111 protein-coding genes, 2 tRNA genes and 2 pseudogenes (1 of these 115 running past the window's edge) are annotated in these 115,343 nt (G+C 47.4%); 44 read left to right on the top strand and 71 right to left on the bottom strand.

The features are described from left to right. Positions 1-142, bottom strand: partial view of a 3-phosphoshikimate 1-carboxyvinyltransferase gene (aroA, locus tag H6G46_RS16335; RefSeq protein ID WP_010873100.1) — the 5' end (the start) only. It extends 1,202 nt beyond the left edge of the window; 142 of the gene's 1,344 nt are visible here — the first part of the coding sequence; it begins with the start codon at positions 140-142; its stop codon lies off the left edge, out of view. A gap of 43 nt (positions 143-185) precedes the next feature. Here aroA and H6G46_RS16330 point away from each other — a divergent pair, with 43 nt between their 5' ends. Together H6G46_RS16330 and H6G46_RS16325 are read left to right on the top strand one after the other, a co-directional pair. Next, the gene (locus tag H6G46_RS16330) at positions 186-692 is read left to right on the top strand and encodes a hypothetical protein (protein ID WP_223211270.1); all 507 of its coding nucleotides are present in this window, start codon (positions 186-188) and stop codon (positions 690-692) included. Between the two features lie 254 nt (positions 693-946). Continuing rightward, positions 947-1,018 (top strand) — tRNA-Gln (locus H6G46_RS16325). 70 nt (positions 1,019-1,088) lie between these two features. Here the strand turns inward: H6G46_RS16325 and H6G46_RS16320 are convergent. Next, positions 1,089-1,415 carry a hypothetical protein gene (locus H6G46_RS16320; protein ID WP_199303490.1) on the bottom strand — a complete coding sequence of 109 codons (327 nt, stop codon included), beginning with the start codon at positions 1,413-1,415 and terminating at the stop codon, positions 1,089-1,091. Positions 1,416-1,692: 277 nt separating this feature from the next. On the opposite strand from H6G46_RS16320, the gene H6G46_RS16315 reads away from it, so the two are divergent. Continuing rightward, positions 1,693-2,517, top strand: a complete 825-nt coding sequence (locus tag H6G46_RS16315; RefSeq protein ID WP_010873097.1) for a photosystem II manganese-stabilizing polypeptide — start codon at positions 1,693-1,695, stop codon at positions 2,515-2,517. Between the two features lie 93 nt (positions 2,518-2,610). Here H6G46_RS16315 and H6G46_RS18770 read toward each other — a convergent pair whose 3' ends face one another. The 7 genes from H6G46_RS18770 to H6G46_RS16280 all read right to left on the bottom strand — a co-directional run bounded on the left by H6G46_RS18770 (position 2,611) and on the right by H6G46_RS16280 (position 4,679). After that, the gene (locus H6G46_RS18770) at positions 2,611-2,715 is read right to left on the bottom strand and encodes a type II toxin-antitoxin system YoeB family toxin (RefSeq protein WP_080504056.1); all 105 of its coding nucleotides are present in this window, start codon (positions 2,713-2,715) and stop codon (positions 2,611-2,613) included. Continuing rightward, positions 2,712-2,996 (bottom strand): type II toxin-antitoxin system prevent-host-death family antitoxin, encoded by a 285-nt coding sequence (locus tag H6G46_RS16305; RefSeq protein ID WP_010873096.1) that lies wholly within the window; start codon positions 2,994-2,996, stop codon positions 2,712-2,714. Before H6G46_RS16305 ends, H6G46_RS18770 begins: the two co-directional genes overlap by 4 nt. Before the next feature lie 141 nt (positions 2,997-3,137). After that, entirely contained in the window at positions 3,138-3,377 is a 240-nt protein-coding gene (locus tag H6G46_RS16300) for a hypothetical protein (protein WP_010873095.1), read from the bottom strand. Positions 3,378-3,404: 27 nt separating this feature from the next. Then, on the bottom strand, positions 3,405-3,611 hold the full coding sequence (locus H6G46_RS16295) for a hypothetical protein (RefSeq protein WP_010873094.1): 207 nt from the start codon (positions 3,609-3,611) through the stop codon (positions 3,405-3,407). 4 nt (positions 3,612-3,615) lie between these two features. Then, complete coding sequence (locus tag H6G46_RS16290) at positions 3,616-3,900, bottom strand: BrnT family toxin (RefSeq protein WP_014407120.1); 285 nt, start codon at positions 3,898-3,900, stop codon at positions 3,616-3,618. Between the two features lie 161 nt (positions 3,901-4,061). Then, positions 4,062-4,406: a PIN domain-containing protein gene (locus H6G46_RS16285; RefSeq protein WP_071822655.1), complete on the bottom strand. Its 345-nt coding sequence runs from the start codon at positions 4,404-4,406 to the stop codon at positions 4,062-4,064. A gap of 45 nt (positions 4,407-4,451) precedes the next feature. Beyond that, a complete protein-coding gene (locus H6G46_RS16280; RefSeq protein WP_020862282.1) occupies positions 4,452-4,679 on the bottom strand; it encodes a DUF2281 domain-containing protein in 228 nt (75 codons plus the stop codon). Positions 4,680-4,905: 226 nt separating this feature from the next. Here H6G46_RS16280 and H6G46_RS16275 point away from each other — a divergent pair, with 226 nt between their 5' ends. Then, positions 4,906-5,958, top strand: coding sequence for a 2OG-Fe(II) oxygenase (locus H6G46_RS16275; protein WP_010873092.1), 1,053 nt, complete (start codon positions 4,906-4,908; stop codon positions 5,956-5,958). A gap of 143 nt (positions 5,959-6,101) precedes the next feature. On the opposite strand, the gene H6G46_RS16270 is transcribed toward H6G46_RS16275, so the two are convergent. Beyond that, positions 6,102-7,937 (bottom strand): hypothetical protein, encoded by a 1,836-nt coding sequence (locus H6G46_RS16270; protein ID WP_010873091.1) that lies wholly within the window; start codon positions 7,935-7,937, stop codon positions 6,102-6,104. Positions 7,938-8,701: 764 nt separating this feature from the next. On the opposite strand from H6G46_RS16270, the gene recN reads away from it, so the two are divergent. The 3 genes from recN to pgsA are packed head-to-tail and all read left to right on the top strand — an operon-like array spanning position 8,702 to position 12,854. Further along, entirely contained in the window at positions 8,702-10,456 is a 1,755-nt protein-coding gene (recN, locus tag H6G46_RS16265) for a DNA repair protein RecN (RefSeq protein ID WP_010873090.1), read from the top strand. Between the two features lie 25 nt (positions 10,457-10,481). Next, positions 10,482-12,275, top strand: a complete 1,794-nt coding sequence (locus H6G46_RS16260; RefSeq protein ID WP_010873089.1) for a diflavin flavoprotein — start codon at positions 10,482-10,484, stop codon at positions 12,273-12,275. Between the two features lie 39 nt (positions 12,276-12,314). Next, positions 12,315-12,854 (top strand): CDP-diacylglycerol--glycerol-3-phosphate 3-phosphatidyltransferase, encoded by a 540-nt coding sequence (pgsA, locus tag H6G46_RS16255; RefSeq protein WP_010873088.1) that lies wholly within the window; start codon positions 12,315-12,317, stop codon positions 12,852-12,854. On the opposite strand, the gene H6G46_RS16250 is transcribed toward pgsA, so the two are convergent. From H6G46_RS16250 to H6G46_RS16215, 8 genes are all read right to left on the bottom strand, one after another. Continuing rightward, entirely contained in the window at positions 12,851-13,441 is a 591-nt protein-coding gene (locus H6G46_RS16250) for a chromophore lyase CpcT/CpeT (RefSeq protein WP_010873087.1), read from the bottom strand. The genes pgsA and H6G46_RS16250 overlap by 4 nt on opposite strands. A 166-nt stretch (positions 13,442-13,607) precedes the next feature. Next, positions 13,608-13,868 (bottom strand): Txe/YoeB family addiction module toxin, encoded by a 261-nt coding sequence (locus H6G46_RS16245; RefSeq protein WP_020862284.1) that lies wholly within the window; start codon positions 13,866-13,868, stop codon positions 13,608-13,610. Next, positions 13,865-14,128, bottom strand: a complete 264-nt coding sequence (locus tag H6G46_RS16240; RefSeq protein WP_010873086.1) for a type II toxin-antitoxin system Phd/YefM family antitoxin — start codon at positions 14,126-14,128, stop codon at positions 13,865-13,867. The genes H6G46_RS16245 and H6G46_RS16240 overlap by 4 nt, the downstream gene beginning before the upstream one ends. Before the next feature lie 90 nt (positions 14,129-14,218). Beyond that, positions 14,219-15,661 carry a carotenoid oxygenase family protein gene (locus H6G46_RS16235; RefSeq protein ID WP_010873085.1) on the bottom strand — a complete coding sequence of 481 codons (1,443 nt, stop codon included), beginning with the start codon at positions 15,659-15,661 and terminating at the stop codon, positions 14,219-14,221. A 273-nt stretch (positions 15,662-15,934) separates the two neighbouring features. Further along, a complete protein-coding gene (gene fetB / locus H6G46_RS16230; protein WP_010873084.1) occupies positions 15,935-16,714 on the bottom strand; it encodes an iron export ABC transporter permease subunit FetB in 780 nt (259 codons plus the stop codon). Between the two features lie 33 nt (positions 16,715-16,747). After that, positions 16,748-17,443, bottom strand: a complete 696-nt coding sequence (gene rnc / locus H6G46_RS16225; protein WP_010873083.1) for a ribonuclease III — start codon at positions 17,441-17,443, stop codon at positions 16,748-16,750. Continuing rightward, complete coding sequence (gene psb27 / locus H6G46_RS16220; protein ID WP_010873082.1) at positions 17,440-17,847, bottom strand: photosystem II protein Psb27; 408 nt, start codon at positions 17,845-17,847, stop codon at positions 17,440-17,442. Before psb27 ends, rnc begins: the two co-directional genes overlap by 4 nt. Before the next feature lie 83 nt (positions 17,848-17,930). Next, a complete protein-coding gene (locus tag H6G46_RS16215; RefSeq protein WP_010873081.1) occupies positions 17,931-18,803 on the bottom strand; it encodes a tetratricopeptide repeat protein in 873 nt (290 codons plus the stop codon). A 324-nt stretch (positions 18,804-19,127) separates the two neighbouring features. Here H6G46_RS16215 and H6G46_RS16210 point away from each other — a divergent pair, with 324 nt between their 5' ends. After that, entirely contained in the window at positions 19,128-19,967 is an 840-nt protein-coding gene (locus H6G46_RS16210) for an HAD family hydrolase (protein ID WP_010873080.1), read from the top strand. Positions 19,968-20,058: 91 nt separating this feature from the next. Here the strand turns inward: H6G46_RS16210 and petH are convergent, their stop codons facing one another. Continuing rightward, positions 20,059-21,300, bottom strand: a complete 1,242-nt coding sequence (gene petH, locus H6G46_RS16205; RefSeq protein WP_010873079.1) for a ferredoxin--NADP reductase — start codon at positions 21,298-21,300, stop codon at positions 20,059-20,061. Positions 21,301-21,822: 522 nt separating this feature from the next. Here petH and H6G46_RS16200 point away from each other — a divergent pair. Together H6G46_RS16200 and H6G46_RS16195 are read left to right on the top strand one after the other, a co-directional pair. Next, a complete protein-coding gene (locus H6G46_RS16200) occupies positions 21,823-22,821 on the top strand; it encodes a phosphoribulokinase (RefSeq protein WP_010873078.1) in 999 nt (332 codons plus the stop codon). Between the two features lie 192 nt (positions 22,822-23,013). Then, positions 23,014-23,313, top strand: a complete 300-nt coding sequence (locus H6G46_RS16195; protein WP_010873077.1) for a hypothetical protein — start codon at positions 23,014-23,016, stop codon at positions 23,311-23,313. On the opposite strand, the gene clpB is transcribed toward H6G46_RS16195, so the two are convergent. Further along, complete coding sequence (clpB, locus tag H6G46_RS16190) at positions 23,299-25,917, bottom strand: ATP-dependent chaperone ClpB (protein ID WP_010873076.1); 2,619 nt, start codon at positions 25,915-25,917, stop codon at positions 23,299-23,301. The two genes, H6G46_RS16195 and clpB, sit on opposite strands and share 15 nt — an antisense overlap. Before the next feature lie 283 nt (positions 25,918-26,200). On the opposite strand from clpB, the gene H6G46_RS16185 reads away from it, so the two are divergent. The 5 genes from H6G46_RS16185 (at position 26,201) to H6G46_RS16165 (ending at position 37,343) form a co-directional block, all read left to right on the top strand. Beyond that, positions 26,201-27,721, top strand: coding sequence for a class I SAM-dependent methyltransferase (locus tag H6G46_RS16185; RefSeq protein ID WP_010873075.1), 1,521 nt, complete (start codon positions 26,201-26,203; stop codon positions 27,719-27,721). Between the two features lie 125 nt (positions 27,722-27,846). After that, a complete protein-coding gene (locus H6G46_RS16180) occupies positions 27,847-31,353 on the top strand; it encodes a glycosyltransferase (protein WP_010873074.1) in 3,507 nt (1,168 codons plus the stop codon). Beyond that, positions 31,350-34,340, top strand: coding sequence for a glycosyltransferase (locus H6G46_RS16175; protein WP_010873073.1), 2,991 nt, complete (start codon positions 31,350-31,352; stop codon positions 34,338-34,340). The genes H6G46_RS16180 and H6G46_RS16175 overlap by 4 nt, the downstream gene beginning before the upstream one ends. A gap of 2 nt (positions 34,341-34,342) precedes the next feature. Further along, entirely contained in the window at positions 34,343-35,503 is a 1,161-nt protein-coding gene (locus tag H6G46_RS16170) for an FkbM family methyltransferase (RefSeq protein ID WP_010873072.1), read from the top strand. 13 nt (positions 35,504-35,516) lie between these two features. After that, a complete protein-coding gene (locus H6G46_RS16165; RefSeq protein WP_010873071.1) occupies positions 35,517-37,343 on the top strand; it encodes a hypothetical protein in 1,827 nt (608 codons plus the stop codon). A gap of 66 nt (positions 37,344-37,409) precedes the next feature. Here the strand turns inward: H6G46_RS16165 and smpB are convergent, their stop codons facing one another. From smpB to H6G46_RS16145, 4 genes are all read right to left on the bottom strand, one after another. Then, entirely contained in the window at positions 37,410-37,874 is a 465-nt protein-coding gene (smpB, locus tag H6G46_RS16160) for an SsrA-binding protein SmpB (protein WP_010873070.1), read from the bottom strand. A gap of 128 nt (positions 37,875-38,002) precedes the next feature. Further along, entirely contained in the window at positions 38,003-38,326 is a 324-nt protein-coding gene (locus H6G46_RS16155; protein WP_010873069.1) for a DUF760 domain-containing protein, read from the bottom strand. A 239-nt stretch (positions 38,327-38,565) separates the two neighbouring features. Next, a tRNA-His gene (locus H6G46_RS16150) sits at positions 38,566-38,638 on the bottom strand. Positions 38,639-38,691: 53 nt separating this feature from the next. Then, entirely contained in the window at positions 38,692-39,078 is a 387-nt protein-coding gene (locus H6G46_RS16145; RefSeq protein ID WP_014407119.1) for a DUF309 domain-containing protein, read from the bottom strand. 186 nt (positions 39,079-39,264) lie between these two features. On the opposite strand from H6G46_RS16145, the gene H6G46_RS16140 reads away from it, so the two are divergent. Then, positions 39,265-39,495 (top strand): DNA-directed RNA polymerase subunit omega, encoded by a 231-nt coding sequence (locus H6G46_RS16140; protein ID WP_010873067.1) that lies wholly within the window; start codon positions 39,265-39,267, stop codon positions 39,493-39,495. A 13-nt stretch (positions 39,496-39,508) separates the two neighbouring features. Continuing rightward, positions 39,509-40,144, top strand: a complete 636-nt coding sequence (locus tag H6G46_RS16135; RefSeq protein WP_010873066.1) for a hypothetical protein — start codon at positions 39,509-39,511, stop codon at positions 40,142-40,144. A 159-nt stretch (positions 40,145-40,303) separates the two neighbouring features. Here H6G46_RS16135 and H6G46_RS16130 read toward each other — a convergent pair whose 3' ends face one another. Beyond that, positions 40,304-40,678 carry a hypothetical protein gene (locus H6G46_RS16130; RefSeq protein ID WP_010873065.1) on the bottom strand — a complete coding sequence of 125 codons (375 nt, stop codon included), beginning with the start codon at positions 40,676-40,678 and terminating at the stop codon, positions 40,304-40,306. Positions 40,679-41,274: 596 nt separating this feature from the next. Between H6G46_RS16130 and H6G46_RS16125 the strand changes: the two genes are divergently transcribed. From H6G46_RS16125 to H6G46_RS16115, 3 genes are all read left to right on the top strand, one after another. Continuing rightward, on the top strand, positions 41,275-42,561 hold the full coding sequence (locus tag H6G46_RS16125) for a type IV pilus twitching motility protein PilT (RefSeq protein ID WP_010873064.1): 1,287 nt from the start codon (positions 41,275-41,277) through the stop codon (positions 42,559-42,561). Between the two features lie 3 nt (positions 42,562-42,564). After that, the gene (locus H6G46_RS16120) at positions 42,565-43,701 is read left to right on the top strand and encodes a glycosyltransferase (RefSeq protein WP_010873063.1); all 1,137 of its coding nucleotides are present in this window, start codon (positions 42,565-42,567) and stop codon (positions 43,699-43,701) included. A gap of 99 nt (positions 43,702-43,800) precedes the next feature. Then, the gene (locus H6G46_RS16115; protein WP_010873062.1) at positions 43,801-44,532 is read left to right on the top strand and encodes a sugar transferase; all 732 of its coding nucleotides are present in this window, start codon (positions 43,801-43,803) and stop codon (positions 44,530-44,532) included. A 124-nt stretch (positions 44,533-44,656) separates the two neighbouring features. On the opposite strand, the gene H6G46_RS16110 is transcribed toward H6G46_RS16115, so the two are convergent. Beyond that, positions 44,657-45,640 carry an RluA family pseudouridine synthase gene (locus tag H6G46_RS16110; protein ID WP_010873061.1) on the bottom strand — a complete coding sequence of 328 codons (984 nt, stop codon included), beginning with the start codon at positions 45,638-45,640 and terminating at the stop codon, positions 44,657-44,659. Continuing rightward, the gene (locus tag H6G46_RS16105; RefSeq protein ID WP_010873060.1) at positions 45,641-46,045 is read right to left on the bottom strand and encodes a DUF2237 family protein; all 405 of its coding nucleotides are present in this window, start codon (positions 46,043-46,045) and stop codon (positions 45,641-45,643) included. 135 nt (positions 46,046-46,180) lie between these two features. Here H6G46_RS16105 and moeB point away from each other — a divergent pair, with 135 nt between their 5' ends. After that, on the top strand, positions 46,181-47,359 hold the full coding sequence (gene moeB / locus H6G46_RS16100; RefSeq protein ID WP_010873059.1) for a molybdopterin-synthase adenylyltransferase MoeB: 1,179 nt from the start codon (positions 46,181-46,183) through the stop codon (positions 47,357-47,359). 118 nt (positions 47,360-47,477) lie between these two features. Here the strand turns inward: moeB and H6G46_RS16095 are convergent, their stop codons facing one another. Beyond that, positions 47,478-48,098 (bottom strand): LysE family transporter, encoded by a 621-nt coding sequence (locus tag H6G46_RS16095; RefSeq protein WP_010873058.1) that lies wholly within the window; start codon positions 48,096-48,098, stop codon positions 47,478-47,480. A 10-nt stretch (positions 48,099-48,108) separates the two neighbouring features. Continuing rightward, positions 48,109-48,561: a dihydroneopterin aldolase gene (gene folB, locus H6G46_RS16090; protein ID WP_010873057.1), complete on the bottom strand. Its 453-nt coding sequence runs from the start codon at positions 48,559-48,561 to the stop codon at positions 48,109-48,111. 14 nt (positions 48,562-48,575) lie between these two features. Here folB and H6G46_RS16085 point away from each other — a divergent pair, with 14 nt between their 5' ends. Both H6G46_RS16085 and H6G46_RS16080 read left to right on the top strand, forming a co-directional pair. Continuing rightward, positions 48,576-48,995 carry an NUDIX domain-containing protein gene (locus tag H6G46_RS16085; protein WP_010873056.1) on the top strand — a complete coding sequence of 140 codons (420 nt, stop codon included), beginning with the start codon at positions 48,576-48,578 and terminating at the stop codon, positions 48,993-48,995. A gap of 116 nt (positions 48,996-49,111) precedes the next feature. Next, a complete protein-coding gene (locus H6G46_RS16080) occupies positions 49,112-50,728 on the top strand; it encodes a glycoside hydrolase family 3 N-terminal domain-containing protein (RefSeq protein ID WP_010873055.1) in 1,617 nt (538 codons plus the stop codon). A 60-nt stretch (positions 50,729-50,788) separates the two neighbouring features. On the opposite strand, the gene H6G46_RS16075 is transcribed toward H6G46_RS16080, so the two are convergent. The 3 genes from H6G46_RS16075 to H6G46_RS16065 all read right to left on the bottom strand — a co-directional run bounded on the left by H6G46_RS16075 (position 50,789) and on the right by H6G46_RS16065 (position 53,345). After that, positions 50,789-52,165: an Ig-like domain-containing protein gene (locus tag H6G46_RS16075; RefSeq protein WP_010873054.1), complete on the bottom strand. Its 1,377-nt coding sequence runs from the start codon at positions 52,163-52,165 to the stop codon at positions 50,789-50,791. Positions 52,166-52,206: 41 nt separating this feature from the next. Next, positions 52,207-52,572: an NAD(P)H-quinone oxidoreductase subunit M gene (locus H6G46_RS16070; protein WP_010873053.1), complete on the bottom strand. Its 366-nt coding sequence runs from the start codon at positions 52,570-52,572 to the stop codon at positions 52,207-52,209. A gap of 263 nt (positions 52,573-52,835) precedes the next feature. After that, on the bottom strand, positions 52,836-53,345 hold the full coding sequence (locus H6G46_RS16065) for an inorganic diphosphatase (RefSeq protein WP_014407118.1): 510 nt from the start codon (positions 53,343-53,345) through the stop codon (positions 52,836-52,838). Positions 53,346-53,515: 170 nt separating this feature from the next. Here H6G46_RS16065 and H6G46_RS16060 point away from each other — a divergent pair, with 170 nt between their 5' ends. Then, the gene (locus H6G46_RS16060) at positions 53,516-54,688 is read left to right on the top strand and encodes a glycosyltransferase (protein WP_010873051.1); all 1,173 of its coding nucleotides are present in this window, start codon (positions 53,516-53,518) and stop codon (positions 54,686-54,688) included. A gap of 59 nt (positions 54,689-54,747) precedes the next feature. On the opposite strand, the gene clpS is transcribed toward H6G46_RS16060, so the two are convergent. Beyond that, positions 54,748-55,035: an ATP-dependent Clp protease adapter ClpS gene (gene clpS / locus H6G46_RS16055; RefSeq protein ID WP_020862291.1), complete on the bottom strand. Its 288-nt coding sequence runs from the start codon at positions 55,033-55,035 to the stop codon at positions 54,748-54,750. Positions 55,036-55,165: 130 nt separating this feature from the next. Here clpS and H6G46_RS16050 point away from each other — a divergent pair, with 130 nt between their 5' ends. Further along, positions 55,166-56,638: an apocarotenoid-15,15'-oxygenase gene (locus H6G46_RS16050; RefSeq protein WP_010873049.1), complete on the top strand. Its 1,473-nt coding sequence runs from the start codon at positions 55,166-55,168 to the stop codon at positions 56,636-56,638. Positions 56,639-56,664: 26 nt separating this feature from the next. Here the strand turns inward: H6G46_RS16050 and H6G46_RS16045 are convergent, their stop codons facing one another. After that, positions 56,665-57,105, bottom strand: a complete 441-nt coding sequence (locus H6G46_RS16045) for a hypothetical protein (protein ID WP_010873048.1) — start codon at positions 57,103-57,105, stop codon at positions 56,665-56,667. Positions 57,106-57,217: 112 nt separating this feature from the next. Further along, entirely contained in the window at positions 57,218-58,741 is a 1,524-nt protein-coding gene (locus H6G46_RS16040) for a type II CAAX endopeptidase family protein (RefSeq protein ID WP_223211379.1), read from the bottom strand. 153 nt (positions 58,742-58,894) lie between these two features. Here H6G46_RS16040 and H6G46_RS16035 point away from each other — a divergent pair, with 153 nt between their 5' ends. Further along, positions 58,895-59,482 (top strand): Maf family nucleotide pyrophosphatase, encoded by a 588-nt coding sequence (locus tag H6G46_RS16035; RefSeq protein ID WP_010873046.1) that lies wholly within the window; start codon positions 58,895-58,897, stop codon positions 59,480-59,482. Positions 59,483-59,512: 30 nt separating this feature from the next. Here the strand turns inward: H6G46_RS16035 and cysS are convergent, their stop codons facing one another. The 8 genes from cysS to ispD all read right to left on the bottom strand — a co-directional run bounded on the left by cysS (position 59,513) and on the right by ispD (position 66,387). After that, entirely contained in the window at positions 59,513-60,964 is a 1,452-nt protein-coding gene (gene cysS, locus H6G46_RS16030; RefSeq protein ID WP_010873045.1) for a cysteine--tRNA ligase, read from the bottom strand. A gap of 136 nt (positions 60,965-61,100) precedes the next feature. Next, entirely contained in the window at positions 61,101-61,412 is a 312-nt protein-coding gene (locus tag H6G46_RS16025; protein ID WP_010873044.1) for a DUF1816 domain-containing protein, read from the bottom strand. A 79-nt stretch (positions 61,413-61,491) separates the two neighbouring features. Next, entirely contained in the window at positions 61,492-62,646 is a 1,155-nt protein-coding gene (gene rlmB, locus H6G46_RS16020; protein WP_010873043.1) for a 23S rRNA (guanosine(2251)-2'-O)-methyltransferase RlmB, read from the bottom strand. A gap of 12 nt (positions 62,647-62,658) precedes the next feature. Then, entirely contained in the window at positions 62,659-63,090 is a 432-nt protein-coding gene (locus H6G46_RS16015) for a Mini-ribonuclease 3 (protein ID WP_010873042.1), read from the bottom strand. A 72-nt stretch (positions 63,091-63,162) separates the two neighbouring features. After that, the gene (locus H6G46_RS16010; protein WP_020862292.1) at positions 63,163-63,501 is read right to left on the bottom strand and encodes an STAS domain-containing protein; all 339 of its coding nucleotides are present in this window, start codon (positions 63,499-63,501) and stop codon (positions 63,163-63,165) included. A gap of 125 nt (positions 63,502-63,626) precedes the next feature. Further along, on the bottom strand, positions 63,627-64,361 hold the full coding sequence (locus H6G46_RS16005; RefSeq protein WP_010873040.1) for a sucrose-phosphate phosphatase: 735 nt from the start codon (positions 64,359-64,361) through the stop codon (positions 63,627-63,629). 206 nt (positions 64,362-64,567) lie between these two features. Next, positions 64,568-65,611 (bottom strand): class 1 fructose-bisphosphatase, encoded by a 1,044-nt coding sequence (gene fbp / locus H6G46_RS16000; protein WP_010873039.1) that lies wholly within the window; start codon positions 65,609-65,611, stop codon positions 64,568-64,570. Positions 65,612-65,694: 83 nt separating this feature from the next. Further along, on the bottom strand, positions 65,695-66,387 hold the full coding sequence (gene ispD, locus H6G46_RS15995; protein ID WP_010873038.1) for a 2-C-methyl-D-erythritol 4-phosphate cytidylyltransferase: 693 nt from the start codon (positions 66,385-66,387) through the stop codon (positions 65,695-65,697). 216 nt (positions 66,388-66,603) lie between these two features. Between ispD and H6G46_RS15990 the strand changes: the two genes are divergently transcribed. From H6G46_RS15990 to H6G46_RS15980, 3 genes are read left to right on the top strand one after another with little or no spacing between them, the layout of a single operon-like run. Beyond that, positions 66,604-67,290, top strand: coding sequence for a DnaJ family molecular chaperone (locus H6G46_RS15990; RefSeq protein WP_010873037.1), 687 nt, complete (start codon positions 66,604-66,606; stop codon positions 67,288-67,290). A 4-nt stretch (positions 67,291-67,294) separates the two neighbouring features. Further along, a complete protein-coding gene (locus H6G46_RS15985) occupies positions 67,295-68,386 on the top strand; it encodes a tetratricopeptide repeat protein (RefSeq protein WP_010873036.1) in 1,092 nt (363 codons plus the stop codon). 15 nt (positions 68,387-68,401) lie between these two features. After that, entirely contained in the window at positions 68,402-68,788 is a 387-nt protein-coding gene (locus tag H6G46_RS15980) for a hypothetical protein (RefSeq protein ID WP_010873035.1), read from the top strand. A 62-nt stretch (positions 68,789-68,850) separates the two neighbouring features. On the opposite strand, the gene H6G46_RS15975 is transcribed toward H6G46_RS15980, so the two are convergent. Both H6G46_RS15975 and H6G46_RS15970 read right to left on the bottom strand, forming a co-directional pair. Next, on the bottom strand, positions 68,851-69,675 hold the full coding sequence (locus H6G46_RS15975) for a TlyA family RNA methyltransferase (protein ID WP_010873034.1): 825 nt from the start codon (positions 69,673-69,675) through the stop codon (positions 68,851-68,853). Then, the gene (locus H6G46_RS15970) at positions 69,675-70,535 is read right to left on the bottom strand and encodes a branched-chain amino acid ABC transporter permease (RefSeq protein ID WP_010873033.1); all 861 of its coding nucleotides are present in this window, start codon (positions 70,533-70,535) and stop codon (positions 69,675-69,677) included. Before H6G46_RS15970 ends, H6G46_RS15975 begins: the two co-directional genes overlap by 1 nt. Before the next feature lie 285 nt (positions 70,536-70,820). On the opposite strand from H6G46_RS15970, the gene H6G46_RS15965 reads away from it, so the two are divergent. Both H6G46_RS15965 and H6G46_RS15960 read left to right on the top strand, forming a co-directional pair. Continuing rightward, a complete protein-coding gene (locus H6G46_RS15965; RefSeq protein ID WP_010873032.1) occupies positions 70,821-72,731 on the top strand; it encodes an ABC-F family ATP-binding cassette domain-containing protein in 1,911 nt (636 codons plus the stop codon). A 120-nt stretch (positions 72,732-72,851) separates the two neighbouring features. Further along, positions 72,852-73,457, top strand: a complete 606-nt coding sequence (locus tag H6G46_RS15960; RefSeq protein WP_010873031.1) for a Uma2 family endonuclease — start codon at positions 72,852-72,854, stop codon at positions 73,455-73,457. Here H6G46_RS15960 and H6G46_RS15955 read toward each other — a convergent pair. From H6G46_RS15955 to acr3, 5 genes are all read right to left on the bottom strand, one after another. Beyond that, positions 73,454-74,101, bottom strand: a complete 648-nt coding sequence (locus H6G46_RS15955; RefSeq protein WP_010873030.1) for a cofactor assembly of complex C subunit B — start codon at positions 74,099-74,101, stop codon at positions 73,454-73,456. The two genes, H6G46_RS15960 and H6G46_RS15955, sit on opposite strands and share 4 nt — an antisense overlap. 52 nt (positions 74,102-74,153) lie before the next feature. Beyond that, entirely contained in the window at positions 74,154-74,885 is a 732-nt protein-coding gene (gene rpaB, locus H6G46_RS15950) for a response regulator transcription factor RpaB (RefSeq protein WP_010873029.1), read from the bottom strand. A 127-nt stretch (positions 74,886-75,012) separates the two neighbouring features. Continuing rightward, positions 75,013-75,408 carry a thioredoxin-dependent arsenate reductase gene (locus H6G46_RS15945; protein WP_010873028.1) on the bottom strand — a complete coding sequence of 132 codons (396 nt, stop codon included), beginning with the start codon at positions 75,406-75,408 and terminating at the stop codon, positions 75,013-75,015. A gap of 89 nt (positions 75,409-75,497) precedes the next feature. Next, a complete protein-coding gene (gene arsH / locus H6G46_RS15940; protein WP_010873027.1) occupies positions 75,498-76,118 on the bottom strand; it encodes an arsenical resistance protein ArsH in 621 nt (206 codons plus the stop codon). 151 nt (positions 76,119-76,269) lie between these two features. Continuing rightward, the gene (acr3, locus tag H6G46_RS15935; RefSeq protein WP_010873026.1) at positions 76,270-77,421 is read right to left on the bottom strand and encodes an arsenite efflux transporter Acr3; all 1,152 of its coding nucleotides are present in this window, start codon (positions 77,419-77,421) and stop codon (positions 76,270-76,272) included. Positions 77,422-77,634: 213 nt separating this feature from the next. Here acr3 and H6G46_RS15930 point away from each other — a divergent pair, with 213 nt between their 5' ends. Then, positions 77,635-78,765 (top strand): SGNH/GDSL hydrolase family protein, encoded by a 1,131-nt coding sequence (locus tag H6G46_RS15930; protein ID WP_010873025.1) that lies wholly within the window; start codon positions 77,635-77,637, stop codon positions 78,763-78,765. A gap of 121 nt (positions 78,766-78,886) precedes the next feature. On the opposite strand, the gene H6G46_RS15925 is transcribed toward H6G46_RS15930, so the two are convergent. The 4 genes from H6G46_RS15925 to zds form a co-directional block, all read right to left on the bottom strand. After that, positions 78,887-79,789, bottom strand: coding sequence for a fructose bisphosphate aldolase (locus H6G46_RS15925; RefSeq protein WP_010873024.1), 903 nt, complete (start codon positions 79,787-79,789; stop codon positions 78,887-78,889). Positions 79,790-79,831: 42 nt separating this feature from the next. Beyond that, positions 79,832-80,815, bottom strand: coding sequence for an aldo/keto reductase (locus H6G46_RS15920; RefSeq protein WP_010873023.1), 984 nt, complete (start codon positions 80,813-80,815; stop codon positions 79,832-79,834). Positions 80,816-81,075: 260 nt separating this feature from the next. Then, positions 81,076-81,519 carry an SRPBCC family protein gene (locus H6G46_RS15915; RefSeq protein WP_010873022.1) on the bottom strand — a complete coding sequence of 148 codons (444 nt, stop codon included), beginning with the start codon at positions 81,517-81,519 and terminating at the stop codon, positions 81,076-81,078. Positions 81,520-81,543: 24 nt separating this feature from the next. Further along, positions 81,544-83,013 (bottom strand): 9,9'-di-cis-zeta-carotene desaturase, encoded by a 1,470-nt coding sequence (zds, locus tag H6G46_RS15910; RefSeq protein ID WP_010873021.1) that lies wholly within the window; start codon positions 83,011-83,013, stop codon positions 81,544-81,546. 160 nt (positions 83,014-83,173) lie between these two features. On the opposite strand from zds, the gene H6G46_RS15905 reads away from it, so the two are divergent. Together H6G46_RS15905 and H6G46_RS15900 are read left to right on the top strand one after the other, a co-directional pair. Further along, positions 83,174-84,748 carry a pitrilysin family protein gene (locus H6G46_RS15905; RefSeq protein ID WP_010873020.1) on the top strand — a complete coding sequence of 525 codons (1,575 nt, stop codon included), beginning with the start codon at positions 83,174-83,176 and terminating at the stop codon, positions 84,746-84,748. Beyond that, positions 84,745-85,398: a precorrin-8X methylmutase gene (locus H6G46_RS15900; protein ID WP_010873019.1), complete on the top strand. Its 654-nt coding sequence runs from the start codon at positions 84,745-84,747 to the stop codon at positions 85,396-85,398. Before H6G46_RS15905 ends, H6G46_RS15900 begins: the two co-directional genes overlap by 4 nt. A 46-nt stretch (positions 85,399-85,444) precedes the next feature. Here H6G46_RS15900 and H6G46_RS15895 read toward each other — a convergent pair whose 3' ends face one another. The 4 genes from H6G46_RS15895 to H6G46_RS15880 all read right to left on the bottom strand — a co-directional run bounded on the left by H6G46_RS15895 (position 85,445) and on the right by H6G46_RS15880 (position 89,646). Then, a complete protein-coding gene (locus tag H6G46_RS15895; protein ID WP_010873018.1) occupies positions 85,445-86,824 on the bottom strand; it encodes a Mur ligase family protein in 1,380 nt (459 codons plus the stop codon). Positions 86,825-86,908: 84 nt separating this feature from the next. Beyond that, entirely contained in the window at positions 86,909-88,162 is a 1,254-nt protein-coding gene (locus H6G46_RS15890; protein ID WP_010873017.1) for a hypothetical protein, read from the bottom strand. Between the two features lie 129 nt (positions 88,163-88,291). Then, on the bottom strand, positions 88,292-89,179 hold the full coding sequence (gene nadC / locus H6G46_RS15885) for a carboxylating nicotinate-nucleotide diphosphorylase (RefSeq protein ID WP_010873016.1): 888 nt from the start codon (positions 89,177-89,179) through the stop codon (positions 88,292-88,294). Between the two features lie 8 nt (positions 89,180-89,187). Beyond that, complete coding sequence (locus H6G46_RS15880; RefSeq protein ID WP_010873015.1) at positions 89,188-89,646, bottom strand: NfeD family protein; 459 nt, start codon at positions 89,644-89,646, stop codon at positions 89,188-89,190. Between the two features lie 283 nt (positions 89,647-89,929). On the opposite strand from H6G46_RS15880, the gene H6G46_RS15875 reads away from it, so the two are divergent. From H6G46_RS15875 to H6G46_RS15865, 3 genes are all read left to right on the top strand, one after another. Continuing rightward, on the top strand, positions 89,930-90,142 hold the full coding sequence (locus tag H6G46_RS15875) for a hypothetical protein (RefSeq protein WP_010873014.1): 213 nt from the start codon (positions 89,930-89,932) through the stop codon (positions 90,140-90,142). A 245-nt stretch (positions 90,143-90,387) separates the two neighbouring features. Continuing rightward, the gene (gene ppc, locus H6G46_RS15870; protein ID WP_010873013.1) at positions 90,388-93,492 is read left to right on the top strand and encodes a phosphoenolpyruvate carboxylase; all 3,105 of its coding nucleotides are present in this window, start codon (positions 90,388-90,390) and stop codon (positions 93,490-93,492) included. Between the two features lie 101 nt (positions 93,493-93,593). Continuing rightward, a complete protein-coding gene (locus H6G46_RS15865) occupies positions 93,594-94,262 on the top strand; it encodes a response regulator transcription factor (RefSeq protein WP_010873012.1) in 669 nt (222 codons plus the stop codon). 102 nt (positions 94,263-94,364) lie between these two features. On the opposite strand, the gene H6G46_RS15860 is transcribed toward H6G46_RS15865, so the two are convergent. Beyond that, the gene (locus H6G46_RS15860) at positions 94,365-96,089 is read right to left on the bottom strand and encodes a serine/threonine-protein kinase (protein ID WP_010873011.1); all 1,725 of its coding nucleotides are present in this window, start codon (positions 96,087-96,089) and stop codon (positions 94,365-94,367) included. A gap of 283 nt (positions 96,090-96,372) precedes the next feature. On the opposite strand from H6G46_RS15860, the gene pheT reads away from it, so the two are divergent. Next, positions 96,373-98,805, top strand: coding sequence for a phenylalanine--tRNA ligase subunit beta (gene pheT / locus H6G46_RS15855; RefSeq protein ID WP_010873010.1), 2,433 nt, complete (start codon positions 96,373-96,375; stop codon positions 98,803-98,805). Here pheT and H6G46_RS15850 read toward each other — a convergent pair. The 7 genes from H6G46_RS15850 to H6G46_RS15820 all read right to left on the bottom strand — a co-directional run bounded on the left by H6G46_RS15850 (position 98,802) and on the right by H6G46_RS15820 (position 105,590). Next, positions 98,802-99,254, bottom strand: coding sequence for a BLUF domain-containing protein (locus H6G46_RS15850; RefSeq protein WP_010873009.1), 453 nt, complete (start codon positions 99,252-99,254; stop codon positions 98,802-98,804). The genes pheT and H6G46_RS15850 overlap by 4 nt on opposite strands. A 142-nt stretch (positions 99,255-99,396) precedes the next feature. Beyond that, the gene (locus tag H6G46_RS15845) at positions 99,397-100,539 is read right to left on the bottom strand and encodes a response regulator (protein WP_010873008.1); all 1,143 of its coding nucleotides are present in this window, start codon (positions 100,537-100,539) and stop codon (positions 99,397-99,399) included. Between the two features lie 227 nt (positions 100,540-100,766). Further along, complete coding sequence (locus H6G46_RS15840; protein WP_231848029.1) at positions 100,767-101,618, bottom strand: EAL domain-containing protein; 852 nt, start codon at positions 101,616-101,618, stop codon at positions 100,767-100,769. Positions 101,619-101,980: 362 nt separating this feature from the next. After that, positions 101,981-103,657: an NAD+ synthase gene (locus tag H6G46_RS15835; protein ID WP_010873006.1), complete on the bottom strand. Its 1,677-nt coding sequence runs from the start codon at positions 103,655-103,657 to the stop codon at positions 101,981-101,983. A gap of 49 nt (positions 103,658-103,706) precedes the next feature. After that, positions 103,707-104,435 carry an NUDIX domain-containing protein gene (locus tag H6G46_RS15830; protein WP_020862300.1) on the bottom strand — a complete coding sequence of 243 codons (729 nt, stop codon included), beginning with the start codon at positions 104,433-104,435 and terminating at the stop codon, positions 103,707-103,709. Between the two features lie 32 nt (positions 104,436-104,467). Beyond that, complete coding sequence (locus H6G46_RS15825; RefSeq protein WP_010873004.1) at positions 104,468-105,331, bottom strand: DNA-formamidopyrimidine glycosylase; 864 nt, start codon at positions 105,329-105,331, stop codon at positions 104,468-104,470. A 34-nt stretch (positions 105,332-105,365) separates the two neighbouring features. Beyond that, positions 105,366-105,590 carry a photosystem I reaction center subunit IV gene (locus tag H6G46_RS15820; protein ID WP_010873003.1) on the bottom strand — a complete coding sequence of 75 codons (225 nt, stop codon included), beginning with the start codon at positions 105,588-105,590 and terminating at the stop codon, positions 105,366-105,368. A 577-nt stretch (positions 105,591-106,167) separates the two neighbouring features. Between H6G46_RS15820 and H6G46_RS15815 the strand changes: the two genes are divergently transcribed. The 4 genes from H6G46_RS15815 (at position 106,168) to H6G46_RS15800 (ending at position 110,840) form a co-directional block, all read left to right on the top strand. Next, a complete protein-coding gene (locus H6G46_RS15815; RefSeq protein ID WP_010873002.1) occupies positions 106,168-107,274 on the top strand; it encodes a hybrid sensor histidine kinase/response regulator in 1,107 nt (368 codons plus the stop codon). A 171-nt stretch (positions 107,275-107,445) separates the two neighbouring features. Next, positions 107,446-108,495: a type 2 isopentenyl-diphosphate Delta-isomerase gene (fni, locus tag H6G46_RS15810; RefSeq protein WP_010873001.1), complete on the top strand. Its 1,050-nt coding sequence runs from the start codon at positions 107,446-107,448 to the stop codon at positions 108,493-108,495. A 104-nt stretch (positions 108,496-108,599) separates the two neighbouring features. Then, complete coding sequence (locus tag H6G46_RS15805; protein ID WP_010873000.1) at positions 108,600-109,508, top strand: CoA-binding protein; 909 nt, start codon at positions 108,600-108,602, stop codon at positions 109,506-109,508. A 165-nt stretch (positions 109,509-109,673) separates the two neighbouring features. Beyond that, positions 109,674-110,840, top strand: coding sequence for an NDP-sugar synthase (locus H6G46_RS15800; protein ID WP_010872999.1), 1,167 nt, complete (start codon positions 109,674-109,676; stop codon positions 110,838-110,840). 78 nt (positions 110,841-110,918) lie between these two features. On the opposite strand, the gene H6G46_RS15795 is transcribed toward H6G46_RS15800, so the two are convergent. After that, positions 110,919-111,620, bottom strand: coding sequence for a HEAT repeat domain-containing protein (locus H6G46_RS15795; RefSeq protein WP_010872998.1), 702 nt, complete (start codon positions 111,618-111,620; stop codon positions 110,919-110,921). A 144-nt stretch (positions 111,621-111,764) separates the two neighbouring features. Here H6G46_RS15795 and H6G46_RS15790 point away from each other — a divergent pair, with 144 nt between their 5' ends. Next, a complete protein-coding gene (locus H6G46_RS15790; protein ID WP_010872997.1) occupies positions 111,765-112,064 on the top strand; it encodes a 2Fe-2S iron-sulfur cluster-binding protein in 300 nt (99 codons plus the stop codon). A gap of 93 nt (positions 112,065-112,157) precedes the next feature. Here H6G46_RS15790 and H6G46_RS15785 read toward each other — a convergent pair whose 3' ends face one another. Further along, positions 112,158-112,583, bottom strand: coding sequence for an FHA domain-containing protein (locus H6G46_RS15785; RefSeq protein WP_010872996.1), 426 nt, complete (start codon positions 112,581-112,583; stop codon positions 112,158-112,160). A 290-nt stretch (positions 112,584-112,873) separates the two neighbouring features. On the opposite strand from H6G46_RS15785, the gene H6G46_RS15780 reads away from it, so the two are divergent. Next, positions 112,874-114,028: an alanine--glyoxylate aminotransferase family protein gene (locus H6G46_RS15780; RefSeq protein ID WP_010872995.1), complete on the top strand. Its 1,155-nt coding sequence runs from the start codon at positions 112,874-112,876 to the stop codon at positions 114,026-114,028. Positions 114,029-114,248: 220 nt separating this feature from the next. Here H6G46_RS15780 and H6G46_RS15775 read toward each other — a convergent pair. From H6G46_RS15775 to H6G46_RS15765, 3 genes and pseudogenes are all read right to left on the bottom strand, one after another. Beyond that, positions 114,249-114,521 (bottom strand): annotated as a pseudogene (locus H6G46_RS15775) (IS1 family transposase); the annotation flags it as partial. Positions 114,522-114,577: 56 nt separating this feature from the next. Beyond that, complete coding sequence (locus tag H6G46_RS15770) at positions 114,578-115,030, bottom strand: transposase (protein WP_010872994.1); 453 nt, start codon at positions 115,028-115,030, stop codon at positions 114,578-114,580. A gap of 59 nt (positions 115,031-115,089) precedes the next feature. Next, positions 115,090-115,343: pseudogene (locus tag H6G46_RS15765) on the bottom strand (IS701 family transposase); the annotation flags it as partial.

The raw sequence follows: 115,343 nt of genomic DNA, 5'->3' as shown, positions 1-115,343 counted from the left end.
TCGCCCCCAACATCAAGGCCCGATGGGAAATGGATTTATCCCCCGGCACCCTTAGGCGGCCAGTCAAAGCGACCCCTTGGGCAGGGGGATTAACAGTTAAGCGTTGATGGGATTGATGATTGTTGAGGGAAAGCAAGGCCATGGAGGGGACAAATTAGGGGCAGGGAAGACCAAGCTAAATTGTATTGGCATTTCTGCCCCCCGCCAAATTTTCCTCGGTTAGTCAAGGAAGTAAAAAACATCGTTACCATGGTCAGTGGAAGGGCGACAGTTTGTTAATTTCAACAGGCGATCGCCTAGCAACCATTGCCAGACCAGAGGCCAAACCAATGAAATACCATTATTCCCCATGGAAATTAGTTCTGCTTGCCGGCACCGCTTTTGTGCTCGGGACCCCTACTACCGTTACAGCCCAATCCTATAACCCAGTGGAACCTTTCCCAGAAGACTTACCGGCCACGGGCAATATCAACGACCTCGATGGCCTCCAGGAACGTCAAGTGGAAGATTGGTTCCCCCAACAAAATATGGGGACTAATTCCCAAACCCTATTGGAAATTAACACTACCAATACCCCTCCCCTCAGTATCAATGACCGTAGTAGCCAGATCAAAGAAGAAAATGATTGGCAACGCAGTTCTTCGGGGGAACCCAAACAAACAGGTTCCGGTTTTCCCCTGGGTACTTTTTAGCTGATCAATTTGCTTGTCTTGGTAGGGCCCTGTCTCCCCGTGATTCTGGGAGGCAGACAGTTTTTTCTTTCCTTTATTTTTAATGACCGTTGCCTTTTGTCAACTCCAATCACTGTGACAGTGCTCATTAATGGGCGATGTGCTTAACCCTGTGGCTCCCGGCCAAAATCCCTGTTCCCGACCCGGATGCAAATTTTTCAGGGGAGCTTGACAGAACTTGGAATGGTGCTGGTAGAATAACAAAGGTTAATCAATGGGGTGTAGCCAAGCGGTAAGGCAGCGGGTTTTGGTCCCGCCATTCCTAGGTTCGAATCCTAGCACCCCAGTTTCGTCAATCTATAAGCCTTTCAGCCTTTCCCCACACGGCCGTTGCTTTTTGGGAGAATAGTTATGGTCCTAATCTAATTCCCCCAGGGACTCCACCTCCTGCTCCAGGCTTTCCTGCAAATTCTTGATGAAATGACTCAGCTTACCCCGCTCAATGTATGGCCAGCCGCCACTTTCTTCGATATCCCTTAGTAGGCCATATAGACCCCGACGGGTATTGGGCAAGGCCGGTTCAAAATAGTCGATGCGAATGTGACGGTGCAGAGATTCCAGAACCCTTAGGAGCTGTAGCAAACGGTCATGGTCGTCCTGGTAATCTTCCGCCAGGGCTTCGGTGGTGGTCATGAGGGCTTCTAACTCGGGAGTTAGACATAATTTTTGGTTGATCGATTCCATTGATTCCAAATAAAGCTCAGTTAGGCAGATGGGCTGTTCGCAAACAAACACCAACCCAAATGATAGTGGTTTGTGGCCAAAGCCTTGCTCTGACCTGTTGCGGAAATGCCCCTTCCGGCCATATGGCTGGTAAGGTAACGAAAGTTTGGTAGAGTGGATCTCGTTAAAATATGCCTATTTTGTCCATAATCCCTAGGGTTGCATCCGTGTAAGTCTGGAGCCGGACAAGGCCTGAAAAAGACAAAAAATTTGAGATTGACTTAAGCGAGGTTAAACCATGAGGTTTCGTCCGTCTATTGTGGCTTTGCTTTCAGTCTGCTTTGGACTACTAACGTTTTTATATAGCGGCAGTGCCTTTGCGGTTGATAAGAGCCAGCTTACCTACGATGACATTGTAAATACGGGTCTAGCTAACGTTTGCCCTGAAATTTCTTCCTTCACCAGAGGAACCATTGAGGTGGAACCGAATACTAAGTATTTTGTTTCTGACTTCTGTATGGAGCCCCAGGAGTATTTTGTTAAGGAAGAGCCCGTTAATAAGCGCCAAAAGGCTGAGTACGTTAAAGGTAAGGTTCTGACCCGTCAAACCACTAGCCTAGAACAGATCCGCGGCAGCATTGCAGTGGGTGCTGATGGAACGTTGACTTTTAAAGAAAAAGATGGCATTGACTTCCAGCCGATTACGGTATTACTTCCCGGTGGTGAAGAAGTACCCTTCTTTTTCACGGTGAAAAATTTTACTGGCACTACGGAGCCTGGCTTTACTTCCATCAATAGTTCCACCGATTTTGTTGGGGATTTCAATGTGCCTTCCTACCGGGGGGCTGGTTTCTTGGATCCCAAAGCCCGGGGTCTATACACTGGTTATGACAATGCGGTAGCTCTGCCTTCAGCGGCGGATAAATTCCGTACCAACAAGAAGGAAACCCCCTTGGGTAAAGGAACCCTTTCCTTGCAGGTGACCCAGGTTGATGGTTCCACTGGGGAAATTGCCGGTATTTTTGAAAGCGAGCAACCCTCTGACACTGATTTGGGTGCTAAAGAACCCCTTGATGTTAAAGTCCGGGGCATTTTCTACGGTCGAGTGGACACCGATGTTTAATTTTTTGTTGTGGTAGCTGACTGGCTTTTTAGTTAGTTACTTTGACGAGCTGAACAGTTTGGCGATCGCCGTTAAGGTGGTCGTCTTTTTCTATCAAATTAATTCAACTAAGGTATTGATTCTTTTAAGTATTTTCTTGTCGTTTTGTTGCCAGTAAAGATAATCGCTCCAGGCTTGCTCAGAGAAAATTAGCTTCACTCCAATAGTTCCCTTTCGACACCTTGATCATTTTCTAATTGCTTGATCGCCGACATCAATTTTTGAGCATTGTTCGGGCTACGTAGTAGATATGCTGTTTCTTCTAATGACTGATAGTCTTCCAGGGAAATCATGACGACAGATGGTTGGGTATCCCTGGTGATAATTGTTGGAACATGATCACTACATACTTGCTCCATGATAGCTGCAAGTTTTTGTTGTGCAATAATTTGGCTGACTGCGTTCATGTTTGGCAATTGTTGGGGCAAAGTTTCCCCCATTTTAGCCCGATTGCCAATACCTCACAGATAGCCAATTGGCTAAAGGGTATCTAGATATTCTTCGAGAAGTGCTTGAATATCCCCTAATTGTTGTCGGTGGAGATTGTTGGGGTCAAGTTGGTGCTGGATGATTGCAATACGTTATCGAGTTTCAATTCTAGCTCGGCGAGTTTCTCGTTCTGTTTGCTTAATTCGGCGTTGCTCTTCCTCAGTTCGGCGTTGTACTTCTTCAAGTCGGACAAACCCCCGTAGGAGTTGATCCAAGACCACAAACGTGAAAGTAATCCCGGCGAAGCTGAGTCCTGCCCATTGGGGAATATGGAGTTGGTAGTTTCTGAAATAGATGGTTTCATATTTGAGAGCTACTCTGGTTACAAACACAAAAACACCTGTCCGTCAGCTGAGCATTTAAAATGAAAGTTCTCGATTATTAACAACACAATCTTGAAGATATAATTCAATTATTTCTTGATAAGAAATGCCTTTTTCTTGTGCTTTCTTTTCAAAAAAATCAACTACATCAATTCCCAAAGGTAAAGTAACTTTTTGTTTAAGCTTTTGAGCAAAAGGATTAGGACGGCTTTTCATGTTGGCTAGATCATACTCTTTCTTCATAATATTATCCTCTATATTGTTTCGTTTCTTTAGGAGTAGCCTTGCGAGCAGAAATAATTCTGATGATAGATTCATTCTCTTGGAAGCAGTGAACAATTAGCAGGATTCTCATTCTGGAACTTCTACCCAGCATTAGGAATCTATCTTCTACTTCTGAATGATTATCATCCCAAAACTGAATAGCATTGTCATCGTAGAAAACAGTCTCAGCTTCCTCAAAAGAAATACCATGTTTTTTCTGATTGGTTCGATTCTTTTCTTCGTCCCATTCAAAAGAAAGTGAATTCATTTTAAGGTCGCTAATCTGTGGGAGACACTGCTTTAAGTCAGTTGTGCCCCTATTCTAGCATGGTGGAAATAAGCCCATGGTTAATGTGGATCGCCGTTAATACCCGATCGCCAAGCACAATCCGATCCTTGATCGTCAGTTAACCCTGACCGCCTGAACAGTTACCAAAGTTTTTGAACCGGGTAAAGATCGAAGACTTTATCAATACTTAAAATCGGAATTTCTTCGGTCATAGATTGGGCAATTAAGATTCGATCAAAGGGATCTTTATGGTGATGTTCAAGAACCGCCAGTTTCCAGATATGCTCCAAGTCAATAGACAGAACCTGCAAACCATTGATGGTCATTTGATTTTTGATTAATTCTTCTGGGGAAATGTTAAGTTGTAACTTTCCAAGTTGCAGTTTAATTTGTATCTCCCATGCACTTGCTGTACTCAAAAATATTTTGTTACTTGTGTTTGACAATAAAGAACTTACTTTTGAAGATAGTTTTTCCTGAGCAATTGATCACCAAACAAAGGCATGAGTATCTAACAGCAGTTCCATAAATCAGACTTCCGAAAAAAACTCATCCGTTAGAGGATCATTAAAATCATCACTTATCCAGCCTTGTCCTTGATACAATCCTGAAATTCTAGTTGCTTTTTTTTCTTGAGTTTCATCGGAATTTGCTGTTATAGATTCTAGAAAATCTAGAATTTGTTTTTGGTTTTCCGGAGAAAGTACCTGAATTTTTTTAAATACACTCTCTGATAGTTCTATCGTTGGTTTGGTCATAGTTTTGACATCTTAATCAATCGATAATAGCTCTATGCTAACACAAGCTCAGCAAGCCCACTGCCAATAGGGCTGGGCATCTGTCAACCTCTCCCCCCTGATCGCCAAGCGCTATCCTATTCTTGACCGCCAAATAACCTCAGACCAGAAATGCCACCACAGAAAAAGCGGCCAAAAAAGAAGATAAACCACTGGGATCTGCCTAAAGGATTTTGATCATGAGAAAATGATTATTGAAGAGATTGTCAATACTCTTTTAACTACTATGACCAGAATCATGCAAGAACCATTGCAAAGTAAACTTCATGCGGTAATTCAGCAACTTAACTTAGTTAAGCAAGTTAGTGATTCCGAATTCTGGATAACGACGGAAGAATTGTGTATTTTGCTAGAGTTTGATGCAGACACCTTAAATATGTTGAAAACTCAAGAGGTATTATTTCAGTTTGCTTGGCGAAATTTTGTTTGCACTTTAGTTAGCCATCAGGGTAATTACAAACTTTGGCAAATTATTAACCAGTCTCAAGTCGAATCCTCTTCACAATCAACTGTTAGCCAAGCTGAAGAATCCTACGCACCTTCATTTCTAATTAATCACAACTTTTATAAAAACTTATCTAATAATTCATCTATAGGTCAAATTCAGATAGAGCGACAGTCTACTTCAGCTACTCCCCAAGCTTCACCAGAAATTTTGCCATCCCATTTTATTCAGGTGAAAGATTTTTTGAGTGCTACAGAGTTAGAGCAGTTGTTTAAATTTGTAATTCAGAATGAAAATAATTTCCTGCCTACAAGCAATTCAGCTAATGATTCTGATTATCGTCGCTCTATGTTTTTGCCGATTTTTGCGCCGTTTTCAGAATTAATAATAGAACGAGTAAAGGCAATTTTACCCCAACTGATTAGTGATCTACAAATACAACCTTTTCAAATTGATTATGTAGAAGCTCAACTTACTGCCCATAACCATGGAAATTATTACAAAGTACATAATGATAATGGTAGCCCCGATTCTGCTACCCGTGAATTAACCTATGTTTATTACTTTAACCGAGAGCCTAAAGCCTTTTCTGGTGGAGAGCTAGCCATTTATGACAGTAAAATCGAAAATAATTTTTATGTAGCCGCTGAATCATTTAAAACTGTACAGCCAGTTAATAACAGCATTGTCTTTTTTCTCAGTCGCTATATGCACGAAGTTCTACCAGTAAACTGTCCTTCCCAAGCTTTTGCAGATAGTCGATTTACCATTAATGGTTGGGTGAGAAAGAAGTAAAATTCTATCTTTACGGTTGTGCCTTTAATTCTGGGAAAATAAGCAAAAAAAAGCAAACTGCTGGAGTCTGCCTAAAGTAATTTTGATATTGTTTTGCTAGAGATTTTTGGGCTTAATGAAGGGGGAGGAAAACACTCTACGGGCTACCGAGGAATGTAAGTACAGGTTTTGTTATTCCCGCTTTGAGAGTACGTCCCTCCTAGATCATCGCAAGCCTTCTTGTTCTGTACATTTACGGTAACTGGGGTAGGAGATGGGCTGGGACTGGGAGATGGGCTGGGACTGGGAGATGGACTGGGACTGGGAGATGGACTGGGACTGGGAGACGGGCTGGGACTGGGAGATGGACTGGGACTGGGAGATGGGCTGGGACTGGGAGACGGGCTGGGACTAGGAGATGGACTGGGACTGGGAGATGGACTAGAAGAAGCTGTTAAGAAGGAACCTGTGTAAATTGGGGGCTCAGTTATAGCATCATCATCAGCTAAACTGGAGTCAATCTGAGACCAGCTAGAAAATGATGTAAGGGTAGGTGATGGAGCGGTAAGTGGACGTAGGTCAGGAGGAACCGATCCCCAGGTTTGAGAGGTTTGGGTAACAGCCAATTTGCCATTATTTACAGCACAATTGCCTTTGGCATAAGTCTTACCCAAAAGCATTCCTTCATAACTCCCATTTCCTGTGCGACCTATATCGTAATTGGGGGCAAGAACAAAAGCTTTCGTCGTTCGGCTCGAGTTTCCATTCATGCAAATTGAACCACTACTCGAAAGACCAAATATTTGGATATCTGTCGGCTGGCAACCATCAGCTGTATTACAAGTTCCGTTGATTTCCGCATTTCTACCAATGTCACCAGTTACATACAGACGGTATTTCTTTCCTCCAGTATTGTCAAAGTTAAGCTCAAACTTTCTGTCTAAACTACTAGATTCATAGTAATAGTAACCGTCAACCGGCTGTTCTCCACTTCGGGGGAGAGAGATTGAATCGTTATTCCCCACGTTTAGTGTATATACACGATTCTGAGATCTTGCCGATGCTAAAGCCGACAATGGGATGGAAGGCATTGGGGTAGATGCCCTTACAGCGGCAAATCCCCCAGCAGCGTTCTGTATTGAGTTAAGATCATCAATATAAGCATCAGTTAAATCTGTGGAACCACACCCTGCCAGGACTATATTTCCTCTTATTTCACCAGTCTTAGGAACAGCGGGAGTACCTGTTGTATCTACAGTGTCACCAGCAGTACCCTTATCAACACCGCCTTCTGATATCCAAAGTGCAGGCACCGTATCCGAACCACCAAAAGTGGAAGTTCCTGGTTTTCCAGAAATAGGAATATCCACCATCAAACGGGTTACGGCGTCAGTTGCTCCTTTGCTAGACACTCCCTCAACAACTAGACGCCCAATAACTTGACCTTGGGGAATTTTGCCTTTGTTCTCTTCTTCAACTCCAACTTTGTAACTTACTATACGAAAAGAGCTATTGCTATTAATCGGTTCTACTTGACCAGCAGACGCTTCAGTAGCTAACTCACGAAGTTTGCCTAAGACTTGTTTTTGAGATGCAAGTTTAGCCGAATCAACGCCAGAAGAGCTCCCCTCACTACAGATAGACCCACTGTTGCTTGATACCGAATTTAGATGCTCTTCAAGAACAGCTCCAAGGGTAGTTTCGCTGTTTGGTGTTCCATCCGACTGTATTAAGGTTGCCCAATCAGAATCGTCGAAAAGAGCTGCATATTTACTGCTTGCAAGCAAACCTTGAACACGCGCTAAGCCGGTCTCCGCTGCTGCGTCACTAGAGGACTTAGCTGCCTTCGCTGTGACCTGATTTTGATCATTCATCCCCTTCATAGCAATAGCGGCGGCCGCCACCGTAATCACCAAACCGCCCATAATCACCATGGGCATGGCAAAGCCGGCATTACGTTTGGGGGCAGTGAGGAAATTGAGGAAAAAGCGAGTATTCATAATTGATCTTCAACTGTGAGTAAAAATAAAGTGAGCGAGATAGGAAAGCAATCAATAAAAGAAAATAAAAACAAACGAATTACATTAGGAACACTGAACTTTGGTTCTTGTTTGAAGCTGGGTCAACTCTCTACCACCACCCTTCATTTCACCAAACTGTATTTTATTATCCCGGTTAACCCACGTATGTGATCTGGATCACAGCCCTCCAACCATTCATTAAACCCTAAGCCTAACCTACCCAGACAGAATCAAAAAAGTAGCAGAGGAGTTAGAGATAAATCTGGCTAAAAGCCCAAAACCATTACTAGTCAAGGAGTTAGGCAAAATCAAAAATGCCCTGCTGGGGCATAAACCAATTGGTAACTAAACTCGAAAAGAATCTTCCGTTCAATCACAGGACCAACCATCAATTCGCCCAAGTAAATTACTGCCCTGCCCTGCCCCCACATCAGTGGACAGCAAGCAAATTTAAAAACTTTTCAGAACATGTTTGGAAAGTTTTATTCCGCCCCCTAAATCCCCCAATACTGGGGGACTTTCATTCAGTTTCCCCCCAAATTTGGGAGGTTAGGGGAGCTTTTCGAACAGGCTCTTATAAGGTTATTTAATGGACTTATCGGGGCGGACATCGGTAAAATCAAAATCCATGCCGAATCGGGTATGAAAGGCTGACGTACTTTATTTTGCACTTATATTCTAGACTTAGTTATCGTAACGACAGTTTCCCATAGCATAACGTTCAAATTATTGGCTAATTTTTCATGCTACTATCCCTGCGGATCAATAACTTTGCTTTGATTGATTGCTTAGAAATTAACTTTGGGCAAGGCTTGAATGTATTGACGGGGGAAACCGGCGCCGGGAAATCAATTTTGCTTGATGCGATTGATTTATTACTAGGAGGAAAGGCCGGAGCGAGGGTTTTGCGCCAGGGGTGTTCCAGCGGTGTGATTGAAGGAATTTTTTCCACCAGTACCGAGCTTAATGATTGGTTAGCAACCCAAGCCATTGAACCATTGGAAGACAACACCATTGCCTGCACGAGGGAATTTAGCAAAAAAGGAAGCTCATTAAATTCCCGTTCCCGCCTGAATGGAGTGTTGGTAAATCGCCAAATTTTGGCAGAATTGCGGAGCCAATTGGTGGAAATTACAGCCCAGGGCCAAACTCAACAACTATTAGATCCGGGGCAACAACGGCAACTACTGGATTTATTTGGCGGGCAAAACTTATTAGAAAAACGTCAAGCGGTGGAAATAACTTATAAAGAATTTACCCAAGCCAAACAAGCTTTAACAGCCAGGCAACAATCGGAACAAAATCGTTTACAACGGCTGGATTTTTTAACCTATCAGTTACAGGAATTGACCGAAGCAGAATTAACCGATGGCGATGAATGGGAATTGTTAATCCAAGAACAGGAAAAACTTTCCCATGTGGTGGAACTACAACAGTTAAGCTATCAAGCCACCCAGCTTTTGTACCAAAGTGAACGGGATACCCCGGCGATCGCCGATTTGTTGGGGGATGCGGAAGGACAGTTGCAAACCATGGCGGAATTTGACAGTAGCCTTAATCCCTTATTGGAACTGGTACAAACAGCTTTAACCCAAGTAATTGAAGCAGGACGGCAAGTGCAACGCTATGGAGATAATTTGGAAGCTGATCCAGAGCGGTTAGGGGAAGTGGAAGCAAGATTGCAGGTGCTGAAAAGGATTTGTCGTAAATATGGCCCTAGCTTAACCGAAGCGATTGCCTACCAAGAAAAAATCCAAGCTGAATATGACCAGTTGACGGATGGAGAACAATCCCTCGCCCAGTTGCAGGAATCTTTGACCAAGGCAGAGCAAGAATTAATTAAACATTGTGGTCAGTTAACTTTAATTCGCCAAAAAACGGCGCAAAAACTAGAAAAAAGGTTGGTACAAGAACTCAAGCCCCTGGCCATGGAAAAGGTAATTTTTGTTTGCCAATTGGAGTCCAGTGCCCCCAGTAGTTTCGGCGCAGAACAGGTGGTGTTTTATTTCAGCCCCAACACCGGGGAAAAAATTCAACCCTTGGCCGCCACTGCCTCCGGTGGGGAAATGAGCCGATTCCTCCTGGCCCTCAAAGCCTGTTTTAGTGAACTGGCTCCCCCCAGCCAAACCTTAATTTTTGATGAAATCGACGTGGGAGTATCCGGCAAAGTAGCCCAGGCGATCGCCGACAAGCTAGCCCAACTCAGTCAGCGCCAACAACTGCTCTGTGTCACCCATCAACCTTTGGTGGCGGCCCTGGCCGATGCCCATTTCCATGTGGACAAAGTGGTCATTAATGAAAATATTGCCGATCCCACCAATCCCCAGCTTGACGAAGATTTACGCACCGTTATTCGCATTACTCCCCTCCAATCCGACGGCGATCGCCAACAGGAATTAGCCCAACTCACCGGGGGCCATTCCGCCAAAGAAGCGTTAGCCTTTGCCCAATCTTTATTGGAAAAATCCGCCGCCCGTCGCCAAGCCTCCCAAGTTTAATCCCGAGCCGCAGGGTTAGTTAACAGTGGGAATCCATGCAAAACTGGAGACAGTCCAACTACCGTTGTTGGTCAGTTGTCTTTTCCCTCCCCTCACCATGCCTGCCAAAGACGTTCAAATCTGCCCGATCGCCGTTGACACCACTGTGTTTCGCTCCCGCACCTGGGACAGGTTGAAGTTTGAAATTGAGTATGGTTTGCAACGGGGCACCACTGCCAATAGTTACCTGATCAGTGCTGATAAGATTGCCCTCTTTGACCCGCCGGGGGAATCCTTCACCGATAATTTTGTCGGCACCCTAATTCAACGGTTAGACCTCAACAGCCTGGATTACGTCATTTTGGGCCACGTCAACGCCAACCGGGCCCATACCCTGAAGCTTTTGTTGAGCCTAGCTCCCCAGGCAACCATTATCTGCTCTAACCCCGCCGCTCAAAATTTAGAAAAATTGCTGGCGGATGCTGAAGTCAATAATCCTATCCAAGTGATGAAAGGTAATGACCACCTGGATTTGGGCCGGGGCCATGAATTGACCTTTATCCCCACCCCTAGCCCCCGGTACCCAGGGCAACTCTGCACCTACGATCCCCGCACCGAAATTTTATTCACCGATAAACTGTTCGGGGCCCACGTTTGTGGTGACCAAGTGTTCGATGAAGGTTGGACTATTTACCAAGAAGACCGCCGCTATTACTTTGATTGTCTGTTGGCCCCCGCCGCCGCCCAGGTTAGTGCCGCCCTGAATAAGTTAGAAGCCTATCCAGCCCAGACCTATGCCCCCAGCCATGGCCCCCTGGTGCGCTACGGTTTGCGGGAGTTGACCCGTAACTATCAGCAATGGCTCAGTGAACAACAGGCCCAAGCTTTGAACGTGGCCTTAATTTACGCTTCTGCCTACGGTAATACCAGCACCCTGGCCCAGGCGATCGCCAGAGGCATTACTAAAGCTGGGGTAGCGGTAACGGCCATCAATGCGGAAACTAGCAACGCAGAGGAAATTAAGGAGGCGATCGGTAAATCCGCTGGCTTTATTTTTGGTTCCCCTACTCTGGGCGGCCATGCCCCCACCCCCATTCAAACGGCCCTGGGCATCACCCTGGCCAATGCGTCCAAAACCCAACTGTGCGGCGTGTTTGGTTCCTTCGGTTGGAGTGGAGAGGCGATCGATATGCTGGAAAACAAATTTCGGGATGCGGGCTTTAGCTTTGGCTTTGACACCATCCGGGTGAAATTTAAGCCCACCGACCAAACTTTGAAAATGTGCGAAGAGGCCGGTACGGATTTTGCCCAAGCTCTGAAAAAGGCAGAAAAACGCCGTCAACCTAAATCTGCTCTGCCGGAGTCGGAATCTGCCCGCACCGAACAAGCGTTAGGCCGTTTAGTGGGTTCCCTCTGTGTGGTTACCGCCCAGCAAGGGGAATTGAGCAGTGCCATGTTAGCTTCCTGGGTTTCCCAAGCTACCTTTTCCCCCCCTGGTTTGACCGTTGCCGTTGCCAAAGAAAGGGCGATCGAATCTTTGCTACACAAAAACAGTTGCTTTGTGTTGAATATTTTGCAGGAAGGCAACCATCTGGGACTGATGAAACATTTTCTCAAACCCTTTGCCCCCGGCGGCGATCGGTTTGCAGACGTGGCCACGGAAACGGCGGAAAATGGCGCACCAATTTTGACGGAATCCCTGGCTTATTTGGAATGTCGGGTACAACAACGGCTGGAGTGCGGTGACCATTGGGTTCTTTACGCCGTGACTGACCGGGGTGCCCTACTCAAAGATGGGGTAACGGCGGTGCATCACCGGAAATCTGGCGATCATTATTAGTTCAATGCGCAAATTTAGTCCTAATACACCGTTTTCTCGATGAATATACCCAACTGGGTAACTGTTTCCCGTTTATTGGCTTTACCCCTGCTATTTCTTTGGCTACCGACTCCAGAAGCCGAAACCCGTTGGTGGGGAGTGGGGATTTTTTTGCTGGCCGCCAGCACTGACTGGTTGGATGGTTACCTAGCCCGCCGGTTAAATCAGGTGACGGAGTTGGGCAAATTCCTTGATCCGTTGGTGGATAAATTACTGGTATTAGCCCCGTTATTAATTTTGTTAACTTGGCAGGTAGTTCCCCCCTGGGCAGTGGGTTTAATTTTGGCCAGAGAGTTAGTCATCGCCGGTTGGCGGGTTAATCCCCAGCTTGCCAGTCAAACAGAAATTGCCGGGGCCAATCTCTGGGGCAAAGTAAAAACCGTTACCCAAATCACGGCGATCGCCTTGTTGTTAGCACCGTTGCCAGAAATTTATGGCCAAATTGGCACGGTCATCTTCTGGATAGCAGTGGTTTTAACGCTCATTTCCGGGGCAATCTACCTGTTTCCTCCGGGAAACAACAAAGTCGAGGCTGGCTAAAAACTAACTTCATCGGCGAAACTCTGCCACCGGACAAAATGAAAAGCACCGGCCACGGAGCCCCAAACCCGTTCGTTGGTTTCTGGATCGTAACCACGGTCGAGGCTAATTAATCCCGTTTCGCTCACTTCAAAACTATTTTCCAGATAGGTTTCCTTGCCGTCCCGCATCACTCGGCATTGCCGTCCCGGTTGCACTTCCCCTTTAAAGCTAGTGCCGGTCCATTCCACAATCATGTCACAGCCATGCATGGGTTCGAGATCAGCGGGGGTTAGTTGAGCTAGTTTGCCCAAATCCCTGGCCGCACCATAGAATTTTTCCTCATCTTTGACTTTAAAGTTTTCAATTTCAATATGATCTTCCACCACCTTTAATTTCAGCACCCGTAGGCGATAGGGCCTCTGCAACATAAAGTCGTAGGCCTGTTCTAAAAATAAAAGGCGATCGCCAAACTTTGCTTGGTCGAGGGGACGAATGGCCACCCGGATATGGGCATAAAAAGGGGGATTTTCAAAGGCTTGGGCCTGGTTGCTAAAATCGGCGGCCATCCAACGGGCTAGGGCGGAAAGATCAGTGGAATGGGACATAAATAGTTATTGAATAATGACTGCTTTAAAAGGTTTTTAAAAAATGTCTAAGTAAAGACAAAATACATTGGAAGCCTTCTCAAGGCATCTAATATCTTGTTTCAGGTAATTTTACCGCATTAGTTGACGCCAAGTATTCATTAAAAACTCTGTACGAAGCGTGGTTTTACCTTTGATAATGGAATCGGCAGGAAATAATTAGTAAATCTCGATCAGCAATCGTGTACACCAAACGATGCTCAGAATTGATGCGCCTCGACCAGTAACCGGAAAGATTTGCTTTGAGTGGTTCTGGTTTTCCTATACCATCAAAAGGATCCCTGGCAATTGCCTTAATGAGTAAATTAATTCTTTTGAGAAGTTTTTTATCATTTTGCTGAAACCAGAGGTAATCATGCCAAGATAGCTCGGTAAAGGCGATTTTCACAGTTCCAATAAATCTGGTAATTTTTGCTTAATGATCTGTCCAGTTTCAGCTTGCTTAATCGATGCCATTAAATGTTCTGCGTTGGTTGGATTAGAGAGTAAGTAAAGGGTTTCTTGCCAAGAATTAAATTCATCCAATGATATTAATACCGCCTGCTGACCTTGATTGTTGCTAACGATGGTTGGTTCTAGATCAGAAATGACAGCATTAATTAATTCATCCAAATGATCTTTGGCTTGGGTGGTTGTAATTGCTTTCATTCAGCTCTCCATTGAGATTTTGCTCCATTGTAACTGTGTCCCTTGACCAGGAAAGTTGCCCTTAATTGACTATGCTGACGGAAAATTTTCCTAAACCGATCGCCAAGTGCCATGGAAACTAAAGGGAATTACCTGGGGTAAAGCTAAACGACAAATGGGTTCTGCCTGCAAACGATCCGCATCCCATAGCCACACCTCACTGCCATGGCGATCGCCGTCATAGACCACAGTGATAATCCAACCCCGACCGCCGTCATCCGGGTGGGGAATGTAAAGGGGTTCCACGGGATACTGATGCTCTCCTAGCTTAGCTGTGGTTACATCCCCTGTGTGGTAATCAATGCGGGCAATTTCCCCAAACCATTGGGAACCAAGGATTTCCGCCGGTCGTTGCAGAGCCATATAGGTATAGCGCCACGGTTGCCCAGTCCGTTGGGGATTAATCACCGGAAATTCCCCACTGCGGCTCAGCACATTGGTTAACTCAACTATTTTGGCCGTTTGGGGATTGAGGATAGCTTGCCATAGTTGACCATCCGTGGAGGTTTTCACCGCTCCGGTGGGTACTTCACGCAAATATTCATTGGTTTGGGCGAAATCGTTGAACCGAACAAAATCGAGCCGCACATTGCCATCGTCCAACTCACAGCCGTTGCCGTAGTGCCATTGGAACCAGGATTCCGTTTCCCCTTTACTGACAATTTCCAACGTTTGGCGATCGAACACCACAATCTTTGTTCCCCCTTGGGCATCCCAACCCAGAGCATCGGCATAGGCCACATTACCCAACAGTAAAGAAAATTGATTGAGGGTGATAGGGGGTAAAAACAGGACCAGATAACGCCCCGCCATGCAAAAACTATGGCAGAAGGGAGTGCGGCTCAGTTTCAAACGACGGTGCTTGAGCAAGTTGCCCTGGCGGTCTAGACGGTAAAGGTTGAGGTTAAATTGGAAATCCACCCCAATACTAAAAATTTCCCCCGTGACCGGATCCCGCAGAGGATGGGCGGAAAAAGGTTGCCCCGGTTGAAAAGCCCCGCCAAAATCCTCCGTGCCCAACGTAGCTAAATTCTCTAGATCCAAAGCGTAGGGATGCCCCGCTTCCCACAGGGTCCATAGGCGATCGGGCAGAGCCATTACCGAGGTATTAGAAGCATTTTTGAGTACATCGGTCTGGGTCAACAAACTTTTCCAGTAATGCCAAACCCCTTGAGGATCAACCATGCCGTAGTTACCGTAAAGATAACGTCCTGCTTTTTCTTCCTCTGCGTAACCTTGGGTTTGCACGTAACGATAAAGTCCTTGGGCTTGCCCTTCGCCAAAATGCACCGCCAGAATCGCCCCATCCCCATCAAACCAATGGCCGACTTTTTCCGAACCCCGACTGAGGCGGCCCGGCCCATTGCGATACAAACTCCCCTTTAATTCCGCCGGAATTTGTCCTGAGATCAGCTCCAATCCAGTGCGGTCAAATTCCACTGCGTTTTGGCTGAAATTGCTGGCCCAAGCGGCCCGGGAGAGGGTAGCGGTCATAGAGGGGTGAAAAAATTTGTGTGGGAAATGACGGCAGAAAAATCAGCCTTAACAGACGTTGGGCTTCCGGGGAACACCAGCAAAAGTAGAGACATTACTGGGGTTTTTCGACTGCAAAGCTAGGCAGATCATAGCAAAATTTCCCAGGGGACAATGGGGATTCCTTGAATGATGACGACCCAAATTGGGGATAAAACCTAGTACCGATCAAAAGACAAAATAGTTAATTTTTCGATGCCCGGTTTGGGCTTTTAAAAAGCTGGCTATTCGTGGTTACACTAAAAGTTGTTGATGTTGATTGAAATACTGACGGTAAACCGTGGCGGTGACTGCAATGGTACTAAGGGTGTTGGTCAATAAAATTAAGAACATAATCAAAATTTGATAGACCGAGGCATTGAGGGGATCACCCCCAGCTAACACTTGCCCGGTTAACATTCCCGGCAAACTGACCAAGCCCACCACCATCATTTGGTTCACAGTGGGAATCAGACTGGCTCGGATAGCGGCCCTACGATAACTGGCGATCGCCTGGCCGGGGGTAGCTCCTAAGCAAAGGTGGGTTTCAATTTCCCGGGGATTTTGCTGAATGGCACTGGCTAATCTTTCACCGGCTAAGGAAGCGCTGTTCATGGTTTGTCCCAGAATCATGCCAGTGAGGGGAATGAGATATTGAGGGGAATACCATTGGGGCGGCTGGATAATCACCACCAGGGCGTAACCCAAACTGATGGCAGTACTGGCCCCCAAGGAAAGCCATAGCCAACCAAACAGGGATTTACTGCGGGGATTAATGCGATTTCTGGCCACCACGGCGGCAATGGTTAACATAATCGCCAACACTAGCAACACTGCCCAGGGATTATCCAAGGAAAAAACCACTGCGAGAAAATAGCCCACCACAATCAGTTGCAAAATGGTGCGTCCCCCGGCCCACAGTAATTGCCCCGTCAGATTTAGCCCCTGCCATTGCAAAAGGGCGATCGCCGCGCCCAGGAGTCCCAACATCCAACCAATGTCGGCCCAATCCAGTTCGATTAAGGCGTGTTCCATCGTTTCTCCCCACCAGTGTGGATTCTGCTTTGCTTATTGCAATAGCCCCAAACTTTTCAATGCCTCTAGGGCTGCCTGTTTGGTGGCAATTTGCTTACTGGGGCCAGAGCCTTGGCCATGGATTTTTCCCGCTACTTTGACGGTAAAGGTAAATTCCTGGGCATGGGGTGGCCCACTGGTGTTGATTAGTTCATATTCTGGCAATTGTTTAGTTTTGGCCAAGGCCCACTGCTGGAGCATGCTTTTTACATCCATGGTCGGCACTAGTTTTGGCGATCGCCCATCCTGGCTTTTTTCCCACTGCTCTAGGATGGGAACGAATAGTTCTTGAATGAAATCTTCCACCGCCGTCAAACCCCTATCCAGGAGAGCCGCCCCCAACAATGATTCAAAAACATCGGCCAGGATGGAAGGGCTGGATTGTCCATCGTCCCTGGCCAAACTTTGGCTCAGGCGAATTTCCGGCGCAATGTGTAAAAACCTCGCTAGATAGGCCAACTGATTTTGATTAACCAACTGGGACCGCAGACGGGTTAACTCTGCCTCAGTAAAATGGGGATAACGTTCAAAAAGAATGCGCCCCACCACAAAACCCAACACCGCATCCCCAAGAAATTCCAGCCGGTCATAGGAAGGAGTACCAGGATGTTCGTTGCAATAGGAACGATGGGTGAGGGCTTCGAGTTTTAACTGGGGGTCCCCGATGGGGGGGAAATCGGGATGGTTCACACGCCCCGTTCAATGGATCTTTCTGCCTGGGTAAATTCCAGTTGTAAGCGTTTTTTCAGCTTTTCGGGAATGGGACGGGCACCGTAGGAAGTGTAGTATCCAGCCAGGGAGTTGAGGGCCGTTTGCATGGTGGTAAAGGATTTCAGCCCACCGGCATCACCTTTGCGACGGTAACGGGAAATATAGTCATTAATCTGGCCCCGGGCGGTGTCCTGCACCTCTTGGCGATTGGGGGCATCCTGGGGTAGATCGATGGCCTCCCGCAGGGTGGCAATGACCGTCAGGGTATCTTGGCTATAGTTGCCGGTGAGTCCTGTGCCGCTGTCGCAGGCCGTCAGACCGATCGCCACCACCAAAATTAAGGCCAACAGCCGTGACAACTGATTTTTCAAAAAGGACATCACTGAGGGTTCCCTCCCTGGATTGTTACTAAATTTTGTTAATTTTTCTATCCTACCAGTTGGCCAGGGCCCCCTAAGACTTCCTTTTATTCTGACTTGAGGATGGGGGCGGGGGAAGGGATACTGGTTTCGGGGGCTCCATTCTGATTGGCCAAAGCCTGGTTGGTCACCTGGAGGGCAATGTTTTTTATCGGGTCCTTATACTGCACTGGAGCCAGCATAATTGCCTGCTGGAAAAAAGGGTCGGCCTCCTTAACTTTGCCAGTTTGGGCCATGACCTGGGCCTGGGCTAGGACGGGACGAAAATCATTGCCGTTGACTTTGCTAGCGGCTTCATAAATGGCGATCGCCTGGTCGGGGCGATTTTGACTGAGGTAAATTTCCCCCAGCAGAAGTTGTAAGGAAGTGAGTTGGTCGGGGGGAACAGTGCCAGGGGCTCCGGTTTGGGCTTTGATCGCCTGGGTGATGGCATTTTGCACAATGGCCACCGCTTCAGCGGGGCGTTCCTGTTGGGCATAAAGTCCACTTAGACCTTTCAAAGCTTGGATGTTATGGGGGGATTGAGTCAGGATTTCTCGGTAAACCTTTGCCGCCCCCGCATTGTCCTCCAGTTGGGTCTTAAGCTGGGCCAACAGAATACGGTACTGCACCTGATCCGTTCTAATCTGTCCCAACCGCTCGAGAGGGGCGATCGCCGCTGCCAGATTTTTTTGTTGCAGGCGAATTTCTAGCAAACCTTGGAGAGCATTGACATTATCCGGCTCCCTTTCCAGCACTAACTGATAGCCCAACGCCTGACTTTCTAGAGGTGTGCCCCCATTGACGACTCCATCCGCAGCGGGACGGGGTTGCCACAAACCCATCACCAGAGGCACCAAGGAAAATAACACCAAGGCACTGACCATGGCCCCAATGCCGACATAAACCCAAACATCCCGTTGTGTCCTAGAAGTTGCCACCCCAATGCCTCCTCCGGCAAGATTTACCCTAGCTTAAAGCAATGATTGAAAAATTTAAGTCTAAATAATTTAAATCTCAGTTAATAACCCTGACAGATCACTCCACCAGTTCAGTCATGGAAGACTCAAAGATAATTTTTACCATCCAGACTAGCAATTTTTGCTTTTCCAGCATAGCCGCCCGACCCTAGAAGTCCATGTTAAGCGCTGTTCTCAGAATGGTTAAATGGAGGGGGAAATATAAATCATTGTAAATTTAAGCTTTAGATTTCAGCTTTCTAACAGAATTTTTGCCCAACTAATCCGTTGCCAGGGAGTTTAACAGTGTCAATCAAGTTAGTAGTATTGGACATTGATGGCACCATCGCCGGAGTATCCAATCAAATTAACCCGTCAGTGGTGAAAACCATTCACCAGGTACAGAGCCGGGGTATCCAAGTGGCGTTGGCCACTGGCCGTATGTTTAGTTCTGCTCTACGGTTCCATCAGACCATTCAATCAACCCTGCCTTTGATTAGTTACAACGGTGCCCTAACCAAGCATCCCCACACTGGTGCTGTTTTAAGGGAAAAACCCCTGCCCCCGGCGATCGCCTTGGAAATTTTGGACCATTTTGAGCGACCGGAACTGGAACCCCATCTTGATATCCACTGCTATTACAACGACCAGCTCCATGTGCGGCATATCACCCCAGAAACCCATGTTTATATGGAAAGGTCCGGTGCCATGGCCCAAGCTAGCGGCGATCTACGCTCAATTATTGAATTGGGTAGCACCACCAAAATGTTAGCCATCAGTCGCAATGCTCCCCTCATGGCCCAGTTGATGGCGGAAATGGGTCAAAAACTCCAGGGCCAAGCCGTGCATCTGACCCAATCCACCGAGATTTACTTTGAAGTCACCCACGCCGAAGCCACCAAAGGCCTGGCCCTGCAACATTTAGCTGAAGACGTGTTAGGGCTTGATCCCCAAGAAGTTTTGGCGATCGGAGACAATTTTAACGACGTGGAAATGCTGAAATATGCCGGAGTGGGGGTAGCCATGGGTAATGCTCCCCCGGAAGTGCAAAAGGTGGCAGACTGGGTAACGGCGGACGTGGAAGCCGATGGAGTGTCCCAAGCCTTGGCTAGGTTCTGCCTAGATTCAACCCTAGCACTCTGTTAATTGTTGGCCCAAAACTGAAAAGGAGCCCGCCAACAGCAAACTCCCCTTCAGACCAAACAAATTAATCTACTTAATGCCCAGGCAAAAGTCCTTAGTAGGTTTCCACGTGCCAGCGGTGCTCTTTTTTCATTTCCCGTTGGAAAGTGGTCCACTCCTTGCCATTTTGTTCCGCTAGGGCAGTGAACGCTTCATCAATGCCGGGTTCCATGCCTTTGAGACCACACATATAAGTGTGGGTTTTGGGGTTTTGCATCAAATTCCACAGTTCTTCAGCATTTTCCGCCACCCGGTGCTGGATATACATCCGGCCGCCCTCCGCATTTTGTTGCTCCCGGCTGATGGCATAGGTTAAGCGGAAATTATCGGGAAATTCCGCTGCCATTTTTTCCAAATCATCTTTATAGAGAATATTTTCTGATTTGGGAATGCCAAAGATGAGCCAAGCTAGGCCTTTAAATTTGTAATCTTCGTGTTGTTCCTTGAACATACGCCACAGGAAGGCCCGGAAGGGGGCAATGCCGGTGCCGGTGGCCAGCATCACAATGTTGGCATCTTCGTCTGGGGGTAAGAGCATTTCCTTGCCAACGGGGCCAGTAATAGCAATGTCGTCCCCTTCCTTGATGTTGCACAGGTAGGTGGAGCAGACCCCTTGTACGGTTTCCCCGGCTTCGTTTTGATATTCCAATTGGCGCACACAGAGGGAAACGGTTTTGTCGTCGCCAAAATCACCGTGTCTGGTGGAAGCAATGGAATACAGGCGCAACTTATGGGGTTTGCCCTTATCATCTTCCCCGGGGGGAATGATACCGATACTTTGCCCTTCTAGGTAACGGAGATCCCCAGCGGAGAGGTCAAACGTGAGGTGTTGTACTGTGCCAATGGCCCCTTCCCTTACCAAAGGATAATTTTCTAAAACTTTGCCGATGTAGGGAGTTTTGGGACGATAAATATTGACGGGAATATCGTCAGCTTTTTTTTCTTTGGGGGTTGTTGTCATGGTTTTGTTAGATTCAGGGGCTGGATTAGCCACCGCTTCTGAACCACTTCCCTCGGATTGACTGGGTTTAGCAATGCCCTCGGTGTGGGGTAAAGGCGAATCTCCCTCTAGAGGCTTAATGCTGACAATTTTTCCTCCCATCCGGGTAATGCGTCGCATTTCTTGGTTCATCCGCTTTAGGGGGACGGTGATGAACGTGCTGCCACTACGGCGGATGGGATAGTCTAAGCCATCAGTCATGGTGCTCTGACTCAGGCCGATTACCTCATAAACGAATAAACGATTACCGGCATCGCTCTGGCGGGATGAAGTCGCTACGTAACCGGGACTGTACATGGGTTAATTGCTCCCTACTCAATCAAATAATACTGACAGAAATTTATCGCAGTATTATCAAGCCTACCATCGTCAGGCGATCGCCGTGGCCGGGAGGAGCAGTGGGGTCAGAAGCGGATATTTAGTCCTACCACCCTAACAAAGTTAACCTTGATAAAATGTAACCCATGTATCACTTTACCGGACGATTAACCCTGGAATGAACCTCCACTAGTCTAAGTTAAGTCTAGTCATAGGGCGCGCCCCCCCTTGAATCGGTCAATCTTGTAGAAGGGAATACAATTCTGATAGAATTCATACTCAGTATTCAGAGGGTCAGGCTATATCTCTGGCTAGAACCGAAGAGCGTTATCTGGGGTTGACCAGGATGACTAGATCTCAGGATTAGTTTTCCTTCGGCCCTTGACAGGGGGTTAACAAGCCCATAGGCTCTGGTTTGTCTCTCCAACACGCCATCTGGGGTGAGGAGAAATTTTCTAGGAAACCGGGTTAACAATCAGTTTTGCATTTTTGAGGGATGTTATGACCACACAGCTAGACCGCGTGGTTCTTATTGGTGTTGCCGGGGATTCCGGTTGCGGTAAGTCTACTTTCTTACGTCGTTTAACGGATTTATTCGGCGAAGAGTTCATGACGGTAATTTGTTTGGACGATTACCATAGTTTGGATCGCCAGGGTAGAAAAGCCGCTGGGGTCACCGCCCTGGATCCCAGAGCCAACAATTTTGACCTCATGTATGAGCAGATTAAAACGCTCAAAAGTGGTCAATCCATTATGAAACCCATTTACAACCACGAAACGGGGCTGCTGGATCCGCCGGAAAAAGTTGAACCCAACAAAGTGGTGGTTATTGAGGGTTTGCATCCCCTCTACGATGAACGGGTGCGGGAACTGGTGGATTTCGGGGTCTACCTGGACATCAGCGAAGAAGTGAAAATTAACTGGAAAATTCAACGGGACATGGCCGAACGGGGCCACACCTATGAAGATATTTTGGCTTCCATCAACGCCCGTAAGCCTGACTTCACTGCCTATATCGAGCCCCAAAAGCAATATGCGGACGTGGTGATCCAGGTGTTGCCCACCCGCTTGATTGAGGACAAGGAAAGTAAACTCCTGCGGGTTCGTCTTGTGCAAAAAGAAGGGGTTAAATTCTTCGAGCCAGCCTACCTGTTTGACGAAGGTTCCACCATTGATTGGCGTCCCTGTGGTCGGAAGCTGACCTGTACCTATCCTGGCATCAAGATGTACTACGGCCCCGATAATTTTATGGGCAACGAAGTATCTTTGCTGGAAGTGGACGGCAGGTTTGAAAACCTAGAGGAAATGGTTTATGTGGAAAACCACCTCAGCAAGACTGGTACTAAGTACTACGGTGAAATGACCGAGTTGTTGCTCAAGCATAAGGATTACCCAGGCACTGACAATGGTACTGGCCTGTTCCAGGTGTTAGTGGGTCTGAAAATGCGGGAAGTTTACGAACAGTTAACGGCGGAAGCTAAGGTCCCGGCCTCTGTGTAACTGCGGTACCAATAATTACCTGACCTGCTGGTCTGCATAACCTAATTTACTATTTCGTGGTGGCCATGGCTGTGGTTCCGCCACGATTTTTGTTGGGGTTTGATTTAAGGGAGAAATCTTCTAATATCTAAGGCGGAGTCGTTGTTTGATATCTTCACAACATCCGGGTTGAGCTTATTTCTGGGGAGGATAATGATGCCATTTTTACTGGTGGTGGTGGTGGTTTTATTTGCCGGAGTGCAACTTTTCCAATGGCTATGGGGGGTAATTTTGCCCCTGCCTATTTACGTTATGGCCGGTGCTTTTTTGGCGATCGCCAGCAATTATGACAAGGGCATGGCGGCTTTGATTAACCGGGGTCAGGAGTTATTACCCCATCACCAAACCCCAGGGGCAACCATGACGGCGGAGTTGGAATCCCCTAGGGTTAGCATTGATGGAGTTATTAATCCGTCAGAGTTGACGGAACAGAAGTCCCTAAACGATGACTAAATCCCCCCTTAAACTGGTAAAACTGAGGCGTTCGTCGGTTTCATCCACCACAATGGTCTCACCAGGTTTGTAATCCCCCCGTAAAATTCCCTTGGCGATCGCCGTTTCTAGGTATTTTTGGACGGCTCGTTTTAAAGGTCGGGCCCCATAAACGGGGTCATAGCCCACGGCAGCCAGAAAATCTAGGGCTTTATCCGTTAACTTCAAAGTTAATTTTTGTTCCTCCAAACGGGTAGCCAAAGACTGAATTTGAATTTGGACAATGGATCGTAACTCGGATTTTTGTAAGCCATGGAAAATAATCGTTTCATCCACCCGATTGAGAAATTCTGGGCGGAAGTTTTCCCGCATTACATCCATAACTCGGCTCCGCATTTCTTCATAACGACTATCATCCCCCGCCACATCCAAAATGTATTGGGAGCCCAGGTTACTGGTCATAATGATAATCGTATTTTTGAAGTCCACCACATGGCCTTGGGCATCGGTTAAACGGCCATCATCCAGGATTTGGAGCATGACGTTAAACACATCCCCATGGGCTTTTTCAATCTCGTCAAAAAGAATGACCGAATAGGGCCGGCGGCGAATTGCTTCCGTCAATTGTCCCCCTTCTTCATAGCCCACATAGCCCGGAGGGGCCCCCATTAAACGGGAAACAGCGTGTTTTTCCATATATTCAGACATATCAATCCGCACCAGGGCTTCTTCCGTGTCGAATAAATTTTTCGCCAAAGCCTTCGCTAACTCAGTTTTCCCGACCCCTGTGGGGCCCAGAAAAATAAAGCTAGCGGTGGGACGATTAGGATCGGAAAGACCAGCTCGGGAGCGTTGAATGGCTTCGGCTACGGCGGTTACCGCTTCATCCTGACCAATCACTCGGCTGTGTAGTTCATCTTCCAAGTGGAGCAGTTTTTCTTTTTCCGATTCCACCAATTTACTGATGGGAATGCCGGTCCATTTCGAGATAATTTCAGCAATGTCAGACTCTAAAACTTCTTCCCGTAAGAGGGATTTGCCAGAGGTTTGTTGCTCCGCCAATTGGGTTTCCAAAGCTTCCACTTGCCGCTGTAAATCAGTTAATTTGCCATACTGTAACTCCGCTGCTTTATTGTAGTCGTAATCCCGTTGGGCCTGTTGAATTTCTAGGTTCACCTGGTCGATGGTTTCCTTAACAGTACGAATTTGATCAATAACCGTTTTTTCCGACTGCCATTGGCCATTAAGTTTAGACTGTTCTTCTTTAAAATCAGCCAACTCTTTCTCCAATTTTTCTAGCCGCTCCTTGGAAGCAGAATCATTTTCCCGTTGTAAAGATAAACGCTCCATTTCTAGTTGGAGAATTTTCCGGTCAACTTCATCTAATTCCTCTGGTTTGGAGGTGATTTCCATTTTTAATTTGGCCGCTGCTTCGTCTACTAAATCAATAGCTTTATCCGGCAGAAAACGATCACTGATGTAACGATTGGACAACATGGCCGCCGCTACCAGGGCACTATCGGCAATTTTTACGCCGTGGTGTACTTCATAGCGTTCTTTTAATCCCCGGAGAATGGAAATGGTATCTAATACATTGGGTTCATCCACTAAAACTTCCTGGAAACGTCGTTCCAAAGCCGCATCTTTTTCGATATATTTGCGATATTCATCTAAAGTGGTGGCCCCGATACAACGCAAAGCACCCCGGGCTAACATGGGTTTCAATAAGTTGCCCGCATCCATGGCTCCTTGGGTGGCCCCAGCGCCGACAACGGTATGAATTTCGTCAATAAAGAGAATAATTTGCCCCTGGCTGTCGGTAACTTCTTTAAGTACCGCTTTAAGTCTTTCTTCAAATTCCCCCCGGTATTTTGCCCCGGCAATTAACGCCCCCATATCGAGGGAAATTAGTTTGCGATCCCGCAATGATTCCGGTACGTCATGGTTAATAATTCTTTGGGCTAAACCTTCGGCGATCGCCGTTTTACCAACCCCCGGTTCCCCAATTAACACAGGGTTATTTTTTGTGCGGCGGGAAAGGATCTGAATGGTGCGCCGCACTTCTTCATCCCGGCCAATGACAGGATCTAGTTTACCTTCCCGGGCTAATTCCGTTAAATCTCGCCCATATTTTTCAAGGGATTCGTATTTGCCCTCTGGATTTTGATCGGTCACTTTTTGGGTTCCTCTAATTTGCTTGATAATTTCTGCCAACTTATTTTCTGTTAGGCCAATTTCTCGATATAAGTTTTTGCCCAGGCGGTCATCTTGGCCGTAAGCCGCCATCAAGTGCTCGATGGAAATATAGTCGTCTCCATATTTAGACTTGGCTATTTCCGCATTGTCCAACAATTTATCGAGACTGCGGCCTAAATAAATCGATTCACTCGGATTACTTAATTTTGGCTGTTGGGCAATAAAGCTATTAACTTGATCGTTAACTCGGGGAATGCTCGCCCCAGCCTTATTAAAGATGCTGGTGGCCAGACCATTTTGTTCTAGTAGGGCACTGAGTAGGTGTTCCGTCTCAATTTGCTGTTGTCGATGCTGTTTAGCAATCTCCGGTGTTTTGGCGATCGCCTCCCAAGCTTTCTCCGTAAATTTATTAGGATCTGTGGGTTGCATAAAATTTTCTATATTGGCTATTGGGTGTGTAAGGACTACCAAATCAATTTTAGGGGGTGGAATCCGGAGCTAGGAAGGAGGGTTTTCCCAATGCAGTGGTGGGGTTTACCCTTGCTCAACCAGGGGATGGAAGTCTTTCTAGAGGATGCCGGAGGCTGACTTTGAGCTAGACAATGGCGCAAAAACAGTCAGGGAAGGAAAATTTGTGCCATTCAACTAGGCCCCAAAGCCCCTTTCTTGTAAGCTAAGGGCTAATCTTGACCCCTACGCAGAATCAGACGCCATGACTTGGAATGAGGGCTACGTCCTAGAAGTTAACTATACCTATGGTTTTTATGGGGAATTAAGTCCCCTTAAACTAGCCCTAGCCAACACTCTGAAGTCATTAAAATCCCCCAATCTAGAGAAAAATTTTAATTACTGCGAACTGGCTTGCGGCCGAGGATATTCCACCAATTTATTGGCAAGTTGCTACCCCCAGGCTCAGTTTTACGCCAACGATTTTAATCCTAGTCACATAGTTGAAGCCCGGACCCTAGCCGAAACAGCGGGCACCAAAAATGTCCATTTTTTTGACGATAGTTTTGAAGAATTTATCAATCAAGATTTACCGCAGTTTGATTTCATTGTTCTCCATGGTATTTACAGTTGGATTACCCCCAGAAATCGTCAAGCGATCGTGAACTTTATTCGGCAGAAAATCAAAGTGGGAGGTATGGTTTATATCTCCTATAACACTCTACCGGGTTGGGCAGCGGCAAGACCGATGCAAGCTTTGATGCTCCGCTATGGACGTAACTCCTCCGAGCCAATTCTAAGCCGTATTGAAAAGGCATTGGATTTCACGGAACAAATGCTGGAGTCCAAAGCAAATTATTTCACTCAAAATCCAATTTTAAAACCCCGTTTAGAAAAGCTGAAAGAACAAAATCGTTACTATCTAGCTCATGAATATTTTAACGAAGAGTGGAATGCTTTTTATTTTGATGAAGTGGCCAAAGAATTAGAAGAAGCCAAGCTCAATTTTATGGGATCAGCCCATTTAATCGACTATGTGGATGCTGTTAACTTGTCCAGTGCCGCCCAAACCCAGCTATCTCAAGTAACAGATCCAACTTTTCGGGAAGTAGTGCGAGATTTCTTTTTAAATACCCAGTTCCGGCGAGATATTTTTGTCCGGGGAAAACTTGCCCTCTTGCCCCAGGAGCATTTACAAGCGTTGGGGAATCTACGGTTTGCCTTAGTGGTACCGATCAAATCAATCAAGCTTAAACAACAGTTTCCCTTGGGAGAAGTGGAACTCCAGGAAAAAGTTTATCGTCCCATTTGTGAGGCCTTGGAAAATGGGCCTTTAACCCTAGGGGAATTACAAAAAGACAGCAAAACCAAAGGCATCACTTTGAACAGTCTTTACCAAGCCCTAATCATCATGACTGGCATTGGTTATACCCATCCGGCGGTAAATGAAACGGTGCGGAAACAAAGACAAAAATCCACCGATGCTTTTAACAGTGCCGTCAAAACAAAATCTCTCTATAGCGATGAAATGGCATTTTTAGCCTCTCCCCTAGTTGGCACAGGTATTGCTGTCAATCGTCTGGAACAGCTACTGCTATTAGCGAAAGAGCGCAAACAAGACGGCCCTCAATTTGTCTGGCAAGTACTTTCCAGTCAAGGCAAGAAAATTATTAAGGAAGGAAAAACCTTAGAAACAGAAGCTGAAAATTTAGAACATCTCAAAAACGTAGCAGAGAATTTTAATGGCGATCGCCTGCCGCTATTGACTAAGTTAGGAATTAGCTAGTTGTGTTTATTTTATCAACTGAACATGGTCCCCAAGCACTAGCCAACTTCCCATAACTATGTCTTTTAATTGACTTCTCCGTCATCATTGGGCTGGAGAATTTTCGTCTTTATTTTGCTCTGGTAATGAAAAAATTTGTTGTTATTGACCATTCCCTGTGCAACTTGCAAGGACATCACTATGAGTGTAGTGTTGCTGTGGCAGAAGCAGCCCAGAGACAAGGCTATCAACCGATTATCATTGCCAATCAAATTCTGAAGGAGTCTTTAGCGGCTGGAGATATAAAAATTATTCCAGCTTTTCAAGTAGATTGGTTCAACCAGCCAACCAATGGCGAAAATATAGAATCTATTGCCCCCGATTTATTAAATCTAACCCAACCTTGGCAAGAAAGGTGGCGTCATCAACTTTATCTGTGGCAACAAAATCATCCAGAACTAAGAATACTTTTGGAAAAAGTAAAAGGTAGCACCCAACGGTTGAAAGGGTGGTTTAAAGCCGATCTTAGATCTTTGCGGTCCATACCCTTAGCTAACACAACTTGGGGCTTATTAAAAATTCTTTGGGGTGTTACCCGTCTAGTGGGAAAAATTTCCATAAAAATTATTAATAAAACTGTTGATAAATTTAATCAATCCGAAGGAAATTCTGTTGTAGAAACCAAAAGTTTTACCCAAACCCTAGAGGAAATTTTGCCGGCGCTAGAGCTGACTGCGGCGGATCACATTCTTATTCATACCTTCGGCATTGAGCAATTAGAAGAACTATTTTATTTTTTAAATAATCAAAACCAGGATGATTTGCCTACCTATCATCTATTATTTAGGCGTGATACTGAAGACCCATTAGTAGTCAATGCTACGGGCATAGGATTAAAAAAATGTTTGGAAAAGTTTTGCCAAACTGAACTCTGGCCTGGCAAAATTCGCTTTTACACAGATACTAAAGATTTGGTGAGAAAACATAATCAACTGAGTCCCGCAATTTTCACCCAGGTACCGATTCCTTTTCGCCAAGAAAAACTAAAATTAGAAAATTTTCATAAGGGTGATAGTAATAAAAATTTTGTTCATATAATTTATTTAGGTGATGCCAGATCGGAGAAAGGTTATCAGCATTTACCGGTTTTAGTAGCAGATTTATGGACTGATTATCTCAAGCCTGGTTTGGCAAAATTTACCATTCAATCTAACTATAATGTTGTCGGAGGAGAAGAAGTAATTCTAGAAGCTAAGCTTAAACTTTGTCAGTATCCTTGTAGTGCAGTGGAGTTAATTGATCATGCTCTGGAACCCGATGCCTACTATCACTTATTAGCTTCAGCGGATGTGGTGGTATTGCCCTATAACCCAATAAATTATCAACGTACTTCAGGGGTATTAACCGAAGCTCTGGCGGCGGGTAAACCAGTGGTGGTACCCCAGGGTAGTTGGTTGGCGGAGCAGGTTGATGAAACTAGAGCTGGCATTTATCAAAATCCCCAAGATTTACCCAGGTCAGTTCGGTATGTGTTAGAAAATCTAGCTAGTCTGACGGAAAAAGCTGAGCATTTTAGTTACCATTGGCAATTTATTCAATCCCCGGATTACTTTTTAGAATGTCTGCTTAAGCCACTGGCAATATCCCTTGTAAAAACGGTGGAAATTCAGCCCGAAGTTTCAGCTAGGGCTTCAATATTGGTGATAATGGCTCTAGATAAATTAAGCGATAGGGATAACCTTAATAAAATCAGATATTTTTGTCGTTGTGGCTATGGAGTTTATGGCATTTTTTATCGCCGCTTAGGCCAGGCTAACTTACCGGAATGGGACTATCTTAGCGATGATCTACACCAGCTTGGCTTAAAACAATATTGGATTTTACAAGATTATTATGTAGATGATGATTTTTACATTGATTTTGCTAAAAATTCTACCAGTTTATCTCCGGAACAACAGAAAAAATATCTACGGGATTATTACGAGCATAGATCAACGCTAATTACGGATTGGGTACAGTCGGCAGGTTTGCTTATTTCGCAAGAATTACAAAATAAATTGGGTAGTAACATCGATTTAATTTACGCAGATTCGTTCTTCTGCCAACATTACTTAAGAAAATTAGGCTTAGATTTAACTAGAACCATACTGGAGGTGGATAGATTTCATACCTATGATGATGCCCTCCGCCAAAGAAAAGAAATTGTTTATCAAGATTTTCAGTGGGAACTTGATCAGCTGAAATTATTTGGAGTTTTACTCACCACTACTGAACCTTTGGCTTTTAAGTTGCAGGAATTACAACCTCAAACACGAATTTATTCACTGAAAACTAATGGTCAAGGTCTTGATTATGAACATTTAAACCAAGCCTTTACCGATATTCTTGGAGAGAAACTTTTATCTGCAACTAACAACAAAAATGTTGTCAAGAAGGTTGTCATGCTTTATCCCTGGGGGGATATGGAAGAGCGGCGTAGTGGAGCCAGTCAGCGGTCTGGAAAAGTGGCAGATTTTCTTGCCAGTCAAGGCCTAGATGTGACGGTGTTTACCATTGGCGATCGCCAGAGTAATTGGCAGGGACAAATTCATTATCGTTATTTCAGATCAACCTTTGCCCAGGGTGAGCTAATACAGAAGATTTATCAAGAAGCGTTTTTAAGTTGGCAGAAAATGCTGGACATTTCCCTAGCTGACAACATTAATTTTTTCCCATTGTCCCACCAGGAGTTAGGGGAAAATTGGCTGCCTTGGATTTACTATGGCAGTCGTTTTGACCAGAAATTTCAAGAAACGTTAGAGCGAGTGATTGATGGGGCAGATGCGGTGTTGCTGGAATATCCCTTTTGGGCGGCGATCGCCGGGCCCATTTGTCGCCGTCGGGGAGTCAAATTAATTCTCACAGCCCATGACGTGTTGGCTAAACAATTGCCACCGCACACATGGTTAGCCCAGATTGCCCTGGCAGAAGAATTGCAAGCCTTGCGGGAAGCCGATGAAGTAGTGACCCTTTCCCCCGATGACCAAGCATTTTTTCAAAGTCATAACATTACCAGCCATTGTGTTCCCATTGGTTTAGACACCCAAGCCACCGTAGATTTACTTGCTCCAGAAACAGCCCTGGCGGAGTTACAATCCTTTGACTCCACCATTGATTGGCGAAAACCTTTCTGTTTATTTGTGGGTAGTCAACATCCTCCCAATGTCAAAGCAGTGGAGCAAATTCAAGCCCTGGCCCAAGTTGGTAGTGGCCATTGGCAGGCGATCGCCGTGGGCAGTTGTTGTCCACCAACTCAGAAACGAAACTTTTTGGCCCTGGGGAAAGTCTCCGATTCCGTCCTCCAAGCCCTTTATCAACGCTCGGCCCTGGTGCTAATTCCCCTCGAAGCGGGCACTGGTATGTCTGTCAAAACCCTGGAGGCAATGGCCTGTGGTAAGGTAATCCTCGGCACGGCGATCGCCTTTCGGGGCTATCCGGTGGAGTCGGGGGTAGATTGTTTAATCAACAATAATTTAGCCACTTATGTTGGGGTAATTGAAGATATTATCCAGCACCCCCACCAATATGAGCAGTTGGGTAATTCTGCCCGCAACTTTGCCCAAAACTACGACTATCGTCAGCTTTATCAAACCTACCTAGATTTGCTTTCATGAAGGTATTAATCACAGATTTTGACCTATTTGCCAAAGTAGGTGGCGGGCAAACTTTTTACCGCAGTTTAATTCGGAAAAACCCCGATATTGACTTTTATTACCTGATTGACAAAGAAGCTCGTGTAACTGAACGCCCTGATAATGCCCACGGAGTCCCCTTTCAGGAAAAATATTTCCTCGCCGATTTAAACAATTTTTTTGACGTTAATCCCCCTAAATGGGTTTATCGTTCCTTCATCAGGGCCAGTAATATTGCCACGTCAGTGGCCGGCATGGAATTTGATTTGATCGATTCCCCTGACTATGAACAATGGGCGATTTTTTTGCGTCCAGCCCTGGATTACCATCGGGTGAAATTTGCTAAGATTGCCCTTTCTCTCCACGGCAAAATTTCCACCACTTTAAAGTTAGATTGGTTCAATCAAGGGAAGGAAAATATACCCCTAGAACTAGAAGAATGGAAGCAATACGCCACCGTAGATCTGCGTTACGGTATTAGCAAAAGCTACATTGACGAATGGCAATCCCTAAGTCGATTTTCTGCCCATTATTACCATCCTCTACACTTTTTTGAATTACCCCAGCCCCTAGAAGCAATTGCCAGTGGCGATCGCCCTGATTTAAACTTTGTTGGTCGCACAGAGAAACGGAAAGGCCCAGATATTTTTATTGATATCGCTTGGTGGTTAAACAGAAATCTTTATCATGAAGCTAATATCATTGGCCCCCATAGTTTTAACGATACCGGCACCATTTCTTCGGAAACCTATCTCCGGAGTATGCTTGGCGATCGCCAGAGTCCGGTTAAATTTTTACCCCCCAAACCGCAACAGGAATTGATGGGCTTATTCGCCCGCAAAACAGTCACCTTCGTACCCTCACGCTACGATACACTTAACTTAGTAGCTTTGGAATCCTTGTTTTCCGGTTGTCCCACTGTAGTTGGCGGTGGAGCTGGGGTATGTCGTTTACTCAAAGAAGACTTTCCCGATGTTCCTTTCGTAGAAATTGATCTGGATAATATCTACAGTTGCTTACCAGCCATTGAAAATATTCTAAGCGACTACAATAATTACCGTCGCCGATTGGTGGATAGCGTTAAAAACTCAACAGCCATTGCTGATAGTCCCATTTTGGCTGATATCTATCAACAAACTGGCCAGTACGAGGAGGAAATCAGAGATGAGTTACAAAGTTGGTATGGTCAATTAATGGGCTATTGGGTAAGTACCCAGGAAAATGTTTCTTTCTTACAACCGCTGAAAGCCCAATTAAAACCAACTCTCAAGCAAATTAAAAATAATTTAAAAAGCACCGCTGGACAATTAAAAGGTAAAATTTTACAGCCCTTAGCAGATGACCGCAATGCCCAGTTAGTTAAGGCTCCTAATTTACTTAAAAAATATAAAGAAGCCTTCAATGCCACGGAACAAACCGCTAAAGATTTGGCGGAAAAAATCCAAATGGGATGGCGTTTAGGCTCCGGCTACGAGTCAGAATTCCAAGGAGTGCGGGGTAAATTAGCTACCAATTACCGCATCGACCGGGTGCGACTCTGGCGGGAGCTAGCACGTATTGAAGAATTACGGGGCAATACTTTGGTTTCTGCCACCTATAAGGTCCGGGCCCTGCGAGCATTGGGTTCAGATCAATTTGGCGATTTACCCTTTGTGTTGCGGACCCTGACGGAATATGGCTTTCCCAAGGAAATGGCGGCGGTGTCTGCCCTTTATGGTCAACCTTCAGAACGGGAGGAGCGTTGCCTTAGCTTAATCGAACAGGCTCGTTTGGATAATTTGGCCAATCCGGCGGGGGATGAGTATGAGATTTGGGACGATCGCCGGGGGGATGGGCCATACCGAGCTTCCATTATTGTTTCCCTCTACAATGCAGCGGCAAAATTACCCCTATTCTTAAAGACCCTACAACACCAAACCCTAATTAAACGGGGAGAAGCGGAAGTGGTATTGGTGGATAGCGGTTCGCCGGGAAATGAGTATGAAGTTTTCAAAGATTTAGCTCCCACCCTGGGTTATCCTCTCCTATATGCCCGATCGCCGCAACGGGAAACCATCCAAAGTGCCTGGAACCGGGGGATTAAGTTGGCAAAATCCCCATATTTAGCCTTTTTGGGGGTAGATGAAACCATTTTGCCCGACTGTTTAGAAATTTTGGCGGGGGAATTGGATCAGGATCCAGAATTGGATTGGGCCATTGGCCATAGTTTGGTCACCAATGTGGATATGCAGGGGGGTTGGGTCAGCGACATTATGCCCTACGACCGCACTGGCTATGAACAGGATTTAGTTTATCTAGAAACCTGCTACTTATCCTGGGTAGGGGCGCTATATCGCAAATCAATTCACGAACGTTTTGGTTACTATGACCAAAGCTTCCGGGGGGCAGGGGATACGGAATTTAAAAACCGGGTCATGCCCTTCATTAAAAGTAAAGTGGTGGATAAAATGCTGGGTCTGTTCTGGAATTATCCCGATGAGCGCACCACCCAAAGTCCTGCCACGGAAATTGAGGATATGCGGGCTTGGTATTTACATCGCACCCTGGCCGGTGTTAAATATGCTTTCCAACGGCGATCGCCACGAGAAGTGGAAAATTTACTCTACCATTGCCTGGGCTATCGCAAATCTTACTGTAAGCATACTAGTACAGATTTTGACCATGCCCACAATTTGGTCACTTATCTAGAAAAAGTTGACCCCAATGCTGAAGCTTTGAAATACGCTCCGGGCATTGAAGCATTGCTAGGAACCTATCGCTCTCTGGATTGGTTACCCAAATTATCTAAATTTTCTCCCCTTAACTCCATGCTAACGGCTCGCAAACTAACTAAACAATGGGAGCAGGAACACCAACAGTCTTGGCCTGAAGATAGACTTTTTTCTCCCCATTACTCAATTTTTAACGATAATCGCCACGAACAACATTCTTTCCTTTGGTTTACGGATATTACCGCTTCTAAAAAATAATTATGTTTAACAGAATCAAAGATAAACTCAAATTCAAATTAGCAAAAGTCCTTGCTCCAGAAATTGATAAAAAGCTAGCAGTGGAGGAAAAACTGTCCTCCGTACAATTTTTTGGCATTGCCCCTTGGTACCAGGAAAACCTTTGGGAACCGCCAGTGCAAATAGTATTACGAGATCTCTGTAAGCCGGGAGATGTTGTCTTTGATGTGGGGGCAAACTTTGCGGGTTTAACCACAGTAATGTCGAGAATGGTAGGGCCAAAGGGTATTGTTTGTGCCTTTGAAGCTAGCCCCCGCATTATTGATAAAACCCAACGCAATTTAGTATTGAGTGGCTGTAATAATGTCCAGCTTTTTCACCATGCGGTTTACTCCACTTCCCATGAAACTGTAAAAATTTACCTGGGCAGCCATCTCAATGACAGTATTTACAGTGAAAATGGAGAAGGCTCCAGCTATGAAGTCAAAACCATTGCTCTAGATGACTTTGTGGAACACACCAAGCTGGTGCCAAATTTACTAAAAATGGACATTGAAGGAGCAGAATTTGATGCCATTAAAGGTCTGGAAAAAACGTTAGTTTCTGCCAAACCCCATTTAGTTTTAGAAACCCAGCGGGATGATACTCGATGTTTGGATTTTCTGCGCAATTTGGGCTACGTTGCCATCGACGTTAATACCTATCGGGAAGTTAAAACTGCTGACGATTATCCTGTGGGGGCAGACATTCGCAATAATCTCTATATCCATGGCGATCGCCTAGGGGAAACTCCCTACCAAGTCCCATTTCAGTTTGAGAGCCATAGCCTGTTAGATGCCGATCATTTCGAGCGGGGTAAGGATGGTTCTGCTCGCCTCAAAAGTAAGTTAATTTTGCCCAAAGGTCGCTATTTAATTGATTGGGATTTCACCGCAGAAGGCACCCAAAATGATTTAATGTGCGGTGTTAAAGTTAATGACAAAGTGATATTTCGCTACCATGCCTTTAGTCAACTATTAGCCTCTAGCTATCGGGATTGGGTGATTAATTTGCCCGAAACTAGTGAAATTCAACTTTATTTTGAATTCCAACATGGCACCCAAGATCCAACCCTAACCATCAATAGTGCCAAAATCACCAAAATCGCCAACTTTGACCATCTTCCTGCCGCCCTTTACTTCTAGTGTTTAATCCCCAATGTTAGTTCCCCTTCTTGGTTTGGCGATCGGGTTTCTCCTGTTAACTTTTAGTCTTTTGGTTTACAAGGGAGTGACCATTGTCCAACGCTATACTTTCTTAGGCAAATTTGAAAATAATGTGCTTTTTATTTGGGGGAATATTTCCATTTCCCTAGCTGCGATGCTGGGTATTGCTGGTTATTGGAATGTTTTTCAGGGGGACGATCTACGTTTGGGGAGAATTGTTTTGTTCCTCGTCGGAATAATAGCTACGAGCTGGTCAATACTCGAAACACTGGATATTAATCACCCTCTGAAGAAATTTGCTGTTGCGGAAAAGATCAAAAAAATAGGGGTGTTAAATATTATTGGCTACATTCTTAGTGGCGCGGCAGTTCTAACCTTAATTTCTATTTTTGGTATTGCTTTTTTTGACTATAACTATGGTGGTGATGCTTTTATGTATCACATACCCTTCGCCGCCAGAATTTGGGGCATTATTCCCCCAGAACAATATACTTTTGAATATTTTACAGAAAATCGATTTCTTGGTTTTCCCCTCTTGGCAAACTGGCTGCAGGGATTGTTCTGGGTGGTTTTTAACCGCATTGAAGCGACTAATTTAGTTTCTTACTTTAGCCTAATAATTTTAATTGTTTATCTCGTAAAAGTTCCAAAAATTCCCTTCTACCTAGCTAGCCTTTCCCTGCTGGCCGTGCCCATGATTCACATGCATGCGGCAAGAAGTTACATTGATTTGCCAGGTAATGTTGGGGTTAGCATTTGCATTTTAACTTTATATTTACTCTACATACATAAGGTTAAACTTAATTTAAAAACCATTTCAATTTTATTCTTATCCGCATTTGTGGCGGCCAACATTAAATTGCAACTAATTCCTGTAGTTTTTTTGTTAATACTTTGTTCATTGCCACTTTTTGTTATTAACTACTGGCAAACAGATAAAACTCGCCAGGCCAATATGCTCAAATTAGCCCAAGTATTTGCATTGGGTACCCTTGCTAGTCTGATCATTTTCTACAACCCCATCAAGAATATTGTTCTTTACCAAAACCCTGCCTATCCTGTCAAAATTACCATTGTTGGCCAGGTGCTTAATCACACCGAAGAATCTCCCAACTTCATGCACGAAAAGATTCGCCGGCTCCCCCCCCCAGTCCGATGGGGACAATCTTTATTAGAAATTAATGCTTTTGACGATCGCCGACCCTGGCGCTGGACCTTGGCCATGGATTTTATTTCGTGGAACGAAGAACGTTTTGGCATGGGGGGTTACTTTGGCGGCTATGTAATTTTTAACGCTGTGCTTTTTGTCTTTCTTTGCTGGAAAAATTGGCAAAAATCCACCAAAGTGGCCCTGGCTTTGATGCTAATTATGTCGGTGGTGACTATGTGGATGCCTCAATCTTACGAATTGCGCTACTACATGTATTGGATGATTGTGTTTGTCAGTCTCAACGCCTATTTAGTTACCCGTTTCGCTGAGCATAGTCCCAGCCCAAAAACTATTCTGAAGCCCCAATATTTTGGCTTAGTTGCCTTTGTGTTTATGATTATCTTTATCCACAAAACTAACAAATTCTTTACCTATCCGGCTTTTCAACCCCTGACCCAACAGTTAGAAACCGCAGATTGGATGGTGAAAAAGGAAATTTTTAGTCAAATTAAAGATGGTGATCGGGTTTGCATTGTGGAAAAAGCACCCTTTAGTTTCTTTTACAATTCCTATTTTCATCCCGGACGGAATTATTCAGTTCGAGCCGAATTTAATCTCGAGGATGAAAGGATGAAGGATAAATGTGAAGGATTAAAAATTCTGCGCTAAGAGGCCATTGGCGATCGCCTAACATCGGACTAACCTCTGCCGCAACTTCTTGGAAAGTAGTCGAAATTAGCGTTTCATGGCCCGAGCCATATCTCGGTCATCCTGACGACGCTTTAAAGTCTCCCGTTTATCGTGGAGTTTTTTCCCTTTACCAAGGCCCAGAGCAACTTTTACCCAACTACCCTTGAAATACATTTTCAACGGCACTAAAGTTAGGCCTTTTTGCTCAACTTGACCAATTAATTTCCGAATTTCCCAGTTATGCATTAGCAAACGCCGGGTACGACGGGGATCATGGTTAAAAAATAAACTACTTTTGTCATAGGGCGAAATATGCACGTTCATCAACCAGACTTCCCCGTCCCGCAGCAGAGCAAAACCATCCCGTAAATTAACCTTCCCTGCTCGAATTGACTTGACCTCAGTACCCTGCAGCTCGATGCCCGCCTCATAGGTCTCTAAGATTTCGTACAGAAAACGAGCCTGGCGATTATCGCTGACAACTTTTATCCTTTCTTTTTCCTTAGCCATGAACCGTCAGTAATGTATCCGTAATATGTCTGTTAGATGTTGCTCTTGTAGATCCAAAAGCATGGCCTACCGAAAATACCAGGAACTCGCTGTCACCAATGACCCCCAGCAGCCTATGCTGTGATTCCCTATAAACAATCCGAGCCTGAAAAGGATGACTCCAGATTCTTCCGTTGTTCCATACGGCTAAGGAAATAGCCTGTCATCATGGCCGAAGCCAACAGATTAGCGAAATCCTCCCGGTCAGTAGTGATTTGCACATCGAAGTCATCCATGGGTAACATTCCCACTAGGCCTTGGACATTCTGGTGAATAATCTCTTTAATCTCGGGGCTGGCGGATTGGGCAATCCAGGCTAAGGTTTCGGGGTGTTGTTTTTGCAGATATTGGAGCAGTGTGTTGACCCGTTGTTCTTCCTGTTCAGACGTATGAAAGTCAAAGTTAAATTCCATTATTACTCCCTAACTCCGGACTGACCTTTTAATCACTGGCATTACCTTCCACTATAGCGGCTCAGGCAAAGTTTTGTAAAAAGCCATAAAACTGGCTAGGGTAAACAAGTACCCAAAAACCTGGGGGAATAGCCCATACTTAAATTGACATTTAGGTAATCTAAGAATTTTTGAAAAATACTTAAATTTTCCTATAGACACAGATGGTGCGAGCCATGGTTTCCAACCGTATCTGTAAGGGCGAACGATGGGATTCGAACCCACGAGTGGAGGAACCACAATCCTCTGCCTTAACCCCTTGGCTACGCTCGCCGTTTCGCTTTCGGCATTAACCATGCTAGCACAGTGTTTGGATCTTTTTGGCACTATTTCGACTTAATCTCAATTTGGGGGGTTAGTTGTTCCGCTGCAGCGGATTCTAACCATTGGGGGAGATTTTCTGGCGTAATAGTTTGTAGATTCTCTAACAGCAAAACGCTGGACCGAAATAAACTCTCTATATCCACTTCCCGATGGTCAGGGCGAAAACCCTTCAAGCGGCGGATACCCTCCCCCAGTAAAGTCACTGCTCCCCGCCAATTGTGATTGCCAAGATGATAGTGGGCTACGGCAATTTGCAAAATACCTTGGTAGAAATTTTTCTCCGTCGGGTTAGCCTCTAGCCACACTGCTTCGAGGGTGTTATGGCAGGCGTAAAAATCTTGCCGGTTAAATTGTTCGATGCCTAGGCTTAGGCCGATATTTTCGTCCATGGTTAATGGATGCACTGTCGATATGTCGATAGAGGGGAGGGTCAATATTAGGTCAGTTGGGATGGAGCCGAGGTAATTTTCCGCTAGACTGGGAAGCGTATTCTGCGGATTTTTCTTCCACCCGGTTTCTGCTTTTTTGCTTTTCCGAATGGCGATCGCCATATTGTCCCCCTTACCCTGTTTACCATGACCAAGCGTAGTAATTTGGATTCTAACCACATTATTTATCGTTCCGAAGAGCTCCTAGGAGCCGCATCAAACCGCTACAACATTACTGTCAGGGTAGCCAAGCGAGCCAAGGAAAATCGCTCCGAAGATTTTGACAGCATTGACGATCCCAACATGAAGCCGGCTATCCGGGCCATCATTGAAATGTCCGACGAGCTCACCCGCCCAGAAATTATTAGCGATAATTAATTCCCCCAGTTCCATGTTTAAGCCCCTTTTTCCCCTGACGTTACTATTGGGTTGTCTGAGCTTTTTGCTCACCATGCTACTCCATAGTCCCGGACAGTGGGGGGCTGTTTCCCAGGCTCAGCCGGCCCCGCCCGCTCAGGGAGTGCCCGCCGGAGGATATACGGTGGTGGTGGAAATAATTGCTCAGCAGGTTTACGCTCGTTTTCCCGATTTGCCCAAGGGTAACGATTACCGCCGCCAAAGCGATGGTAGCCCAGATCCGGAGAATACCCTGATCAGTCGGATGATCCGATATCACCGCGATATACAAAAAAGGCCAACCCGCTATCGTTTTGATTGGCGTTTAACCCTAGCGGATTACCTTGGTGCCAATGATCAAATGGTGCCGGAGCGTTATCCCGGTTTTTCCACTCTCCAAACAAGTCCCCTCGATGGCGATCGCCAACTTATTGCCGGGCTAAATCGGAAACAACGGCAGGAATTAGTAGATTTTCTCGCCGAACTTTATCGCCCCCAGGCCGCATCCAATGGAACAGATTCTGGTTCGGGGGAACAAGGTGATCAGAATCCAACGGCGCCCCCAGCCGTTACAGCTCCCAATCAACCTGGACTTTCCCAGCCGGGGGATGCCCAATTGTTGATGCCCTAGCTCTTCAACGGCGGAAAAATAAAACACAAATAATTAACCCCGACTTGGGCATAGGCTGCTTCAGACGGGGTTGATAAGAACAGGCAAGAAGTCAAACAAAAGCGTTTGGGCTTTGGAAAAGCTGAGAATTAAATTAAGCAAAAGATCGACAAAAATTAATCACTGAATGAGACTGCACGTCAACGGGCAGGATGCAAACATGGGTTTATGAATTAAATTAGTTTCCCCATGGAGCCAACTTAACCAACGCACTTCCTGAGGATGGATTCCTTTGGCGGTCAAGGTGGCGGCCCCAGAAAGAACCAATAAAACTGTCCCTCCCAAAAGACTGCTGGCTACTAAGAGCACAGCACTCATCGGTAAAACTGACTGTAATACCACCGTCGCCAAAACCCCCACTGTAGCGACCAAAAACACCAGCGGGAAACCGACCACCAATAGACAAACTAACAGGGTGAAAGTCCAAACAGAAAAACTCTTCATTAGGACGAGCATATAGCTCATTCCTACTCCTTCCCTTGACGAAAGCTCCATAACTATTAACTCCAACAACAACAATCGGGTGAGGCAGACCCCAAACAACGGTGCCCAAATTGAAGGCTCCGACTGGGGGCTGTTGAGTCCAGTATAGGCAACGACTTCGAGAAACTGAGATTTCTTTATAATTATTTACATTTAATCATTGACATTTATTCATTATTCTTACACTCTGCTGTTTCCCAGCCATAGGTAAAAATTAACCTCAACTCTATTTATCTCAGTTTAAAGCCTGATTTCATGGCTAGTTTGTCGTTTAGCTTTGATCCCCACATTTTTCTTTTTTGTGCTGGAGACGGCATGGAGAAGGCAATTAATGCAAGACTCAGTTAGTTTTACATTTGTTAACAATTTGTCGCTTGAATCTCATTAAGGACATAGGGACAAACGTGGGGAAACAAATGCGTCGTTTTGTTAAACAACTGACGAAAAACAGAAAAAAGTCTTTAACCTATTAAATAATGTCCCCAATGTCCCCATTGAATTCGACCGGTTATATTCGTTGCTGCAGGCTGTATCGTCTCCTCTGTCTGCATCAAAGGTTTACCGGGGGTTAGCTGTGCCACAAGTGCAAAATCCGGTGAAAAAATCCCATGAACCAACCTCCCCGCCCCTCTGTTCCCCCGTTGCCCCCCCTTCCCAACAATCCTGCTGGGCGACCTGCGTCGTCCATTCGGCAAGAAAGTATGGCTCCGGAAACTCAGTTTATGCCAGCTCCCCCCAGCATTGGCCAGCCCCAACCGCAACATCGTCCCCCGACACCCAATTTACCCACTAGCCCACCAGCCCCAAGCCATGCCAACCTAGGGCGATCGCCAGGACAACCTAGTCTGGAGGAGTTAATTCGCAGTGCCTTTGACCAAGGTTTTTCCGATGTTCACCTGGGGATAGGGGAGGTGCCTCGCATGCGGGACCGGGGAGAAATGGTGCCCCTCCGCTATGAGCCAACGGATCAGCAAACTTTCATGAGTTGGCTGCGGGAAATTCTCACTGAGGATGAAATCCAACGATTCAAGCGGGAATTGGAATTTGACGGAGCAAAGCAGTACGACTTTGCCAGGATTCGGATTAACGTTCTTGAAAGTCTGTTGGGCTCCGCCATGGTACTGCGGATTATTCCCCTCAAGATTTTGACCCTGGAACAGTTGCGCTTGCCGGATATTTTGCGTACTGTGTCCGACTCCCACAAAGGCCTGATTCTAGTGACGGGGCCCACCGGTTCCGGTAAATCCACTACCATGGCCGCTATGGTGGACTACATCAACAAGGAGCATGCCAAACACATCATTTCCATTGAAGATCCGATTGAATTTGTACACCAAAGTCGTCGTTCCTTGATCCGCCAAAGGGAAGTGGGCATGCACACCCTGGAATTCGACAACGCTCTGAAGGCTTCTCTGCGGGAAGACCCGGATATTATCCTGATTGGGGAGATGCGGGACCGGAGTACGGTGAACACCGCCCTCAAAGCTGCCCAAACCGGTCACTTGGTCATGGGAACCCTGCACACCAACAGTGCCATTAAGACCCTAGAAAGGATTTTGACCCTCTACACAGCGGAGGAACAACCAGCCATGCGGACGGCGATCGCCGAATCTTTGGTGGCCATCGTTGCCCAAGGTTTATGCCGTACTACCGATGGGAAACGGGCCGGTTTCCATGACATTCTGATTAATACGGAAACGGTCAAGGATTATATTCGCCAAGGCAAGTACGATGAAATTGCTGAACTGATGGAGGATGGGGAGTACGACGGTATGATAACTGCCAACCAATCCCTATTTAATCTCTACCAAGAAGGGCGGATCACCGAGGAAGTAGCTTTGGAAATGGCTCCGGTGCGGAATGAAATGGCCATGCGACTGCGGGGCAGAACCTAAGGCATGCGGTACGCCCTAGTCCACGAGTGGCTCACCCCGAAGGCCACGGGGGGGTCGGAATTGGTGGTGCAGGAGATTCTCAGTCATGTGACGGCGGATCTCTATGCCCTGATTGATTTTGAGTCCACCAACCCCCACAGCTATCTTTACGGCCGTTCCATTGGCACCACTTTTTTGCAACATTTTCCCCGGACAGAACAGGGAGTGCAAAAATATTTACCTCTTTTGCCCCTGGCGATCGAGCAATTGGACTTGGGACAGTATGACGTTATTCTTTCCTCTTCCCATGCTGTGGCCAAGGGAGTGTTGACTGCGCCCCACCAAGTTCATATTTGCTATTGCCATACCCCCATGCGCTATGCCTGGGATTTAACTTTTGACTATTTAAACAACAGTCGGATGGGACGGGGTTTGCCGGGGATTTTGACCCGTTACCTGCTCCACCAACTACGGCAATGGGATGTGATTTCCGCCAATCGAGTGGATTACTTCTTGGCCAATTCACAGCATACGGCCCGGCGCATTTGGCGTTGCTACCGGCGATCAGCCGATGTGGTCTATCCCCCCGTGAATTTAGACCGTTTTACCTACCAAGAAAAAAAAGATGATTTTTTCCTGACAGTCTGCCGTTTAGTGAGCTATAAACAGGTCAAGCTGATTGTCCAGGCTTTTAACCAGTTGCAATTGCCCCTAGTGGTGATTGGCGATGGTCCTGATTTACCGCTCCTGCAGGAATTGGCTCAACCCAACGTGCAGATCCTTGGGCCCCAACCCAATGCCGTAGTGGAGGATTACATGGCTAGGGCCAAAGCCTTTGTTTACGGAGCCTGTGAAGATTTTGGCATTGCCCTAGTGGAAGCCCAGGCCTGTGGCACCCCAGTCATTGCCTTTGGCCGTGGGGGGGCATTGGAAACCGTAGTTGACTATCAAAAAAATCCCAAAACTGCCACCGGGATTTGGTTTGATCAACAAACAGTAGAGTCTTTGGTGCAAGCAGTGGAAACTTTTTCCAACATTAGCCATCAGATCAGTTCAGAGAACTGTTTCCTGCAAGCAAACCGTTTTTCTTCTAAAATATTTCAAACGTCGTATCTGGCGTTGCTGGAAAAATACTGTCATCAAGCCCCTCGTCGGACTTAGTGGCGGTGGGAGTCCTCAGTTATTTAGCAAAGAATCGTAACAATTGTCGATTCAGGCTTTATGATTAGGACCATATGGTGTGATGTGTGATGGAGTACGATGACTGCCAATAGCTCACCGATCTCTGTAAAAGCCCTCCGTGCTTTGATGAGACGCGGATTTTATCCAACGGTCTCTCCGAGAAGGTATCAAGGTTCCCGCTCCAGTTCCCTCACCGGAACCGTGGCTAAAAGGGTATTCGATATCTGTTTCTCCCTGTCGGTACTGGTTCTCTGTTCCCCCCTCTACCTGGCGATCGCCCTAATGATTGCGGTCAGCTCTCCGGGGCCTATTTTCTATGTGCAAGAAAGGGTGGGGCGCAAATTTAAACGTTTCAAATGTATTAAGTTCCGCACCATGGTCACCAATGCCGATGAGGTGTTGGAAAAGCTGATGGCGGGCTGTCCTCAAACCAGAGAAGAATTTGAAAAGAACTTCAAACTCCGTAATGATCCCCGCATTACCTGGATTGGCAAATTTTTGCGCCTGACTAGCCTGGATGAATTTCCTCAATTCTGGAATGTGCTCAAGGGGGATATGAGCTTGGTGGGGCCCCGTCCCTTGGTGCCGGAGGAGTTGCACAAGTATGGACGTCAAATTAACCAAGTTCTGAGCATTAAGCCAGGGCTAACCGGCTTATGGCAGGTTTCTGGCCGCAACGATATTCCCTATCCTGAGCGGGTGCAAATTGATGTTTATTACGTCTATTACCGCACCATGACGTTGGATTTACTGATCATCGCTAAAACCCTGGGTGTGATGCTGTTTCCCAACAATAATGGGGCTTATTAACTCTCCTAAGCTAATTCAGCTCCTAATTTAATTAATTTTCGAGCCTTCCTTGATGTGGCCAAAATTAGACCACATTCAGTTTGGTTAGAGTCTATTTATCCCTTCCTTGCATCCATAGCAACATTTAGGGAATTCTTTGCCGCAAATAAACCAACAGCTTTTCAAAATGGGCTGGCATAGGGGCGATCGCCGTAATTATTTCTCCGCTCACCGGATGGATGAGGGAAAGCTGGTGGGCATGGAGGGCTTGGCCGGGCAGGTTGACGTTGACACTGCCAGGGGAAGTGTAGAGATTATCCCCTACCAAAGGATGGCCCATTTGCTTACTGTGTACCCGAATTTGGTGGGTACGGCCCGTTTCTAGCTGAAATTCCAACCAACTGTGGTTCCCAATCCTTTCCAACAGTCGCCAATGGGTAACCGCTTCCCGACCCCCTTTTTCCACCGGGACAATACCCATTTTCTGGCGATCGCCGGGATGACGGCCCACGGGGAGATTGACCGTGCCTTGAATTTCCTTTGGAGATCCATAAACAATGCCCCAATACAGACGGCGAGCAGTTTTCTCCTTGAGTTGAACCTGTAGGTTATGCAGTGCTAATTCAGTTTTGGCCACCACCATCGCTCCAGTGGTGTCTTTATCCAAACGGTGGACAATGCCCGGTCTTTGCACGCCGCCAATGCCAGCCAAATCGGGACAATGGGCCAACAAAGCATTAACCACTGTGCCGTCGGGATGACCAGGGCCGGGATGCACCACCAATCCCGCTGGCTTGTTGATGATAATTAACTGTTCATCCTCATACAAAATATCCAAGGGAATATTCTGGGCCACCACATCCAAAGGAATCAACTCAGGAATATTAACCACCAGGCGATCGCCAGTTTTGAGGATCAAGTTTTTATCCTGACAAACTAACCCATTGCGTTGCACCTGCCCCGACTCAATCAATTTTTGACAACGGGAACGGGACAACTCTGGTAGCTGTTCCGCCAACCATTTATCCAGGCGGACACCCAGTGTGCCTTCGGCAACGCCATCGGCCGTTACCAACAATTCTTGATAGGGATCTGAATCCGTAACTTCATCAATAATTTGGTCAATCATCTATTCTTCTTCCGGTGAAAATTGTCCTGGCAACGCATGGGGAATCAATGCATCCAAATTGATCACCTCCAACGCAGAAACATGGGTGGCACTTAAATCCACCAGCGGAGCCATGCCCGCATCCTTTGCTTCCTGCCAGCGGGCCGCACATAAACACCATTTATCCCCTGGTTTTAATCCGGGAAATTGGTAAGCCGGTTGGGGTGTGGAAAGATCATTGCCCCGGGCTTTGGAAAACTCTAAAAATTCCGCTGTCACCTGGGCACAAACCACATGGCGGCCGAAATCCGTCGGCCCCGTTTGGCAATAACCATTACGGTAAAAGCCCGTCAACGGTGACTTACAGCAACATTTGAGGTCACCGCCCAACACATTCTTATCCCGGGAATCCTGGAGAGTAGCCATATTGTTTAAGCAAAAATAAGAATTCTATTTAACAATCTTCACACCAAAACCATGGTAGTGCCGCCGCCAAAAAGACTAAAATGATAGGTTCGTTGCGGCCATAGTCCCGACGATGATTTTCCGTGAACAACAGCAATGCTTAACCCAAACCTAGCAGAGATTGAACTCTCCCAAGACGACTACCAACGGTATTCCCGCCACATTATTTTGCCGGAGGTGGGGCTCGACGGCCAAAAACGTATCAAGGCCGCCAGTGTCCTGTGCATTGGTTCCGGGGGTCTAGGTGCCCCATTGCTACTCTATCTGGCTGCAGCGGGGGTAGGACGGATCGGTTTGGTGGATTTTGACATTGTTGATACTTCCAACCTGCAACGGCAAATCATCCACGGCACTTCCTGGGTAGGCAAGCCCAAAATCGAGTCTGCCAAGCAGAGCATTATGGAAATTAATCCTTTCTGTCAGGTGGACCTCTACGAAACCCAGATTTCCTCCGCCAATGCTCTAGACATCATTGCCCCCTACGACATTGTCATCGATGGTACGGACAATTTTCCCACCCGTTATCTAACCAACGATGCCTGTGTGCTGTTGAATAAGCCCAACGTTTACGGCTCCATTTTCCGTTTTGAGGGACAAGCTACGGTGTTTAACTACCAAGGGGGGCCAAACTACCGTGACCTCTATCCAGAACCGCCACCGCCGGGGATGGTACCTTCCTGTTCCGAGGGGGGAGTTTTAGGTATATTACCGGGCATCGTGGGTACGATTCAGGCAACGGAAGCACTAAAAATCATTTTGGGAGCCCCCAACACCCTCAGCGGTCGTCTGCTGCTGTTCAACGCCTGGGATATGAAATTCCGGGAATTGAAACTGCGCCCCAATCCTGTGCGGCCGGTCATTGAAAAATTAATCGATTATGATCAGTTTTGCGGCATTCCCCAGGCCAAAGCCGCTGAAGCAGAACAGGCCTCTGCTCTGTCGGAAATGACAGTACGAGAGTTGCATGCCTTGATGGAAAGTCAAGAAAAAGACTTTATCCTCTTAGATGTTCGTAATCCCAATGAATATGATATTGCCCGGATCCCTGGCTCCGTACTAGTGCCTCTGCCGGACATTGAAGAAGGCCATGGCATTGACAAGGTCAAAGAATTGCTAGACGGCCACGAGGGCATTTTGATCGCCCATTGCAAATTGGGGGGGCGTTCCACCAAAGCTTTATCTCTGCTTAAAGAGGCCGGCATTGAAGGCATCAATGTTAAAGGGGGTATCACTGCTTGGAGTCGGGAAGTGGATCCCAGCGTGACCGAATACTAAACTTTTGTTTTCCTAATAGTTGTTGATCACGTTGATCATATTGGCGATCGCCATTTTCCTGGTAGTGGAGATGGCGGTCACTTTTTTGTATGGAATTTACCCAATTGATTGACCTTCGCTAGCTTGAAATAAGCAAAAATACACCAACGGAAATCATTAGAGCGCCGGCTAAATAATTCATTATCCGTTTATTTTGTCTACTGATTAATAGCCCTGAGCGGTGGGCAAGAAAAGCATAAAATATTTTTACACCTCCCACCGTCAGAATGGCGGTTAAGATTATGACTGCGATATCAAGATAGGCAATATTATTGACATCAACAAAAGTGGGTAAAAAGCCCAGGTAAAACAGGACAGCTTTTTGATCGGCTAAAGTTATGAGCAATCCGGCGGAAAAACTAGAAGAGAGGGATTTGACATCTACCTTGGCCAGACTTTGATTGTTAACTTTGGCTCGGATAGTGTTAATTCCCAGCCAACTTAAATAAATGCCGCTGATATATTTAAGAATGACAAAAAAATCGCCCATTGCCCCCCGTAAAAAAGCTAAACCCCAGAGAGCAATGAGAATAAAAATAATATCGCCTAAAACAACGCCAAGGGCCGCAAATAAGCCATGAATAAAACCACCACTGGCACTTTTACTCGAAACGGTTAACACACTCAAGCTGGGAAGAGCCGCTAGGATCAACATCGCCCCAAACAAACTGAGTATGTTAGACCAACCCATGGTTAACACCTTAAATAATCTAACGACTCCGAAGAATTTCTAGGGTCACATCCCCGTCAAAATCTGGAATGGGAGCCTGGCACTTAGTCAGGGCCACTTTTACTTGCTGGGTTTTGCCTGTTCCTAAAATGGCATCGGCGATCGCCTCGGCCAGTTTTTCAATCATTTTAAACTTGGACTCACGGATGAGCTTTTGCACGATCGCCACCGCATCCGCATAGTTGAGGGTATCGTTTAGGTCATCGCTCTGCCCAGCCTTGGCCAAATCGATCCAGATGGTGAGATCAACCTCAAACCATTGCCCTAAAAACTGTTCTGCATCGAAGTAGCCAGTGTAACCATAGGCTCGAATTCCCTTAACGTTTAACGTATCCATAAATTGATTAAGTACTAGCTGACTACCAGATATTGAACTAAGAACAACAAGTTCCCCAGCTAACCATGGTATGATCACCCCGTCAAAAATTGCCATAATTTTTCCCTGCCATGCCTCCCCAATTTCCCTTAGCTACGGTTGGTGCGCTGGTTACTGCCCCCGACGGCCGAGTTTTAATTGTCAAAACCACCAAATGGCGGGGCACCTGGGGGGTGCCTGGGGGAAAGGTGGAATGGGGAGAAACATTAGAAGCGGCCCTAAAACGGGAATTCCAAGAAGAAGTGGGGTTAGATCTACGGGAAATAAAGTTTGCTTTGGTACAGGAAGCGGTGAATGATGAACAGTTCCATTGCCCAGCCCATTTTGTTTTATTAAACTACTACGCCCGTTGTGAGTCCACTCAGGTGATTCCCAATGAGGAAATTGTTGAATGGGAATGGGTCACTCCCCTAGAAGCATTGGATTTTCCCCTTAATAGTTTTACCAAGCTACTTTTGGAAGATTATCAGCAACGTTTTATGTCCATTTAATGATTACTAAAATCAGTTTTTTTTGGCAATCAATGAAACTAAATTCGTTAAGCTTGACCCAACTAGAAATTGATTTTTAACTATTTAGTATTTTAACAATAAGCAAAGCGAAAATTATGGCGGCCATCAACCCCGGCAATTGGACTTTACGAGAAAAAATCGGCCAATTAATTGTGGTGCGGGCCTCAGGATTTTTGTTTGACCATCAAATTCGTTACCCTGCTTGGGAAGCTCCCAATCAAACTCTGCAGAATTGGTTAGCAAACCTTAATTTGGGCGGGGTAATTCTCTTAGGGGGCAGTGGGGCTGAATTAGCTTTACGCACTGCTCAGTTACAAAGTTGGGCTCCGACGCCATTACTTTTAGCCGCTGACATTGAGGAGGGGGTGGGGCAGAGATTCTCCGGTGCCACTTGGTTTCCCCCTCCCATGGCTTTAGGCAGCATTGCCGAGCAAGATTTAGACTTGGCTCAACAATATGCCAAGCAGATGGGGGAAGTGATTGCCCAGGAGGCCCTAGCGGTGGGCTTGAATTGGATTTTGGCCCCGATCGCCGATGTGAATAATAATCCTAACAATCCAGTAATTAATGTGCGGGCCTTTGGGGAAACCCCGGAGATTGTGGGGACTTTAGTGCGGGAATTTATTACGGGAACCCAGCAATTTCCTGTGCTAAATTCTGCTAAACACTTCCCTGGCCATGGGGACACTAGCACCGATTCCCATTTACATTTGCCCGTTATTCCCCACCCCATCGACCGACTGGAAACCTTAGAGTTGCTTCCTTTTCAGCAGGCGATCGCCCAAGGGGTGGATAGTGTGATGACTGCCCATATTCTTGTCCCTGCTTGGGACGATAGTAATCCGGCAACTTTATCCCCGGCCATTTTGACTGGACAATTAAGACAAAAACTCGGTTTTGACGGCATCATTGTCACCGATGCGCTGATTATGGGGGGAATTACGGACATTGCTAGCCCTAGGGAAGTGGCGGTACGGGCTTTGGAAGCAGGGGTGGATATTCTCTTAATGCCACCAGATCCAGTAACTGTGATTGCGGCGATCGCCGAGGCGGTGGAATCGGGTCGTTTAACGGAGGAGAGAATTGAACAATCTTTGCAACGGGTATTAACTGCCAAGGAAAAATTAGCCCCCGCCCCTGATCCGAACAATTTCACCATTAATTTACAAACTGGGCCCGGCCGCAAATTAGTGGATCAAATTCTCACTGCAGCACTGCAAAGCGAGGGAGATTTGCCCATTGCCAACCTAGGCGATCAACCGGGAAAAAATTTAGTTATTGTGGATGATTTACTTACCGCCGATTTCCTTGACCGGGCTTGTCCTGCTCTAACTTTGCCGGTGAAAGGAGGATACACAGTCAAAATCCTCACTCCAGAATTGTTGGAACACTATCCCCTTGGTCAAAATCCATTTTTACTCCAGGTATTTATTCGGGGCAATCCCTTCCGGGGCACTGCGGGTTTAACATCTGCAACCCAAGCGCTGTATCGCCAATGTTTAACCCATCCATCCTTACAGGGATTAATCGTCTACGGCAGTCCCTACGTTTTAGATTGGTTCCAAACCCAGATGGCGGAACTCTGCCCCCATTTACCCTGGGCCTTTTCCCATGGCCAAATGCCCCAAGCCCAGGCGATCGCCATTGGCCGATTATTCGGTTGGCAAGATTTATCTGATCAAAGCATTAAAGATAGGACTTTTACCACCTAAAAGCTGATTCACCCAGGCTCAAGCAATACTCTGGGAAACCATAGCGCTGGTAATTCTTGCTCAACTATCTGAGGGAGTAGGGGTCAGTTTATCCAACGGTTCTGAAGGTGCTGTCGGAAGCTCAGTAATTTCTTCTTCAATCACCTTTTCCTCTACCATTGTCTGCAGTATTTCCTCTTCTGTCTCCCCTACTAACTCCGGTTCCTCCACCGCTTCAGGCTGTTGGATATCTGGGGATAGTTGTGGGGGGGACTCGGAAATATTTTCTTCTGTAATGCCCTCTGGGGAAGTGTTCAAATCCTGTATGGTCTCCTTTGGAGCGGCAAGGGGAACTTCTTCCACTACTACTTCCGTTTCCTCCACTTCAACCTGTTGATCGAGTTCAACTGATTCCGTTGCTTCCGTTTGAATGGCAGGTTCCGGCGCAGTTTCCACCAATTGCTCCGGCTCTCCCGCTTCCTCCACAGGCTCCACTCCAAAGGGGCGGTCCAAGCCGACCATAGTGTAGGCTTCCGCTAAGGGCACATCCCCTCGCATTAAACGGGAAAAGGCATCCTGGCCATCAGGTTGGTAATTGATCACCCGCACTGTGTTGTTAAAACGGTTAGCCACTAGGTTGCCCGCTTCGTCAATGAACTCCAATTTGAGCCAATTTTCCCCGGTTTCAAAGCCTTCCAGGTAAATGGGTTGCCATTGGTCCACCAAAAAACTTTCATCATTGACAGTGACCCGGATGCGCCAATCGCTCAAGTCAGCATCATTGGTCGCTGCAATGTGGAGGGGAGCGTTGGTTAAATAGTAGTCCAAAAGAATTGGTTCAGCGCCATAGTCTCCCTTGGGACGGCTATAGGTCAATAGGGGTAGGTCGGAGTCTGGATTATTGCTGTCGGTTTTGGTGAGAACGTGGAAAGTAACTTGGGCATAGGCCCCATCGTTTTTATAGCTTTCGTGCCAAGGGCGGACAGGAAAGGCCCGCAGGGTATGGGTGCCCGGCTCCAAATCTTCTAGGACAATGGGTTGGTCTAGGTTATAAATCGCCCGATAGGGTTCGTTATCCAAAATTAGATGGACATGGGCCCGCAGGGGAACAGTGTCATTTTGGTTCAGGGGTAGGTCTTCCGCCCGGAGTTTCACCGCCACTGTGGTCTTTTTGAGCACCGTATCGGGGGCCGGGGAGAGGATTGTTACCTGGGGTTGGTATTGATTAAAGCTGGAGGCTAGGGCTTGTATTGTTTTGGGGGGAGATACTTCCCGCAGGTTGCCCAACTGCACTGGTTCGCTAGTTTTAATTAAGGGGGGCGGGGACGATGCCGATAAAGATTGACAACCCCCTAAACCCATGGCGATCGCCAGCAGACATATCGTCAGCACAGTGGTCACATGGGACCAATAGCTTGGCCGACAATTATTTTGATTATGCCAATGGCGATCGAGCACAGTGTTAAGCCTCCCTCCAGTTATGGTCAATTGATACCAAGTTAGTTATCCAGCCAATATTTTCCTGCAGTTTCCTGATTTTCCACCTTGGGCAGCCCCATGCTGTAATTCAACACCCGACAATCTAGGTTGTAACTAACTTTACCTGCTTGCAACAGGTCACGGATAAAATGCTCCAAATCCGAGCCAATGCGCCGTAAATTGTAGTCAGTTAAATCTTCACCACTGTAGGACTCCACCAACTCATCGAAGCGACGATAAACCTGTTGGAGAGCATCTTCATTCCAAACAAATTCGTTATCGGGGTCCACATCCATGGTCAAGACATTGTTACTGGGAATCAGTTCATTACCTTGTACTTCAGCGCTAAAAATACGGACGTGGCGGGTAGTGGATTTAACAAGCATGGCAATTAGCTAAGCCTCTGGAGATCAAGAGTAATTCTAAACAAATTTGTCCGGGGTCGGTCACCAGGCAATGGCAAGAATCCAGCCAAACCCTTGTTTGAAGAAGATATTTAAAAGTCTTATCGCCCCTATCAACTAATAGGAGGGGGGCTTTAGGGCCAGGGGAAGACCCTCGATTTGAGCCCATAGCCCCCCAAATTAAGAAGTCCGGGGGCAAACAAAATTTAGAGGATTTACCGGTTCAGTTAGCTCCACCCCAACTACTATTTGTAGTTCTTAACGCACTCTTCCACCAAGGGCAGCACTGCATCTACATCTTTCCAGCCCAGAATTTCTGTCACCTTTTTCTCCAAATTTTTGTAGGAGCGGAAGAACTCGGCAATTTCATCCAAGCGGTGCCCAGCCAGGTCATTGATGGATTTAACGTAGGTGTAGCGGGGATCTTTGGCGGGAACACAAAGAATTTTTTCGTCCCGATCGCCACCGTCAATCATTTCCAACATACCAATGGGGCGGGCGGTAATTACGCAACCGGGGAAAGTGGGCTGGTCCATAATCACCATGCCATCGAGGGGATCGCCATCGTCAGCCAGGGTGTTGGGGATAAAACCGTAGTCGTAGGGATATTGCACAGAGGAATACAGTACCCGGTCGAGGGCAAAGCAATTCATGTCTTTGTCGAACTCGTATTTATTTTTGCTCCCTGCGGGAATTTCGATCAACACATTGATCAAACCGGCTTTGGGCTGGGCAGGAATACGGCTTAGATCCACAATTTTTCTCCAACGAAATACAAAAGAGTCACAACCAAACGGGCTCAAAACCCGATCGCATTTTACTCGTTGGGCTCCCCTTGTACCTAGCCTTAGCTGAGGGGAATTTCCCTTGGCCCTTTCACAGGCCATAATTAGGACGGTTATTGTCAATTTTTCTGCCCCTGTCCATGGTCTATTTTCCCCTGCCATCGCCAGCCACTGCCCTAACAGTGCCCAAGCTGGGGGAGGCCGATGGTATTTTCCTTTCCCTAGTGTTGCCCACCTATAACGAAGGGGAAAATATCCAAGCCATGGTAACTACCCTGGTGAAACTGTTGGAAAACCGTTGGTCTGGACAGTATGAGTTGATTGTGGTGGACGATGACAGTCCCGATTTAACTTGGCAAAAGGCTTTTAACTTAAGCGACACCTATCCCCAATTGCGAGTAATTAGAAGAACAGAAGGACGAGGTTTATCCACGGCGGTGATTCGAGGTTGGCAAGAAGCTAGGGGAAATTTTTTAGGAGTTATTGATGCAGATTTACAGCATCCTCCCCAGGTCTTGCTGGCCCTGTTGGCGGAAATGGAGCGGGGGGCAGATTTGGCAGTGGCTAGTCGTCATCAATCAGGAGGGGGGGTCAGTCAATGGAGTTTAGTGCGAAGGCTACTTTCCCGGGGGGCCCAGATGCTAGGTTTATTAATTCTGCCGGAGGTAATTGGCCGTCTGTCCGACCCCATGAGTGGTTTTTTCTTGGTTAGGCGTCAGGCGATCGCCGATTGTCCCCTCAGTCCAGTGGGTTACAAAATCCTCATTGAAGTGACGGCCCGGGGGCGCATCCGTTGGTTGGCGGAGGTCGGCTACGTTTTTCAAGAACGGCGATCGGGGCAAAGCAAGGTCACTTGGCGACAGTATGTGGAATATCTCCAGCATCTATGCAAACTGAGGTTGTCCCTTTCCTCCCGGTTTTTGCAATTTTGCGCGGTGGGGCTAACCGGAGTGGCGGTGGACATGGCCATTTTATTTATCCTCACGGAACCATCCCTGGGAGATCTGCCCCTGAGCCGCAGTAAGATCATCGCCGCCCAGTTAGCCATCCTGAACAACTTTTTTTGGAATGACCGTTGGACTTTTCAAGATCTAACCCAGGGACAAAATAGTCCCTCCCAAGTCAGTAAACGTCTGCTCAAATTTAACCTGATCTGCTGGGCTGGCCTGGGCATTAACCTGGGGCTGTTGAATTTCTTCTTTAACTTTTCCCACTTCAACCGCTACCTAGCCAACGCCCTGGCGATCGCCCTAGTGACCCTCTGGAACTTTTGGTTCAACCTCAAACTTAGTTGGCGAGTTACGGATGTCTAATGCCCTCCGCCGCTGAAGTTCCACCGGATCAACCGTTGTCATCAAGAAAAAATTAGGGCCTATTCGTCCGGTTCGATGGTGCTGGACAGCCCGTGACTCCGCAGGGTTTCACAGTAAAACTCAGCGTGTTCCAACTCACAAGTAATCACCAAAGACATGCCGTTAAAGTGGGCTTCCATCATAATGTCCACCGCTTGGGGCTGGGTCATGCCCGCCACCGTCTGGATCAAAGTTTGCACCACATGCTCCATGGAGTTGAAGTCATCGTTGTGCAGTAAGACCCGGTAACGGGGGGCGTGTTTGCGGATTGTGCTATTGCTGGGCTTGTTTAAAACTTCGGTCGCCATCATTTACCTCCCTGGGCGAAAGTGGAAAAACTTCAGATTCTTTACGTATAGATTTTAACCCCCAGTTCCCCGGAGCGGAGAACGTTACAATGGTAAAAGTAAAGAAATGTAACAAACTTCCCCATTGACCATGGTCACTTCCCCCCCAACCAGTTCCCCATCGCAGCGCTCCTACAGTCCGCAGGATTGGCTGAGAGGTTACCAGTCCCAGCCCCAGGAGTGGGATTATTGGGTCGAAGACGTGGAAGGGAGCATACCCCCAGACCTCCAGGGAACGCTCTATCGCAACGGCCCTGGATTATTGGAAATTGGCGATCGCCCTTTGAAGCATCCCTTTGACGGGGACGGCATGGTGACAGCCTTTAAATTTCCTGGGGACGGTCGAGTACATTTCCAGAGCAAATTTGTCCGCACCCAGGGTTACGTGGAAGAGCAAAAAGCGGGAAAAATGATCTATCGGGGCGTCTTTGGTTCCCAACCGGCGGGGGGCTGGCTCAAAACTATCTTTGACTTACGGCTAAAAAACATTGCCAACACCAACATTACCTACTGGGGCGATCGCCTCTTGGCCCTATGGGAAGGGGGACAACCCCATCGCTTGGAACCATCAAACTTAGCAACCATTGGGTTGGATGATTTGGGCGGCATTCTTGCGGAAGGGCAACCCCTGTCGGCCCATCCCCGCATTGATCCGGCTTCAACTTTTGATGGGGGCCAACCCTGCTATGTGACCTTTTCAATTAAATCCAGCTTGAGCAGTACCCTCACCCTGTTAGAGCTAGACCCCCAGGGTAAATTGTTGCGGCAAAAAACTGAAACTTTTCCTGGTTTTGCTTTTATTCATGATTTTGCGATCACGCCCCATTACGCCATTTTTCTGCAAAATAACGTTACTCTCAACGGGTTACCCTACCTTTTCGGTTTGCGAGGAGCAGGGGAATGTGTGCAATTTCATCCCGATAAACCTGCTCAAATTATTCTCGTTCCTAGGGACGGTGGAGAAATAAAAAGAATTCCGGTACAGGCAGGCTTTGTTTTTCACCATGCCAACGCTTTTGAGGAAAATGGCAAAATAATCCTCGATTCCATTTGTTACAATTCCCTGCCCCAGGTAGACACCGATGGGGATTTTCGTAGTACGAATTTCGATAATTTAGATCCCGGACAGTTATGGCGTTTCACCATTGATCCCGCAGCAGCCACGGTGGAAAAACAGTTAATGGTTAGTCGTTGTTGCGAGTTTCCCGTTGTCCATCCCCAGCAGGTTGGCCGTCCATATCGCTATGTTTACATGGGAGCCGCACACCATAGCACAGGCAATGCTCCCCTTCAGGCCATTCTCAAAGTAGATCTAGAGTCCGGCACTGAAACTCTACGTTCCTTTGCCCCCCATGGTTTTGCCGGGGAACCTATTTTTGTGCCCCGACCCGGTGGCGTGGCTGAAGATGATGGTTGGTTGCTCTGCTTGATTTATAAAGCTGATTTGCACCGTTCCGAACTAGTGATTCTTGATGCTCAGGACATTACTGCTCCGGCGATCGCCACTTTGAAGTTAAAGCATCACATTCCCTATCCCCTGCACGGTTCCTGGGCCCAGACTTGAAGTCTAGATGGCCACCGCAGAAGCCCTTACCAACGGTCAAATTCATAATAAATATTGCCCAGGGTTTCGTAGGTGATGCCAGGGAGCTGGCGTAATTTGGCGTCTAAGTAATCCATGGCTTCATCTTTAGTCATGTTAGTACGTTGCATAAAAGTCAGTACGCTCACTTTGCCCTGACTTTGTTTGACTAATTTTTCGAAAATCACTTCTACCTCCTTTTTTAAATTCCGCAGGTAAATATAAATGGTAAAAGCACAAATAAAGGAAAAAATTAGCCCTAAAACATGAAATAGTGGCAGTCTAAACAAAGAGTCCGCAAAAACAAATTCAAAAATGGCAAAAAAACCGAGGGTAGAGAAAAACACCGGCGTTGAACCGATGCGTTCCTGCTCTGTTCTCGATTTCAGGCTGACTAAACGGTAAACGTAAAAAACGGCTGTTAAGAACAAATAGAAAAGCCAGTCCATAAAAACTCACCAGTCCACTGGCGACTCACCACAGGTTAGGGGGCTAGAGGAAAATTCGGCCTGCCAGCACCATTCTAGAATCTTACTTTCAAAATCAGGGCACTATCAGCATTCAACTGCCACCCAAAATAAATAGGCTTAACAATGTTCCACTATTCCAGAGACTGTGGAGAATCATCGAAGATAAAAGATTGCGGGAACGGCTATAAACAAGGCCGAGAATGGAGCCCAAAACAAATAAAGGTAAAATTTCCGACACATTCAAATGGGCGATGGCAAACAGTAAACTGCTGAGAATAATGGCTACACTAACGGGAAAGTAGCGGGTTAGGGCTGGTAGGAGAAAGCCCCGGAAGATAATTTCTTCAAACACCGGCGCTAAAACGGCAGCGGTAAAAAAGAAAATTCCTAGCACTAACCAATTTTGGGAATCCAAAGCAAGGGAAAGCAAGGGATTACTGCCCCCCTGGCCCTGCCAAATTTCTTGATTTACTAAGGACACCAACACCACCAATGGCAATGCCACCAGGTAGCCTCCCAAGCCCCACAAAATGGCTCCGAAGTTAGGACGCAGGGTAAACCAATCCTGGGGTAGGGGACGAAAGTCCTTTAGGGAGACGAATAAAGACCCCAAACCCACTGCGGCGATCGCCCCATAGGTGGCCAATACGTAGAAGGCTTTGCCCATCAATGACAAATCCGCCATGGGCAGAGGTAACACCCCCACCACCAACGGCAAAACAATCTGGCTGGGAAAAAAGAAACCCACCACCAACACCTGCCAAGTGGTTTCCCAATTCCAGGGAGTGTCCCATCTGGTTTTGGCGTTAGTAGCTAGAATTGCCTTTTCCCGACCCAAAGCCCATTGCAATAACAGTCCAATCATCAGCAAAACACCGATGCCTCCTCCCAACAAAGGCAAGCTGTTGAGTAGGGCTAATTTCACCAGGGCCCGCTGGCTAGCCTTTTCCACTTCTGTTTGCAACGCTCCACAGGCGGGGGTATCACAAACCTGATCGAGGCTTTCAAGATTACCTTGGCGGCGATAAAGCTGGGTCAGTCCCTGCCAACGAAACCATCCCTTTAATTGGCTATTAATAACCGCTTCCGCATTGGAGGGGATGGGTTCGGCTTGTTGTAGAGCAATCAGCACGGTGGCGATTTCTTGCTCATTTGGCTCACCGTTGCTCACTACAGATTGCCAAGTATCGAGGGATTTTTGCGTCTGATTCTCAGCGTATTGGAGCAACCCCAAATTAATTTGAATTTGGTTTAGGGTCTTTTGATTTTTGGCAATGACTGCTTGGATTGGGGCCGGATTGACATTGGGGGATGTCTCCAGGGTCGCCTGTTGATTTTTGAGCCGGTCTAGATAGTCAGTCAATTCCTGGACTGCTATTTCGTACTGTTTTAACCCTCCCTGTTGGGGTTGACTTTCCAATAGGGCTGTTTGCAGGGTTTCCCGCCATGTTCCCGATTCCCCCTTCCCCTGCCAAGCCGAAGCTTGCAACAACAGATTGGTTTGGGAAAGTTGTAGCTGAGACTGTACTTGGGGTTCTTCTAAGCTTCCCACCAGGGAAAGTAAAAAGGGCACCAGGGAAATAACCGTCAACAGGGCGAGGATAATTCGCTTCATCAAAAAAAAACTGGGTCTAAAACCCCGTCCTTGGCTCAGGGACGGCTGTGTTAACGAAGCTAGCATAACCCATCGCCCCCTTTTGGCCAGGCCGGTTATCCCCCTCGGGGAGCATTGCCTTTGTAGTACAATGAGTGTTAAAAAACAACGATTATGCCTCCAACTTTTGTTCTTGCTTCTGCTTCCCCCGCCCGCAAACGTTTGCTGGAAATGGCCGGCATTAGCCCCCTAGTGGCCGTGAGCCATTTCGATGAATCTTCCTTAGCCGCCGACAACACAGTGGCCCTGGTGGAAGCTCTGGCCAAGGCTAAAGCAGGAACGGTGGCCAGTAAATTCGCTGATGCCCTCGTCCTCGGCTGTGATTCCCTTTTATTGGTTAATGGTCAAACCTACGGTAAACCAGAGTCGCCCGCGGTGGCGATCGCCCGTTGGCAAACCATGCGGGGTCAGGTGGGGGAACTGTACACGGGCCATGCCTTGATTGACCGCACCCAAAACCGTTGCCTGTGCCAAACGGGGTTAACCAAAGTTCATTTTGCTGATGTGGATGACGACACCATCCAAGCCTACGTGGGTAGTGGGGAACCCCTCCAATGTGCTGGGGCGTTTGCCCTGGAAGGCAAAGGGGGAATGTTAATTAATAAACTGGATGGTTGTTCCAGCAACGTGATTGGCCTGAGCTTGCCCATTCTGCGGTCATTGTTGCAACGGTTGGGTTACTCCCTTAAAGATTTTTGGTAACAATAAACTAAATTATCCCACAAAGTTGGACTAGCGGAACCATTCCGTTAGCCCACCGGGTTTATCCACCAATGTGATCCCCGCTTCCTGCAGCACATCCCTGAGGCGATCGCCTTCGGCCCAGTTTTTATCTTTTCGGGCTTGGGTGCGTTGGGCCACCAGTTGTTCAATATCCCCATCAGTCAAACCATTATCGTTGCTAGATTGGGACTCGGGATTAATACTTAAACCCAGAATCTCTGCCAGACTGACCAAAGTAATCCATTGGGTTTGCAACAAATCCAGATCGGCGGGGGTGGACCCCTCAAATTTTAATTTATTGCCCTCAGACCGTAGATGCTTGGCCAATTCAAACATTACGGCCAAACCACCGGCAAAATTAAAGTCATCGTCCACCGCCTCCTGGAATGCCACCGTCCATTGGTTCGCGTCGGGGCCTAGGGGGGTAAATGCCAACTCCCAGCCAAAATCTCCACCGTAGTCATAGCCAAATTGCAAACCTTCCCTTAGCGTGTGCCAACCATTAGTGGCGGCGGCGATCGCCGTCTCGGTGAAATCTAGCGGTTTACGGTAATGACCTTGGAGAACCAAAAGTCTGATTGCCATGGGGTCAACGGTTTTTAGCAAAGCCCGAATGGTGGTGAAGTTCCCCAGGGATTTGGACATTTTTTCTCCATCTACCTTCACCATGCCGTTATGGAGCCAATACTGGGCCAGGGGTTGACCCGTCACCGCCTCCGATTGGGCAATTTCATTTTCGTGGTGGGGAAAAATTAAATCATTGCCCCCCACATGTAGATCAATAGTTTCCCCTAAAAATTCCCTCACCATGGCGGAACATTCAATGTGCCAGCCCGGCCGCCCCTTACCCCAAGGAGATTCCCAGGCCGGTTCCCCCGGTTTAGCGCTTTTCCATAAGGCGAAATCAAACGGGTCCTGTTTTTGGGCTCCATCGGGATCGGCCACTGTCACCCGGCCGCTGGCCCCCGCCTGCAAATCCTCTAGCCTGCGTCCAGAGAGCTTGCCGTAGCCGTCAAAATTACGCACTGAGTAATAGACATCTCCACCGCTGGGATAGGCGTAGCCCTTAGCTTCCAACTCCGCAATTAACCTTTTAATGCCATCTAGGGTGTGGGTAGCCCTGGGGTAAAGATCCGCTGGTTGCACTCCCAACGCTTCCATATCTTCAAAATAGGCGGCGATAAATTTTTCTGACACCGCCTCCATGGTGGAGCTTTCGTCCACTGCCCGTTTGAGGATTTTGTCGTCAATATCAGTGAAATTTTGCACATAGCGCACCTCATAACCCGACCATTGCAGGTAACGACGCACCAAATCCCAGGTAATGCAGGTACGGGCGTGGCCTAGGTGGCAATAGTCATAGACGGTGATGCCGCAACAGTACATTGTCACCAGGCCAGGGTGGAGAGGTTGCAGGGGTTGTTTGGCTCGGGTGAGGGAATCGTACAGGCGCAGGGTCATGGGCAGGGAAGGCAAAAATCAATGGACAGTCTTCCCATTATTCTCCATCAAAGCCACACCCAGGCCCAACGGCGATCGCCAGGAATTGGGCCAGACTGGGAAAACTGAGCGTGGTAAAAAGGTAACGCTTTCAGTACTAGGGAGAAAGGATAGGCATTAACTCCTCTGCCTCATCAAAAATGGTCAAGCGGGCGGGCTTACATTGCTTGACGGTTACCTGAATATCCTGGGCTCCTTCTCCCCGCAAATCCTCCAGGTAGCCTAGCTGGGCTTTTTCCGCACTACTACGGCGGGCAAAGGGGCCAAAATAATAGGTACAGCGAGGAGCGCCGGTGCTAATTACAACCCAGTGAGCCATGCCCAGCAAGGATAAAACACGGATCCACAGTTCTTTCATAGGACTTTGGGTAGGGATAGAGACAAGGTAATGGGATTTGTTTGCTGTCATTTTAACTTTCCAATCCGCAATATTTTGTTACATTGCCGGCAGAATCGTAATTAAATCTGCTACCTTGTCCCTTCTTTTCCTAATCCTCGGAAACTTCTCGTAAGTCGGAGGCAGTGTGGGATAGGGTGGGGCGATCAAAACCCCGTTGGCGAAAAATTTCATAAAGACTGATGGCCGCCGCCACAGAAGCATTCAGACTGGGGGTTTTACCGGCTAAAGGAATGGTAATTAGATGGTCACAGTGTTTTTGGGTGAGCAAGCTCAATCCCTCTCCTTCCGAGCCAATTACTAACCCCATGGGTTCTCGCAAATCCGCTTGATGCAGAGCAGTTTGTTTCCCTGCTACGGTGCCATAGATCCAAAAGCCAGACTCCTTCAATGTTTCCAACGCACGGCTAAGATTTACCACCCGGGCCACGGGGAAATGTTCCAAGGCGCCAGCGGCCACTTTCATCACTGTGGAAGTGATCCCGGCTACCCGCCGTTGGGGTAACACCATGCCCTGGGCCCCAAACGCTTCGGCGGTACGAATAATTGCCCCCAGGTTATGGGGATCGGTGATGCTGTCGATGATGATCAAAACTGGAGCAGTGCTTTGGCTTTTAGCTTTATCAATCAGATCCCCCAGTTCCCAGTAGTGGTAGGGGGCTACTTGGGCGGCAATGCCTTGGTGATTGGCGTTGTGGGTGATTTGGTTCAGGCGAAAATTATCGACCTCATCCACTACCGTGCCGTTGGCCTTAGCGGTTTGAATTTTAGTGCGGTAGCGGATGTCGTGGCGGAGATGGGAAGTAATCCAAATGCGGTTCAATTGGCGATCGCCGTCTAGGGCCGCTAGAACAGCATGGTGGCCGTAGAGTAAATCCAAGGCTTCCTGGGCTTGCTCGGAGTCCATCGGCGGGGGAGCAGCAGGAAAAGTTTTGCCAAAGGGAGGCTTCTGGCCCGATCGCCGGGGTCTATCGTCACCGTAGCGGGGTTTATCCCTGTCTTTATCTTTAAAACGACTCTTAAAGTTGCTGGGCTTATCCCCAGCCCGTCGGGGTTTATCGTCGTTGGTCCGGGGACGGGGCTTATCCTGGAAGCGATCGGATTTTTCTTTAAAACCCTGGGGCTGGTCATCGTTAAAGCGGGGTTTATCTCCACTGCGCTTTAGTTTGGGTTTCTGCTCTCCATAGCGGGGCTTATCTCCACGGGCAGAACGGGGAGAAAATTTCTTCTTGGGCATTTCAGTCATGACTTTCGGGGGCTAACGGGGGGCGGCGTCGGGCAGTTCAATTAAGGCTAATAGTTCATCTAGTCGACGGGCATCCCTGAGGTATAAATAACCTAAAAGAGTTTCTAAACCACTGGCGGCCTGGTACAGTTCGGGATTAGCTCGCCGGGAGGTAGATGTGGCGGCATTACGACCCCGACGCACCCATTCCTTTTCTGGGTCGGTTAATTGGGGTAAAAGGGTGGTTAAAATTTGGGCCTGTTGTTCAGCTCGAACTTGGGCCACTACCCGACGGTGAAAATCCCCTATGCGACGGGGGGGAAACAGATAACAACAACGGACATAAAGTTCAAAAACAGCATCTCCTAGATAGGCCAGGGCCACGGGGGATAGGGACTGTACCGCAGGGGCATCAGCGGGGTTCAGGGAAGATTGCCAAAGGGGATGGTCATCAAACTGGGTCATGGCACCTCCCCATTGCAGTCAAAACGGGACAGCACCACCATGGTTGGACCACCCGTGAACAACCAACCATCATTACCCCTCAGTGGTAGCGGCGATCGCCTCAGCCAGGGAATTATGGAGATGGAGGAATTTTTCCAAACGCACCAGTTTTACCGTTTGGGTAACCCTAGGGTTGGTGACAATCTGTACACTTCCCTGTTTGTTTTGGGAAAGTTTGGTTACCTGCACCAAAGCTCCTAGGCCAGAGCTATCAATAAAATCAATGGTGGACAAGTCCAGCACCACATGGGGAGGCCCTGCTTCGATGTGATCGCTGACTACCTTACGGAAGGTAGGCTCGGAAAATGCGTCCAACAAACCCGTCAGACGGAAGATTTGTAACTTTTCCTTGACTTCTAATGTCCCGCGCAAACTGACCGTCAAGTTTAGTGGCTCAGCAATAACGCCCTCCTCGGCTTTACACCCTGTACTCAAAATTGAACAATGTCAAATTGTAGCTTACTTTGCTTGCCCATTCGGAATTGTTAACTAAAATATCAGCTCAAAAAATCGAAATGGGCGATCGCCTCTAGGATAGCGCCAGCATGGCTCGATTGGGCCCGATAATGACGAGAATCCCCCCATTGGTCATACCAGTGCAATAATTCCGGCTGGGCATTACGGACAATGACACCCCGAGCGGAAGTTTCAAATAAGCCAATATCATTGCCGGAGTCCCCACACACCAGGGTTTGAGACGGCTCCATGGCTAAATGTTGTTGCAGATATTGGGTGGCGTTACCTTTGTTACTCCGTTGGGGCAATAAATCCACATCTTTGCCACTGCTGAAAATCACCTGCACCGGGATGCCGGTTTCCTTCAACATCTCCGTTAATTGGTCGATGACGGTGGGGCAAGCCTGGGGATCGAGATGATAGCTAATTTTCCATGGGTTTTGTTCCAAGGGAGATTGGGGTTTTAAGGCCTCAAAACCATCGGCGATCGCCTGGAGGATATCCCGTTGCCAATGCTCAGAGAGGTAATCAGCCCAATGTTGGTCCAGGCCTTCTGGATGGTAAATTTCACTCCCCACCGCGGTGAGCCAATAGTCCGGTTCCATGAGTCCCACCTGTTTTTGCAACTCCCTCGCGGAATGGTAGGAACGCCCCGTGGCATAGGCCAAATAAAAATTTCCCCGGCGATCGCCTAGATATTCTTGCAAATGTTCCAGGGCTTGTTGATCTCCGACCCAGGTATTGTCCAGGTCAGAAATTAGCAATAACTGTCGCATAGGATTGATCAATGTAGATTTACCAACAAAGTTGAATCTCCGGCGTTAGAGTATGTTTGAAAAGTCATGATCCACTCTCCAAATGTCTTCACTAAAGCTCCGGCAAATTTGGGGGACTTTGAACACTATTCCCCCCAGAATTGGGGGGCTAGGGGGCTTTTAAAAGACGTTCCTAGACCTCAAACGATTTGCAGTGATTAAGTAAACTAATTACCCTGCCGTTGTTTGTGGTCGCTGATGAAAGATTCCACCAATTTCACATCTTCTGCGCTGCCAATAATGGCGGGGGTACGCTGATGTAATTTAGAAGGAATTAAGTCCAGTAAACGTTTTTGGCCGTCACTAGCCCTTCCCCCAGCCTGTTCCACCAAAAAGGCCAGCGGCGCAGTTTCATAGAGCAAACGCAATTTGCCGTCGGGATTTTTTTCCGTACCAGGATAAAGAAACACTCCCCCTTGCATCAAAATCCGGTGAATATCCCCCACCAGAGCACCGCTATAACGGGCAGTGTAACCTTCGTGGCGATGGACGTAACGGGTGTAATCCCTCAGGGCTTCATCCCATTGCCAAAAGTTACCTTCATTGGTGCTGTAAATGGGGCCGTGGTTGGGAATGCGGATATTTTCCTGGGCTAAAATAAATTCCCCCAAACTGGGATCGAGGATAAAGCTATGCACTCCGGAGCCGAGGGAATAAACCAGGATGGTGGAGGGGCCGTAGAGGATATAACCAGCAGCAATTTGCTTGTCTCCGTTAGCCAATAAATCTGACGCACTGCCGTCTAGATCGTCCCCTTCCTGTTGCCGAATGGCAAAAATGGAACCCACGTTGAGGTTAATGTCCACGTTGGAGGAACCATCAATGGGGTCGTACAGCAAAGTATAGCGACCAATGGGGCAATTTTCAGGAATATAGTAGGGTTTTTCCATCTCCTCCGAAGCCAGACGACAAACCAAGCCACTTTGCTTAAAGACAGAAATAAAAACATCATTGGCAAATACGTCCATTTTTTTCACCGATTCCCCCTGGACGTTGGTTTCCCCAGTGAAGCCCAACACATCGGCCATTAACCCAGCTCGACTCAGGCGACGGGCAATCAGTTTTCCCGCTAGGGCAATGCGGTTCATGATGGCACTCAAATCCTGGGCATCGGCCCCAAAGCTATTCAGTTGTTGGAGTACGTGGCGTGAAAGGGTGGTGCAATCCCGGTCTAGTAAAGAGTTAGGAATATGAATCTCACTAACGGTCATGGATAAAAGTCTCCTTGGATTGCTAGGCTCAAAGTCCCTTCCATCCTAGCTTGATCTTTCCGAACCCCGAAATTTGCCTATTTTCAGGCGGATTTTGCCGACCTCTGCCCCAAAATAAATTCGGCGATCGCCAAATCTACGGGGGTGGTAATTTTCAAGTTAGTATCTTCCCCTGGCACTATTTTCACGGGTTGCCCACATTTTTCCAGCAGGGCCGCATCATCCGTTACTTCCCAACCTTCCTGTTTACCTTTGTCATGGCAGGCTTTGAGCAGGGCCACGTCAAAACCCTGGGGCGTTTGGGCTCCCCACAATCCTTGGCGATCGGGGGTGTCAGTGATCCAACCATCAGCGTTAACTATTTTGATGGTGTCCTTCACTGGCATGGCGGCAATTAATCCTTGGCAATGCTGGAGAGCCTCTGTGCAACGATCAAACAAATCCGGCGTAGCCAAACAACGGGCACCGTCGTGGATTAACACAAATTTCGCCCCCGGGGGCAGAGCTTGGATGCCATTAAAAACCGATTGTTGTCGGGTATCTCCCCCCACAATTAACTGCACTGGTTTAGGGCTATGGAGGGGAGTTAATAGAGCTTCAAAGGCTGGAAAATCGTAGGGTTGGCCCATGATGCCAATCCACTCAATGGACTGGGATGCCAATGCCGCCTGCACTGTCCAACTCAGCAGGGGTTGCCCCAAAACATTTAAAAGTAACTTATTGTGACCGCTCCCCATCCGTTTGCCGGAACCCGCCGCTGGAATTAGTAAATGCATCTACCCGACCGTCAACTCTGCTGAAATTCTCGGTCTCAAACCTTACCATGTTTACTTTGGGGAAATCTCAGTACAAAAGGAAAATTCGCAACGATAGGTCTAGAGATGATCGGCTCTGCAAAATTCCCCAGAGTGGCTAGCTGGTTTTGATTTTAGCTCTTTATGAAAGTTGATAAATAAGCTAGGATAAAAACATTAAAGTTAACAGTCAGTACAATGGACGACCTCACCATCTACACAAGTCCGGAAGAAGAAGAGTTAACTGCAAAAAAGGCTGAACTTGAAACTTTAGAGTCAGAATTAGCGGAAAATGAGCTTAAATTGACGACTTTTCAAGCTGAGTTACATAGTTTTGAACAGCAGTATTTAGGACTGATCGGAAGTCGCTATACGGAACTGGAACGCATTGAAGCGCAGATTACGGAGTACATGGACTATTTGGAGTCATCCCGTAATTTTAAACCGTCGGATGGTTTGAAAAAGCTATATCGAGAGGTGGCAAAGCGTGTTCATCCAGATTTAGCAACGGATGAGGTGGAAAGGGCTAAACGACAAAATTTAATGGCCGCGGCAAATCAGGCCTACGAAGAAGGCGATGAGCAACGGTTACGGGAAATTTTAGCTAGTTGGGAATCTGATCCTCATTCAGTCCAAGGAGAAGGCGTTGCAGCGGAGTTAATTCGGGTTATTCGTCAGATTGCCCAGTGTCGTTCTCGGTTAGTAGCCATCCATCGAGATATGGCAGAGTTAAGACAAACGGAGCTTTTTGAGTTAATGGAGCAAGTAGAGCAAGCACGACAGTCTGGTCAAGATCTTTTGACAGAAATGGCTAAACATCTGGATGAGCAAATTGCTGAGGCTCAAGAGCGTTTACAGGATTTAAAAGAACAATTAGGGGTTTAATCTCATGACTGATAACTACAAACAAAATTTAGCTCGTTATTCTTCTGATGTGGTCAAAAAGGGGTTACAGCTTACCCAAAAAATCACTTTATCAAAGAGTGAAAAGAAATTCGAAGATTGTACAAAAATATTGACAAAATCAAGCAACCATGAGCATCTGTTCAAACTTGGAGTAGAGCAATATATATTAGGAAATATATCTGATGCCATAGATTCTTTTACTAAAGCTTTAGAATTTAATGATAGATTTTGTGAAGCCTATTTTTTGAGGGGCTTTGCTCATTCTTTTCTAGGTAATAATATAGACAGCAAAAATGATTTATATCTGGGGCTAAAACATAAGCAATTTTATCAAGATTCAGTTATTGCTTTTTATTCTAAAATTATTATAATCTCTGAGCTACAAGCAAGTAGTTTTATTCTTTCATGTTACAATGATTTGCTACAAATTAAGACCGATATCAACAAGTGTTATAATCCCATTGAATTATCTATTCAAGGGGCTATTAACAGACTACTGGGTAATACTCAAGATGCTCTTGAAAAAATCAACGAAGCCTTAAAACTAAATTCAAATTTTGTATCTTCTTACATATTACGGGCTGAAATACATAATCTTTTGGGTGATTTTGATGCAGCTATTGAAGATTGTTTTACTTCTCTAAGGTTGAATCCAATGCACATTAATAAGGATAATACACTATATATCCTTGGTTCTTCTTTCCTTTCCTTAGAAAAATACCAGTCTGCAATTGATTACCTCGATCAATCATTGGCTTTAAATGGTAATTTATTTAATGGATTTTATAATAGAGGTCTTGCTTATTATAAGATGGGACAGATTAAGAAGGCTATCAAAGATTTTTCTGATGCTTTAATTGTTAAGCCAACATTTGTTTGGGCTTATATTAATAGAGGCGTAGCTTACTACGATTTAGGTTGTCATCAAAAATCCTTAGATGATTATAATCAAGCGTTAGTCATTGATTCTAAGTGCAAAGCGGCATATGTTAATCGAAGTATAGTATTTAGAGAACTTGGAAATCATGAGAAGGCACTAGAAGATTTACAAAAAGCTCAAACAATAATTGATTAACTTTCTAATAAACTCATGAATATTCAAGAAATTCAAACTATTGCCAACCAACTGACCTTAACGCTTGATTCTCCCCAATCCGTAAAGTTACAAGTCAAGCAAATTAATCTTGCCCAAAAGCAACTACGAGCTATTAAAAAGGAAATCAACGCCCACATTCGGCAAATTAATCAAGACGCAAGCCAAGCCTATTCTGATAGTATCGTTTCCGTTGGTTTAGATATATTTGGTAAAAATAAGTGGGCAGGGCGAGTTCGTGCAGAAACTAGGCGCATGATTGAACGTAATAAAAAAGATGCTCGTCAGCCTTATATGGAATTAAAAGATTATATTGATCAGTTGATTTTAAAAGGAGATAAGCTCAAATTAAGTGCTGAACAATACCTACTTAGTAGAGAATAAAATAGCTGTCGACTCGACTATTATTTCTGATTATCTCTTTACAATTTACACAAAATCCCAATTCAGTTTCTAAAAGAATCCAACGTTTTTTGGGTAATTTCCCCCAACTGAGCTAGCGTTGGAGCAGAGGCGTTAACAGCGGATTGACTGAGCCAGAGTAAATATTCCACATTGCCCGCCGGCCCGGTGATAGGGGAAAAAGTTAAACCGTTAAACTGCCAACCGAGGCTCTGCCCTGATCGCCACACTTGGTCAATGGCCTCTGCCTGGGCTTGGGCATCCCGCACCACTCCCTTTTTGCCAATTTTTTCCCTGCCCACTTCAAATTGCGGCTTAACCAATAACACCACTTCCCGGGGAGGAGCGAGGAGAGACCAGAGGGGAGCCATCACTTTGGTAAGGGAAATAAAGGACAAATCCATCACCCCCAAGTCCGGCCAGGGTTGATCCCCATACAAATCCTGGGGCGTGAGGTAACGAAAATTGGCCCGCTCCCGCAAAATCACCCGGTCATCCTGACGCAATTTCCAAGCCACCTGGCCGTAACCCACATCCACGCCGTAAACCTTCGTTGCTCCCCTTTGTAATAAACAATCCGTAAAGCCACCAGTGGAAATGCCCCCATCGAGACAAATGCGACCGGTCACATCAATGGCAAATTCCGTTAGGGCCTTGGCTAACTTTTCCCCTCCCCGGGAAACGTAGGGAGGCCTTTGGGCTAGTTCCACCGCCACATCCATGGTTACCAGGGTGCCTGGTTTATCCACCAACTGTTGATTAACTTTCACTTCCCCCGCCCGGATCAACCGCTGGGCCAGGGCTCTGGATTCACATAAACCTTTGGCTACCAAAAGGGCATCCAGTCGTTGTTTATCTGCTTTGGCCATTATTGAGTGCCTTTAAACAAACCTTGGGGACGAATGAACAAAATGATGATCATCAACAGCAATGCCACCCCCATTTTGTAACTGGTGCCAAACCAAGGCACGCTCACTTCCTGGGCTACGCCAATAATTATCCCCCCGGCGATCGCCCCGTAGGGATTACCAATGCCCCCTAGAATCACCGAAGCAAACATGGGCAAAATCAAAAACCACCCCATATTCGGTTTCAGGGTGGTCATCAGGCCATACATGGATCCTCCTAGGGCTGTTAACACTGCGGTCATTACCCAGGTCCACATCACTACCCATTCCACGTTGATGCCGGATACTTTCGCCAGATCAACATTGTCCGCCACGGCCCGCATCGCTTTGCCCACTTTCGTCCTTTGCAAAATCAAATGCAACACCACCATGGCGGCGATCGCCATAGCAATGACCAGTAGACGGTAATACTCAAATTTAATGCCCATAAAATCCTGGGCAGGGACAATGGGCACTCGGTAATTTTGGTTATTGCCACCCCAGATCAAGAGGATGCCGTTGCGGAGAAATAGGGCTAGACCAATGGAAATAATGATCAGCGTTGTTGCCGTAGCCCGCCGGGCCCGCATGGGCTTCCAGAGCAACCATTCACCAATGAACATGGCAATGATGGTACCGACACAACCCAGGGCCATGGATAACCACAAATTAATGCCGCTGGTGTTGGCCCACCAAGTTAAATAGGCCGCCAAAGTCATAAAATCACCATGGGCAAAATTAGACAGGCGTAAAATGCCATAGGTCAGGGTCAACCCCACTGCCCCCAGGGCGATAATGCTTCCCACCGCAATGCCATTAAAGATTAACTGTGATAGATCCATGCCTTCCTAACGTGAGACCAAGGGCGATGTCGCCGTAAGCTACCCTACTTTAGGGGATTTTCGTTCATTTTTGTGATCTCCATAACATCCCTTTTAGGGCGGCAAAAACACGACCCATAGGGATGCCTAAACAGGTGGTTAAACAATGGAGCGCCATTTTCGATTTTGGCTAGGGCAAATCATGGTGGAAGACCAGGGGTAAACCCAGTTTTTCGATAAAATGGGCCCCAGACCAAGGCTTGTAATTTGCCAGTCTGCTCAATTTTTCCTGGTAAATTTCCCCGTATGGCTCTCATCACTGTTCAATCCCTCCGCAAAGATTTTGGTATTAAAGAAATTCTGCGGGACGCTACGTTCAACATCGAGCCAGGCGATCGGGTGGGATTAATTGGGGTTAATGGCTCCGGTAAATCCACCCTGTTGAAAATGATTGCCGGGTTAGAACCCTTTGATGGCGGAGAATATTGGTGCAACAGCAGTGCCAAAGTGGTTTATTTACCCCAACAACCAGAGATGGACGGCGATCGCACCGTGTTGGAGCAGGTTTTTGTGGACAGTGGCGAACAGTGGCAATTAGTTAAACAATACGAACTGCTGTCGGACAAGTTGGCCCACCAGGGCAGTGACGAGCAATTGCTTAATCAACTGTCGGCCCTATCAGCCCAGATGGAAACCAGTGGGGCCTGGGAATTGGAAACCCAAGCCAAAATTATTCTGACCCAGTTGGGGGTAGATCATCTCGATGCCAAAGTAGGCGATCTTTCCGGTGGTTACCGTAAACGGGTGGCGATCGCCGCCGCATTGTTGTCCCAACCGGATGTGCTGTTGATGGACGAACCCACTAACCATTTGGATGCTTTTTCGGTGGAATGGCTACAAAGTTACCTGCAACGGTTCCGGGGAGCATTGTTATTAATTACCCACGACCGCTATTTTTTGGACCGGGTGACGAACCGTATTTTGGAAATTGACCAAGGAGAACTGTATAGCTACAACGGTAACTATGGTTATTATCTGACCAAAAAAGCGGAAGCAGAGGAATCGGAACAGAGCAGTCAGAAAAAACACCGGGGAGTGTTGCGGCGGGAATTGGAATGGTTAAAAAGAGGGCCTAAAGCCCGGAGCACTAAGCAAAAAGCCCGCATTGACCGCATCCAGGATATGCAGGAGACCAGCTTTAAAACGGGGACGGGAAAAGTAGATATTAGTACGGCTGGGCGGCGCATTGGCAAAAAAGTGGTAGAGCTGGAAAACATTAGCAAGGGCTTTGAAAACAAACAATTAATTAAAGATTTTTCCTATATTTTCACCCCCGGCGATCGGGTGGGAATTGTGGGCAAAAATGGCGTGGGCAAATCCACTTTAATGAATATGATCACTGGCAGATTGGAGCCGGACCAAGGCACAGTGGACATTGGTAGCACCATTCATTTTGGTTATTTTGATCAACACTCCGATGACCTGAGTTTAAATCCTAATCAACGGGTAATTGATTACCTCAAAAGTGTGGCGGAATTGATCAAAACCACCGACGGCGAAGTAATTACCGCTGGGCAGATGTTAGAAAGATTTTTATTTCCCCCCAATCAACAATTTGCTCCCATTGCCAAGTTATCCGGGGGAGAAAAGCGCCGTTTATTTTTACTGCGGGTGTTGATGCGAGCCCCCAACGTTTTAATTTTGGACGAACCTACCAACGATTTGGATGTGCAAACCCTGGCGGTGTTGGAAGATTACCTGGAAGATTTTAACGGTTGCGTCATTGTGGTTTCCCATGACCGGTATTTCCTCGACCGCACCGTGGAAACCATTTTTGCTTTTGAAGAAGAGGGAGAACTACGGCAATATCCCGGCAATTACACTTTGTATTTGGAATATAAAAAAGCAGAACAGGTTAGAGCAAACCAAGAAGAAACTGAGTTAAAAAAATCTCAACCAGTTGCTTCTGTTACGACCAAAGTTAGCCAAGATAGTAGCTCGAAAAAACTTTCCTATAAAGAAAAGCGGGAATACGAACAGCTTGAGCAACAAATTCCCCAATTGGAAGAAGAAAAAGCCCAACTGGAAGCCCAACTTTACCAGAGTTCCAACGGCAATTTTACCGAGTTGCAAAACCTGACGGAACGCTTAGCTAATTTAAGTGAAAGTATTGATCAAAAAACAGAACGTTGGCTAACTTTAGCTGAGAGAATTTGAGGTAATTTGCTATTTTTTAGACTTGAGTTGCATGTCAGACTGGCTGGCTTAACTTACCTGGAACGTTGATCATGGCGGAGTTATACTTAAAATGCTTACATGGCAGAATAAACTCATCTTGTGAGAATAGTTACTATGCTTGCCTCTAGCCCCATCACAACGCTATGGGAATTTCTCACCCTATCCCACATTGAAGACTCTCCGGCGTGGGAATATGTGAACGGAGTTATTACTCAAAAACCCATGCCCCAGGGACAGCATAGTCAATTGCAATACCGACTTTGCCAGGCCATTAACCAAGTGGCCGAGCCCCTTCGCCTCGCCTATGCTTTGCCGGAGTTACGCTGTACCTTTGCTGATCGTTCCCTGGTGCCAGATATTTCTGTATTTCGTTGGCAAAGAATTCCCTTAACTACGGATGGAGATATTGCTAATCATTTTACGAGTTGCCCTGATTGGATAATTGAGATTCTCTCCCCCCAGCAAAGCGCAACAAAGGTAATTAATAATATTCTCTATTGCTTAGAGCAGGGCAGTGAATTGGGGTGGCTCATCAGTCCAGAGGAACGTTCAATTTTAGTTTTTTTTCCCCAGTACCCACCAAAGTTTTACGGTGTTGAAGCTGCAGAGATGAACAATAGGGAAGAACTATTGCCAGTATTAAATGGTTTGGACCTCAGCCTAACCACAGCGGAAATTTTTGCTTGGCTCAAATTTGTCCGTTAAGCATTGATGGGCATGCTCAAGCTATGGGCAATTTTATCAGCAATGCCCGTGACCCAATTTTCATCCTGTTTCGTATAACTGCGGGGAATATTGGCTCCTAGGATTAACACACCCCGATCGTCGAGGGGCTGACAGATTAAACCCTGGGTGTTGGCGGGTAAATAATCAAATTCCACTCGACCGGGATAGAGGGGTAAATTCACCAAATAAACGGGCTTTTGGGTTTGCATTACCCGTTCTACAATCGGCCCCGGTTTCACTTCTTTTTGCTCACTCAAAATGCCCCGGCGCAATAACACCTGGCGATCGTAATAGACCACCATGGTTTGGGTGACCGTATTAGTCAAGAGCAAATGGGAAGCCCAAGCTAACTCTGTTTTTATTTCCTGGGGCAGACTATCCAGTAAATCAAAGCCTTCTTTGCCTTCTAGCACCACCGCTTCCGGGGACTTGGGCTGAATCCGTTGCCAAATTAGCCAGACACACACCAGCATCCCCGCCAAAATTACCCCCACCACATCGGAACGGGCTTGGGAAGGGTTTAACATGGGGGTGGAAAGGCGGTTAATTAGCAATAACAGTCCCCCGAGACTGCCCGCCCCAAGGGGTAATAAACGAACAATACGATTGGGATCTGCACTCATGGTGGCAATTAACTGGCAATGGGCTGAAAATTCCTCGGTAAATCCCTAGGAATTACGGTTCTTCCCCCGGTTCCAGAATGCGTTGGAACAGGTAACCGGTGCCCCGGGCAGTAAGAATTAATTCGGGATTGCTGGGGTCTTCCTCTAGTTTGGCCCGCAGGCGGGAAATATGCACGTCCACCACCCTGGTATCCACATGGCGTTCGGGGGTGTAGCCCCACACTTCCTGGAGAATTTCCGAACGGGAAAAGGGCTCTCCGGAGCGACTCACCAACAATTCCAACAGGCTAAATTCCATTCCTGTTAGGCGGATGCGCTCATCCCCTTTATACACTTGACGCTTGTTGGTATCAATGCGAATGGTGGCAATTTGCAACACGCCCGAACTGGGAATGCCCGGCATACCGTTTTTGTCCACCCGCCGTAGCACGGACCGGATTCTAGCTTCCAATTCCTTGGGGGAAAAGGGCTTCACCACATAATCATCGGCCCCCAGTTCCAAACCGGTAATGCGATCGGCCACATCCCCCAGGGCGGTAAGCATAATAATGGGAATGTCCGATTCTTTACGTAGTTCTTGGCAAACGCCGTAGCCGTCCAGCTTGGGCATCATCACATCCAACACCACCAAATCGGGGTCGCTCTCATGGAAAGTGGCGATCGCCTCTTCACCGTCGGCAGCGGTCACCACTTCATAGCCAATCATGGATAAACGGGTTTCCAGTATGCGTCGGATGCTGGCCTCGTCATCGACCACCAATATCCTTTCTTTATTGGTTTCCAAGATCCACAACCCTCCTTTGATTAACTTGTATAACGATTAGTGAAGTTTCGTGGCAAAAAGCCATTTCCCTAAGCATATAGCCAAATTGGGGGTTTGGTATCGTTGGTATCAATGGGGATGGGGCAGATCAGCTAATTTTGGCGATCAGGTTTTCCACCCGTTCCTTAACCTGGCCCCGCACGGTGCGAAAAACTTCCAATGATTGACCATCGGGATCTTCCAGTTGCCAGTCTTCAAAAATTTCCTGGGTTACCCATTCCGGCGGCAGATTAACCCCACAGCCACAAAGGGAAATTACCACGTCGTAATCGTCGGCGTTAAAGTTTTCGATGGGGTCGGAGGTCTGGCCGCTGATGTCTATGCCTACTTCTTCCATCATGGCAATGGCGGTGGGATGGACCCGGGAAGATTCCAGTCCACAACTGGTAACAGCAATTTTGCCGGCCCCTAAAGTTTTGGCAAAGCCCTCTGCCATTTGGGAGCGACAGGAATTACGTTTGCAAACGAACATTACCTTTTTCACAGTTTTAGCCTCGCTTAGATTAATTAGTTTGATTAATTAATTGATGGAATAAATTGGAGTGATTGGAGTTAGTTTCAGTGGGAAAAACATCAACCATCGGTGTTGACCTTAGCTTTTCTTTCACTATGGCGATCGGTTAAATAATCCACCTTGTCCCGCAGTAGCAGGGTGAATTTGTATAGTTCTTCCATCACGTCCACCACCCGGTCTCGATAGGGGGAATCCTTCATGGTGCCGTCTTCATGGAATTCCTGATACGCCTTAGCCACGGATGATTGGTTGGGAATGGTAAACATCCGCATCCAACGACCAAGAATGCGCATGGTGTTGACGGCATTGAAAGATTGGGAACCGCCACTAACCTGCATCACCGCTAGGGTGCGGCCCTGGGTGGGACGAATGGAACCAATTTCCAGGGGAATCCAATCAATTTGATTTTTGAGAATTCCTGTAATGTTGCCGTGCATTTCCGGGGAAGACCACACTTGGCCTTCAGACCATTGGCTTAGTTCTAGTAATTCTTGAACTTTGGGGTGGCTATCCAGAACTTGGCCCCGCAGGGGTAATTCCCTCGGATCAAAAAATTTGGTTTCCGCTCCCATGGTGGTGATGATGCGGCCCGCTTCTTCGGCCAGTAAACGGCTGTAGGAACGCTCCCGTAGGGAACCATAGAGAAATAAAATCCGGGGAGGATGGTTAAAGTCGGTCATTGCTGGCAATTAGGCAAAGTTGGTTAGAGCTTGTTTTAAAAGCCCCCCTGGCCCCCCAAATTTGGGGGGAAACTGAGTGAAAGTTCCCCAGTATTGCGGTCGCTTTAGTTGGTCGATTGAGGGGGCAGAATAAAACTTTCCAAACACGTTTTTAGATCCTAATTTCTTGATTTATACAACGGGGGTCTAGCAAAGTGGCTTTTTCCGGGTCCCTGGGGAACCAAAAGGCTGTTTTTTTGCAAATTTCCACCAGCATTAACATCACTGGCACTTCAATTAATACCCCCACTACGGTGGCCAAAGCAGCTCCAGAATTGAGGCCAAATAACATCACAGCGGTGGCGATCGCCACTTCAAAATGATTACTGGCACCGATCAGGGCGGCGGGGGCGGCATCTTCGTAACTGAGTTTGAGTTTTAACCCCAGAACATAGGTAATGAGAAAGATGAAATTGGTTTGGATAAATAACGGCACGGCAATTAGAAAAATATGCAGAGGATTATTAACAATCAATTCCCCCTTAAAAGCAAAGAGCAAAATCAACGTCAATAACAAAGCCACAATGGCGATCGGGCTGAGGTAATGCAAAAATTGACTCTCAAACCATTGCCGTCCCTTATGTTTCAAAATCCAGTAACGACTATAAATACCGGCGGCCAGGGGCAAACCCACGTAAATTAACACCGATAAGACAATGGTTTGCCAAGGCACTGTCAAGTTACTGGCCGCCAACAGCCATTTACCCAAAGGTGCGTAAAGGAATAGCATAGCCAAAGAATTGACCGCCACCATCACCAAGGTTAAACCCTGATTGCTATAGGAAAGGTAACCCCACATCAATACCATGGCGGTACAGGGCGCAATACCGAGCAAAATGCAACCGGCAATGTAGGAATTGGCTAAGGTTACCTCTTGCCCCCGGATTATCTCCGTCGCAGTCAACAACGGGGCGAAAAGATAACCCAGGAAAAACTGGGCAAAAATCACCATCGTAAACGGTTTAATTACCCAATTCACCACCAGGGTCAATATCACCGGCTTAGGAGCCTTGACCGCTTGTCGTGCCTGGGAAAAATCAATTTTCACCATGATGGGGTACATCATGAAAAACAAGCAAATGGCGATCGGAATGGAAACGTTATAAATGCTCCAGGAATCGAGGGTTTGGGCCACCGCGGGCAATAACTTCCCCAGGGCAATGCCAATGACGATACAAAGGGCAACCCAGAGGGTAAGGTATTTTTCAAACAAATTGAGCGTTCCCCCAGCCTTAATGGCTTTGGGGTTAATGCGATTGACCATGACAACTCATCAAAAAAACTTGATGGAATAATCTTACATCAAAAAAACTTGATATGTCAACTCGGTCTGTCCCCGGTCTACTGTTGCCGTGTCTTCCGATGGAAAAGGAGCAAAATAGAGTACTTTATGGAAATCTCATTGCCCCCATTGTTCCATTCACATCCTCCGCTGCCTTAGGTAAAGGGGCATTCAACCTATTTTTCTGATAAAACAATGCCCGCCCCCAAAATTATTAAAATTGGTCAAAATACTGCTTTAATTCTTGCTTCAATTGTCCTTAGTTTGGTAATAGCTGAAATTGCATTGAGGTTAACTGGCATAGGTAAATACAGTCTCTATGACCGAATTTTATTTTTTACCAAGCCTTCCCTGGTGAGAACGGGGGATAAAACTGTTAGGTATGAGCCAAGAACGAAAATTAGAAGTGTTGCTATCTATGGGGATGAAGTTGATTACGACATTGTCTATGGCACCAATAACCTCGGTTTTGTAGATGACGTAGACTACAATTTTGATTCCGCCCCCGGCAAAAAAGTTGTGTTTGTCGGTGACTCTTTCACCGCCGGAGATGGGGGCAATCAGTCCTGGATCAGTCAACTAAGGCGACGTTTGGATCGCCCAGAGATCAGTCTATACAACCTTGGTATTACCGGCGCTGGAGTCAAACAATTTCAGCAATTACTGACAAGTGTTAAAGATGGGGCGCATTTTGATGAAATTAATATCATGGTCATTGGTAATGACTTTTTTCGGACTTTGTGGTATCCGTTAATCCAAGACCAAGCCCTCTGGTTTTGCCAGCAAGAAAACACTAAGGAATGCGTAGAAAATTACCCTCCAGTTATGTACATTGCCAACTACAACGATAGTCAAGAAGAATTGGTAGACCGGGCCAAAAAATTATATGAAACTAAGGGTTCTTCGGAGGAACCCAAGCTAAATTTTCTGCAACAGTTACGTCTGTATAATCTAGCCTGTGATGTGTATAGTTTGGGCAAAAATCAAAGTTCACTCGTTCATTTTTGTCCTCATCTTAAATTTAATCAGGCTAATGAGTATGACAAAAACGAGCTATACAAAAATGCCTTAGCTAGTTTAAGAGAGATTAAAAATAGTTTTCCCAACGCGGTTGTTCGTGTCGTCCACATCCCGGAAAAAGGAGAAACTTTCAGTAATAAGTACTCCCTGGAAATTGGAAGTGATATCAAGCAAATAGGATTGGAGTATGTTCCCCTGCTAGAAATCTGCACTTGGAATCGAGACATGTACCATAAACACGACGCCCATTTTAATGATTTGGGCTACCACAATTTGACTGAGTGCATTTTGGAAAATTTATTTTGAATTTTTTGAATGATATTAAAGGGTAAAGTCAGACAAGAGGATGGCAGGGGCAAGTTTCACCGTGTTGTGATTCGGGTGCCCCTTAGCTCCTTAAAGGTATGGGATTTTTACTTAACATGGACTACGTAATCGATGCCTGATAGATTTTTTCAATGGATTCGTCCAACATGGTGTTGAACTCAGCATCAGTTTGTTGGGCCGTTAGTCCCTCAGTCAAAGCTCGTGAAAAGCTTGCTATGACACCGTGATTCCTGCTTAGACGCTCATTAGCTTCCGCTTGGGAGTAGCCCCCCGACAAAGCAACCACTCTCAAGACATTGGCATGTTCGATGCAATTGCTATAAAGGTTGTCTTGCTCCGGCAGAGTGAGTTTGAGCATCACCCACTGTCCTTTGGGTAATTGGTTGAGATGTTTCAGCATGGCTTGTTTGAGTAACGCTTCCGCCTGAGCTTTCTCCGAGCAGTGAATATCTACTTCGGGCTCAATAATCGGCACCAGGCCAGCGGCAATAATTTGCTGGGCTAGCTCGAATTGCTGGTCCACGATCGCCTCGATACCGGCGGGATTGGCATGTTTGATAAATGACCGCATTTTGGTACCGAAGATGCCTTTTTTCTTGGCCTTCATTAGCAGACTGTCAAGCTGGGGAATGGGCTTCATCAATTGGCTCCCATCCTTCTCTTGGGCCAGTCCTTTGTCTACCTTCAAAATCGGTACGATTTGTTTGTTTTGCCAAAGGTAGTTGGCCGTGGGCTCCCCATCAACCTCCCGGTTCATGGTGTCCTCGAACAGGATTGCGGCCAAAATCCGATCGCCAGTGAAGCCGGGACTGGTCATGATCCTGGTCCGCATTTGATGCACCAGTGCGAACATTTGGTCGTCACCAGAATAGGTATTGGGTTCGATTCCATAATCGGCCAACGCCCCTGGAGTACTACCACCGCTTTGGTCTAGGGCGGCAATGAAACCAGGATGGGATTTCATTTTTTTCAGTTGTTCCTGGTTTGGTTCGAGAGTCATCACGCTTTCTTCCCTCTGCGATAAGTTTCTGTAATATCTTAAGGTTTAAATTTCATCCCATAGGTTTTGTAACGTATAGGGACTGCCCGGCATGGTCCAAAAGTCTCCCGACACGTAGCGGTAATGACGGTCTAATAGGGCAATTTTCGCCATCTCGCTATCCGTGAGGGTGATATCTGCCGCCCTCAAATTTTGTTCTAGTCGTTCAGGATTAACCGACTTCGGAATGGTCACGGTTCCCCGTTGAATGGCCCAGGCCAAAAGGACTTGGGCCGCACTGCACCCTTGTTCAGCTGCAATCCCATTAATCACTGGATCAGTTAGTAATTTCGGTTCTGCTGCTTGTTGGAAGGCCGCCGGGCGATCGCCAGAGCCCAGGGGAGAATAGGCTGTTAGTAAAATGTTTTGCGAGTTAGCAAACGTTAGCAAGTCTGATTGTTGGAGGTAGGGGTGCAATTCCACCTGATTGACAGCGGGGGGAATACGGGCCATGGACAGCACCATTTCCAACTTCTTCAGGCTGAAATTAGACACCCCAATATGGTGACAGAGTCCCAAATCAACGGCCTTCTCCAACGCTTGCCAGGTTCCTTCTAGGGAAGCCGGGGTAAATGGTAGTAACTGATCACCGGATTCAGGAAATCCAACATCGGGTTGAATGACCACCGGCCAATGGATTAGATATAGATCCAAATAATCTAGACCCAAATCCTGCAAAGTTTTTTCGAGAGCAGGTAAAACCGCGTCGGGATGATGGGCATTACTCCACAGCTTGGAGGTAATCCAGAGTTCCTCTCGCTTGACCACCCCCTTGGTGAAAGCATTGGCTAAAGTAGCTCCAATTTCTGCTTCATTGCCATAGATAGCAGCACAGTCAAGGTGACGATACCCCAAGTCCAAAGCTTGCTCAACGGCTTGACCCACTACCTGAGGGGACGATTTCCATGTTCCCAGACCCAGGGCGGGAATCTGCTCCCCATTGCTCAAAGGGAAATATTTCATTGAATTTATCCTATTGAAACTCTGCACAGTACCTAAATTTTCACTTATTTAGACAGCGTTTGGTCAAATTTCAAGCCTGTGTCTTCTTTGGTTCAGGTTTACGATGAATCTCTGCAAGATTTCTCCATCCGATTAAGTGATTAATCCAAACAACCAAACCCGACATTCCCAATTACTCGCAATGTGAAGGATTTTGTTGCTACGGGAGTTTGTTTACTTAATCCTTTCAATGTTGATCAGTAATCGGCACCATTAGCCTTAGTTCTACTATTCAGCGCAAACTTACCTCAGGAAGCCTGCAAATTATTGATATATTCCCGAAATCGTTCCAAGTCAGCTTGAATAGTGGATTCCACCACCCGACCGAGGAAGAGATTATCCATTAGCAATGCCAACCAGCCTGGGACGCTATAGGCAATGGTGAGGCGGACAATGCTTTTGCCATGGCGGTCATAAAAACGCACTGCGCCCCGGTTGGGTAAACCATCCACCGATTCCCATTGGATTATTTGTTGGGAAATTAACTTAGTAATCCGGGACAACCAGGTGAATTCCAAACTGCCACTGGCCAACTTCCAGCGGGAAAGGTCGGGATTGTCTTCCAGTACTTTGACGGAATCGATCCATTTCATCCAGCGGGGCATCTGCTCCAGGTCAGACCACAGTTGCCACACCAATTCGATGGGGGCATCCACTTCCACTTGCACGCTATGTTCTAACCAATTAGCCATGGGTTTTGCCGATGTTTACCAAAATTACTGAGATGCCAGGACTGCAGTTTGCAAACGGGCTTGGTTGGCCAAAATCGCCTGGGCCGCTTGACGACCGGACAGGGTGGCCCCCTCCATACTATCGATGTAATCCTGTTGGGTGTAGCTACCGGCTAAAAAGAAGTTGGCTATGGGGGTTGCTTGGCTGGGGCGGAACAGGTCCATGCCCGGTGCTTCCCGGTACAAAGATTGGGCTAGTTTAATTACGCTGTACCAAGTCATATTCAAATCCGCCGCTGAGGGGAAAAGGGCTTTGACTTGTTTGAGTACCCGATAGGCGATCGCCTCGTTGGATTCTTTCATAAAAGGGTCACCGGGGGTCAATACCAGTTGTAATAGGGAACCTTCCCCTGGGCGGTAATAGTCGGCGGGGCTAGTGAGGGCGAGGTCGGCAAAACAGGAAAACTCTGCGTCGCTGGTGTAGAGCAAATTATCTAAGCCAAAGGCTTGTTCCAACTGTTTGCGTTTAGCGGGATCGTTCATTTCCGTAACCCAACCGTCAAAGCGCAGTTGCACCGTGGCCACGGGGACAGTGTCTAAATAGTAAATTTTGTTGAAAAAATCCCATTGGGTGCGCCAATTTTCCGGCAACAGATTTTTAATACCCGGCACGTCACAGGCGGCTACATAAGCATCGGCGGTTACGGTTTTGGTTTCCACGCCGTCATTGATAATTAATCCTGTTACCCTGGTTTCCCCGTCCGTAACTTTGGTCTTGATTTCCTTAACTTTGTGCCTGGTGTAAAACTTGGTGCCCCGTTGTTCCAAATATTCCTGAATGGGTTTGTGTAAATATTCCTGGGGGGAACCTTCCAACATCCGCAACACTGATGCTTCTGTGCGGGCGGCAAACAGTTGGAAAATGGTCAGCATACAGCGGGCAGAAATATTTTCCGTATCGATAAAACCCAACGCGTAGGCGATCGGGTCCCACATTTTTTTCAAACTACCTTCGTTGCCACCTTTGCTGAGGAACCATTCCGCAAAACTAATTCTGTCCAAATCCCGGATGGTTTTCATGGCTCCGTCAAAGTCCACTAAACCCCGCACAATGGGACTGGTGGCCAGGGCGATGGAGTTGGCAATTTTATCTTTGGTATCCAGTTGGGACGTGGTGAAAAATGCTTTCAGACCGTTAAAGGGAGCACCGGTGAGGAAACGAAAGTCCAGTTCACCAATGCGGCCCCCTTGGTTAACAAAGGTGTGGGTATGTTCCTTGAGCCGTAGATTTTGCTTGGCCCCCACCTTTTCCATCAGGTTAAAAAGGTTGTAGTAACAGCCAAAGAAAACGTGCAGACCCATTTCAATGTGATTACCGTCGCCGTCCACCCAACTGCCCACTTTACCGCCGATGAAACTACGGGCTTCGTACAGTTCAACTTCGTGCCCCGCATCTACCAATTCCACTGCGGTGGCCATTCCCGCCAATCCTGCTCCCACAATTGCAACACGCATTTCGGCTTTACCCTTTGATTTGACTTTGACTGGCCCGCTAAATCGGCACTGTTACAAATTTTAATGTTGATTGATCCCTCCCGGCAAGCGCCAAGGTTGTCAGCCCAGATCATCTAAAGTAGTTGCTATAAATAGTTTGCGTTGGTTATTCATTTTCCCCATGCCTCTGCTTGTGTTCCGTTCTCTATCCCGTTGTCTATTGGTCACTGCCCTAATATTGGTTCTCCATGGACCCGGGCTTTGGTCCCATCCGGCGATCGCCGCTGACTTGGCCCCGACCAATAACCGCAATAGCCAAACCCTGACTCCCTACCTCAACCGGGCGATCCAGAGGATAACGGAATTTCAACTGGATAATGGCTTGAAATTTATTGTGATGGAAAATAATGAGGCTCCAGTGGTGTCTTTTTACACCTATTTTGACGTGGGGGGCGTGGACGAACCAGTGGGAAAAACTGGGGTGGCCCACTTTTTGGAACACATGGCGTTTAAGGGAACGGAACGCATTGGCACTAAGGATTTTACCCAGGAACAACAGTTGTTGGATCAGTTAGACCAAGTGTTTGCCCAAATCACCACTGCCAGGGCTAAAGGAGATAAGACGGGGGAACAAAAGTTACAGGAGCAATTTAAGCAAATCCAACAGCAGGCCCAGGATTTAATCAAGCAGAACGAATTTGGTCAGATTATCCAGATGGCCGGGGGCGTGGGTTTAAATGCGGCCACCAGTGCCGATGCTACTTTTTACTTTTACAGTTTGCCTTCTAACAAGCTGGAACTGTGGATGTCTCTAGAGTCGGAGCGCTTTTTGGAGCCGGTATTTCGGGAATTTTACCAAGAGCAGGAGGTGATTCTGGAAGAGCGGCGCATGCGGACCGAAAATAACCCAGTGGGGCAAATGGTGGAGGAATTTTTAGATACGGCTTTTACCAAACATCCCTACCGCCGCCCGGTGATTGGCTATGACGAAGATATCCGCAATCTTTCCCGCCAGGACGTGACGGATTTTTACGAGAAATATTACATCCCCGGTAACATGACCATTGCCGTGGTGGGAGACGTGAAGGTTGACCAGGTAAAAAGTTTGGCGCAGAAATATTTTGGTCGTTTCCCCCAGCGTCCCCCTACGCCCCAGGTAACGGTGGTGGAGCCTCCCCAGACGCAGCAGAAGGAAATTAATCTGACCTTGCCTTCCCAACCCTGGTACTTCGAGGGTTACCATAGCCCCGCTTTTGATGATCCCGACAGTGCGGTGTTTGATGTGATGACGACTATTTTGAGCAGTGGCCGCACTTCCCGCCTTTATCAATCCCTAGTGGAAGAAAAACAGTTGGCATTGATGGCCCAGGGCTTTAACGGTTTTCCGGCGGATAAATTTCCCAATTTGTTAATGTTCTATGCCCAGAGTGCCCCCGGTCGCAGTTTGGACGACCTTAGCGAGGCGTTACACGGGGAAATTGAACGGCTAAAAATGGAACCCGTTACCCCGGAGGAATTGGAGCGGGCCCAAAATTTACTGCAAACTTCCGCTTTGCAATCCCTCAATTCCAATATGGGCATGGCCCAACTGTTGGTGAAATATAACGTCCGCACCGGGGATTGGCGTAATTTGTTTGCCCGCTTAGAGGCGATCGCCGCAGTGACACCGGAGGATATTCAACGGGTGGCCCAAGAAACTTTTCGTCCAGAAAACAGTACCATTGGTCGGATTTTACCGGAATCTAATCGCCAATGATTCCCCTAGAACATCCGATTTTGCTAGAAAGTTTTGCCCACATTGACCGTTCTGTGGGGCCCCATAATTTATCTTCCCAGGAGTATGCCATTGCCCGCCGGGTGATCCACAGCACAGCGGATTTTGATTTTTTGCATTTACTCCGTTTTGCTCCGGATTTACCCCAGGCTGAGTTTGATCCAGATCTGCCGGAACATCAGGCGATCGCCAGGGGAATAGAAAGTTTGCGCCACGGTCAAACCATTGTGGTGGATGTGAATATGGTCAAACAGGGCATCCAAGGTTTAGTCCAGCGCACTTTTAACAATCCAATCCAAACGGCGATCGATTTTGCTACCATCGCTGACCCAGGCAAAACCCGCACCGAAACCGGCATGGACCGCTGTATTGCCCAATTTCCCGAAGCTATCTATGTCATCGGCAATGCCCCCACCGCCTTGTTAACCCTCTGTCAGGCGATCGCCGCAGGTAAAGCAAAACCGGCCCTAGTTATTGGTGTTCCGGTAGGTTTCATTGGGGTTTTAGAAGCGAAAAAAGCCTTGTCCTTACTACCTTGCCCGCAAATAAGGGTTGAGGGTAACAAAGGTGGTTCTCCCGTGGCTGCAGGTATTGTCAATGCGTTACTCATGCTGGCATGGCGGGAAGGCTGAAGAAATCCCCCCCATCATTGGGAGGCCAGGGGGACTCCAACAAGTCCTAGAGAATTTTTCGGCCAGTGAGGATGCCCCGCACTTCCAACATGGCGGTATAGGTGGGAATAATATGGAGAGTTTCCTCTGCTGGGGTTAGCTCCAAAGCAATTTGCACCGCTTTTTCAAGATTTTCTTCCAAAATTAGCCTTGATGTGTGGCCATCCCACGGTTCCTCCCCTTGGCTAGGTTGAATTAAATTTTCCTGACTATATTGCAAACGCAGTGCCATGTCATAAAGGCGATCGCCACTGACAACAAAAGTGCCCCCGGAAGCCACTAGGGGTTCTGTATCCACATCCCAAATCCAAGAAACATCGGTGCCATCGGCAATGCGGTCATTGAGCACTAATAGAGTGGTGGAGCACTGGCCCTGAAGTTTGAGGTCATTAACAGCCCGGATGGTTTCATTTAAACCCACTGGATTTTTAGACAACAAAATGCGGACATGTTTGCCCTCTACGTTCAATTCCTCCGCCCGCCCAAAGGCCGCTTTAAAACTGCGGATATTGTTGAAAATATTTTCTGTGTTCACCCCCAATTGTTGGGCTACCAAACCAGCGGCGAGGGTGTTGTATTTGTTGTAAACGCCGATGAGAATTTGGGGCCACTTACTGCTGTGGAAAGCGGGCTGACTTTTTTGGAATCCACAGCTGGGACACTGATAATCCCCCAAATGGGAAAGGTACACTCCCCGATAATCCAGGGAAGTGCCGCACTGGGGACAGTAGATGGAATCCACTGCATGGGGAATTTCTTCCAGGTATAAATCCGGCTCGCTCAGGCCAAAGTAACAAACCCGTTGGGCTAACTTTTGCCCCAGATGGGAGAGGGTGGGGTCGTCGGCATTGACCGCAACAATGGTGTTTTCTGGTAAAGGGGCGATCGCCTTTTGCCAGCGCTGACTGATGCTATCCACTTCGCCGTAACGGTCTAATTGATCCCGGAAAAGATTCAAAGCCAAAATTGCCCTGGGTTGACAATCTTTTAACACCAAAGGAAGTACATTTTCATCCACTTCTAAGATGGCGAAATCGGTGGATAAACGCCCAAATAAATTGGCATCGGCCAGTAAAGCGGTGATTAAACCATTGATTAAATTAGCGCCGGTGGCATTATGGGTGACTCGATAGCCCTGATCCACCAAAATTTTTCGTAACAGCAACGAGGTGGTGGTTTTGCCATTGGTTCCCACTACTAAAATTACCCCCTGGGACACCTGCTGGGCCAACAGTCCCAACATTTTCGGGTGCAGACGACGGGCAATTTCCCCCGGTAACACACTGGCAGACCCCAACCGCAGAGCTTTAACCACGGCCGTAACGGTCTTGGCCACCCCTACTGCAATGCCGAGACGAATCCCATCGGCGATCGAAAGATTACTCATGAATATCTAAGAAAAATAAACTGCCCCCAAGTAACAGTAAGAAAATCAATCTCTACCGTCTTTGTTCAACATTACCGTTGAAGATTACTCCATTGGCGTAGAGCGGGGTAAAAAGCCTGGCAAATCAATGGAGCGACGGGAAGGTTTTGGCTCCTTAACCGCAAAACTCAGTTGGTCAATGGCGGGGATAGGGTCAACGGGTTTAGCCGGCTCCACGGGAGGGGAGAAAGGAACTTCTTCTGTCTGATTCCTTTGCTCTTTTTGCTCCTTCTTACTTGCCGATGGCTGGCCAGCCGATTCTTTATCTGGGGAAGGGGAAAAGTTTACCAAGCCTGGTGTGAGATCCGCCACCGGAGCACTGGCCGACTCAGAACTGCCCCTGGTAAATGAAGCCAACACATCCCCCACACTGGCCCAGGGTTTCACTTCCTTAGACTGGGTTGTTACGTTAGCCACCACCTCACCAATGGCTTCCAGGGGAAGAAGGTCAGGTTGGGCCAGGTATTGTTCCAAGGCAGATTTATATTGCAAGGCGTAGCGCTGTTGTCGTTGTAAGCGGGCAGTCAGTTCAGCAAGTTGTTGTTCAAAGCGGGCCACCTCTGAGTTGTGGCAAGTGATCTGTCCTTTTAGTTGTTCATTTTCCGTCTTCAAACTATTGATCTCAGTGCGAAGTTCTTGAATTTTTACCTCATTGCTATTGCCATGCTCTCCACTGTGCAACTGATTTTGTTGGGCAATGATCAAATCCTGGCTGGCGGCGAGCTGTTCCGTCAGGGTTTCCACCTGTAACTGTTGTTGTTTACACGCTTCTTGGTAAACCTGCAATTCCGCCACCGTATGGGCCAATTGTTCCTGGGCTTGGGTGAGGGCGATCGCCTGGTCTTGAATTAAATTCTCAGCACTGGAAGCCCGACGCTGGTGCCCCAGGAGTTCCTGTTCCGTAGAAGCTAAACGTTGTCCTAGGCTAACAACCTGTTCCTGTAAGGCTTCATGGGCCCGGAGAAAGGGCGGAATTAGCACACTAGGAGCAAAATTATCTTCATCCACTTCTTCATACTGCAAATCATTCCCTTCAAACATGACGGACGTTTCCTGTTCCAAGGGGGTCATTTCCTGCAGAGCCGCTTCCCCTGCTAGCTCCGTTTCCACCAGCATTTCTTCTAACATTTCGATGCCGTCCAACATGGCACCGAAATCCTCATTTTCAGAGGAATTTACCTGTTCCTGTACTTCTTCATTCAATCCATTGAACAATAGGGCCAATTCTTCAGCGTTGACGTCCGCTGGGCCATTGTTTTCAGACTCGGGGAAAAAAGACAGGAAATCAGAGTTATTCATAAAAACTTAGGGCTGGGGGGAAGCAGAGGACAATGGCCATGGACCGGGGGCAAGCCGTCACTGCCTATTGAAGATGGCTCGACTTCGGTTTAAGTTTCCGAGGTTGGGCATAAATTTAGCCAGATTTGTTCAATTTCGTACAATTTGCATACTTAAGTCTAACCAGGGAGAACGGGTGATGGGGGCACTGCTGGAGATAAAGTCCACCCCGGTGCTGGCGATCGCCGTTAGATTGGCCAGGGTAACGTTGCCGGAAGCTTCAATGCGGATCAGGGGATTAGCTTGGCGGATTAATTTGACGGCAGTGGCCATGGTGTCGGTGCCCATATTATCCAGCATAATAATTTCCACCTGGGTGGCGATCGCCTCCTGTACTTCCTCCAAATTGCTGGTTTCCACTTCAATGGCCAAGGGATAGGGCAAATTTTGCCGTAGGGTTTGCACTGCTTTTGTAATACTTCCCGCCGCTTGAATATGATTATCCTTGACCATTACCGCATCATCCAGGCCAAGGCGATGGTTCATGGCTCCCCCCAAACGACTGGCATATTTTTCCAACACCCGCAGCCCTGGGGTGGTTTTTCTCGTATCGACAAAGCGGGTGGGATAGTCGGCGATCGCCTGGACGTATTGTCTGGTCATGGTGGCAATGCCGCTTAAACCCATCACCAAATTAAGAGCTACCCTTTCCCCAGTCAGTAAACTGCCTAAATTCCCTGCCATGGTGGCCACCACCGTGCTCGCAGTCACCGCTTGCCCTTCCCCAGCCAAGACTTGGAATTCCATGGAGGGATCCAAAAGCTGAAAAATACGGGCGGCCATGGGTAATCCAGCTATCACACCATTTTCCTTTGCTACCCAGCGGGCCTGGCCTCGATGCTGTAAACCGAGACCCTGGGTAGACCAATCTCCCCGGCCAATATCCTCCGCCAACCATTGCTGGAGCCAAGGATCAATAATTATCCACGGGGGTAAACAGGTCATGGGGGCTGGGTTTGTTACCAAAATTCGCATCACTCTTCTTATCAGAAATTGGGGTGTTGGATGTCCGATCGCCCTTGGAGAGCATTGGCCGGATAAACCAATAACGTATTGCCACTGCGCCCCACCACATAAACCTTTTCATTGACGGCGATCGCCACATCGGGATCCTGACATTCCGCTCGCCAGGAGTTGCCCTCATAGAGCACCCGACCGGTTTCCCCGGGCAAAATAGCTGTTAGACATTGCCCTTCCACTGCATCCTGGAGAATGCTTTTGCGGCTGGGCCGGGGCAGAAAACGCCGCAGTAAAATAATCGACAACACCGATAACCCCAACCAAAAAAGGGACTGGAGCGCAAAACTGCCGGGGACCAATAGGGCCACTCCAGCGGTAGCCACAGCGCTTAATCCCATCACAACGGCCACAAAATCCACTGGGAAGATAACTTCCACAAGGCAGAGTATGGTGCCTGCTACAATCCAGAGATAAACAGGGGACATAGGAAATAGCTTGGGCTTGCGGTTAAAGCCGGAAAATTAGCAACCAGGGGGGAAATGCTCCCCTTCTCCCCAATCCTAACCCAGTCCATTGATTCCCGGTGATGGCAAGTTTGTTGAATTTTCTTTACAATTGTGCTTAAGTTGACAGTCCAGCTCGCCGGAGTTGGGTTAACCTGAAGGTAGTTGAGCTAAGGCCGACAAAATGGCTGTATTTAGCTGTTACCTCAAAGTCACGTCGGACCCCGTTCGTTGCTTCCTGACCACCACTGCGAGATATAAAAATATGACTACTGCTACCCTTGCATCTGCTTCTAACTCTGATTCCGCCATCTGGAACAGTCTCAAATTGGCGATAGCCGATAGCTCCGGTTTCAAATGCTGGCAGGATGATAACGGCGAGGCTGTGGTGTCCAAAACAGAAACTGTGGCCCCTCCCCTGCTGGACGCCCAAGTGCGCCACTACCTTCGTCAAACCCTGGAAACTTTAGCTTACTAAACGCCACTATTTAGTTTTTGTTCATCTATGGTTGCGGTGATTTTGGCTTTTAGTGTCCTAGTCCATTGTCTTCTTCCTCCCCCTGCTCCAGGGGTTTTTTTCTGCCCTAATCTGGGAGGGGCATCGACAAATCGCTGGCTGTAGCCTGGGATGCGGAGTGAGGTAGGGATAATCCCGTAGTATCTTGTACAGTAGCAACGCATTCTGGATGTTGTTAGCGTCACCATCTTGTCCTAGAGGTTCCCATGAACTTGGCAGTTCCTGCATTCGGTCTTTCCACTAACTGGTCTGGTAATGGCAATGGTTCCAACTCTGAAGAAGAGTCGGTGCTTTACCAGCGGTTAAAGATGGTGGAGGAATTGTGGGAAAGGGTGCTCCAAAGCGAATGTGGCCAGGAATTGGTGGATTTGCTGACGGAATTAAGGCTTCAGGGTACCCATGAGGCGATCACCAGCGAAATTTCCGAAGAAGTCATCATGGGTATTACCCAGCGCATTGAGCATTTAGAACTCAATGATGCCATCCGGGCGGCTCGGGCCTTTGCCCTATATTTCCAGTTGATCAACATCGTTGAACAGCACTACGAACAAAACGAGCAACAACGGAATCGTTGGGAAGCTTCCCAGGAAACCAACTTCTATGAGCAGGCGGGCAATGAGGAAGAAATGGTCCCCCCATCCCGATTAGGCGCGTCAACGGAACCATTGCCAGTGGGCATTGACCAGAATGAATTGCAAGCTTCTGTAGGTACGTTCCATTGGTTAATGAGGGAGCTAAAACGCCTCAATGTGCCCCCCCAACATATCCAAAATTTATTGGATCATCTGGACATTCGCCTGGTGATCACCGCTCACCCCACGGAAATTGTCCGTCACACCATCCGGCGCAAACAAAGAAGGGTGGACCGCATTCTTCGTAAACTAGATCAACTCCAGGGTTCTGTGACCGGTCGGGACTGGCTCAACACCTGGGATGCAAAAACGGCGATCGCCCAATTAACGGAGGAAATTCGCTTTTGGTGGCGTACCGACGAACTTCATCAGTTCAAACCCACTGTGTTGGACGAAGTGGACTATTCCCTCCATTATTTTGATGAAGTACTGTTCGACGCTGTACCGGAATTGTCCAAACGGTTAGGACAAGCTATTAAAGAAACCTTTCCCCATCTGCGGGCCCCCCGGGCTAATTTTTGTTATTTTGGCTCCTGGGTCGGTGGCGATCGGGACGGCAACCCTTCGGTAACCCCAGAAGTGACCTGGCAGACGGCCTGTTACCAGCGGGGTTTAGTGCTGGGGAAATATTTGTTTAGTTTGGGGGAACTGGTGGCCATTCTTAGCCCTTCCCTCCATTGGTGCAAAGTCTCCCAGGAATTGTTGGACTCTTTGGAACGGGACCGCATTCAATTACCGGAAATTTACGAAGAACTTTCTCTCCGCTATCGCCAGGAACCCTATCGGATGAAGCTGGCCTACGTTACCAAACGGCTGGAAAACACCCTGCGGCGTAATAATCGTCTAGCCAACCCAGAAGAACGGCAAACGATGATCACCATGCCGGCCGAAAATCACTATCGCACTGGGGAAGAATTATTAGAGGAATTAAGACTCATTCAGCGTAATCTGACCGAAACTGGTTTAACCTGCCTGGAGTTGGAAAATTTGATTACCCAGTTGGAAGTCTATGGCTTTAACCTAGCCCAGTTGGATTTTCGCCAGGAATCTTCCCGCCACGCCGAGGCGATCGCCGAAATTGCTGAGTATATGGGGGTACTCACCACTCCCTACGAAGAAATGGCCGAAGAAGATAAATTAGCCTGGTTAGGGGTAGAACTGCAAACCCGCCGTCCTTTAATTCCCCAGGAAATGCCCTTTTCGGAGCGGACTAGGGAAACCATTGAAACCCTCCGCACCCTGCGCCATCTACAAATGGAATTTGGGGTGGATATTTGCCAAACCTACATCATCAGCATGACCAACGATGCCAGTGATGTGTTGGAAGTATTGCTGTTAGCCAAGGAAGCCGGATTGTATGACCCGGCCACCGCCTCCAATTCCCTCCGCATTGTGCCCCTGTTTGAAACAGTAGAAGATCTCAAAAACGCTCCGGGGATTATGGATTCTCTTTTCAGCTTGCCTTTTTACCGGGCTACATTGGCGGGCAGTTACCATTCCTTAAAAGAGTTGCAAAATCAGCCACCGGATTATTACCAAATTCCCACCACCACAGCCCTACTAAATCCCGGCAATCTCCAGGAAATTATGGTGGGCTATTCCGACAGCAATAAAGACTCCGGCTTTTTGAGCAGTAACTGGGAAATTCATAAGGCCCAAAAATCACTGCAGGCAGTGGCCCAAAGCCATCGGGTAATTCTCCGGCTGTTCCACGGTCGAGGAGGATCTGTTGGCCGGGGGGGCGGCCCGGCCTATAAAGCCATTTTGGCCCAGCCCGCAGGCACCGTGGACGGTCGGATCAAAATTACCGAACAAGGGGAAGTGTTAGCTTCTAAATATTCCCTGCCAGAGTTGGCCCTCTACAACCTGGAAACTTTAACCACGGCGGTCATCCAAGCTAGTTTACTTAAAAGTAGTTTTGATTTCATTGAGCCCTGGAACCGGATTATGGAGGAGTTGGCCTGCACTGCCCGTCGAGCCTACCGGAGTTTGATTTACGAAGAACCGGACTTTTTAGATTTCTTCCTGACGGTTACCCCCATTCCTGAAATTAGCGAGTTACAGATTAGTTCCCGCCCTGCCCGACGTAAGGGGGGTAAAGCGGATCTCAGCAGTTTGCGGGCCATTCCCTGGGTGTTCAGTTGGACCCAAACCCGTTTCCTGCTGCCGGCTTGGTATGGGGTGGGCACGGCGTTGAAATCCTTTGTGGACCAAGACCCGGTCAAAAATATGAAGTTGTTGCGTTACTTCTATTTCAAATGGCCTTTCTTCAACATGGTGATCTCGAAGGTGGAAATGACCCTTTCCAAGGTGGACCTCACCATCGCTTCCCACTATGTGCAAGAGCTATCTAAGCCAGAAGACCGGGAACGATTCGATCGCCTTTTTCAGCAGATCAAGCAAGAGTATCAATTAACCAGGGACTTTGCCATGGAAATTACGGCCCATCCCCACCTCCTGGACGGCGATCGCTCTTTGCAACGGTCGGTACTCCTACGAAATCGTACTATTGTTCCCCTGGGGCTACTGCAGATTTCCCTGCTGAAACGTTTACGCCAAGTAACCCAGGAAGCGGAGACCAGCGGCGTGCGTTACCGTCGTTATTCCAAAGAAGAACTACTGCGGGGAGCTCTGTTAACCATTAACGGTATTGCGGCCGGAATGCGTAATACTGGTTGATCCAGTGATATGGTGCCTAATATTGGGTAAGGACCTGCCCTTGCCTAGACCCTGCTTACTGTGACGAAAAATTATCCCATACCATTGCCAATGTCCTGACCATGGAGAAAATTCGCATTGCCTTAATTGAAGATGAAGATTTGATTCGCCAAGGTTTGCAGGATGCTTTGACCATGGAACCCAGTTTTGAGTGGGTGGGGGAAGCCGCCAATGGCCGGTTGGGATTGGTGATGATGCAACAAACACGGCCCGATGTGGTAATCATCGATATTGGCCTGCCCGACATGAACGGCATTGATGTCACCCAACAGTTGAAAAAAGGCCCGCTCAATTGCCAATGTCGGGTAGTGATTTTGACCCTCAATGACCAAGAAGAAACAGTATTGGCCGCCTTCAGTGCTGGAGCCGATGCCTATTGCATGAAAGATAGCCGCACTGAATTGTTAATTGAAGCGATTCAAGCCACCCATGGTGGTTTTGCCTGGATTGATCCGGCGATCGCCAGAATAGTTTTGGCCCATGCCCCAGGGGCGGAGCCATCGGAACCATCTTCCCCCAGCCGCACCTCTTTGTCCTATGGGTTGACGGAACGGGAGCTGGAGGTTCTGCAGTTGATTGTGGACGGTTGTAGTAATGCCGACATTGCGGAAAAACTCTATATCACCGTGGGCACAGTTAAGACCCATGTACGGAATATCCTCAACAAGCTCTGCGCCAATGACCGCACCCAGGCGGCGGTGAGGGCCATCCGCTCCGGATTAGTTAATTAGGGTTACTGACACTGCTAGTGACGCTCTGGCCCCAAGGGGAAATGGGAGTTTTTACCCTAATGCTTGGTTTGGTCAGAAACAGTGGAGATTTTGGACCTAAGCCTATCTCCGCCGACCAGAACCGGGCATAACCGTGCGCCAATTGGTTTTAGCAAGCTTCAACTGCTCTGGGGATACTTTGGCTGAACCCAAATCCGCCCCGGAGAAATTGGCCCCCTGGAGATTGGCGTATTTAAAATTAACACCGTTGAGATTTGCTCCCCGTAGATCTGCCCCCCGCAGGTCAGCATAGCCAAAGTAGGCATCGCTCAAATTAGCCCCTTTGAAGATGACATTTTTCAAGCGGGCCTTGCCAAAGTCTGCCCTAGTGAGCTCCGCTTGCTCAAAATTAGCATTGGTCAGATTAGCCTGATAACAATTAATCCCCGGCACAAACGCCTTAGCTAACACTATGCCCACTAAATTCTGATCGGCAAAATCCCTTTTACCCTGGGCATACTCCGCCAAAAAAGTTTTGCCATTCCAACGTTTAGTCTCCGGTTGGTTGGCGATCGCCTGCTTTTCTTCTTCCCGACGGGAAAAGGGTTTTGGGTTAACCATGTTGTAGTCAATCCCCCCTGCCCCAACAGAGCCTCCATCCGCCATATTGGAGGCAGGACGTACCCTGGTGGTCGGAGACTCAATATTGCTGGTAGCCCTATCCCTGGGACTTTGCCTCGGTTTAGCTGTGCGGGTTTTAATGCCAGTATTCAGGCTAGTGGAACTAGGGTCCCTGGGCTGGACATTGGTGTTAAATCGGGTGGATGGGTCGCCATAGTCTGGAGAAGAACTATTCCCCATGCGGATACCCGTGGCCGGCTCGTCCCCAGCTCCTGTTAGGGTAGTAAAGGGGGTAGAAACCATGCCCTGCATCATGCCATCCTCATAGGTGGGCATCTCCAGGGCATCCAGCACCTGTTGGGCACTCTTGTAACGGTGGCGCACAGAAAGTTCCAACATTTTGCGGATCACTTCAGCAAATTTGCTGGAAACTGTCACATGTTTTTCCCAGTCCATCTCCCCGGTTTGGCTATTGCAATCAATCTCCTTGGGGGTCTTACCAGTTAGTAAATACAAACAAGTTACCCCGGTGGCATAAATATCACTGGCGTAAACTGGCCGCATGGCCATCTGTTCCGGGGGAGCAAAGCCGGCGGTGCCCACCGCAAAGGCCGTTAAGGCCGTTTGGGCAGAGGTGTTGGAAGAGAGGACCGAATCAATTTGATTTTTCACTGCGCCAAAATCGATCAGCACTAATTTCTGGTCTGTTTGCCGCCTAATGAGGTTGGCAGGCTTAATATCCCGATGAATAACCTTTTGGGAATGGATATAGTCAAGGATAGGTAATATTTCTGTTAAAAATTGCTTGACACTCCCCTCGGTAAAAGTGCCATTTTTTTTCACTTCTTGGTGCAAATTATGCCCCTTAACATACTCTTGCACTAAATAAAACTGGTGATCGTCCTCAAAATAATCCAGTAAACGGGGCACTTGGGGATGATTGCCCACCCGACCCAGGGTCTGGGCTTCCCGCTCAAACAGTTCCTTGGCCATACGGAACACATTGGGATCATCGGTTTGGGGCCGTAACTGCTTCACCACACAAATGGGAGTCCCCGGCAGTGCCACGTCCGCTGCGGCAAAGGTGGCCCCAAATCCCCCTTTTCCTAATAAACCCAAGGTTTGGTAACGGCCGTTGAGGCGCAGACTATTCCCACAGGCCTGGCATACCTGCACATTATTGGGGTTTTTCGGATGGGGACAATTGGGATTAACGCAAAAACTCATTCCGGTTCACCAGATGGTGTGATGTAAGACTAACCTATTAACCTATGCTGTATTAAATTCGTTAAATTTTCCGAGGGTTGATGGGATGGGGAAGGCCACTCTATTTTAGGCTAGTTAGTGGGAAACTTTGGTTCATTGAGCTTCCAGAGCTATAAATTTGTTCCGAAAGTTGTAAACATGACCCGGAGTGGCCTGGGGTAATGCCTTCAGCGATACAATAGATGCCGCTGACGCCATCGCAAACTAAGCAAGCATTAATACAAATCAGTAGAAAAGGAAACCCATGCGCATCTCTGTCAACTGGCTGCAATCCCTGGTTGAACTTAATTTGTCTCCAGAAGAGCTTGGGGAATTGCTAACGATCGCCGGTTTGGAAGTGGAAGAAATTGAAGACCGTCGGAGCTGGGCAGCGGGGGTGGTGCTGGGGCGAGTAATTTCCCGGGAAAAACACCCCAATGCCGATAAATTAAGCGTTTGCGTGGTGGATATTGGGACAGAGGAGCCTTCTACCATCGTCTGTGGTGCTGCCAATGTCAGGGCAGATATTTTGGTACCGGTGGCCACCCTGGGCAGTTACTTACCCAAAGTAGATCTAAAAATTAAACCCGCCAAGTTAAGGGGGGTAAAATCTTCCGGCATGATTTGTTCCCTAGCGGAATTGGGTCTGAGTAAGGAGTCTGAAGGTATTCATATTTTTCCAGACTTGGACTTGCCCTCGGGTAGTCCTGTGGGGCCCCTACTCGGTTTAGACGATGTCATTCTAGAAATTAGCCCCACCGCCAACCGGGCCGATGCCCTCAGTATGGTGGGGGTAGCCAGGGAAGTGGCCGCCCTCACTGGAGGTAAGCTGAGCCTACCGGAGATAAAAGCGGTATCGGTATCCGACCAGGATTTGCCCATCAGTGTGACGGAACCCCAGGCTTGTCCTACCTATGTGGGCACAGTAATACGGGGAGTCAAAGTGGGTCCTTCCCCGGATTGGTTACAACAAAGACTGTTAGCGGCGGGAACTAGGCCCATCAACAACGTGGTGGACGTGACCAATTACGTGCTGTTGGAATGGGGTCAGCCCTTGCACAGCTTTGACCAGGATAAATTGCAAACCCTAGTTGGCCCAGAAGGGTTTGCCCTGGGGGTACGCTTTGCTGAGGAAGGGGAAAAGTTAATTACCCTGGATGACCAGGAACGGACTTTGCAACCCCAAAATTTATTGGTTACTGCCAACGACCAACCAGTGGCGATCGCCGGGGTGATGGGGGGAGCCGCTACAGAGGTGGATGAAAATACCCAAAATATTGTGCTGGAAACCGCCCTATTTGATGGGGTCACCATCCGCAAATCCAGTAAGGCCATTAATCTCCGCAGTGAATCTTCCACCCGCTATGAACGGGGCGTGAACCGGTGTGAATTGGAAGTCGCTTTGCACCGGGCGATCGCCCTAATGACGGAATTGGCCGGGGGCACCGTAGTCCGCCAAGGTAAAGCCGATCAGCGGCAAGACCGAGGGGAAGCGATAATTAATCTGCGTTTGGAACGCTTGCAACAATTGCTGGGTAAAGTAAACACCCCCACCGGCATCGGTAATATTACCGCTGAAGATGTGGAAAGAATTTTGACCGATCTGGGTTGTGGATTAACCCGACAATCAGACAGTGACACTCCGGTGTGGGCTGTGACAGTACCCTCCTACCGTCAACGGGATATTGAACGGGAAATTGACCTAATTGAGGAAGTAGCCCGACTGTACGGCTATGACCACTTCTGTGAGCAGTTACCCTCCAATACCATTGCCGGTGGTTTATCCCCCTCCTATCAAGCTGAGTTAGCCCTACGGGAAGCCTGTCGAGGAGTAGGTTTAACCGAGGTAGTTCATTACTCCTTAGTGAAACCCCACGGGTCTGAAGTGATGCTGGCTAACCCCCTCTTTGCGGAATATTCCGCTCTCCGCACCAATTTACTCGATGGTTTGATTACCGCCTTTGCCAACAACCAGGCCCAAAATAATGGGGCTTTGAATGCCTTTGAAGTGGGTCGGGTCTTTTGGCAGAACGAAGGAGACATCGGTGAGGCGGACCACCTGGCGGGCATTTGCGGCGGATCCCAGATTACCGAAGGCACCTGGCCCCAGGGTGGTAAACCCCAACCCATGAGCTGGTACGATGCCAAAGGTTTATTAGAGGCCATCTTTCAGCGTTTGGGGGCAACCGTCACCTACAGCGGCGATCACCAAGATCCCCGCCTCCATCCCGGTCGCACCGCCCTGTTGAGCTGTAACGGAACAGTGTTAGGACGCTTTGGGCAACTCCATCCCCAATTACGCCGGGAAAAAGGTCTGATTGATGAGGTTTACGCCTTTGAAATCACCCTAACCCCCCTATACCAAGCCATGGAAACCCAAATTCTGGGTACTCCCGATTTCCGTCCTTATTCCCCTTACCCAGCGGTGGCCAGGGATTTAGCCCTCTATGCTCCCCTGGAACTAACCGTGGCGGAACTGACCCAAGCCATGGTTAAAGCGGGCGGCGATTTACTCGAGCAGGTGGAACTATTTGATGAATACCGGGGGCAATCCGTCCCCGCCGGACAACGGAGTCTCGCCTTTAGTTTGGCCTACCGGGTCGGCGATCGAACCCTCACCGATGCCGATGTGGAACCCCTACATAATCAAATTCGTGAAGCTTTGACCAAACAATTTGCCGTTAGTTTACGCAGTTAGAGGTCGAGGAAAAAGTTATCGGACAACTCGTAAATCTTGGCAATGTCTAGCAAAAAGTTTAGGCATTGTTCCGGGTCCATGGCACTGGGCCGTAGGGTGGTGAAGCCGGAATATTTCAATACCAAAGTCTTAACCTGTTCCGTTGACAAATCATTCACCGTGATCGCTTGCATAGACCAAACCTCGAAGTTTCTTCTTCTGATCGGCATACACTCAATGATCTGGGGGCTGTGGTGGCGTTCATCTTGCACAATCCGGTGGTAGGTTTCATTAACCTGTTCACACTCTCCTTCCAATACCTGCAGAAAAGCCGGCTTGCTGTAGCAGAGCAGTCCGGTAATGCCATTGGCCGGATTATTTCTTTGGGAAGATTCTAAGATATCTTTTAAATCCTGGGGTTGTAAATTGGGAATGCCCTGACTGCTGTAAATCAAACGGTACAAACTCATTTTTGTGCGTAGCTTTTAGCTACTTTGTAATTTTAGGATTAATAATATGGTGGGTTGCTATCTGGATTAGAATCAAGGAAAACAGTACCTGGGAACAGAAATCGCTCCTTTGAAACTGTCTTTTCATCACGCAGAAAAGCCGTCAGGAGTTGGTTTTATTGGTGGGAAGGAGTTTTGCCACCCGATCGAGTAATTCTTCTGGAACAAAAGGCTCACTTAAGTACCCAGAAGCTTGACAAAGTTTGATACGAATACCGCTGATCAAATTGTCACCTTTCCCCAATAGTAGGATCGGCACATCTTTAAGTTGATTGGACTTACGGCAAAACGAACAGAGTTGATAACCGTTCATGTCCGGCAAGTCAGTATTTATGATAATCAGATTGGGGGGAGAATTCAACAACACCGTTAAAGCCCGAAAGGGATCATCCAGTACTAAGGCTCGATAGCCTTCTTTTTCCAAAGAATAGGTCATCATGCGCTGCTGGACTTCCCTATGGTCAACATAAGCCACCAAAGGGCGGTCATCCGTTTGAATTTCTTGATAAGGCAGCATCTTGATTTCGCCAGTCTTGACCATGGGCTGTAGCATTAATGCCAACTCCAAAGTACTGATTTCCAAATGCCCGGCAATTTCATATAAGCAATTTAGATTTTCCAAGCAAGTGTGGAAGCGTTTTAGCCAATGTTGGCCATGGAGGTTATTTTTCACCAAATTTTGGCGCAGACTAAGCCAGTTTTCCACTAGGGGTCGCTGGAAAGGCGAGTTAATATAGGACCTCAATTCCCACCAATAGCGAATTTTATGTTTGATGGGGGTAATAGTTTTTTCTAACTCTAAATTCAAAAATAGTTCGCTCAGTTCTTTTTCTTGATTAAAACGATAGGATGTTTTAGGTAAGGAAAGTACCTGAACTAAGGCTTCTTGGCTAGCTTGGGTCAGAATCGAGCGGGTTTGCTGAAAGGAAAAAACATCCCTTTTCCAGAGCCCGGAAAGAAAAATATAATCGTCAGCAATTCTTGATGGCAGTTCAATGCCCTTCTGACGAAGGGTGCTACCAATCAGATAATTAAGTCTTTCGGAACAACCATTGGCGCTGTTGGCCAAGTGAATACGACCATCCCCCAAATAAACTTGCCAATAAACAAATTCGTCAAAGGGGTTTTGTACCACAAGTTTGCCGCTGGCTTTTTGGTTGACGAGGGAATAGAGGAGTTGGGCCGGAATCGCCTGCCGAGTTTGGATATTACCTGGGGAAGAAGTGGACAAAACTGAATTGCTCATTATGGTGCTTGAACAGTGGATGGAAATTTAGAAGGTTGGATTTAGTTAATTAGCGGAGCAATTGGCTGATTATTTAATGGTATTGTGTATTGCTGGATTTTGAAGATTTAGACTATTTTGACTAATTTCCCCGGCCTTAGAGACGGCATTGACCTGGAATCAAAAGTGGAGTTTATGGAGTATTTAAATATTAAAAACATACTAACAACAAATCAAAAACGGATTCTTTAAACTGTAGCTAGGCAGCGAGTTTCCAGAAAGGATGATGTGCGAAAAAAAGCAGTAGTATCTTGATCAGTTAGAGGGCGACTGAAAAGGTAGCCTTGGCCATAGTCGCAATCCATGGATTTGAGCATGGCTAATTGTTCTACACTCTCCACGCCTTCGGCAACAATTTTTAGATCTAGACGATGACCTAGTTCGATAATGCTTTGGAGAATTACCTGATTTTTTTCCCTAGTCAAAAGGTCATCTAAGAACGACTTATCAATTTTTAAAGTCTGGAGAGGTAAATCCTTGAGATAGGAGAGGGAAGAATAGCCGACACCAAAATCATCAATGGCGATTTGTATGCCCATTTCATTTAGTTGATTGAGGCGATTAATGGTTTCCCCTGGTTCATAGAGCATAAGACTTTCTGTCACTTCCAGGGTAATTTGCTGGTAACTTATTTGAGTCTGAGCAACAATACTTTCTATCTCGCTTACTAAGTTCGCTTCCTGTAATTGACGTAGGGATAAATTGACCGATAACTTGAAAGGAGGAATGCCTTGGGAAAGCCAGCGTTGGTATTGAAGGCAGCTTTGTTGTAGTACCCAGTAGCCCATGGGGACAATTAATCCGGTTTGTTCGGCAATGGGAATAAACTCGGCAGGGGAGATAAAGCCTAGGCGGGGGTGGTGCCAACGAATGAGGGTTTCGACCCCCAATAAAGCTCCTGTTTTGATATCAATCTGGGGTTGGTAATGGAGGTGAAATTTTTTTTGCTCCAGGCAATGGGCCATTTCCCAGGCCAGGTTTTGAATTGGGTCATTAAATTGGGGAGAGTTGGGAACTTTACTAACTCCACGGAGAAACAAGGAATTGTTACTAAAATTTGGGATAGGTAAATTACGAAACCATTTTGACAAATTGTCCAACATTGCATGTAGTGAGGAAACAAAATCTAGGGAGGAGTTAGGAAACCAATGGCGGATTTTTTCACCATGGTAAAGCGAGGAATTCATGACATTTGTTCGTTCCAAAAAAGAGAAATTATTGATTTTTAAATAAACGCAATTAAGTTATTCTAAGCAAACGCTAAGCTTAGATGCCAAGTTTGGAGACAATTTGACTGTGCTTATATTTTTTTTACATTAATAAATCCTAACCTAGTCCAGGGAAAAAATTCAATGATCCTCCCGGACTAGTTAGCCCCTGAAATATAGCTTTGCCGCTGAAATTAACTGCCTTGGGGATGGAAAGCTTGGGCAATGGGCATGCGCCAACCACTGCCAAAGGCTCGATCTGTGACTTTCAGTCCCGGGGCGGCCTGACGACGTTTGAACTCTGACTTTTGCACTAGTTGGCAAATTTTTAGTACGACTTCCCGCTCAAAGCCTGCGTTGATGATTTCCTGGGGAGACTGATGTTTTTCGACTAATCTCCCAAGAATGCCGTCCAAGACATCGTAGGGGGGAAGGGAGTCGGTGTCTACTTGCCCTGGTTTGAGTTCGGCGCTGGGCGGTTTAGTCAGAACGCTGGGGGGAATGATGGTTTGTTCCCGGTTGAGCCAGCGGCATAGTTCAAATACTTGGGTTTTGGGGACGTCGGCGATCGCCGCTAGGCCACCGTTCATGTCCCCGTAGAGGGTGCAGTAACCCACCGCTAATTCCGATTTATTGCCAGTGCTGAGGAGTAGATGGCCAAATTTATTGGCGATCGCCATCAGGAGGTTGCCCCGGATGCGGGACTGGAGATTTTCTTCGGCAAGGCCAAAGGGGGCATCTTGAAAAAGGGGTACTAGGGCCTGGTCATAGGTGGCCATAATCGGCCCAATGGGAATAGTTTGGGTATTCATACCTAAATTCTTTGCCAAGGCCAAGGCATCCTGAATAGAATGGTCAGAACTGTAGGGAGAAGGCATCAAAATTCCCAGCACATTTTCTTTGCCCAAAGCTTCCACAGCAATGGCCGCCACTAGGGAAGAGTCAATGCCGCCGCTCAGACCTAAAATTGCCTTACTAAAACCGCATTTGTGGAGGTAGTCTCCCACCCCCAACACCAGAGCTTGCCACAATTCTTCGGTATCCACCATAGGTAAACTAGCTAACTTTTGCCCAGTTAACTCCCCACTACTTAAGTCATAACTTAACAGGGCTAAGTCTTCTTGAAATAACGGTGATCGCCCAATAATTTTGCCTTGGCTATTGACAGCAAAACTACCCCCATCAAAAATGAGATCATCATTGCCCCCCACTTGGTTAACATAAATCAAAGGCACATTAAATCTCTTGGCACTGTGGCTAATCAAGGATTCTCGCAGGTAATGCTTGCCACAACTGTAGGGAGAAGCTGATAGGTTAACAACTAAATTCACGCCCTGATCAATCAAATCCATGAGGGGGTTAACTTGATAAAATTTTTGTCCCCAAAAAGCCTCGTCATTCCACAAATCTTCACAAATAGTCACACCAATTTTGACGTTTTTATAGATAAAATATTCACTCTTGGCAGCCGAGGCAAAATAACGGTCTTCATCAAATACGTCATAGGTGGGTAGGAGACATTTATGAAACCACTGCTTTATCTGTCCTTGTTCAATTAATACTGCACTATTCCAAAGTTTTTTTTGTCCTTGGCGTTCTGCCTGGTGGTGGGGAGTAACAGTGCCCACTAAAATTGCTATAGAAGGAGGCATTTTTTCCGCCAGCCATTGTAACTCTTCTTCCAGTTGTTCGACAAAACTTGGATTAAGTAACAAATCCTTGGGGGGATAACCACAGAGGGCTAATTCCGGCGTTAATAGTAAATCAGCTCCCCTTGCCTGGGCTTGCAGGGCTGCCGTGACAATTTTTTCGGCATTCTCGGCGATCGCCCCAATGGTGGGATTAAGCTGGGCAAGGGCAATGGTAAACATAGTCAGAGGGGTATTATGGTAATTATTACTTTAATCCACCGGAGCCAATTCAGACAAACACTAGGGGTTTATCCCGGAGTGGCGCAAAGGCCCGGGCATCAAAACGAAAAAGACTAGCGGGACGACCTACTCCTTTGCTGATTTTTTGGCCGGTGTCCTTGAGAAAACCTAATTTTAATAAGCGGGAGCGAAAATTAGAATAATCGGCAAAATCTTCCCCTAAAACCGTGGTGTAGAGTTGAAATAAATCATTTAAAGTAAACAATTCTGGCAACACTTCAAAGGCAATGGGGCTGTATTCCAATTTATTACGGAGCCGCTGATAGCCATAGTCAAGGATTTGATTGTGGTCAAAAGCTAAGGTCGGAATGGCCGCCACATTATGCCAACTGACCTGACTCAGATTTTTGCTCATTAACTGGGCATCTTCGTAGCGGATGAGGGCGAAATAGCTGACGGATAGATACCTGACCCCATACTGATCCGGTGCTTCCCTGGGGTCTCGACCAGGGTTACCAAATGTATATAATTGTTCTAAATAAAGATTTTTGACGGCAATCTTTTCTGATAAAATCCGGTGGGCGGCCCCCTCTAGGGTTTCCCCCATTCTCACTAAGGTGCCGGGAAAACTCCAATAATTTTGATAGGGCTGATCTTCTCGTTTAACTAGTAAGACCAATAAACGATGTAAGTGGGTATCGACGGAAAAAATAACGTTATCCACACCCACTTTAAAGTCAGCTAAATGGTTTTGTCGAGGCTGGCCCATCGGATTCATCAATAATTTATTTGACCTATATGCGTCTATATTCACCGCTCTAATTTTGGCTGACACTGGGGACAAAAGTGGGCCGATCGCCCTCCCAATTTAATTTTGGCGATCACTGTACCACAATGACGACAGGGTTCTCCTTCCCGACCATAGACCTGGGCCATACCGCCATAATTACCATTGATACCAGTCACCTGGCGATAATCGCTGAAACTAGTGCCTCCAGCCTCAATGGCCGCTGTTAAAGTGGCTTGAATTTGTTGATGTATCAGTTCACAGTCCTGCAAACTCACCTGATTACTCGCCATGGTGGGATGGAAGCCGCAAAAAAATAAGACTTCATCGGCATAAATATTACCCAAGCCTGCCACCAACCGTTGATCCAGCAGGGCATTTTTTAAAGGGCGGCGACTGGATTTCAGCTTTTCGTAGAGATATTCCGCCGTAAAATCCGCCCCAAAGGGTTCTGGCCCCAACTGTCCCAGCCCCGTCATTACTTCAGCCCAAGGGCGATCGCCTGGTAGGAGCCAGACTTTGCCAAAGGTGCGGGTATCCACAAAACGTAACTCCCACCCGCCCTCAAAGTGGAGCACCACCCTAGTGTGTCGTGGTCTCTGCTGATCCCGTTCTGTCCAGAGTAACTGCCCTGTCATACGTAAATGGCATCCCAACCATCCCGCCGGCCCTGGGGCTTGATTGCTTCTAAGTTCCCCCAGCAAATACTTTCCCCGCCGTTGCCAGCCCACCAAACGACAACCGGTAATTTGCTTCTGAAAATCCTCAACAGAAACGGGGTAGGCAAGACTGCGATCAAGCAACACTTCCCCTCCCCCGATGGTCTGCTCCAGGGTCAAACGATTGAGCCCCCGGCATACTGTTTCAACTTCTGGTAGTTCTGGCACAGTTCAACAATGCAAATTTAGTCCACAGTCAAGACTATTTTGCCGCCGCTTGCACCAATTCCAATTCATTTTCGGCAAAGTTGTTGGTGTTTACCCCGGAAGCACTACCGCTGAAACCGTTGTAGTTCACCCGGTCGAAGCGCACAATCACCGGATAGAGAATGCCGCTTTTCTCCACACTAGCAACCGTGCCAACATCACCGTACCAGTAGGACTCAGTGCGTTTGATTCTAACTTTGTCACCACGATTTAAGGCCATGATTTAATTCCTTAGATAATTGCGATTTGTAAAAAACTATCCCGTTTGCTGGTGTCCCGAGGAAGCCCCAGGCAACAACCCAGCCCACTTAACGCCAAATTCTACCAGCTTTATTCTGCGTCCTCCCCCTCCCCCCGACTTTCCCAAAACAATTCTTTACATATCCCTGCTCCTGGGAGTGGTTCTAGGGAAAAGAGCTTGACCCAATTCCCCTTTCTGGATCATATGGATAGATAATAGAAGCACAATCGACAGTTATGAATAATCTTAAAATTTCCTGGGGTTTCTAGATTTTCTTTAAATCTTATTTTCCTTAAATTTTCCGTAATCTCTTCTTAAAGTTGCTCCCCTACTCCCAAAAACTTGATTCAAGTCCTTTTTACCGCCGCCTAGTATGGAATTTGACTTCATTACTGCTGCTCACTTGAGGGCACAACTGAGTTTGGCGATCGCCTGATATTCTGCCGCCCAGAAAACTCCCCTAACAAAAAAATCATGGTGAGCAAAGAGACATGAGGTAGGAAAATAATGGAGAAAGGTCAGAATTATCTACAACATCATTTTTTAAGCGCAACCCATGCCCAAAATTTTGATAATTGAAGACCAACTAGAGGTTAGGCAGAATATAGAGGACATTCTCTCCCTGGAAGACTACGAAGTTATTTCTGCCCCCGATGGTGAAACTGGTCTGGCTTTGGCGAAGCAACATCTGCCGGACTTAATTCTCTGTGATGTGATGATGCCCAGGGTGACGGGATTTGAAGTATTGATGTCCCTACGCCAGGACCCCAACTTGGCGGTTATTCCTTTTATTCTTTTAACAGCAAAGGCAGACCACCACGCATTCCGCCAGGGCATGGAATTGGGGGCAGATGATTATTTAACCAAACCCTTCACCATCGATGAACTGCTCCATGCCATCACCACCCGTTTGGACCGCCATTATCAGCGCCAGGCCATGGTGGAAAGCCGCCTGGATAATCTGCGCCAACAAGTTACCCGTTCCCTGCCCCATGAATTATTGACCCCCCTAAACGGGATTTTGGGGACGTCCCAGTTGCTGATTAATTTCTATGATTCCCTCTCCCACAATGAAGTGATGGAATCGTTGCATGACATCAAAACCTCTGGGGAGAGACTCCATCGTTTGGTGGAGAATTTTTTGTTGATGGCAGATTTGGACCTACTCTTGGCCAGCCCCACCCGCCTGGAGGTGTGGCAATCCCGGTTGAGTCAATACACCGAACTGCCATTGAGCTTGGCTCTGGTGTTGGAGAATTTGGGACAGAATCAACCCCGCCGTCAGGATGTGGAAATGATGATTGTGCCCCAGCGGGTCCAGGTGGCGGAGCCAGATTTTCAGAAAATTGTTCAAGAATTGCTGGACAATGCTTTTAAGTTTTCACTACCTGGTACCCTGGTGCAACTGGAAGCCGTGGCTAAAAATGGCACCTGTCACTTGACCATCCGAGACCATGGTAGGGGCATGGCCAAAGAAGAATTAAATTCCATCGGTGCCCATGTACAGTTCCGGCGTCACGAATTTGAGCAACAGGGTTCTGGGCTGGGGTTGACCTTAGCTCAACGACTGACGGAACTCTACGGTGGAAAATTGGCGATCGCCAGTGTCCCCGGGGAAGGCACCACCATTACTATCCAGGGCTGGGAATCAGACTCCATTTAAGACTCCAAGGGCAATAGTACTGAAATCGAAATCCCTAATGTTTTTTGGTTTTTCCTAGCAGCACCACCACAATATGCCCCCACCTTAATCCTGGGTTATTTTTAAGTTATTGCTCCACTCCCTCCAGTTGATGGCAAAATTGCTTGCCGGTATTTGTAATGTAATTCACTGATGGATAGCACCCCCCACCGTAAGTCCGATCATATCCGCATTGTCCTAGAAGAAGATGTGGTGGGCAAAGGCATTTCCACCGGCTTTGAAAGATTGATGCTGGAACACTGCGCTCTTCCTGCGGTGGATCTGGATGCAGTGGATTTGGGACTGACCCTCTGGGGTAAATCCTTGACTTACCCTTGGTTGATCAGCAGTATGACCGGCGGCACGCCAGAGGCCAAGCAAATTAATCTATTTTTAGCCGAGGTGGCCCAGGCTTTGGGCATCGCCATGGGTTTGGGTTCCCAACGGGCCGCCATTGAAAATCCTGATTTAGCCTTCACCTATCAAGTCCGCTCCGTCGCCCCAGATATTTTACTTTTTGCCAACCTGGGATTAGTGCAATTAAATTACGGTTACGGTTTGGAGCAAGCCCAGCGGGCGGTGGATATGATTGAAGCCGATGCGCTGATTTTGCATCTCAATCCCCTCCAGGAAGCGGTGCAACCCGATGGCGATCGCCTGTGGTCGGGACTCTGGTCTAAGTTAGAAGCTTTAGTAGAGGCTTTGGAAGTGCCGGTAATTGTCAAAGAAGTGGGCAATGGCATTAGCGGTCCGGTGGCCAAAAGATTGCAGGAATGTGGGGTCGGGGCGATCGATGTGGCTGGAGCTGGGGGCACCAGTTGGAGTGAAGTGGAAGCCCATCGACAAACCGATCGCCAAGCGAAGGAAGTGGCCCATAACTTTGCCGATTGGGGATTACCCACAGCCTGGAGTTTGCAACAGGTAGTGCAAAATACTGAGCAGATCCTGGTTTTCGCCAGCGGCGGCATTCGTTCCGGCATTGACGGGGCCAAGGCGATCGCCCTGGGGGCCACCCTGGTGGGTAGTGCGGCACCGGTATTAGCAGAAGCGAAAATCAACGCCCAAAGGGTTTATGACCATTACCAGGCACGGCTAAGGGAACTGCAAATCGCCGCCTTTTGTTGTGATGCCGCCAATCTGACCCAACTGGCCCAAGTCCCCCTTTGGGACAGACAATCGGGACAAAGGTTAACTAAACCTTAAGGGACATTTTGCTCTGGTTGACGATACAGTGAAGCTTGGACTGGTTGACCCCGATAGCTGCGGAGTAGGGCATCAAGCCACAGTTTTCCTTTAATAATCCCCCCATGAAATGGCATAAAGAGAGCAAAGTATTACTACAAGGAGTACATCATCCCCTCGGTTTAACCTACCTGGAACAGATGCGGAGCTGTGGGACCAAGCTGGTGGCGGGGGTAAGTCCAGGCCATGGGGGAGAACTAATTGGGGATTTGCCGGTATTTGATTTGGTGGATTTAGCCGTTAAAACCGTCGGCCCCGTGGACATTAGCTTAATTCTCAATCCCCCCTACCGAGTTTTGGATGCGGCCCTAGAGGCGATCGCCGCAGGCATTCGTCAACTAGTAATTGTGTCCGCTGGAGTCCCCCCCCTGGATATGATTACTCTCCTGCGGGAAGCCCAAGCTACCCACACCCTGATCCTTGGTTCCGGTAGTCAAGGCATTATGATCCCCCAACAGTTTTCCGTCGGCACCCTCGACCCCAATTGCTATCTACCCGGGCCCATCGGCATTATTAGCCACTGCGATCGCCTCACCGACGACATAGCCCAAACCTTAAGCGCCGCTGGCTTGGGACAATCCATGGTGATCAGTCTAGGCACCGACGGCCTCAATGGTTCCAACTTTGAGCAATGGCTCCAGGTGCTAGAAGAAGACGAACAAACGGCAACTATTTTATTGCTGGGGCAACCCAACAGTAACGGGGAAATGCGGGCGGCGGATTATGTGGCCTCGGCCATTGAAAAACCAGTGGTGGCCTATTTGGCAGGACGGGGCGCAAAAATCAAACGACACTTTGGCGATTCCCTCACCATTGTGGCCAACCAACTGTCCCATAAACGTCCCCTTCTAACCAGCGTTGAGCAAACGGTACAAGCCTTTGAGAACGCTAACATTCCGGTGGCGGAAGCCCCCTGGGAGCTACCCATTTTTTTGCCCCTAGCCATGGAAAGTCGCCATTTGGGCACTGATTAGGGCAAAGATGATGGAGATAGATTCTGCTTTCCCGCCAGCGGTCACCATGGGGTTAGTTACTCCTCCAAGCTTTCAGCTATGCTTATTGGAGTAGTGAGAAGAATCTTGATAGACTGGCGGGTGAGTTATGCCAACTTGTGTGATTGAGTTTGAGGAAAATTGTTGATGAAAGCCATGATTTTGGCCGCCGGCAAGGGCACTCGGGTCAGACCAATCACCCACACCATTCCTAAGCCGATGATCCCGATTTTGCAAAAGCCCGTGATGGAGTTTTTGCTGGAGTTGTTGCGCCAACATGGTTTTGACCAGATCATGGTCAATGTGAGCCATCTAGCGGAGGAGATAGAAAGTTATTTTCGGGATGGCCAAAGGTTTGGCGTACAAATAGCCTATTCTTTTGAAGGCAATATTGTTGATGGTGACCTGGTGGGCAAGGCCTTGGGATCAGCCGGGGGGCTGAAGAAAATTCAGGAGTTTAACCCCTTTTTTGACGACACCTTTGTGGTGCTTTGCGGTGATGCGCTAATTGATTTAGACTTAACCACTGCGGTTAAGCTCCACCGAGAAAAAGGGGCGATCGCCACCATTATCACCAAGACAGTGCCCCAGGAATTGGTATCTAGCTATGGGGTAGTGGTCACGGACGACAACGGCAAAATTTTAACTTTCCAGGAAAAGCCAGCGGTGGAAGAAGCCCTGAGCACAGAAATTAACACGGGCATTTATATTTTTGAGCCGGAAGTAATCGACTACATTCCCTCTGGCCAGGAATACGACCTGGGAGGGGATCTATTTCCCAAGCTGGTGGATAGCGGCCTACCCTTTTATGCAGTCAATATGGACTTTGAGTGGGTAGACATTGGCAAAGTGCCCGACTATTGGCAGGCCATCCGGGGAGTGCTTTCCCGGGAAATTAAAAATGTGCAAATTCCCGGCATTGAAGTTAGACCGGGGGTTTATACAGGCATCAACGTAGCCGCTAACTGGGACAACATTGAAATTGAGGGTCCAGTTTACATTGGCGGCATGACCCGCATTGAGGACGGGGTAAAAATCATCGGCCCTTCCATGATTGGCCCCAGTTGCCTGATCTGTCAGGGAGCGGTGGTGGACAACAGTGTAATTTTTGAGTATTCCCGTTTAGGTCCCGGGGCTCGCTTAGTGGATAAGTTGGTGTTTGGTCGTTACTGTGTAGATAAAACCGGAGCGGCGATCGATGTGCAGGCAGCGGCGTTGGACTGGCTCATCACCGATGCTCGCCATGCCGCTGTGCAATACCGCCAAGAATACCCATCCCAAAGGGAAATTTCCAAGCTTCTCCAGCCGGAATAATCACAGAAGAGAACTGGGGGAAATTGTTTTTCTCCGGTTGCAGATTTTGATTAGACAAGGGGAAAAGAAACAGAAAACCTAGCTAAGCAGGTCTAATTTTTGCAAGGACAACTGGGCCGCCTGGGACACCTGGGGGTGCTCATCCTTGACCATGAAAGTCAAAGCAGAACGACTCTGGTCGCAGGGCAAATTTCCCAGGGCCTCCACTAATCTTTGGCGAATTAACCAGTCCTCATGGGATGCAAAGGCCAAAATCGCATCTACTGCATCCACGGCACCAATTTCCCCCAGGGCCGCGATCGCCGCTTGTTGTACCACTGCTTCGTCACTTTTCAGTGCTTCCAGCAAGACCGTTTGAGCCCGAATATCTTTTAAATTGCCCAGGGCCACCGCCGCACTGAACCGCACCAGCCATTCCGTATCTTCGTAAAAAGCCCGGCAGAGGGGATGGAAAGCCCGTTCGTCTTCTAGATAACCCAGGGCCCCCGCGGCATCGGCCCGGATGCCATAGTCTCCATCGGTTTCCAACAGCTTAACCAGAATGGGATAGCATTCCTCGGTTTGCTTAATGCCCAGGGCAAACACCGCCATGGAACGCACCTGTAAAGTATCGTCATCTAAAACTTTTTTAATCAGGGGCACCGCCTCCTCACTGGAATAGGGTCTCAGGGAAGCTAGGGCAATCAGGCGATCGCGGGAATTGGGGCTGTCGAGTTGGCTGGCAATTTGTTCGAGGGTCAGGGCTGTCATGGCTGGGTTTCTGAGAATTTCTTCTGCCATTGTAACAAAACTTTATAAAGCTATCCTGGTACTTCTCACCGGCGATCGGTCGGTAAACCCCCCACGGACAAATTCTCCCCGGGCAACATAATCCCGTAAACTTTCTTAATATAGTTTGTCCCCTGAGGACAGGAGGAAATTGCAGTGACCATTACCTTTGTTAAAGAGCAGAAGGATATTGTTGTGGCCCAGGGTGCCAACCTACGGGAAAAGGCCCTGCAGAATGGCGTTGATATTTATACCTTGAAAGGAAAACTGATGAACTGCGGAGGCTACGGCCAATGTGGCACTTGCATCGTGGAAATCACAGCGGGTATGGAAAATCTTTCCCCGAAAACCGACTTTGAAAATAGGGTATTGCGCAAAAAGCCCGACAATTTCCGTCTCGCCTGTCAAACCTTGGTCAATGGGCCGGTGAGTGTGAACACCAAACCCAAAGGCTAGGGGCGATCACCGGAGGCCAAGGGCTGGATAAGGGCTAGATATGATGTCATTCAACATCCGGAGGTAAGATCATCAACTACTTTAGTCGGACCACTAGTTGATGATGGTCTCTTTGGAATCCCCAGGGTGGAGACGGCTGGATTTTTGTTCTTCCCCTGGCCCAGTAGGGGAACTATCTTGTTGAGCTAGTTCCTGTTCCAGGGTACTGAGTTCAGACTGAAGCCTAATCTGTATTTTGGGGCCGGAACTGGCTAAGCGTAGAACCATGCCATCCTTGAGGACAAGCTTTTCCACCATTTCCGCTTCCATATAGGTGCCATTAGCTCCCAAGTTAATGGCGACCCAAGCTTCCTCTTCCCGTCGGAGTTCTAGATGATGCCGGGATACTACAGCACTATAAAGTACAACATCGTTATCCGCCGCCCGACCCACACGGATGGTTTGTTCCGATTCAAAGGTCCAGCTCTGGACAGCAACGCTTTTACCCGGGAGAAGGAGGGTGAGGGTGATGGCGGCCATTCAAGTTATGCGTGCATTTGATTAATCGTTTCCCATTGTACGGTCTGTCCTGCTTTTGCACCTAGGTAATTCTGGTGGAGGCGATCGCCCCAGAGTCCTCTTAAAACCACGCCAATGGCAGTCAAGGAAATCAAGCTGGGGCCACAGCACAGATTTTGCCAGCGCCATGTTTTGGTAATATGGGAAGCCTAACTATCATGCCCAATAACTCCGGCATTGATAACAATTACCGACAAATTAACCCTAGAAAATTACCTGACTGCGTTTAGCGAAGGGGAGGATTGACCGCGATGGATAATAAGCAAATGTTGATGATTCCGGGGCCAACTCCCGTACCAGAAAAAGTTTTGTTGGCCATGGCGAAACATCCCATTGGCCACCGCAGTGGTGACTTTAGCAAAATCATCGCTGAGCTGACGGCAAACCTCAAATGGTTACATCAAACTGAAAACGACGTGTTGATGCTGACTACCAGTGGCACGGGGGCTATGGAAGCGAGCATTATCAACTTCCTCAGCCCTGGCGATCGGGTATTGGTGGGCAATAACGGTAAATTTGGCGATCGTTGGGTCAAGGTGGCCAAAACCTTCGGTTTAGCAGTAGAAGAAATTAAAGCCGAATGGGGCAAAGCGTTGGACCCCAATGACTTCAAAACCTTGTTGGAAGCGGACAGCGATAAAACTATTAAAGCTCTGATCATCACCCATTCCGAGACTTCCACCGGAGTCTTGAATGACTTGGCCGCCATCAATGCCGCCGCTAAGGCCCATGGTGGGGCGTTAATGATTGTGGATGCCGTAACCAGTTTGGGCGCTACCCCCGTGGCGATCGATGATTTGGGCCTGGACGTGGTGGCATCCGGTTCTCAAAAGGGTTATATGATTCCCCCTGGATTGGGATTTGTTTCCGTAAGTGCCAAAGCTTGGCAAGCCTACGAAACCGCCACTATTCCTCGCTTCTACCTGGATTTGAAAAAATATAAAAAATCCACCGATGAAGATAGCTCCCCCTTCACCCCCCCCATCAACCTAATGTATGGGTTGCAAGCGTCTCTGCAAATGATGAAAGCGGAAGGCCTAGATGCTATTTTTACCCGCCATCAACGCCACACCAATGCGACCCGGGGGGCCATGAAAGCGTTGAATTTACCCCTATTTGCCCCCGATAATGCGGCAAGTAATGCCATTACCGCCGTTGCGCCCCTGGGAGTGGAAGCGGAAAAAATTCGCAGTACCATGCGCAAAAAATTCGACATTGCCATGGCCGGTGGGCAGGATCACCTGAAAGGAAAAATCTTCCGCATTGGGCACCTGGGTTTTGTTTGTGACCGGGATATCCTCAGTTGCATCGGGGCCTTGGAAGCCACTTTGATTGAACTAGGTTATGAGGGCGTGACCCCTGGATCTGGAGTGGCCGCCGCCGCTGGGGTTTTGGCTAAAGGTTAATCACCTGACAAAGTCTTAAACCAGCAATATTAACAACGGCGATCTCCAAATATCGTCACAGAGGGGGGTAAACCAGGGAATGAACAATTCTGACCTTGGATTTATCTCCTCTTTTTTTGTGACTGTATTTGGCCAGTGGGATTAACTAGAGTCATGTTCACCGAGCCGGTTTTCAAAAGAACTAATAGGGTGAAAGCATTTGGACGTAGGGCTTAGATTTTTATTCAGGAGAGTTCCAAGAAAGTAATGAGAGGTGCCAGTCCTGCAGTAGTTCTATGTTACCATTGACCCTGAATTTGGCAAATATTGCCATGGTGATATCAACCATGTGGGCTGACCTGGATACAACTTTCGTGCGGCGATGAAATCTAGCAAACCAATGGCGATTATCTGAGTTGTTTCTCTCAATTCCTACTGTTTCTCTTTTGCTAATTATATGAAACGCATCGGGATGTTCATCCAGCAGTGGTTGATAGGGCTTCTAGTCATCTGATGTAGTACATAGTTGCTTTTTGGTGGCGGCCGTGGAGATATCCCTCTTTCATCAATCTAGGCAGAAGAAGAATAGAATGTATTCCATGAATTTAGCAAATACTTTAATCGATCTAGCTTATCAACCTTGTTGTAAAATTTAGTTAATTCATCCAAAACATGAGCAAATGGAAATACTTTTAACCACTTTTTGATAAGATTTATTGCATTAAATACAGAGATCACTAATCGTAGGTTGTTTAGCCATTTTTCTTTATCCCATTTTTCATGCTTTTGATGATACTTTGACGTTGAATTTAGAGTCGGATTAAAATTCTCATCATAAAAACAAATCATACAATATGCACACATCACTAATTCCCACCATTTTTGAATTTGCTCATAATGAGTTACCCTAAAATCTGCCCATCCTAATTCACTTTTGCATTGCTTAAATCCATATTCTATCCATGACCTTACTCCATATATTCTGCCAACTTCTTTATATTTAATATCTGGTATTCGAGTCATTACAAACCATCCTGCTTTTTCCTCCTCTTTTTCTGTTTCTGTTTTAATTTCCCAATATCTTATTGCGCTTTTTTGCCATAAACTATTTCTCTGATATACCTATCTTCCTGTTTTCTATCCCATCTTATGTGTTCAAACCTCCTCCACTTATTTGCCCTTACTTTAGCTTCCTTTGGAAGCCAGACCCCATGATTACTCCGGATTCCCACTGCATATTCTATTTTTAATTCCTCTACAGCACTGATAAAATTGCTATGGCTTTCTCCATATAAGCTATCTGACACTACTCTTTTTATTTTAAAACCACTTTCTT

This window comes from Synechocystis sp. FACHB-908 (genome assembly GCF_014698595.1).
GTDB lineage: Bacteria > Cyanobacteriota > Cyanobacteriia > Cyanobacteriales > Microcystaceae > Synechocystis.
The sequence above is the reverse complement of the archived record's forward strand: the minus strand, read 5'-3'. Positions and strand labels throughout refer to the sequence as shown.

What these genes read in the sequence shown, in the direction of transcription:
- H6G46_RS16320 (WP_199303490.1), bottom strand. Translation starts at nt 1,415, where the DNA reads ATGGAATCGATCAACCAAAAATTATGTCTAACTCCCGAGTTAGAAGCC.
- H6G46_RS16315 (WP_010873097.1), top strand. Translation starts at nt 1,693, where the DNA reads ATGAGGTTTCGTCCGTCTATTGTGGCTTTGCTTTCAGTCTGCTTTGGA.
- H6G46_RS16305 (WP_010873096.1), bottom strand. Translation starts at nt 2,996, where the DNA reads ATGGGGGAAACTTTGCCCCAACAATTGCCAAACATGAACGCAGTCAGC.
- H6G46_RS16295 (WP_010873094.1), bottom strand. Translation starts at nt 3,611, where the DNA reads ATGAAGAAAGAGTATGATCTAGCCAACATGAAAAGCCGTCCTAATCCT.
- H6G46_RS16290 (WP_014407120.1), bottom strand. Translation starts at nt 3,900, where the DNA reads ATGAATTCACTTTCTTTTGAATGGGACGAAGAAAAGAATCGAACCAAT.
- H6G46_RS16280 (WP_020862282.1), bottom strand. Translation starts at nt 4,679, where the DNA reads ATGACCAAACCAACGATAGAACTATCAGAGAGTGTATTTAAAAAAATT.
- H6G46_RS16275 (WP_010873092.1), top strand. Translation starts at nt 4,906, where the DNA reads ATGATTATTGAAGAGATTGTCAATACTCTTTTAACTACTATGACCAGA.
- H6G46_RS16270 (WP_010873091.1), bottom strand. Translation starts at nt 7,937, where the DNA reads ATGAATACTCGCTTTTTCCTCAATTTCCTCACTGCCCCCAAACGTAAT.
- recN (WP_010873090.1), top strand. Translation starts at nt 8,702, where the DNA reads ATGCTACTATCCCTGCGGATCAATAACTTTGCTTTGATTGATTGCTTA.
- pgsA (WP_010873088.1), top strand. Translation starts at nt 12,315, where the DNA reads ATGAATATACCCAACTGGGTAACTGTTTCCCGTTTATTGGCTTTACCC.
- H6G46_RS16250 (WP_010873087.1), bottom strand. Translation starts at nt 13,441, where the DNA reads ATGTCCCATTCCACTGATCTTTCCGCCCTAGCCCGTTGGATGGCCGCC.
- H6G46_RS16240 (WP_010873086.1), bottom strand. Translation starts at nt 14,128, where the DNA reads ATGAAAGCAATTACAACCACCCAAGCCAAAGATCATTTGGATGAATTA.
- H6G46_RS16235 (WP_010873085.1), bottom strand. Translation starts at nt 15,661, where the DNA reads ATGACCGCTACCCTCTCCCGGGCCGCTTGGGCCAGCAATTTCAGCCAA.
- fetB (WP_010873084.1), bottom strand. Translation starts at nt 16,714, where the DNA reads ATGGAACACGCCTTAATCGAACTGGATTGGGCCGACATTGGTTGGATG.
- petH (WP_010873079.1), bottom strand. Translation starts at nt 21,300, where the DNA reads ATGTACAGTCCCGGTTACGTAGCGACTTCATCCCGCCAGAGCGATGCC.
- H6G46_RS16200 (WP_010873078.1), top strand. Translation starts at nt 21,823, where the DNA reads ATGACCACACAGCTAGACCGCGTGGTTCTTATTGGTGTTGCCGGGGAT.
- H6G46_RS16195 (WP_010873077.1), top strand. Translation starts at nt 23,014, where the DNA reads ATGATGCCATTTTTACTGGTGGTGGTGGTGGTTTTATTTGCCGGAGTG.
- clpB (WP_010873076.1), bottom strand. Translation starts at nt 25,917, where the DNA reads ATGCAACCCACAGATCCTAATAAATTTACGGAGAAAGCTTGGGAGGCG.
- H6G46_RS16185 (WP_010873075.1), top strand. Translation starts at nt 26,201, where the DNA reads ATGACTTGGAATGAGGGCTACGTCCTAGAAGTTAACTATACCTATGGT.
- H6G46_RS16180 (WP_010873074.1), top strand. Translation starts at nt 27,847, where the DNA reads ATGAAAAAATTTGTTGTTATTGACCATTCCCTGTGCAACTTGCAAGGA.
- H6G46_RS16175 (WP_010873073.1), top strand. Translation starts at nt 31,350, where the DNA reads ATGAAGGTATTAATCACAGATTTTGACCTATTTGCCAAAGTAGGTGGC.
- H6G46_RS16170 (WP_010873072.1), top strand. Translation starts at nt 34,343, where the DNA reads ATGTTTAACAGAATCAAAGATAAACTCAAATTCAAATTAGCAAAAGTC.
- H6G46_RS16165 (WP_010873071.1), top strand. Translation starts at nt 35,517, where the DNA reads ATGTTAGTTCCCCTTCTTGGTTTGGCGATCGGGTTTCTCCTGTTAACT.
- smpB (WP_010873070.1), bottom strand. Translation starts at nt 37,874, where the DNA reads ATGGCTAAGGAAAAAGAAAGGATAAAAGTTGTCAGCGATAATCGCCAG.
- H6G46_RS16155 (WP_010873069.1), bottom strand. Translation starts at nt 38,326, where the DNA reads ATGGAATTTAACTTTGACTTTCATACGTCTGAACAGGAAGAACAACGG.
- H6G46_RS16145 (WP_014407119.1), bottom strand. Translation starts at nt 39,078, where the DNA reads ATGGACGAAAATATCGGCCTAAGCCTAGGCATCGAACAATTTAACCGG.
- H6G46_RS16140 (WP_010873067.1), top strand. Translation starts at nt 39,265, where the DNA reads ATGACCAAGCGTAGTAATTTGGATTCTAACCACATTATTTATCGTTCC.
- H6G46_RS16135 (WP_010873066.1), top strand. Translation starts at nt 39,509, where the DNA reads ATGTTTAAGCCCCTTTTTCCCCTGACGTTACTATTGGGTTGTCTGAGC.
- H6G46_RS16130 (WP_010873065.1), bottom strand. Translation starts at nt 40,678, where the DNA reads ATGGAGCTTTCGTCAAGGGAAGGAGTAGGAATGAGCTATATGCTCGTC.
- H6G46_RS16125 (WP_010873064.1), top strand. Translation starts at nt 41,275, where the DNA reads ATGAACCAACCTCCCCGCCCCTCTGTTCCCCCGTTGCCCCCCCTTCCC.
- H6G46_RS16120 (WP_010873063.1), top strand. Translation starts at nt 42,565, where the DNA reads ATGCGGTACGCCCTAGTCCACGAGTGGCTCACCCCGAAGGCCACGGGG.
- H6G46_RS16115 (WP_010873062.1), top strand. Translation starts at nt 43,801, where the DNA reads ATGACTGCCAATAGCTCACCGATCTCTGTAAAAGCCCTCCGTGCTTTG.
- H6G46_RS16110 (WP_010873061.1), bottom strand. Translation starts at nt 45,640, where the DNA reads ATGATTGACCAAATTATTGATGAAGTTACGGATTCAGATCCCTATCAA.
- H6G46_RS16105 (WP_010873060.1), bottom strand. Translation starts at nt 46,045, where the DNA reads ATGGCTACTCTCCAGGATTCCCGGGATAAGAATGTGTTGGGCGGTGAC.
- moeB (WP_010873059.1), top strand. Translation starts at nt 46,181, where the DNA reads ATGCTTAACCCAAACCTAGCAGAGATTGAACTCTCCCAAGACGACTAC.
- folB (WP_010873057.1), bottom strand. Translation starts at nt 48,561, where the DNA reads ATGGCAATTTTTGACGGGGTGATCATACCATGGTTAGCTGGGGAACTT.
- H6G46_RS16085 (WP_010873056.1), top strand. Translation starts at nt 48,576, where the DNA reads ATGCCTCCCCAATTTCCCTTAGCTACGGTTGGTGCGCTGGTTACTGCC.
- H6G46_RS16080 (WP_010873055.1), top strand. Translation starts at nt 49,112, where the DNA reads ATGGCGGCCATCAACCCCGGCAATTGGACTTTACGAGAAAAAATCGGC.
- H6G46_RS16070 (WP_010873053.1), bottom strand. Translation starts at nt 52,572, where the DNA reads ATGCTTGTTAAATCCACTACCCGCCACGTCCGTATTTTTAGCGCTGAA.
- H6G46_RS16060 (WP_010873051.1), top strand. Translation starts at nt 53,516, where the DNA reads ATGGTCTATTTTCCCCTGCCATCGCCAGCCACTGCCCTAACAGTGCCC.
- clpS (WP_020862291.1), bottom strand. Translation starts at nt 55,035, where the DNA reads ATGGCGACCGAAGTTTTAAACAAGCCCAGCAATAGCACAATCCGCAAA.
- H6G46_RS16050 (WP_010873049.1), top strand. Translation starts at nt 55,166, where the DNA reads ATGGTCACTTCCCCCCCAACCAGTTCCCCATCGCAGCGCTCCTACAGT.
- H6G46_RS16045 (WP_010873048.1), bottom strand. Translation starts at nt 57,105, where the DNA reads ATGGACTGGCTTTTCTATTTGTTCTTAACAGCCGTTTTTTACGTTTAC.
- H6G46_RS16040 (WP_223211379.1), bottom strand. Translation starts at nt 58,741, where the DNA reads ATGAAGCGAATTATCCTCGCCCTGTTGACGGTTATTTCCCTGGTGCCC.
- H6G46_RS16035 (WP_010873046.1), top strand. Translation starts at nt 58,895, where the DNA reads ATGCCTCCAACTTTTGTTCTTGCTTCTGCTTCCCCCGCCCGCAAACGT.
- cysS (WP_010873045.1), bottom strand. Translation starts at nt 60,964, where the DNA reads ATGACCCTGCGCCTGTACGATTCCCTCACCCGAGCCAAACAACCCCTG.
- H6G46_RS16025 (WP_010873044.1), bottom strand. Translation starts at nt 61,412, where the DNA reads ATGACAGCAAACAAATCCCATTACCTTGTCTCTATCCCTACCCAAAGT.
- rlmB (WP_010873043.1), bottom strand. Translation starts at nt 62,646, where the DNA reads ATGACTGAAATGCCCAAGAAGAAATTTTCTCCCCGTTCTGCCCGTGGA.
- H6G46_RS16015 (WP_010873042.1), bottom strand. Translation starts at nt 63,090, where the DNA reads ATGACCCAGTTTGATGACCATCCCCTTTGGCAATCTTCCCTGAACCCC.
- H6G46_RS16005 (WP_010873040.1), bottom strand. Translation starts at nt 64,361, where the DNA reads ATGCGACAGTTATTGCTAATTTCTGACCTGGACAATACCTGGGTCGGA.
- fbp (WP_010873039.1), bottom strand. Translation starts at nt 65,611, where the DNA reads ATGACCGTTAGTGAGATTCATATTCCTAACTCTTTACTAGACCGGGAT.
- ispD (WP_010873038.1), bottom strand. Translation starts at nt 66,387, where the DNA reads ATGCATTTACTAATTCCAGCGGCGGGTTCCGGCAAACGGATGGGGAGC.
- H6G46_RS15990 (WP_010873037.1), top strand. Translation starts at nt 66,604, where the DNA reads ATGGACGACCTCACCATCTACACAAGTCCGGAAGAAGAAGAGTTAACT.
- H6G46_RS15985 (WP_010873036.1), top strand. Translation starts at nt 67,295, where the DNA reads ATGACTGATAACTACAAACAAAATTTAGCTCGTTATTCTTCTGATGTG.
- H6G46_RS15980 (WP_010873035.1), top strand. Translation starts at nt 68,402, where the DNA reads ATGAATATTCAAGAAATTCAAACTATTGCCAACCAACTGACCTTAACG.
- H6G46_RS15975 (WP_010873034.1), bottom strand. Translation starts at nt 69,675, where the DNA reads ATGGCCAAAGCAGATAAACAACGACTGGATGCCCTTTTGGTAGCCAAA.
- H6G46_RS15970 (WP_010873033.1), bottom strand. Translation starts at nt 70,535, where the DNA reads ATGGATCTATCACAGTTAATCTTTAATGGCATTGCGGTGGGAAGCATT.
- H6G46_RS15965 (WP_010873032.1), top strand. Translation starts at nt 70,821, where the DNA reads ATGGCTCTCATCACTGTTCAATCCCTCCGCAAAGATTTTGGTATTAAA.
- H6G46_RS15955 (WP_010873030.1), bottom strand. Translation starts at nt 74,101, where the DNA reads ATGAGTGCAGATCCCAATCGTATTGTTCGTTTATTACCCCTTGGGGCG.
- arsH (WP_010873027.1), bottom strand. Translation starts at nt 76,118, where the DNA reads ATGACCGACTTTAACCATCCTCCCCGGATTTTATTTCTCTATGGTTCC.
- acr3 (WP_010873026.1), bottom strand. Translation starts at nt 77,421, where the DNA reads ATGGTCAATCGCATTAACCCCAAAGCCATTAAGGCTGGGGGAACGCTC.
- H6G46_RS15930 (WP_010873025.1), top strand. Translation starts at nt 77,635, where the DNA reads ATGCCCGCCCCCAAAATTATTAAAATTGGTCAAAATACTGCTTTAATT.
- H6G46_RS15915 (WP_010873022.1), bottom strand. Translation starts at nt 81,519, where the DNA reads ATGGCTAATTGGTTAGAACATAGCGTGCAAGTGGAAGTGGATGCCCCC.
- zds (WP_010873021.1), bottom strand. Translation starts at nt 83,013, where the DNA reads ATGCGTGTTGCAATTGTGGGAGCAGGATTGGCGGGAATGGCCACCGCA.
- H6G46_RS15905 (WP_010873020.1), top strand. Translation starts at nt 83,174, where the DNA reads ATGCCTCTGCTTGTGTTCCGTTCTCTATCCCGTTGTCTATTGGTCACT.
- H6G46_RS15900 (WP_010873019.1), top strand. Translation starts at nt 84,745, where the DNA reads ATGATTCCCCTAGAACATCCGATTTTGCTAGAAAGTTTTGCCCACATT.
- H6G46_RS15895 (WP_010873018.1), bottom strand. Translation starts at nt 86,824, where the DNA reads ATGAGTAATCTTTCGATCGCCGATGGGATTCGTCTCGGCATTGCAGTA.
- H6G46_RS15890 (WP_010873017.1), bottom strand. Translation starts at nt 88,162, where the DNA reads ATGAATAACTCTGATTTCCTGTCTTTTTTCCCCGAGTCTGAAAACAAT.
- H6G46_RS15880 (WP_010873015.1), bottom strand. Translation starts at nt 89,646, where the DNA reads ATGTCCCCTGTTTATCTCTGGATTGTAGCAGGCACCATACTCTGCCTT.
- H6G46_RS15875 (WP_010873014.1), top strand. Translation starts at nt 89,930, where the DNA reads ATGACTACTGCTACCCTTGCATCTGCTTCTAACTCTGATTCCGCCATC.
- ppc (WP_010873013.1), top strand. Translation starts at nt 90,388, where the DNA reads ATGAACTTGGCAGTTCCTGCATTCGGTCTTTCCACTAACTGGTCTGGT.
- H6G46_RS15865 (WP_010873012.1), top strand. Translation starts at nt 93,594, where the DNA reads ATGGAGAAAATTCGCATTGCCTTAATTGAAGATGAAGATTTGATTCGC.
- H6G46_RS15860 (WP_010873011.1), bottom strand. Translation starts at nt 96,089, where the DNA reads ATGAGTTTTTGCGTTAATCCCAATTGTCCCCATCCGAAAAACCCCAAT.
- pheT (WP_010873010.1), top strand. Translation starts at nt 96,373, where the DNA reads ATGCGCATCTCTGTCAACTGGCTGCAATCCCTGGTTGAACTTAATTTG.
- H6G46_RS15850 (WP_010873009.1), bottom strand. Translation starts at nt 99,254, where the DNA reads ATGAGTTTGTACCGTTTGATTTACAGCAGTCAGGGCATTCCCAATTTA.
- H6G46_RS15845 (WP_010873008.1), bottom strand. Translation starts at nt 100,539, where the DNA reads ATGAGCAATTCAGTTTTGTCCACTTCTTCCCCAGGTAATATCCAAACT.
- H6G46_RS15835 (WP_010873006.1), bottom strand. Translation starts at nt 103,657, where the DNA reads ATGTTTACCATTGCCCTTGCCCAGCTTAATCCCACCATTGGGGCGATC.
- H6G46_RS15830 (WP_020862300.1), bottom strand. Translation starts at nt 104,435, where the DNA reads ATGAATCCGATGGGCCAGCCTCGACAAAACCATTTAGCTGACTTTAAA.
- H6G46_RS15820 (WP_010873003.1), bottom strand. Translation starts at nt 105,590, where the DNA reads ATGGCCTTAAATCGTGGTGACAAAGTTAGAATCAAACGCACTGAGTCC.
- H6G46_RS15815 (WP_010873002.1), top strand. Translation starts at nt 106,168, where the DNA reads ATGCCCAAAATTTTGATAATTGAAGACCAACTAGAGGTTAGGCAGAAT.
- fni (WP_010873001.1), top strand. Translation starts at nt 107,446, where the DNA reads ATGGATAGCACCCCCCACCGTAAGTCCGATCATATCCGCATTGTCCTA.
- H6G46_RS15805 (WP_010873000.1), top strand. Translation starts at nt 108,600, where the DNA reads ATGAAATGGCATAAAGAGAGCAAAGTATTACTACAAGGAGTACATCAT.
- H6G46_RS15800 (WP_010872999.1), top strand. Translation starts at nt 109,674, where the DNA reads ATGAAAGCCATGATTTTGGCCGCCGGCAAGGGCACTCGGGTCAGACCA.
- H6G46_RS15795 (WP_010872998.1), bottom strand. Translation starts at nt 111,620, where the DNA reads ATGGCAGAAGAAATTCTCAGAAACCCAGCCATGACAGCCCTGACCCTC.
- H6G46_RS15785 (WP_010872996.1), bottom strand. Translation starts at nt 112,583, where the DNA reads ATGGCCGCCATCACCCTCACCCTCCTTCTCCCGGGTAAAAGCGTTGCT.
- H6G46_RS15780 (WP_010872995.1), top strand. Translation starts at nt 112,874, where the DNA reads ATGGATAATAAGCAAATGTTGATGATTCCGGGGCCAACTCCCGTACCA.
- H6G46_RS15770 (WP_010872994.1), bottom strand. Translation starts at nt 115,030, where the DNA reads ATGACTCGAATACCAGATATTAAATATAAAGAAGTTGGCAGAATATAT.